The sequence below is a fragment of the Primorskyibacter sp. S187A genome, from assembly GCF_049800955.1.
In the GTDB taxonomy this organism is placed as follows: Bacteria; Pseudomonadota; Alphaproteobacteria; order Rhodobacterales; family Rhodobacteraceae; genus JAKVBH01.
In genome coordinates, this window is record NZ_JBNAGA010000002.1 from 564,937 (window position 1) to 674,854 (window position 109,918).

Below are 109,918 nucleotides of genomic sequence, written 5' to 3' on the forward strand. Positions count from 1 at the left end.
GCCTTCGAGAAATTCCCAGGCTCCGAGCCGCACCTCACGACTGCGATGAAATCCGTGGGCGAGGCCATGGCCATTGGCCGGACGATCCACGAAAGCCTTCAAAAAGCGCTCGCCTCCATGGAATCCGGGCTCACCGGGTTTGACGAGGTGGAGATCGAAGGCGCGCCGGAGAAATCCGCCGTGATCAAGGCCATCTCCAAACAGACGCCCGACCGGATGCGCACCATCGCGCAGGCCATGCGCGAAGGGCTGAGTGATGACGAAATCCACGGCGTCACGATGTTTGACCCCTGGTTCCTCTCCCGCATCCGCGAAATCGTCGATGCCGAGGCCGAGGTCCGCGCAAATGGCCTGCCCAGCGATGAGACAGGCATGCGCCATCTCAAGATGATGGGTTTCACCGATGCGCGTCTCGCTGCGCTCACGGGCTTTTCCGAGCGCGACGTGCGCAAGCGCCGGGCGACTCTCAACGTGACCGCCAGCTTCAAGCGCATCGATACCTGCGCCGCCGAGTTCGAAGCGCAAACGCCGTATATGTATTCCACCTACGAGCATCCCATGATGGGTGAGGCGGAATGCGAGGCGCGGCCCAGCGACAAGAAAAAGGTCGTCATCCTTGGCGGCGGCCCCAACCGGATCGGGCAGGGGATCGAGTTTGACTATTGCTGTTGCCACGCCTGTTTCGCCCTGACGGACGCGGGCTATGAGACGATCATGGTCAACTGTAACCCCGAGACCGTCTCGACCGATTACGACACCTCCGACCGCCTCTATTTCGAGCCGCTGACCTTCGAACACGTCATGGAAATCCTGCGTGTGGAGCAGGAAAACGGGACGCTGCACGGTGTGATCGTCCAGTTCGGCGGCCAGACGCCGCTCAAGCTCGCCAATGCGCTGGAAGCCGAGGGCATCCCGATCCTCGGCACCACGCCTGACGCCATCGATCTCGCCGAGGACCGCGAGCGCTTTCAGGCGCTGGTCAATCAGCTGGGCCTCAAGCAACCCAAGAACGGCATTGCGAGCACCGATGCCGAGGCGCTCAAGATCGCCGAGGAGATCGGCTTCCCGCTGGTGATCCGCCCGTCTTACGTGCTGGGCGGCCGCGCGATGGAGATCGTCCGCGATATGGCGCAGCTGGAGCGCTACATTTCCGAGGCCGTCGTGGTCTCCGGCGACAGCCCCGTGCTGCTGGACAGCTACCTTGCCGGTGCGGTGGAGCTGGACGTTGATGCGCTCTGCGACGGGACGGACGTGCATGTTTCGGGCATCATGCAGCATATCGAGGAGGCCGGCGTGCATTCGGGCGACAGCGCCTGCTCGCTGCCGCCCTATTCACTCTCGGACGAGATGCTGGCGCGTATCGAAGACCAGGCCGTCGCGCTGGCGCGTGCGCTGCATGTGGTTGGTCTGATGAATGTCCAGTTCGCGATCAAGGATGATGAGATCTACCTGATCGAGGTGAACCCCCGCGCCTCGCGCACCGTGCCTTTCGTGGCCAAGGCGACCGACTCCGCGATTGCGAGCATCGCGGCGCGCGTCATGGCAGGCGAAAAGCTCAGCGATTTCCCCAAGCGCCCGCGTCAGACGGAACAACAGGCGGCCAGCTCGGATCCGATGACGCTCGCCGATCCCAACATGCCCTGGTTCTCCGTCAAGGAGGCCGTCCTGCCCTTCGCCCGCTTCCCAGGTGTTGATACGATCCTCGGCCCGGAGATGCGCTCCACCGGTGAGGTCATGGGCTGGGACAGCAACTTTGCCCGCGCCTTCCTCAAGGCGCAAATGGGCGCTGGCATGGTTCTGCCCGATGGCGGTAAGGCCTTCCTGTCGATCAAGGAAGACGACAAGACCGAGCAACTCATCGACACGGCCCGCATTCTGAGTGATCTCGGTTTCGGCATTGTCGCGACCCGGGGGACGGCTGCGTTCCTGGCCGACCATGGCATTGCGTCAGACGTGGTCAAAAAGGTCTATGAGGGCCGTCCCAACGTGGTTGATATGCTGAAAAACGGTGAGATTTCGGTCGTCATGAATACGACCGAAGGCGCAGCCGCCGTTGCCGACAGCCGCGAAATCCGCTCCGTCGCTCTCTACGACAAAATCCCCTACTTCACGACGCTGGCCGCCAGCCATGCTGCTGCGTTGGCCATGCAGGCGCGGGCAGAGGGGGAGATTGGGGTGCGGTCTTTGCAGGGTTAGGCGGAATATCCCCACCAGATCAAAACTACCCCCAACACCACTCGATACACCACATATGGCGTGAAGCTCACGGACTTGAGCAGGCGCATCATGAGGGTCAGGGCCAGCAGGGCTGCCAAAAAGGCGAACGCGGCGCCTATGGCGGCGTCTCGCAGTAGGGCCCAGTCTGCATCACCCACCACTTCCGCGCCGAGCAGGACGCCGGAGGCGATGATCGTGGGGATGGACATCAGCATGGCGATGCGGGCGGCGTCTTCGCGTTTGTAGCCTGCTTTGCGCGCGCCGGTGATCACGATGCCTGAGCGGGACGTTCCCGGAATAAGTGCAACAGCCTGCCAGAGGCCCAGCACCAAAGCGTCTTTCATGGACCATTGCGCCGTGACTTTGTCCTCGTCGCCGGTCTGGTCCGCCCAGTAGAGCACGATCCCGAAAATGAGCATCGTCCAGCCGATCACCGTCACCGAGCGCATGGCGTCATCCAGCCCGGTCAGCTTGAGGATAAGGCCTGCAATGATCACTGGTACGGTCGCAATGGCGAGACACAGCGCGAGGAATGCGCCTTGCGTGTCAATCTTGCCTTTCAGTAGCCGGATCGTGCCGCCTGCCGCGATCTTCACATCCGACCAGAAATAGAGGATCACAGCGCCCAAAGTGCCGACGTGCACGGCGACATCTATCGCCTGCCCCTGATCCGCTTGCCCTGTGAGATTCGGGAGCAAAATGAGGTGCCCTGAGGAGCTCACAGGAAGAAATTCGGTGATCCCTTGCACAACTGCAACGAGGATGAGGGCGAAGAGCGGCATGGCGATAAAACCTTCGTAAAAAGCGCCCTTTGTATAAACCGAATAAAATCAAAGGGAAGCGAATATTAATATCCGGATCGGACCTAAAAATGCGGCAGTGCGGCGTAGAGTCATGACTTCTCACGAGGGTTTGTGTTTTTTAGGTCAGCACAATTTACTTTTCATGCTCAACAGCTTGTTCTAAAAGCGCCGAACACGATGTGCGATGGAGGATCTCATGGCCAAGCAGCCGATGCTCAAATTTGTGAAAGTTGACCGGGACATGCCCGAGAAGCGCGCGGCTGACATGCGGCGGGAGGACTTTCAGGAGATCTATGCGGAATATGCGGAGGCGAAGGCGGCGGAGCAGGCGTCGCGATGTTCGCAATGCGGGGTGCCGTATTGCCAGTCGCATTGTCCGCTGCACAACAACATTCCCGATTGGCTCAAGCTGACGGCGGAAGGGCGGTTGCGCGAGGCCTATGAGGTCTCTCAGGCGACCAATACTTTTCCCGAAATCTGTGGCCGCATTTGCCCGCAAGACCGGCTCTGTGAGGGCAATTGCGTCATCGAGCAATCGGGCCACGGGACCGTCACGATCGGCTCCGTCGAGAAATACATTACCGACACAGCTTGGGAGGAAGGCTGGGTCCAGCCCATCGTTCCGGCAAGCGAACGTACTGAATCTGTTGGTATAATCGGCGCGGGCCCGGGTGGACTTGCTGCGGCGGATGTGCTGCGCCGCGCCGGTGTGCAGGTCACGGTCTATGACCGCTACGACCGTGCGGGCGGCTTGATGATGTACGGCATTCCGGGCTTCAAACTGGAAAAACCAGTGGTGCAGCGGCGCAACGAGCAGTTGGAACAGGCGGGTGTCGCGTTCGTGCTCAATTGCAACGTGGGTGAGGACATCTCCTTTGCCGAAATCCGCGAAAAGCATGATGCCGTGATCATCGCCACGGGCGTCTACAAGTCCCGTGATCTGGGCGGGCCGGGCGCGGGCGCAGATGGGATCGTCAAGGCGATAGACTACCTAACTGCTTCAAATCGCAAATCTTTTGGCGATACGGTGCCGGAATTCGAGAGCGGCGAATTGAGTGCCGAGGGCAAGCGCGTCGTCGTGATCGGCGGCGGAGATACGGCGATGGATTGTGTGCGCACTGCGGTGCGTCAGGGGGCCACATCGGTCAAATGCCTCTACCGCAGAGACCGCGCGAACATGCCGGGATCGCAGCGCGAAACACAAAATGCTGAGGAAGAAGGCGTTATTTTTGAATGGCTTAGCGCGCCAAAAGGGTTCACGGGAGATCCCGTGGACGGTGTGATGGTCCAGAAAATGCGCCTCGGCCTGCCTGACGCGACGGGCCGCCAAGCGCCTGAAATCATTGAAGGCGCGGATTACGTCGAGCCCGCCGATCTTGTGATCAAGGCGCTGGGCTTTGAGCCGGAAGACCTTCCAACCCTTTGGGATCAAAAGGAATTGCAGGTCACGCGCTGGGGTACGGTCAAGGCCGAATACACCACAGGCGCCACGGACCTCGACGGGGTCTACGCAGTGGGTGATATCGTGCGCGGCGCGAGCCTCGTCGTTTGGGCAATCCGCGACGGGCGGGATTGCGCCGAAGCGATCCTCGCCAAGCTCGACGCCAAAGGAGGCGCAATCGCCGCGGAGTGAGGGGGTATTTGTGCGAAAGACCCGTCAAATCGCACAAAAGCCCTCACGGATCCGCGCAGGAGCGTACGCACGCTCCGCAACACCCCGATAAAGGTCAGATTGCCTGACGCATTAACCCGAAAGTCCTAAGAGAACCTGAATGCCCCTCCAGCTCTCCACCCCCCAGTGCCTCGCCTGCTGCGCCCCGCGCGGCCCGGAGGGCGTGTGATGTCGGCGGTCGAGAGCCGGCATGGGGGGTGTCTGTGTGGTGCGGTGCGCTTCATTGCGGAGGATGTGCCGCTGCGCATCGGCGTGTGTCATTGCCCGATGTGTCAGAAGTGGACCGGCACTGGCCTCGCCGAAGTCTCGATCCCCGAGGACAAGGTGCATTGGCGCGGCCTCAGCCAGATCAAGATTTACCAAAGCTCCGAATGGGGAGAGCGCGCCTTTTGCGGCAAATGCGGCTCTGGTCTTTGGTTCCGCGTGACGGAAGAGGGCGAGTTTTACGGCAATTACGATCTGCCGCTGGGCCTCTTTGACGACACAAGCGGATTTGAGATCGCTTATGAGATCTACGTGGACAAACGCCCCGAGGCGCTGCGCTATCAAGGTCAGGGGCAGGTCCTGCTGACGCGGGCGGAATGCGTGGCGAAATTTCCGCGCCTCGCCGAGGATGATCCGGAGGAGGCGCAATGACCATGCGCTCCGACATCACGATCCGCCAGCTGCGCAACACGTATCGCTTCCGCGCCTGGATCTGCGAAGGCCGCAACGAGGAAGACCCCGGCATTGCGGACACGCTTGTCGTGGTGTTTTCCGGGATCGGGGCCAAGGAGAGCGATTGCCCGGGCTACGAATTTCCGCGCCTTGCGACACAGGATGGCCAGCGCCACGTGCTTTTCATCGCGGATCCGCTGCGCACCTGGCTCAATGAGCCGGGTCTGATCGAGGACATCGTCGCGCTCATCGAAGAAACCAAGGCCCGTCTCGGGCTGACGCGTGTTGTGATGATGGGCCATTCCATGGGCGGTTTCATGGCGAGCGTGCTGCCGTCATTCACGCCGGTTGAGGCGTGTTTGTGTTTCTCGCCGCAGGGCACGGTGCATCCTGATCTGATCCCCGGCGATATGCGCTGGTGGGAGCATCGGGAGAAGATCACGGAGTATCGCATCCGCGATGCGACCGACTATCTCTCGCCCGCGACCCATTACTACGTGATCTTCGGGCGCGCCCAGAAAGAGGCCAATCAGATCGAACGGTTTGTTCCGGCGGAGAACCTGCATCTGTTCCTGTTGCCCGATACAAGCCATGACAGCGCCGCCAAGATCAAGGCCAGCGGGCAATTGGCGCGGCTGATCCGTTTCGCGATCCAGCACCGCCCGCGTATGGTGCGCGAGCTGATGCAGCAGCGCCTGGGGGCCTTGCATCTGACAAGCGCCGAGGAACGCGATGCGGCGCTGATGGACGAGGCCGATCAGGCCTCGCAGGTGGCGTCATGAGCGCGCAAGACAGCCTGCAGGGCCGCTGCATGTGTGGCGCGGTCACGGCGGTGGCGCGTCCGACGAAAGACTTCATCACGGCGTGCAATTGCGAGAATTGCCGACGTTGGGGCGGCGGGACGTATTTTGCCTTTCACGTCGATGCCGCCAGCGCGGAGATCACCGGGCCGGTCAAGACCGTCTCTGTTGCGCCTTGGGCGGAGCGGGGCTTTTGCAGCGCCTGCGGGTCCAATGTGTCGTACCGGATCGTGGCCGAGGGGCCGCATCACGGGGTGTTGAAATTATCTGCCGGTTTGTTCCCCGAGGGGACGGGCCTGCCTTTGGGTGTGGAGTATTTCACCGATGAGCGGCCCACCGCCTTCGATCTCTCCCGCCCTCATGAAGAAATGACAGCGGAGGCAGTGCGCGCGCTGTTGTCCGGTGAGCCGTAAGGAGATCTACCATGACCAAGTTTGATGCAGATTGGGTTCGGAACGAGGAAGAAAAACGCCGCTGGATGGCCGAGAATGGGCTGTTCCGCGAAGAGCATGAGCATAGCTCTTGCGGTGTGGGTCTTGTTGTCTCGCTCGATGGCAGCCCCTCGCGGCAGGTGGTTGAGGCGGGCATCACCGCGCTCAAGGCGATCTGGCACCGCGGCGCTGTGGATGCCGATGGCAAGACGGGCGATGGCGCGGGCATTCATGTGCAGATCCCGGTCAATTTCTTCTACGATCAGGTGGAGCGGACAGGCCACAAGCCCCGCAAGGACGAGCTTTTGGCCGTGGGTCAGGTGTTCCTGCCGCGCACGGATTTTGGGGCTGCCGAGACCTGTCGGACCATTGTGGAATCTGAAGTTCTGCGCATGGGTTACTACATTTACGGTTGGCGCCATGTGCCCGTCGAGATTGGCTGTCTGGGCGAGAAGGCCAATGCGACGCGGCCCGAGATCGAGCAGATCCTGATCTCCAATTCCAAGGGCGTGGATGAGGAGACGTTTGAGCGCGAGCTTTATGTCATCCGGCGCCGGATCGAGAAGGCGGCGGCGGCCGCGCAGGTGGGTGAGCTGTATATCGCGTCGCTCTCCTGCCGCTCGATCATTTACAAGGGGATGATGCTGGCGGAGCAGGTTGCGGAGTTTTATCCCGATCTGCAGGATGAGCGGTTCGAGAGCGCCTTTGCGATCTATCACCAGCGCTATTCGACCAACACTTTCCCGCAATGGTGGCTGGCGCAGCCCTTCCGCATGCTCGCCCACAACGGCGAGATCAATACGCTCAAGGGCAATGTGAACTGGATGAAGAGCCATGAGATCCGCATGGCGTCGAGTTTCTTTGGCGAGATGGCCGAGGATATCAAGCCGATCGTGCCGCAGGGCTCGTCGGATTCGGCGGCTTTGGATGCGGTCTTTGAGGTGATGGTGCGGGCGGGACGCTCGGCGCCGATGGCCAAGACCATGTTGATCCCCGAGAGCTGGTCGCAATCGGCGGTGGAGCTGCCGCAGGCGTGGCGGGATATGTATTCCTATTGCAACTCGGTCATGGAGCCATGGGACGGCCCGGCCGCTCTGGCGATGACCGATGGGCGCTGGGTCTGTGGCGGGCTGGATCGCAATGGTCTGCGCCCGATGCGCTATGTCGTGACGGGCGATGGTCTGCTGATTGCGGGCTCCGAGGTGGGCATGGTGCCCACCGATGAGGCCGGCATTGTCGAGAAGGGCGCGCTTGGGCCCGGGCAAATGATTGCCGTTGATATGGCGGAGGGCAAGCTCTTCCATGACACCGAGATCAAGGACAGCCTGGCGGCGGCGCGCCCCTTCGGCGATTGGGTTGGCAAGATCAATGAGCTGGACGACGTGCTCTCCGGGGTGACGGAAGCGCCGATGTTCACCGGATCTGATCTGCGCAAGCGCCAGATTGCGGCGGGCTATACAGTTGAAGAGCTTGAGCAAATCCTGGCACCCATGGCGGAGGACGGCAAGGAGACGCTGGCCTCGATGGGCGATGACACGCCCTCTGCCGTGCTTTCCAAGAAGTATCGCCCACTCAGCCATTTCTTCCGGCAGAACTTCTCACAGGTCACGAACCCGCCGATCGACTCCTTGCGCGAATACCGTGTGATGAGCCTCAAGACGCGGTTCGGCAATCTCAAGAACGTGCTGGACGAGAGCTCGGCCCAGACGGAGATTTTCGTGCTCGACAGCCCGTTTGTCGGCAATGCGCAGTTTGGCAAGCTGATGGAGCAGTTCAACGCAGGGCTGGTCGAGATCGATTGTACCTTCCCCGCCGATGCCGGCCCCGGCGCGCTGCGCGAAGGGTTGGAGCGGATCCGGGCGGAAGCCGAGGATGCCGTGCGCTCCGGCGCGGGCCATATCGTTCTGACCGATGAGCATATCTCCGAGGACAAGGTTGCCATGCCGATGATCCTCGCGACCAGTGCGGTGCACAGCCACCTGACGCGCAAGGGCCTGCGAACCTTCTGCTCGCTCAATGTGCGCTCTGCCGAATGTGTGGACCCGCATTACTTCGCTGTGCTCATTGGCGCGGGCGCCACGGTCGTGAATGCCTATCTCGCCGAAGACAGCCTTGCGGATCGGATCGAGCGCGGCCTGCTCGATGGCCCGCTGACCGAGGTTGTCGCGCGCTATCGCAATGCGATTGATCAGGGTCTGCTCAAGATCATGTCCAAAATGGGCATCTCGGTCCTGTCGTCCTATCGCGGCGGGCTGAACTTCGAGGCGGTGGGGCTGTCGCGCGCCATGTGTGCCGAGTATTTCCCCGGCATGCTGAGCCGCATCTCCGGCATCGGCGTGGGCGGTCTTCAGGGCAAGGTGGAAGAGATCCACGCGCTGGCCTTCAACCGCGGTCAGGATGTCCTGCCCATCGGCGGCTTCTACAAATCCCGCAAATCCGGCGAGACCCACGCCTGGGAAGCGCAGACCATGCACATGATGCAAATGGCCTGCAACAAGGCCTCCTATGCGCTCTGGCAGCAATATTCCAAGCGGATGCAGGCCAACCCGCCGATCCATCTGCGCGACCTCTTGGCCATCAAGCCCATGGGTCAGGCGATCAATATCGACGAGGTCGAAAGCGTGACCGCGATCCGCAAGCGCTTCGTGACGCCGGGCATGTCCCTTGGCGCGCTGAGCCCGGAGGCGCACAAGACGCTCAACGTCGCGATGAACCGCATCGGCGCCCGCTCCGACAGCGGTGAGGGCGGCGAAGATCCGGCGCATTTCGTGCCTGAGCCCAATGGCGACAATCCGTCGGCCAAGATCAAACAGGTGGCCTCGGGCCGCTTCGGCGTCACGGCCGAATACCTCAACCAATGTGAGGAGCTGGAGATCAAGGTGGCCCAGGGCGCCAAGCCCGGCGAGGGCGGCCAGCTGCCCGGCATGAAGGTCACTGACCTCATCGCCCGGTTGCGCCACTCCACCAAGGGCGTGACGCTGATCTCGCCGCCGCCGCACCACGATATCTACTCCATCGAAGACCTCGCCCAGCTGATCTACGATCTCAAACAGATCAATCCGCGCTGCAAGGTCTGCGTGAAGCTGGTCTCGTCCTCCGGCGTCGGCACCATTGCCGCCGGTGTGGCCAAGGCGGAAGCGGATGTGATCCTGATCTCGGGCCATAATGGCGGCACGGGCGCCAGCCCTGCGACCTCGATCAAACACGCGGGCCTCCCGTGGGAAATGGGCCTCACCGAGGCGCATCAGGTGCTCGCGATGAACAACCTGCGCGAGCGGGTCACGCTGCGCACAGACGGCGGGCTGCGCACGGGCCGTGACATCGTCATGGCGGCGATGATGGGGGCCGAGGAATATGGCATCGGCACCGCCGCGCTCATCGCCATGGGCTGCATCATGGTGCGCCAGTGCCAGTCCAACACCTGCCCCGTGGGTGTCTGCACGCAGGACGAAGACCTGCGCGCGAAGTTCACCGGCAATGCCGACAAGGTCGTGAACCTCATCACCTTCTATGCGCAGGAAGTCCGCGAAGTGCTGGCCTCCATCGGCGCGCGTAGCCTCGATGAGGTCATCGGACGGGCCGACCTGCTCACACAGGTCTCGCGCGGCTCCGATCACCTTGATGATCTCGATCTCAACCCGCTGCTGATCACGGTCGATGGCGCGAAAGATATCGTCTACAACCGCGACAAGGATCGCAATCCTGTGCGCGATACGCTGGATGCGGAGATCGTGCGCGATGCGCAGCGGTTCCTCGAGGATGGCGAGAAGATGCAGCTGCATTACGCGGTGCAGAACACGCATCGGACCGTGGGCACGCGCACGTCGAGCCATATCGTCAAGAACTTCGGCATGCGCAATGCGCTCCAGAGCGATCACCTGACAGTCAAGCTCAAGGGCTCCGCCGGGCAATCGCTGGGGGCCTTTGCAGCGCCGGGGCTCAAGATCGAAGTGGCCGGGGATGCCAATGACTACGTGGGCAAGGGGCTCTCGGGCGGTGTCATCGTCGTGCGTCCGCCCATGGCCAGCCCGCTCAAGGCCGATGAGAATACGATCATCGGCAACACCGTGCTTTATGGCGCGACGGATGGCTATCTCTTTGCCGCCGGACGCGCAGGCGAGCGCTTTGCGGTGCGCAACTCGGGCGCGAAGGTCGTGGTTGAAGGCTGCGGCTCCAACGGGTGTGAATACATGACCGGCGGCGTGGCTGTGATCCTGGGCGAGATCGGCGCGAACTTCGGCGCGGGCATGACCGGGGGGATGGCCTATCTCTACGACCCGGACGGCGCGGCGCCTCGTTTGCTCAACATGGAAAGCCTCGTGACCTGCCCTGTGACGGTTGCTCATTGGGAAGCCCAGCTGCGCGGCTTGATCGAGCGGCATCACAAGGAGACCGGATCGCTCAAGGCGGCGGACATCATCCAGCATTGGGACATCGAGAAAGGCAACTTTCTTCAGATTTGCCCCATTGAGATGTTGGACAAACTGGCGCATCCTATCGGCGTGGAGGAGACGGCGGTTCCGGCGGAGTAATCTGCCCGAACAGACCCGGATCTGGAAAAGGCCAGTGGGACCCCCGCTGGCCTTTTTGCTTGTTTGCTGCGGAAATTAAGGGTCTGATGCGTAGACCAGTGTTTTTTGCTCGGGAGTTTTTGCATGACCAATATTCGATCTGCGGCATTGGCTGCGCTTGTCTCTGCCTTTGCCCTTCCCGCCTCTGCCAGTCTGATCGACTTTGAAGATCTGTCCGATGGCGACGTGGTGACTAACCAGTTTGCCGGTGTGACGTTTTCCTCGATTGGGAGCGGCGTCAACAAAGTGACCACCCAGCCGGGCATTGGGTTTGGCAACAACTTCATTTGTACGGCTGCCTCTGCGCAGGCAACCATTGATTGCGCCGGTGAAACCATCCTGACCTTTGATACCGGCGTGTCTGGTCTCTCGTTCTTTCAGGTGGGTGACAATAACACTGGCATTGGAGCTCAGGTTGATGTCTTTACCGGCGGAGTGTTTGCCTCAACGGTTGATATCCAGGTGTTCGACACGTTCAACACGCCTGATCTCGTTGATTTGACGGCGTTTTCGAATGTGACGTCCATTCGGATCTACAATGTGACGGATCCTGGCGGTCTTGGCTGGGACAATTTTAGCTTTGATACAGCCGTGGTGCCATTGCCTGCGACGGCGCTCTTGATGCTGGCGGGACTGGGCGGTTTGGCGGCTGTGCGCCGCAAGCGCTGAGGTTGTGGTCTTTCAATGAAAAAGGGTCGGTGCGATGCACCGGCCCTTTTGCTTTACGTGATGGTTTGGGGGCGCTGCCCCCGCCGCGCTGGCGCGCGCCTCCCCCGAGGTATTTGGAGACAAAAGAAGGGGCGGGGTCAGCGAGCGGTGTTCAGCAGGTCTGTCACATCGAGGCAGTTTTCGAGGTGCGTGGCGAGGGCGTCCAGTGTGGTTTGCACGTCTGCGTCGTAGGTGGTGGTGCTTTGGGTGTTGTGCTGGGCCAGCCAAGCGGCGCGGAAGGCATCGTCGCGAAAGAGGCCGTGCAGGTAGCTGCCTGTGACGCGGCCATCGGGGGAGCGGGCGCCTTCGGGCTGGTCTGCGATATGGGCGAAGGGGCGCGCGCGGTCCGGGCCGTCGGTCTGGCCGATGTGGATCTCGTAGCCGCGGATCTGGTGGTTGCCGTAGGTGGCGGTCACGTTGGTCAGCGCCTTGTCGGGGGTCATGGTCGTGGTGACGTCGAGCAGGCCCAGTCCGGCGTCTGTTCCGGGGGGGCCTTCGATGCCTTCGGGGTCGGCGACGGTCTGGCCCAGCATCTGGTAGCCGCCGCAGATGCCCAGCACCTGGCCGCCGCGCCGCAGGTGGGCTTGCAGATCGACGTCCCAGCCCTGGGCGCGCAGGAAGCTGAGATCACCGCGGGTGGATTTGGAGCCGGGAATGATCACGACGTCTGCATCGCCGGGGATCGCCTCACCGGCGGGTAGCATTGTCAGGCGGACGCCCGGTTCCTGGGCGAGCGGGTCCAGATCGTCGAAATTGGCGATACGGGAGAGGCGCAGGCAGACCACATGCAGGCCGGTGGCGCGCTTGGGCGTGGCGATGTCGAGCGCATCTTCTGCGGGCAGTTTCCAGGCCTCGGCAAACCACGGGGCTGTGCCGAAGCCGCGCCAGCCGGTCAGCTGTTCGATCATCTTGTAGCCGTCGTCAAAGAGCGTGGGGTCGCCGCGAAACTTGTTGATGATAAAGCCTGCGATCAGCGCGGCGTCTTCCGGGTCGATCACGGCTTGGGTGCCCTTGATCTGGGCGATGACGCCGCCGCGATCGATGTCGCCGCACAGGATCACAGGCACATCGGCGGCGCGCGCGAAGCCCATGTTGGCGATGTCGCCGGGGCGCAGGTTGATCTCTGCGGGGCTGCCTGCGCCTTCGACGATCACGAGGTCATGGGCGGCTTTCAGGCGGTGAAAGCTCTCCAGCACGGCGCCCATGAGCTGCGGTTTGAGTGCGTAATACTCGCGCGCCCGCGCGGTCGTCAGGCGTTTGCCCTGCACGATGACCTGACTGCCCACATCGCTTTCGGGTTTGAGCAGCACTGGGTTCATATCCGTGTGCGGCTCCAGACCGGCGGCCAGCGCTTGCAGGGCCTGCGCGCGGCCAATCTCGCCGCCGTCCACCGTGACGGCAGCATTGTTTGACATGTTTTGCGGCTTGAAGGGCGCAACAGAGAGCCCGCGCTCGCGCGCCGCGCGGCACAGGCCTGCCACCAGCATCGACTTGCCGACGTTGGAGCCTGTGCCCTGTATCATGATGGCGCGCGACATGGGTCTAGCGCCTCGCCGGGCGTATTCCGCCAGGGCGCCTTAACACGGGGGTAGCCCCAAGGCCGCGCGGATGCGCGCCATGCCAGCGGCATCGGGGGGCAGGCCCAGACGGATCCATGTTTCGGAATAGGGAAAGATGCGCGACCAGATCATGGCTTGCGCCAGCCTGTCCTGCGTGGCGGTGGCATCGGGTGTGGCATAGGTGCGAAAGAGCGGCGTGCCGCCAATGAGTGTCCAGCCGGCCTCCTGAGCAATCCCGTCCAGTGCGGCGCTGTCATGGGCCAGGCGGGCGCAGGTCCGGGCTTGCCACGGCGCGTCTTCCAGAGCCGCGCAGGCAATTTCGATGGCAGGTCCGGAAATCGGCCAGGGCCCGGCAAATTCGGCAAGCCGCGTCGCGCGCCGCCCTGTGGCCAGCGCAAAGCCCAGACGCAGCCCGGCCAGACCGAAGAACTTCCCGAAAGACCGCAGCACGATGATGCTCGGCGCATCGTGCAAACAGGGCGCGAGCGACAGGTCGGGATCGGGATCGGCGAAGCTTTCATCGACAATCAGCAGGCCCACATGGTCGGCCAGATCGCGCAGCTCTCCCGGATCATACCTGTTCCCATCAGGATTGTTGGGATTGACCAGAATGGCCAGATCGGCGCCTTGCAGTGCGCTCAGGCTATCCACTTCCGCCACAGGCCAGCCCGCCATCCGCAAGGCGGCGGCATGTTCGTTGTAGGTGGGCGCCAGGACAGCGGCGCGGCCCGGATGCAGGATAAACGGGATGGACTGGATCGCCCCTTGCGCCCCGGCAAAGGGCACGACATCGGCCTGAGTGCCATAGGCACGGGCCGCGGCCTCGGCAAGGCGGGCCATATCGCTGCGCCGGGGCAGGGCGGTCCAGGCCTCCTGGGGCAGCGGGGGGACGGGATAGGAAACCGGATTGATGCCGGTTGAGAGATCAAGCCATTGCGCCGGGTCGCCGCCGTAATGGGCGATGGCAGCGTCGAGATTGCCGCCGTGATCTCTGGGCGTCGCGTGCATATTCATGATCAGAGTTAGAACAGGATCAGCAGGCCGAGCGCAAGAACGACCAAAGCCATAGCCCTGCGGTAGAGTGTCAAGGCTGCGGTCAGGGTCTGCGGGGTTGGGTCGGGGGCGTCGGCGTTCATCCACGGCTCCTCTGCGCGGCCCTCGGCGTAAAGGCGTGGGCCGGACAGGCGGATGCCCAGAGCGCCCGCCATGGCGCCTTCAGGCCAGCCCGCATTGGGGGAGCGATGCGCGCCAGCGTCCCGGCGCATGACGCGCCAGGCGCGCGGCAGATCTGAGCCGGAGGCCAGCGCAAACAGAGCCCCGGTCAGCCGGGCGGGGATCAGATTGACCAGATCATCCAGCCGCGCGGCCACCTTGCCAAAGGCCTCAAAGCGCTCCGAGCGATGGCCGATCATGGAATCCATCGTGTTGATGGCCTTGTAGATCACAAGGCCGGGCAGCCCGGCCACGAGCCCCCAGAAGAGCGGCGCGATAATGCCGTCAGAGGTATTCTCGGCGAGGCTTTCCGTGGCGGCGCGAGCGACGCCAGCGGTATCAAGCTGCGCCGGGTCCCGCCCCACGATCATTGACACAGCGTGGCGCGCGGCGGGCAGATCGCCCGCATTGAGCGGTCCCGCGACGGCGGCCACATGGTCATACATGGAGCGCAGGGCGAGGAAGGGCCAGGCCAGCACGCCGCCCAGAATGATGCCCCAGGGGCCAGCGGGCAGCAGGAGCTGCGCGGCTGTGGCGAGCAGACCTGTGGTTGTGATGAGCACGAGGACCGTCAGCGCACCCTTGGTCAGGCGCGCGGCGCGCGGGCCTGTGTTGAGACGCGTGTCGAGCCATTTGATGAGCGCGCCCATCCATGTCACCGGGTGGCCCAGACGACGATAGAGCGCGTCCGGCCAGCCAATGGCCACGTCCAGCGCCAGCGCTACAAGCATCATCGCCGCGACCATTCCTGCCCCCGCATTCACCCTTTTCATTCGCTCTCAAAGCTGCTTTTTCACGGGGCCATGGAAAAGTCTACTCTCATCACCGGGGGCGCGCGCTCGGGCAAGTCGGCTCTGGCGGAGCGGTTGGCGCTCAGTGCCACAGGCCGGGCGATCTATATCGCAACGGCGGAGGCCTATGACCAGGAAATGGCGGATCGGATTGTTGCCCATCAGGCCCGGCGGGGCCCGGAATGGCAGACCTTCCACGCGCCGCGCAAATTGGTCGACGCGCTTCGCCAGAGCGACGGCGGCGCGCCGCGTCTGGTGGATTGCCTGACGTTATGGCTGAGCAATTGCATGTTGAGCGGAGGCGACTGGCGCTCGGAGGGCGGCTTGCTCGCCCATGAGATTGCGCAACAGGCCGCGCCGATTGTCTTTGTGACCAATGAGGTGGGTGCGGGGATTGTGCCTGAGAACAAGCTCGCGCGCGACTTTCGTGACGCGGCGGGATGGCTCAACCAGCAGATTGCGCAGGCCTCGGATCGGGTGATCCTGTGTGTCTCCGGCTATCCCGTCGTGGTCAAACCCGCGCCGGATGGGCTCGAGGGGATTTTGCCGTGATATCTCCGGTCAGGTGATATGCAAAAGCGCCCGCTACACCTCAGGGTGCAGCGGGGCTTTTCCGCCAATAACGAGGACGGTCAGCTTTTGCGACGTGCGGCCCATGCGAGGCCACCGAGCCCTGCGAGCAGGAAGGGCAAGGAGGCCGGGAGCGGCACGGGGGCCACGACATTGTCGAAGTTGGCCACGATGGCGCGCTGGGCGTCGGACAGTTCCGTACCCTCGCCGGGATTGGCTGCGAGGCTTGCCGCAATGGCTTGCGCGGCGGCGACATCGCCGGAGCGGTCGCTGTTGTCCCGGATCAGCGTGGCAAAGTAGAGGATGCCGATGCTCTCGCCCGCGCCGAGGCTCAGGTTCATGGTCATGTCGAAACGGTTGTAGCCCACGTCGCCTGTGATGTTGGCGGCGGAGAAGGCGTTGTTGCCGTAGGTGAAGGAGATGACCGGGTCAAATTCGTTGACCGGGGAGCCGTCTGTGGGGTTGCGATCCTGAAAGGTGGTCGACCGATCGACGCCTTCTTCGACGACGTGCTCGGAGCCGTCGGAGCCGAGGTTCGTGTAGTTGCGCACAGACGCCGTGATGGTTGCGGCGGTGGTGTTGGTGAAGACGTCCAGAACGCGGTAGGTGTATGTGTCCTCCAGCGTCGCGATATCGCGCTGCACGGACAATCCACCCGTATCCAGAAGGCGGAAAGCGCCGTCGAAGGCATCATAGAGACCGTCGCTCACAAGCGAGCCTGTTGATGTTGTGGTCGTGTCTCGTATCTCGTTCAGGGCAATGGGCGCTGCTTGGGACATCGCGGGAATCGCGAGTATCGCAGCGGATAACAGTAAGTGTTTCATGGTTCTCTCGATTTTTGGCAGCAGAAATTACTCCCGGTATCTTTGACTAAAATTGTCTTGGGAAAAATGGCCTATGGCGCAACATATTGTTGCCTGTCAGTGTGTTAGCGGCAAGATTTAGGCAGGATTGGTGCCGGATTGTGGCGCAAGCATGGCGCTTTGCCACATGCGGGCCACACAAAGACCCCGCCTGTGCCGCGGTTGGGGCTGTTGTCCACATATTTCCGACCAATTCGGCATCTATCCAGTGATTAAAGCCATTTTGATGACAATCGGAGGCAGCTGATGCCGACGACGTATACAGACCAGTTTTTTGTCATGGATCCCGCGAATCCCCCCGCTGTCGGATCCACGCTGACCCCTGTCACGGGGACCTATGTCGACAATGACGACAACGGGTTTATCCGTCCCGGCGAGGGCGACACGTTTAATGGAGGCGTTGTGACCTCTGTCTGGGAGAATGACACGATCACAGTGATCATGAACGGCAGTACCGTGACGATCACGGGTGTGACCTTCTACGTGGCCGGGCAACCGGCTGTTTTCACACCCACCGACGGGACTGTCCTGAGCAATGCGCAATTTGTCAGCTCCACCTTTGTCACGACAAGCACCGAGGTCGATGTTGATGACTTTGGCCCCGTCTGCTTCACGCCGGGCACCTTGATCGACACGCCCCATGGGCGTCGGCCGATCGACGTGTTGCGCACAGGCGATCTCGTTCTGACGCGAGACAATGGCGCGCAACCGGTGCGTTGGATCTCCAGACAAACGACGCGGGCTGCAGGCGTTTTTGCACCGGTGGAGTTTGATATCGGAAGCCTTGGCAATTCGGAGGTGCTGCGCGTCTCGCAACAACATCGCATGCTCTTGTCCGGCTGGCGGGCGGAGCTCTACTTTGGCCTTTCGGAGACGCTGGTCGCGGCGAAGCATCTGGTCAACGGGCAGAATGTGCATCTGCGGCCCGGCGGATTGGTGACCTATATCCACTTGCTGTTTGAGGATCACGAGATCATTACAGGCGGCGGGATTGCCTCGGAGAGTTATTTCCCGGCCCATGCCGCAGAGCGCGAGCCTGCATCGATGGAAATCCGGGCGCTGTTTCCCGACTTTCCGCGCCGCGCCCCTCTGCGGCCCGTCGCGCGTCCGGTGTTGCGTCGCTTCGAGGCGCGTCTGTGGGCTGCGTAAACCCAGGAGCGCTGCGAACTACAGCACTTCGACGGACATCGGATACATCGCGCATCACGAAAATCACGGGAAAGCAGGTGCTTGGCGGTGTTTTCGGGATCCAGGCTTTTCGCGAAGTGCTATAAGGATTCACGTTCCCACAGAAAAACGGTAGCTTGCGCACACCATGGCACGCAGATCCAAATCCACGACAAAACGCGGGGCGACATCCAAGGCAAAGCCGAAGGCCGCGTCAAAAGCGAAGGCCAAGCCTGCAACTCCGTTGCAGGTCCTGCGGCCCCGTGCCCGGCCCAGACCGCTCCGCTGGTTGTTGAAATGGATCTGGCGGCTGTCGCTCGCGGCGGTGGTCTTTGGCGCCTTGGCGCTTCTGGCCTTTCGGTTCCTCAACCCGCCCACGACGCCCTATATGCTGTCGGAGCGCGCGCGGCTGGGGGAGATTGATCAGGTCTGGGTGCCCATGGAGCGGATTGCTCCTGTCATGGCGCGGTCGGCTGTTGCGGCGGAGGATGCGAATTTCTGCCTGCATTGGGGGATCGATGTCGATGCCGTACGCGCAGCACTGGAAGACGGCGGCGCGCGCGGCGGCTCCACGATCAGCCAGCAGGTCGTCAAGAATGTCTATCTCTGGCACGGGCGCAGCTACTGGCGCAAAGGGCTGGAGGCGCTGATCACGCCTGCGATGGAGGCGGTCTGGACCAAGCGGCGCATCCTTGAGGTGTATCTCAATGTCGCTGAATTCAGCGAGGGTGTCTTTGGCATCGAAGCTGCGGCCCAGCATTACTTTGGCGTGGCGCCGGCTGATCTGACTGCGACGCAGGCCGCACGGCTGGCGGCGATCCTGCCTGCGCCGAAGTCGCGCTCTGCCTCGAACCCGTCGAGCTTCGTGCGCAATCGCGCGCGCGCCATCCGGGCGGGCGCGGCCACCATTCAGGCCGATGGGCGCGCGGCCTGTTTCGAGACGGCGTCCTAGGCAAGGCTCTGCCGCATCCGGCGCGGAATTGCAGATCACGACCGGTTGGGCGATTGAACTTTGAGCCTTGCGATGCGATTGAAGGGTGTATCTCACGAGGAACCCCGATGGCCCGTCTCTACCACGTCCCGCTTTCTCCGTTTTGTCGCAAGGTGCGGCTTGTTCTGGCGGAGAAGAAGATCGAGGTGGAGCTTGTCGAGGAACGCTATTGGGAACAGGACCCCGATTTCCTGCGGCGCAACCCGGCAGCGAAGGTGCCGGTGCTGAAGATCGACGGCAAGACCATGGCCGAGAGTAGCGCCATTCTCGAATGGCTTGAAGAGAAATATCCCGAACCCGCGCTCATGCCCAAGGGCGCCGATGCGCGCTATGAAGTGCGCCGTTTGATGGGCTGGTTCGATGACAAGTTTCACACCGAGGTGACGTCAAAGCTGCTGTATGAACGGGTCAACAAGAAAATCACGGGTGAGGGCTTTCCTGACAGCAAGAATGTCAAAGCCGGGGCAAAGGCGATCAAGTATCATCTCGATTACATGGCCTGGCTTCTGGATCATCGTCGCTGGCTTGCGGGCGATGTCATGACGGTGGCGGATTTCACAGCGGCGGCGCATCTGTCGGCGCTGGATTATATCTCGGACGTGGATTGGAACCGCTCCGAGGTGGTCAAGGATTGGTATGCCAAGATCAAGTCGCGCCCGGCGTTCCGCTCGATCCTCGCCGATCAGGTGCCCGGTTTCCCACCGCCGCGCCACTACAACGATCTGGATTTTTAGGGGCTCTGCCCCCGGCCCGTTGGGCCTCCCCCGGAGTTTTTCTGGCAAGATGAAGGGCACATGCGGGCTTTGATGCCTGCGGGTGATTTCCTGTTTTGGGCTTTGCTGGTAAGGGAGGCGCATGGCGGAGCGGCGTGATCATGGAGCAGGGACGGGCGCGGATGTTGCAGCCCATTGGAGCGCGCAGCTGAAGGCGCGGGCGCGTACGGAGGGGTTTTCCGCCGTGCGGATCACGCGGCCCGATGCTGTGCCGGAGGTGATGGGGCGGCTGCAGGCGTTTTTGGACAAGGGGTATCACGGCCAGATGGGGTGGCTTGCCGAGCGCGTCGCGTGGCGCGGCGACCCAGCGGCGCTCTGGCCCGAGGCGCGCTCTGTTGTCATGCTGGCGGAGAATTATGGTCCGGACTTTGATCCGCTCACGCGTTTGGACTGGCGCGAGGACGGGGTCATCTCTGTTTATGCGCAAAACCGCGATTATCATGATGTGGCCAAGAAGCGGCTGAAGCGGTTGGGGCGGTGGCTGGTTGCGGAGGCTGAGTGCGAGATTAAGGTGTTTGTCGATACGGCGCCTGTACCGGAGAAGGCGCTTGCGCAGGCTGCGGGCCTTGGATGGCAGGGCAAGCATACCAATCTTGTAAGCCGGGAGTTGGGCGCGTGGTTTTTTCTGGGCGCGCTTTTCACGACGCTGGAGTTGGAGACGGATGCGCCGGAGCCGGATCATTGCGGCTCGTGCCGAGCCTGTTTGGAGATTTGCCCGACGGATGCCTTTCCCGCGCCCTATCAGCTCGATGCGCGGCGTTGCATTTCCTATCTCACGATTGAGCACAAAGGGCCGGTTGATGAGGCTTTGCGCCCGGCGCTGGGCAACCGGATCTACGGCTGTGACGATTGTCTGGCGGTATGCCCGTGGAACAAGTTTGCGGAGCGTTCGGCGGAGGTGAAATATCACGCGCGTGCCGATTTGCATGCGCCCGATCTCGGGGCTTTGGCGACGCTGGATGATGTGGCGTTCCGCGCTTTCTTTTCCGGCTCGCCCATCAAGCGGATCGGGCGCGACCGGTTTGTGCGCAACGTGCTTTACGCCATAGGCAATTCCGGGGCAGTGCGGTTTATTCCTGTAGCGTCAGGGCTCTGCGAGGATCCTGATCCGGCGGTTGCGGATGCCGCGCGCTGGGCGGTTTTGCAGCTTTCACGTCGCGATCAGGCGTAGACGCTTTTGCCGGACCTGCTAGATCGGCCCTCAGACAAGGGAGTTTGCCATGGCGCTGGCGTTGGGGGTTGATACCGGGGGCACCTATACCGATGCCGTTCTCATGCGGGATGAACGGGAGATTCTGGCACGCGCCAAGGCGTTGACGACCAAGCAGGATTTGTCTTTGGGCATTGGCGCGGCCGTGGGCGCGGTTTTGGCCGAAGCGCGGATTGATCCGGGTGAGATCGCGATGGCGGCGCTCTCCACCACGCTTGCCACCAATGCGCTTGTTGAGGGGCAAGGGGGCAGGATTGGCTTTGTGGCCATCGGTTTTGCGCAGAGCGATCTCGACAAACACGGGTTGGCCGAGGCCATGCGGGGCGATCCTGTTTTGATCGTCGCGGGCGGCCATACCCATGCGGGCAGTGAGGCCGCCGCGCTTGATCTGGATGCCGTGCGGGATTGGGCGGCTGGGTTGGACGGGATCACGGGGTTTGCGGTGGCAGGCCAGTTTGCGACGCGCAACCCGGCGCATGAGCGCGCTGTGGCGGATGTGTTGCGTGGCATGGCGCCTGTCTCGAGTTCGCACGAATTGTCGGCCAAGCTGGGCGGGCCCAAGCGCGCCATGACGGCTGTTTTGAATGCGCGGCTTATCGGGTTGACCCATGCGCTTATTGGCAAAGCTGAGGACGAATTGGCCGCACGGGGCGTGGATGCGCCTTTGATGGTGGTCCGGGGCGACGGGGCGCTTATGAGTGCGGCGCAGGCCAAGCGGCGCCCGATCGAGACGATCCTCTCCGGCCCTGCGGCCTCCATCGTCGGCGCGCGCTGGCTCACGGGCGCGGAACAGGCCCTGGTTGCAGATATTGGCGGGACGACCACGGATATTGCGCTGCTGCGCGACGGACGTCCGGCAATTGATCCCGATGGCGCGCGCGTGGGCCCTTACCGGACCATGGTCGAGGCGGTTGCGATGCGCACCCTTGGGTTGGGCGGGGACAGCGAGGTGGCCCTGCGCGATGGATTGCAGGGCGGGATCACGCTCGGGCCGCGTCGCGTCGTGCCTGTGGCGCTCATGGCGCTGGACGGGGATGTGCGCGCTGTGCTGGAGGCGCAGTTGCGCCAGCCCGTGCCGGGTGAACATGATGCGCGGTTCGTGCGGCAGGTGATCCTTGATCCGGGCGGGCTTGACGCGCGTGAGACGGCACTTTTGGCGCGGATCGACGGGGTGCAGCCTCTGGGCCATGTCTTGCGCAATCGGATCGACAGTACTGCGCTGGCGCGCTTGCGCGCGCGGGGGATCGTGCAGGTCGCCGGGCTGACCCCGTCGGATGCGGCCCATGTTCTGGGCCATACCGATGCCTGGGACGCGCAGGCCGCTGAGATGGCGCTGGCCCTCATGGCGCGGCGGCGCGCAGGGCATGGAGATCGTCTCGCCGCGGATGCGCTCAGCATGGCGCAGATGATTGAGGCGGAGTTGCACCGCAGCACCGGGCTCGCACTTCTGGAGACGGCGTTCGCGGAGGAGCCGCTCAGCGAGGCGCCGCCCCGCGGGCTGGCCGAGCATGTCCTGATGCAGCGCGGTCTGGCGGGGCATACGGGGCTCATAAGGCTTGATGCCGCGCTCAATACTCCCGTGGTTGGCCTGGGCGCTTCGGCGCGGACGTACTACCCCAAAGTGGGCAAACAGCTGGGATGCGAGATGCTGCTGCCCGAAGACGGCGGTGTGGCCAATGCCATTGGCGCGGTGGTCGGGCGGATTACGGTGCGGCGGGAGGGCGTCGTGACGGCGCCCGCCGAGGGGCGCTACCGGGCGCATCTGGAGGCAGGGCCGGCAGATTTCGCAAGCCCCGACGCGGCCATGGAGGCCGTGACAGAGGCCTTGCAAGCAGAGGTCAAAGCCGCAGCAGAAGAGGCCGGCGCGGCTGACGTGGACCTCCGCGTCGCCATCGACAAACGCAGCGTGCAGCTTGAGGCGCGGGAGGTCTTTGTGGAGGCGGTGATCCGCGTTGAAGCCAGCGGCCGGGCCCGCGTGGCGCGTTAATCCGATTGCCCTGCGCGCCCCGCGCGGTACATAGAGCGTCAGGCAAGGGGAGGAGAGAGCATGACAACCGATGATGTCGCCACGCGCGGCCTTGTGCTTTTGGGCTGCGGCAAGATGGGATCTGCAATGTTGCAGGGCTGGCTTGCTGGCGGTCTGCCGCCGGGCTCTGTCCATGTGATCGATCCTGCGCCCTCCGAGTGGCTCCAGACGACTGGCGTGACACTCAACGGAGCCTTGCCCGCCGCGCCCGCCATCGTGCTGATTGCCGTCAAGCCGCAGATGATGGGCGAGGCCTTGCCCGCGATTGCAGCCATGGGTGGGGGAGAGACGCTCTTTGTCTCCGTGGCCGCAGGCACGTCGATTGCATCTTTTGAAGAGGTGCTGGGCGCGGAGAGCCCGATCATCCGGGCCATGCCCAACACACCCGCCGCCGTGGCGCGCGGGATAACGGCGATCATCGGCAACGCTCGTGCGACCGCTGATCATCTCGATCTGGCGCAATCCTTGCTGGAGGCTGTGGGCCAGGTCGTTCGGCTGAGTCATGAAGACCAAATGGACGCCGTCACAGGTGTGTCAGGCTCTGGCCCGGCCTATGTGTTTCACATGATCGAATGCCTGACGGCCGCGGCCGAAGCCGAAGGTCTGCCGCCTGAGCTTGCGTTGCAACTGGCGCGCGCAACGGTTGCGGGCGCGGGGGCCTTGGCCGAAGCGGCGGAGGAAAGCCCGGCGCAGCTGCGCATCAACGTGACCTCGCCCAACGGGACGACGCAAGCGGGGCTGGAGGCGTTGATGGATCCTGACACAGGCCTGCCGCCGCTCGTGCGCCGCACAGTGGCTGCTGCTGCCGGACGGTCACGGGAGTTGAAAAATGGCTGAGATTTCCTTCGATGATTTCATGGCAGTTGATATTCGCGCCGGAACGGTTCTGCGCGCAGAGCCCTTTCCTGAGGCGCGCAAGCCCGCCATCAAGCTCTGGATCGATTTCGGCCCGGAGATCGGCGAGAAGAAAAGTTCCGCCCAGATTACGGCGCATTACACGCCTGAGGGGCTCGTGGGCACGCAGGTCATGGGCGTCGTGAATTTTCCGCCGCGCCAGATCGGGCCGTTTATGTCCGAAGTGCTGGTTCTGGGGTTTGCAGATGAAGCGGGGGCGATCGTTTTGTCGCGCCCGGAAAAACGGGTTCTAGATGGGGAGCGTATGGCATGAAGATTTGGATGACACGGCCTTTGCCCGCACGTGTTCAGGAGGCGGCCCGACCGCTGGGTGAGCTGCATGTGCGCGAAGAGACGCGCCCGCTGGATGCAGAAGAGCTGCGCCGCGCGCTCACGGACTATGACATCGTGCTACCCACGCTGGGCGATATGTTCTCCGCAGAGGTGTTTGCCGATGTGGCCAGCCCGCGCGCGCGGCTGCTGGCGAACTTTGGTGTGGGCTACAACCACATTGATGTGGCTGCCGCGCAAGCCAAGGGCTTGCAGGTCTCCAACACGCCCGGCGCTGTGACGGATGCGACTGCGGATATTGCGCTCATGCTGATGCTCATGTCCTGCCGCCGTGCGGCGGAGGGCGAGCGGCTTGTGCGTGCGGAGGCCTGGGAGGGCTGGCACCCGACGCAGATGTTGGGTCTGCATCTATCGGGCAAGAAGGTCGGTATTGTCGGTATGGGGCGGATCGGCCTTGCGATTGCGCGGCGTGCGCATTTCGGTTTTGGCTGTGAGATCAGCTATTACAACCGTTCGCCCAAAGCGATTGATGTGCCTGCGACGCAGGTGGCGGAGCTGACCGATCTGGCGGCCTCTGTTGATGTGTTGGTCACGGCGGTGCCCGGCGGGGCGGAGACCCACCATCTCATCTCGGATCCGGTGTTCTCTGCGATGCAGCCCCATGCGCATTTCATCAACATTGCGCGCGGCGATGTTGTGGACGAAACCGCGCTGATCATCGCCTTGCAGCAAAAGCGCATCGGCGGGGCGGGCCTTGATGTGTATGAGCATGAGCCGCAGGTCCCGCAGGCATTGCGCGCGTTGGACAATGTGACGTTGCTGCCGCATCTGGGCACGGCGGCGCTGGAGGTGCGCGAGGATATGGGGCTCATGGCGGTCGACAATATCGCCGAGTTCCTGCGCGGCGAGACGCCGCCAAACCTCGTTTAAGGCGCGCGGCGGCGCAGCAGGTAGGTGTCCATGATCCAGCCATGCGCCGCCCGGGCGGCGGCGCGGGTGCGGATGATCTCGGCGCTGACATCGGCCAGCGCGCCTGAGACGAGGACTTGCTCGGGCATGCCCAGAAAGCCGCCCCACCAGATGTCGAGCCCGTCGGGGTCCAGTGCCTGAAAGCTGCATTGGCCATCAAGCATCACGACCAGTGTTTCTGCCCCCTCGGGCCAGCCCTGATCGCGCAGATTGCGCCCGGTCGTGACGGTGACGGGGCCGTTCACCGTGTTGAACGGGATCGCGTGCGCGGCCGTGAGCGCTTGCAGCGCCGTCACCCCGGGCACCACGCGCAGCTTGGGGGCGGGTATGAGCCGGGCGGCGATGCGCAGGGTACTGTCGTAGAGCCCGGGATCGCCCCAGACGAGCAGCGCGACAGGGCCTTCGGCGCCTGCAAGAGCGTGTGTCCAGCGCCGCGCAATCTCGTCATGCCAGGCCTCGACCCGCGCGCTGTAGGGCAGGCTCTCGTCGCGTGTGGGCATCTCGAAAGGCACGACGCGGCCCGGGGCGCCGGCGGCTTCAAGAATGGCCAGGCGCAACTCCGCGAGATCGTCCTTGCCCGGGCCTTTGAGCGGAATGAGCAGGGTGCGCGCTGCGCGCAACGCGTCGCGGCCCTCAAGGGTCAGATGCGCGGGGCTGCCCGTCCCGATCCCGATGAGCCAGAGCTCATCCATCGCCATCATCTCCGTCAAGATCCGCCAAGGGCCCATAGAAAATCAATGCGGCCTTGTCGCCAATCTCCTGCGAGAGCTGTGCCACGAGGCCGCCGACCGTGCTGCGTGTCAGATGTTGGTCCGGGGTGCCGACGGCTTCTGCAAGCAGCGCCGGTGTGTCCTCGGGCAGGCCATGGGCCACGAGTTTCTCGGCGAGTGCCGGGAAGGTGCGTTTGCCCATGAAGACAACGGTGCAGGCAGAGGGGTCGGCCAGCGCGACGAGGTCGATATCTTCGGGCAGAAGGCCCTTTGCGTCATGGCCCGTGACGAATTGGACGCGCCGCGCTGTGAACCGCCGGGTCAGAGGGATGCCAGCAGCGGCAGCGGCCGCGACAGCCGAGGGGATGCCGGGGATGATCTCATAGTCGATCCCGGCGGCGCGCAGGGCGACCAGCTCTTCTTCCAGCCGCCCGAAGAGCCCGCTGTCACCGGATTTGAGCCGCACCACGCGCCCGCCTTGCTGGGCATAATCCACCAGCAGACGGCTGACGTGGTTCTGCTTGGGCGAGGGGCGGCCCGCGCGTTTACCGACGCCCACGAGATCCGCGCCTGCGCGCGCATGGGTCAGGATCGGGCCCGAGGACAGATCATCAAACAGCACGGCATCGGCCCGTTTGAGACGGTCCACGGCCTTGAGCGTCAGCAGCTCGGGATCGCCGGGCCCTGAGCCCACAAAGGAGACAAACCCGCTCATGCGCCCGCCTCCCCTGTGATCAGATGAAAGAACGTGCCTGTGACGTGGCCGCGCCGGGCGCCGGTCTCGGGGACAGGATTGCCATCCGCATCCGCCACCTCCGCCAAAGGATCATCTGCTTCCTTCAGGATGGTCGTGTAGTGGAACTCATGCCCCCTGAGTGCCGCGCCCGCCGCAAAGCCCGGCATGGGTGCGCGCAGCACGGCCCGGCGATAGCCCAGATGAAACTTGCGCTTCTCATAAGAGGTTTCGAGCCCCAGAAGGCCCAGCATTTCGTGGCGCGTGCCCTCCTTGTCAACGAGGCCCGCCCCGAGCGCCATGTAGCCGCCGCATTCGCCGTGGATCGGTCTGGTCTCCGCATGGCGGCGCATGCCGGCCCGGAAGGTCTCTGCGGCGGCCAGCGTGCCACCGTGCAGCTCAGGATAGCCCCCGGGCAGCCAGACCAGATCGGCGCTGGGATCGGGCGCTTCATCGGCCAGGGGCGAGAAAGGCAGGATCTCCGCCCCTGCGGCGCGCCAGCCAGAGAGCAGATGCGGGTAAGTGAAGGAAAAGGCCGCGTCGCGCGCCAATGCGATGCGCTGTGCGGGCGGTTTTGGCAAAGCGCCGCCTGCGGGCGCGGCACCGGCCTGGGCGGCGGCGCGGATTGCGTCCAGATCGACATGGTCGCGCAGGAAATCCGCATAGCCTGCGATGGCGGCTTCGAGATCGGGATGCTCAACGGCCTGAATAAGGCCGAGGTGCCGCTCGGGCAGCGTCAGATCTCCGCGACGCGGCAAAACGCCCAGAACGGGCAGGCCTGCACGGTCCATGCCCAGACGCGTGAGCCGTTCATGGCGGGGCGAGGCCACACGGTTGAGGATCACACCTGCGAAAGGCAGATCGGGCATATACGCGCGAAAGCCCAGTGCTGTGGCCGCAGCAGATTGCGCTTGCCCGCCCACATCGACCACGAGGATCACGGGCCAGCCCATGCGTTTTGCCGTCTCGGCGGACGATCCAAAGCCCATCTGCCCGCGCGTTGCCACGCCATCGTAGAGCCCCATGGAGCCTTCCGCGACACAGATATCCGCGCCCTGCGATTGCTGTGCGACCCCGTCAAGCAAGCCTGTATCCATCGCCCAGGTATCGAGGTTGAACGACGCGCGGCCAGCCGCCGCCAGATGGAAGGCGGGATCGATATAATCGGGCCCGGATTTGTAAGGCTGGACCGTCAGGCCCGTGTCGCGGAGCGCGCGCAACAGGCCCAGCATGACGGTCGTCTTGCCGGTGCCCGAAGAGGGTGCCGAGATCAGGAGCCCGGGAGGGGTCTGTGCCATATCAGTCATCTCCATGTTGCCATTCCGACCAGGGGCTGTCGGCGCTTTGCGGGCGGTAGCGGCGGTCATAATCTGCGGCGTACAGGCGGCTCTCGGCAAAGCCTTCGCGGCCCAGAGCCGGGCCCACAAGGATCAGCGCGGTGCGCGCGATGCCCGGGTCGATGCTGTCTTCGATGGTGGCGAGGGTGGCGCGGATGATCTGCTCATCGGGCCAGCTTGCGCGGTAGACAATGGCCACCGGGCACTCGGCCCCGTAATGCGGGATAAGTTCCGCCACGGAGCGGGCGAGATTGCCGATGGAGAGGTGCAGCGCCAGTGTCGCGCCTGTGCGGCCAAAATTCTCCAGTGTTTCGCCATCAGGCATGGAAGACGCGCGGCCCTGGGTGCGGGTCAGCACGACCGATTGGGCCAGCCCCGGCAAGGTCAACTCGCTGCCCAGAGCAGCGGCAGCCGCGGCGAAGGAGGGTACCCCGGGTGTGACCGTATAGGGAATGCCCTCTGCCTCCAGCCTGCGAACCTGTTCACCCATGGCAGACCAGACCGAAAGATCGCCCGAATGCAGCCGCGCGACGTCCTGTCCCGCGGCATGGGCCTTGGCGCATTCTGCGATGATGGCATCAAGATCCATGGGTGCGGTGTTGATGATCGTCGCGCCTTCGGGGCAGTGATCCAGAATGGCCTCAGGCACCAGCGAGCCCGCGTAGAGGCACACAGGGCAGGCGGCAATGATATCGCGGCCACGCAGGGTGAGAAGGTCTGGTGCGCCGGGTCCGGCGCCGATGAAATGAACGGTCATGGGCCGTCTCCTTTGGCCAGCGCACAGGTCGCCATGCCGTCTTGTGAAATGATGCGTGGGCCCAGAAGCGCCGCGCCGGGGCCGGCTGCCGCGAGGGCTGCGGCTTCGGCCACGGATCCGGTCCTACGGGTCTCGAGCGAGGCTTCTGAGTGGGTCAGGACGCTTTGCGCCTGCAAGTCCTCAGCAGCAATTGCGCGCGTGGGTTTGGCTTGTGTGGCGGCGAAGCTCTGAAACACGGGCGTGGCGGCTTTGTCTTGCGCGGTGGCAAGGGCTGCGATGGGATGATCACATGCGGCACGGGACAATGCGTCTGCCAGTGCGTCGGCCAGGCTGGCCTCTGTGGCGGCTCGTCGAAAGCCAAAACCTGCAACGATCATAGAACGACGCTCCATTGCACCACGGGGTAGGCCTGCTGCCAGCCGCGCTTTGTCCCCATGGGCCGGATCGTGGCGATCTCGAAGCGCAGGAGCGTGCCGCCCAGCCGCGCGTGTGCCTCGGTCAGCAAGGCTTCGCTCTCCAGTGTGACGGCATTGGCGACAAGCCGTGTTCCGGGGGTCAGATGCGTCTCCAGCCAACCGAGCAAGGCCGCGCTCAATCCGCCGCCGATGAAGACGACATCAGGCTTGGGCAGCCCGTCCAGCGCCTCGGGGGCTGTGCCTTGCTGGATATCCAATGTCGTGGCCCCAAGGGCTTGGGCATTGGCCTCGATGAGGGCAATCCGGTCGGCTCGGGGTTCGAGCGCCACGGCCTGACAGCTCGGATGTGCAAGGCACCACTCGATGCCGATGGAGCCGCTGCCCGCCCCGAGATCCCAGAGCCGCTCCCCGGGTTTGGGCGCAAGCGCGGACAGGGTCAGGGCGCGCATGGGCCGTTTTGTCATGACGCCGTCGGTTTCAAAGAAATCATCCGGGATGCCAGTGGTCGCAGGCATTACGTGCCCCTCGCCTTGAACGGCGATGGCCATGGCGACGGGATGTGCGAAGGTGCCTTGAAGCTCTGCGGCGCGACCATGCGTTATGCGTTCGCGGGGCCCGCCGACGGCTTCGCAGAGGGTAATCTCGGATTGGCCGAAGCCCCATTGGTTCAGCAAGGTGCAAAGATCGCTCACGGCTGCGCCGTCGCGCAGGGTCACGATCATGCGCGCGCCGGGGCAGACATGGCGCCGCATTTGCGCCAGCGGCGCGGCATGCAGGCCGAGGCAGAGCGTTCTCTCCAGCGGCCAGCCCAGCCGGGCCGCAACAAGCGAGAAGATCGATGCTCCAGGCAAGGCCTGCCAGGCATCGCGGGGCAGGTGGCGCGCAATGACGGAGCCCGCGCCGAACCAGAAGGGATCGCCAGAGGCCAGTACCACAACGGGCTGACCCGAGAGTGCCTTGAGCTGCGCCAGACCCTCCTGAAAGGGCACGGGCCAGGGGATCGTCTGCGCGCTGACCTCTCCCAGCAGAGCGAGATGTCGGGGCGGGCCCATGATGACCCGGGCCTTGCCAATGGCTTCGAGGCTTGCAGGGCATAGCCCCGCCGGTCCATCCTCGCCCAGACCGACGATTGTAAGCCATGGGAGATCAGCCATGTCGCCAAATCTCCTCCTGTTGGGGGGCACGCTCGAAGCCACGGCCTTGGCGCAGTTCCTCGCGCAGACAGACATACGCGCGACCGTTTCGCTCGCCGGACGTGTGGCGCGGCCCAAGCGGGCGGCTTTGCCGCAAAGGGTCGGCGGGTTTGGCGGTGTCGCGGGGCTTGAGGCCTACCTGAGAGAGAATGCGATCACCCATGTGGTGGATGCCACGCATCCCTTCGCCGCCCAGATGAGCCACAATGCTGTGGCCGCCTGTGCGCAGGCAGGCGTGCCGCTCATCGCGCTGACGCGGGAGCCCTGGGTGCCGCAATCGGACGACCGTTGGGTGCGCGTGGCAGATATCGCCGAGGCCGTGGCCGCGCTGGACCGGCCTGCCGCGCGGGTGATGTTGGCTGTGGGGCGCATGCATCTCGCAGCCTTTGCGCCCAATCCGCAGCACCATTACCTGTTGCGCCTGATTGATGCGCCCGATGCGCCGCTGCCTTTTCCGCATCACGAGATTGTGCTGGACCGGGGACCCTTCACGGAAGAAGGCGACAGGCTGTTGATGGCCCGTCATGGCACACAAATCGTTGTATCCAAGAATTCCGGCGGCACGGGGGCCTATGCAAAGATCGCGGCCGCGCGGGCGCGGGGCAGCCAAGTCATCATGATCGACAGGCCTGCCATGCCCGAGCGGCTTGAAGCCCATACGATGCAGGAAGTGATGAACTGGCTCTCTCATTCCGGCACCGATCTGGGCGTGTAGACAAAGCGGCCCACGCGGCGCGTCAGCGACGAGCCCACAAGGACGACAGTGCGCATATCCGCCATCTCCGGGGTGGCCTCCGAGAGGGGGACGACCCGCAGGTGTTCCTCAGGTGTGGAGACGGCCCGCGCAAAGATGAGGAGACGGTCGGGCTCGCAATGGCTACGCAGAACGTCGAGCGCCCGGCCAAACCCGTCGGGCCGCGCCTTGGAGCGGGGGTTGTAGAAGGCCATGGCGAAATCTGCCTGAGCGGCCAGCGCCAGACGTTTTTCGATCAAGGCCTGAGGCTTGAGGTTGTCACTGAGGTTGATGGCGCAGAAATCATGCCCCAGCGGCGCGCCCGCACGCGCGGCGGCGGCAAACATGGCGCTGATTCCGGGGAGCACGCGAATGTCGACCTCTGCAAAGGTGTCAAGCTGGGCTTCCAGGGCCTCAAAGAGTGCGGAGGCCATTGCGAACACACCGGGATCACCCGAGGAGACCACGACAACGCGGCGCCCCTCTGCGGCCATCGCCAGCGCATGGGCGGCGCGCTCCAGCTCAACGCGGTTGTCGCTTTCGTGCAGGGTCAATCCATCGCGCGGGGCAATGCGGCGCACGTAGGGGATATAGCCGACAATGTCCGTCGCAGCGGCGATGGCGGCCTGCACCTCGGCGGTGATCATACCCTCGGCACCGGGGCCAAGCCCTGCGACTGTGACCCAACCTGTCATGGGCGGCGCCCTTGCCCGTGCACGACGACGATTGAGAAATACGGCGTTACATCACCGCTGACCTCGCGCAAGGGCGTGACGGTTTGCCCGGCCATGGCGGCATGCTGGATGAGCCAGGCACGCTCCAGCTTGCCCGCGGCCTCAAGCGCGCTGCGCACTTTGGGCAGATGCCGACCGATCTTCATCACAACCAGCGCATCCGCGCGTTCCATTGCGGTTGAGAGGGTCGTGACCGGCAAGGTGCCCATGAGGACGGTCAGAATGTCATCCCCCCATGTGATGGGCTCGCCCGTGGCCGTCCATGCCGCAGACATGCCGGTGATCGCAGGGACGACCTCCACCGCGACGTCATCGCGCAGGCGGGTGTAGAGATGCATGAAGGAGCCGTAGAAGAACGGATCGCCCTCGCACAGCACAACAACATCCTCACCTGCGGCAACCAGCGCGCAGATATGATCGGTGCAACGGGCATAAAAGGCCGAGAGCATCTCATTGTAGAGCGGATCCGCGACGGGGATTTCCGTTGTGACCGGGTATTCCATTGGAAATTCGATCGCATTGTCCGAGAGCATGCCCTCCACGATGCGCCGGGCATGGCCGGGTCGGCCCGCCTTGCGAAAGAAAGCCACGTGTTTGCCGGTACGCACAAGGCGATCTGCCTTGACGCTCATCAACTCGGGATCGCCCGGGCCGAGGCCGACACCATAGACCGTGCCGCTCATTCCGCGCGGCTCGCGATGGCATTGATCGCCGCAACCGTGATGGCAGAGCCACCCAAGCGGCCTTCAACGATGAGTGAGGGCACCGGATTGGCCTCCCAGAGCGCGTCCTTGCTTTCCCGCGCGCCGACAAAGCCCACCGGACAGCCGATAATGGCGGCTGGGCGCGGGCAGTCCGGATCTTCCAGCATCTCAAGCAGGTGAAAGAGTGCCGTTGGGGCATTGCCGATGGCCACGAGCGCGCCCTCCAGCCTGTCGCGCCAAAGCTCAAGGGCGGCGGCGGAGCGGGTCGTGCCCATTTCCTTGGCCATGTCTGGCACGCGCGGATCGCGCAGCGTGCAGATCACGTCATTGCCCGCAGGCAGGCGTTTGCGGGTGACCCCTTCGGACACCATATAGGCATCGCAAAACACTGGTGCGCCTGCCTCGAGCGCATCGCGCGCCGCTGTGACCATATCGGGCGCGACCTTCACATGGCGCTCAAGCCCGACCATGCCGGCGGCATGGATCATGCGGACAACAACCTGCTCCTCATCGGTTGCGAAGCGGTCCAGATCAGCTTCGGCGCGGATCGTGGCAAAGCTCTCCAGATAGATGGCCGCGCCATCCTTTTCGTATTCATAGGGCATGGGTCAGGGTGTTATCCGGTCCAGTATGTCGTCTTCTGTGAGCCCGAAGGCAAAGGGCTCGTCCCACGGCGCGCCGTTCTGCACAAGGTCAAATGCACCCTCGCGGGCGACGAGGGTCCAGCGGGCCGGACCCGGAAGGGCGCACCCCTTGGCGCAACCCGAAACATGCAGGCCCGACGCATGGGCCGCGAGGCGCCGTGCCAGATCGCGCGTTTCGCCCTGGGCCTGAGGGCAAAAGGGCGCACCCGGGCAGGCATGGGCCGCGAGCAATGGGTCATCAGGCTGTGTTACAAAGTCAGGCGTTTCAACCGCGCATCCGCCCACCAGCCGGAACAACCGCCCAGGCAAGACGCGCAGCGCCCGCGCGCCGCTCTTCTCGATCAGACGGCAGAGCGCTTTGGCCTCAACGGCGCCAAAAGGCGCACCGTAAGTGTCCGCGCCGGGCGTTGGTGGGCCGCTTTGGGGGCGCGGTGCGATCTCTTGCCACGCGGCGGGCAGTGGCTGGGTCTTGAGGTGCCGCGCCATACGGCCCGCCTCAGAGCCACCTGTCTGCACAAACCACTCGAGCAGCGCCACCAACGCATCCATGGCCTCACCCTCTGCGACGGTGCGCCCAAGCGCTGCCCCGTCTGCCCGCAGGATCAAGCGGCCTGAGGCGCTGCGTTCAAACCGCACATCTGCCGACATCGTGCCGAGATGGGCCTGCGCGCCGGTATCAAGGGCGATGCCCATTTTGGCGGGCAGCACAGGTAAATCGGCGAGCCGCGCGAGAAGCGCGCTGCCCAAACGGTGGGTCAGGTCCCCATGTGTCCAGTCATGGGCGACGACCAGATTGCGCCGTGCTTCGAGGGCCGGGTCCGCGTCCAGAACGCCCAAGTCCCCCAGAGCGGTGATGACAGCAGGGTGATCACCCTCTGCCACGCCCCTGATCTGGACATTGGCGCGCGACGTCAGATCGAGTGTGCCATTGCCGAAGCGATCGGCAATGCCTGCGAGCCCAAGGACCTGTTCGGCGCGGAGTTCACCCAGCACGGCGCGCACGCGGACAACCAAGCCGTCGCCGGACATCATCGGGCGGTAGGCCCCGGGGCACCAGCCGCGCACGATAGGCGCCTTTTGGGCCGTTTGGCTCATTCCGCAGCCTCCAGTGCTGCGAGGATCGAATTGCGCCGCGACACCCAAAGGCCCGCCGCATGCAAAGCGGCAAAACGGTCGCGCATGGCGCTCAGCGCCTCGGGATTGGCCTCTGTCATGAAGTCCACGACCTCCTCGCTGCCCAGCGTCGCCTCGTAATAGAGGTCAAACAGATGCGGCGGGACGACCTCGGCCAGCTGCGCAAAAGCGCCCATGTTCTCCAGTGTCGCCGCGATCTCCGCAGCGCCGCGAAAGCCGTGGCGTTGCATGCCTGCGAGCCAGCCGGGGTGGGTCGCTCGGGCTTGCACGACCCGGGCGATCTCCTCGGTCAATCCGCGCGCGCGGGGGCGGTCAGGGTCTGTCGTGTCGAGATGCCAAAGCGCGGCCTTGCCCCCGGTGATCGTTTGAGCGGCGGCAAATCCCGCTTCGTGGGTTGCGTAATCCTCGGCCAGAAGCACGTCGGTTTCGGGCATATCCTGCGCGTGTACAAAGGCCTCCGCGCGCGCCACGCGCGCCTCTAGCCCTGCGCGGTCCTCGCGGGCTTCACCTGTGTCGAAGGAAAAGCGCGACGCCCGCAGCCAGGCCTCGCCCGCCATGCGCCGCGCGTCCTCGGTATAATCGCCGATCACCGGACCCATGCCTGCGCCAAACGTGCCCGGCGCGGGGCCATAGACCCGGGCGCTGGCCTGGCCCACAAACGGGTTCCAATCCAGTGCTTCATCGCGCGCACTGAGCGCCTTGACCGCTTGCCCGAAAAGTGCGGGCAAGGTCGGGAAGACGTCACGAAACAGGCCCGAGATGCGCAAAGTCACGTCAATCCGGGGCCGATCCAGCTCCGCAATGGGCAAGACCTCGATCCCCGACACGCGCTCTGAGCCTGCGTCCCAGACGGGCCGCACGCCCATGAGCGCCAACGCCATGGCAAACTCCTCGCCTGCCGTGCGCATCGTGGCCGAGCCCCAGAGATCAACAACGATCCCGCGTGGCCAATCGCCCTCTTCCTGCAAGTGCCGCCGCACCAGCTCGTCCGCGAGTGCCATGCCTTGCGCATAGGCGGACCGCGTGGGGATCGCGCGCGGATCCACCGCAAAGAGATTGCGCCCCGTCGGCAAGACATCCGAGCGTCCGCGATAGGGTGACCCCGCTGGTCCAGCCTCGATACGCTTGCCCGCCAGAGCATCCAGCAATCCCGTGCGCTCCGCCTCCGCAGACGGGCGGACATCGAAGGCACATGACGCATCCGGCGCGCGGCCATAGATGTGCAAACCATCGCCAAACTGGCTGTCTTTGACGTCGCAGACAAAGCGGTCAATCCGCGTTATCGCCTCCGCAGAACAGGACGCGACATCCAGCCCCAGATCGCGCTCCACGCCCAAGGCTTGCGCCTCATCGCGGATATCGTTCTGCAACCTGTCGCGGCGGCGCGGATCGAGCCCATCGGCGTTGGAAAATTCGTCCAGAAGCGCTTCCAGCCGCGCCAAACGATCCGGTGTCTCAGAGCGTTTGAGTGGCGGCGGCACATGGCCAAGCGTGACCGCGCCGATACGGCGCTTGGCTTGCGCAGCCTCGCCCGGATCATTGACGATAAACGGATAGATGACCGGCAGGTTTCCGGTCAAAACCTCCGGCCAACAGGCGTCGGAGAGCGCAACCGCCTTGCCGGGCAACCATTCCAACGTCCCATGTGCACCGATATGGACCAGCGCATCGACACGGCTCTGCAGCCAAAGGTAAAAGGCGACGTAGCTGTGGCGCGGTACGCGGGCGAGATCATGGTATTCCGCCTCCCGCTCCGGTGCATTGCCGCGTTCGGGCTGAAGGGCCACAAGCGCATTGCCGCGCTCCAGAACTGGCAAAAGGATCCCGTCCTCTGTGGCATGCGGGTCGTCCTCCGGTTGACCCCAGGCCGCCTCGAGGTCGCGCTGCAAAGGCTCCGGCAAGCGCGCAAGCGCTGCGCGATAGTCGGCGAAAGACCAGACCAGACCAGCCTCCCGCAAATCCGCACCAGTGACAGAGCCCTCCGTCTCAAATCCCGATGCGCGCAGATCACTCAGGATCGCGTCGGCAGAAGCAATGGCATCAAGGCCCACCGCATGGGCGAGGTTCCACTCGCGTCCGGGATAGGTCGACACCACAAGTGCAACGCGTTTTTGCGATTGCGGTAGCGTTTGCAGCCGGTGCCAGGCCGCAACACGTTGGGCCAAAGCCCGGCACCGCTCTTGATGCGCAACATGCACATAGCGCGCAAATTCGAGCGCGTCGTCGCGCGCTTGCGGCTCTTTGAAAGAGGCGACACCCGCAAAGATGCGTCCATCCACCTCCGGCAAAACCACATGCATCGCAAGATCGGCAGGCGACAATCCCCGCTCCGCGTCCGCCCAGGCCTCTTGTCCGGACGTGGCCAGCGCCACCTGAAAGACAGGCACGCCTGCCGCATCAAGCGGTGACGCTCCTCCGTCGCGGCGCCCGGAAAACGATGTGGCATTCACGATGGCCACTGGCGCAATTGCGGCCACCTGGCCTGCGAGCCATTCCGCAGCGCCCGGCGCCTTCAGCGATGGGGCAAATAGGCCCAGCACGTCAAAGCCCGTAGCGCCCAGGGCCTCAAACAGCGCCTCAACCGCGCCCAGATCCGCGGAAACGAGATAGGAACGGTAGAACACCACAAGAACCAGCGGCTTCTTCTGGCTGGATACACGCTGGGGTGAATTGGCGAAGCCAAGAGGGGCAATGCCCCTGAATTGCGCGACCGCCGGACAGGTCAGACCGTCTTGCGGAGTCCAGGCGCCCACCGCAGGCACGCCTTTGGCGCCGCGCACTGGCCCGGCATAGAGGCCGGAGGCCAGCGCCATTTGTGCCAGCGTCGCCTGTGCCGCGACAACACCGCCTGTATCGCAGAGATGCTGCAATCGGCGCAGCGTGGAGACAGGTAAGGTCGAGATGTCGTCGAGCCTCTCATCCGGGCGGCCATCCGCGGGCAGCACCGCCAGCGCAATGCTCTTGGCCCGGCAGAGTGCTTCGATCTGCTGGAGCCCATAAGGCCAATACGGCACGCCGCCGATGAGCCGGATCAGAATGCCTTTTGCGCCCTCCAGCGTTTGCTCGACATAGGTATCGACTGAGAGCGGATGTTTGAGCGCCGCGATATTGGCGAGACGCAGGCTTGGCAATGCGTCCCTGCCGCGGTGCCAGCCTGCCGCGAAAGCGCCGAGATCGGAATCCGAGAGCGAGAGCACCACCAGATCAGCAGGACTTTGCCCCAGATCGGTGGGCGTCTCGGTCTCTTCGAGCCCGTGGCTTTCGCGAAAGACGACGTGCATGGTTTATTCGGCTGCGGCCTGTGCGGGTGCCAGAACCGCTTCGATATCCGCGCGTTTCACGTCGTCATGCTCGGCGATGACGACGAGACGGCCGAGACGATCTTCGCCCGGGCCCCAGGGCCGGTCGTATTGGTGACGCACACGCGCTCCCACGGCTTGCACCAGCAGGCGCATGGGTTTGCCCGCCACGCTTGCATAGCCCTTCACGCGCAGGATATTTTGCGCCTTGGCCAGCGTTTCGATGCGCGCAACGAGCTCTGAGGGATCACCCACCTCGGGGATATCGACGATGATGCTGTCGAAATCGTCATGCTCATGGTCGTGATGCCCATCGTGATGTGAGGGACGCGCGTCCATATCGTCCTCCGCCGCGGCTTCCAGCCCGAGGATCACGCGCGGATCGACCACGCCTTCGGCCACTTCGACCACGGGCAGCGGGCGCGGAGCCTCGCGGGCGATGATCTCCTTGGCTTTCGCCACGCCTTCGGGGCCTGCCAGATCGGGCTTGGTGAGCAGGATGATGTCGGCGCAGGAGATCTGATCGCCGAAGACTTCGGAGAGCGGCGTCTCGTGGTCAATGCTGTCATCGGCTTCGCGCTGTGCATCAACGGCGGCCACATCGGTGGCAAAGCGGCCCGCGGCCACGGCCTCGGCATCGGCCAGCGCGATGACGCCGTCCACCGTGATCTTCGAGCGGATATCGGGCCAGTCAAACGCCTTGAGGAGCGGCTTGGGCAGGGCCAGACCGGAGGTTTCGATCAGGATGTGCTCGGGGCGCGGCTCCAGCGCCATGAGTGCCTCGATCGTCGGGATGAAATCATCGGCCACGGTGCAACAGATGCAGCCATTGGCGAGCTCCATGATGTTCTCTGCCGGGCAATCGGGGATCGCGCAGGATTTCAGGATATCGCCATCGACGCCCACATCGCCAAACTCGTTGACCACAATCGCCAGGCGCTTGCCGCCGGGGTTGCGCATCAGGTGGCTCACAAGCGTTGTCTTGCCGGAGCCCAGAAAACCGGTGATCACGGTCACCGGGAGTTTTGCCAAATCTGCCATGTCTCACATCTCTCCAAAGCTGGGCGCGCGCGGTTTCGTCACCGGGGGGACGCGCGCAATGCAATTTCGTTTCAGGTGTTCGGGCCGGGTCCGCCACGGGATCAGCCCATCTTTTGTGTCACGATAGAGGCTTGCGGCTTCCACGATCAGGTCTGGATGCGACGCCTCGTGGAAATTCCCGTAAATATAGGTCCAGCGATCCTCGCCGCCGCGAAAGCCCACGGAGCAGCCGTAGTCGCAGTTTTGCAGGCATTCGACCGGCAAAAGCGTCACCCCTTCGGGCATGTCGCGGGCGCGCAGTTCCTCGTACATGCGCGTGCCGGGGCGTTCGCCGTCTCCGGTCGTTTCCGTGCCGCGCAGGCATTTGATACAGACAAGGATTTCGACCCCGTCTTTTGTGTCTGACATATTATCCTCCTCCGGGGCACCCCGCCCGGGCTATCGTTTCCATTGCAGATGGCAGGTCTCCTGGCTCGCAGCTCGACGCTTTCCCTGACCTTCCCAGACCGACTTCCGGCCCAGTGGCTTTCTCAAGGATCGCTCGCCGCTCACAGTTGCGGGGGCAGCCGCGGGGTTTCACCGCGTTCCCTTTTCATGCGCCAAAACGGGCGCAACCATCGGGGCCGACATTGCTCAGCGCGCGCGGGATTTGTCAATGTGCATTGACGTCGCCGGGCCCCGGTGCCACGTCTGGGCAAATGCACGAGGAGGCCCCCAATGGATGACGTCACCGCCCGCCACAATGAGAAGATGCGCAAGATCAAAGCCGCGCGCGATCGCATGATGGAGACCAAGACCGAAGAGAAAGGTCTGATCATGGTCCATACCGGGCCGGGCAAGGGCAAAAGCTCGTCTGGCTTTGGCATGGTGATGCGCTGTATTTCCCATGGCATTCCCGCCGCCGTCGTGCAGTTCATCAAGGGCAATTGGGCCACGGGCGAAAAGACGTTCCTGCGCGAGCGCTTCGCCGACGAGGTGCGATTTTTCGTGTCTGGCGAGGGCTTTACCTGGGAGACACAGGACCGCGAGCGCGACATTGCCGCGGCTCAAAACGGCTGGAAGATTGCCAAGGAGCAAATTCTTGACCCTGACATCCAGTTCGTCCTGCTCGATGAGATCAACATCGCGCTGCGCTATGACTACCTCGATATCGACGAGGTGGTGGATTTTCTGCTCAATGAAAAGCCAGAGATGACCCATGTCGTCCTGACCGGGCGCAACGCCAAGCCCGAGCTCATCGAGGCCGCTGATCTGGTGACGGAGATGACGCTCGTGAAACATCCGTTCAAAGAAGGCGTCAAAGCGCAAAAAGGGATCGAGTTCTGATCTGTGCCGGACCCTGCTCATGTTGTGCAGTACCGGGTGACGCTCCGGGGGGTCTCACCTGACCGGATATTGCGGCTTGCCGTGTTTGCTGATCTGCATGGCTGTTCGCCCTTCATGGCACCTGATCGCATAGAGGCTCTCGTGGATCAGACGAACGGGCTGGGCGCGGATCTCATCCTGCTTTTGGGCGATTACGTCGGGCATGTCTTGGGAGGCCGTGGGGCGGCTCCCGCAGCGACGGCCATGTTGCTCAAAGGTTTAAGCGCTCCGCTTGGGGTTTATGCGGTTTTTGGCAACCATGATTGGGCCGATGACGCGGTGGCGCGCCAAACACGCCAACCCAGTCATTGGCACAGCGCGTTTGAAGCCGCTGGCATCGCGTGTCTCAACAATGATGTGATCCGCTTGGCCGCGCCATGGGGCCATGTGCAACTTGCAGGCCTCGATTCGCAGCGTGCCTTCTCCTCGATATGGCCCGGGCCCGTGGAAGGTGCGGATGATCTGGAGGCGGTGCTGGCCAAGCTTTCGCCCGACGATCCGTGCATCCTGATGGCCCATGAGCCGGATGTGTTCCCGGATGTGCCCGACCATATTGACCTGACCCTCTCCGGCCATACCCATGGCGGACAGATCGCGCCTTTCGGTCTCCCGCTGATCGTGCCCTCCAAATATGGCCGTCGTTATGCCTATGGCCATCACTGTGACGGGGCAAAACATCTTCTGGTTTCAGGCGGTTTGGGCTATTCAAAGCTGCCCGTGCGTCTGGGCCGGCCGCCGGAGTTGGTCATGGTCGAGGTCGCGGTATAATGGGCGGGTCCAAGCAATGATGAGAAGCGCGCGTTCATGATCATCGGTCACCTGCCTGCGGGGTATCTGCTCGCTTCTGCGCTCGACAAGAGCTTCGATGAGGATCCGCTGATCTGGTGGGCGATCCTTGTGGGTGCGGTTCTGCCCGATCTGGATATGGTGTGGTTTTTCCTCGTGGACCGGGGCGCGGTGCATCATCACAGCTACATCACCCATGATCCAACGCTTTGGGTGGCCGTGTTTCTGCTCGGGCTGACGCTTTCGTCACGCGCGCTGATCGGGCTGGGGCTGGGGACCTTGTTGCATGTCGCCCTCGATACGCCGTTGGGAGCGATCTGTTGGGGCTATGGCAACCTGTCTCTCTGCGGACCGGCGATTGTCGTCCCCGCGACGCAATCGCACTGGATTTTGTCTTTCCTGCTGCATTGGACGTTTGCGGTTGAGCTTGTGGTGGTTGCTCTTGCCATCCGGGTCTATTGGAAGCGCCCGCGCAGCTCCGAATAGCGTATTGCCCCGACGCTCTTCTTGACGAAAGAGGCCAGTTGGTATGTGGTCCGGGGACTTGCGAGGGGGCCTGCCATGTATCAGCCAGCACTTACCGGATCCGGCGTGTTCACGCCGCAGCAAACGATAACAAATGACGAGCTGGTTGTGGCGTTCAACGCCTATGCCGATCTGTGGAACGAGGAAAACGCAGGGGCGATTGCCTCGGGTGCGTGTGAAGCCATGGCGCAGTCTTCCTCGGATTTCATCGTGTCAGCATCCGGTATCGAACAGCGCTTTGTCATGGATAAGGAGGGCGTCCTTGATCCCAAGCGCATGTTCCCGCGCCTCGCGGCCCGCACGGATGATGCGCCGGGCATCATGGCGGAGATGGGCCTGGATGCCGCGCGTCAGGCGTTGGCGCAGGCAGGCCGGTCTGGCGAGGAGATCGATTGTGTGATCTGTGCGGCCTCCAACCATGAGCGCGCCTATCCCGCGATTGCGATTGAGATCCAGAAGCTTCTGGGTGCGGGCGGTTTTGCCTTTGACATGAACGTGGCCTGCTCTTCCGCCACCTTCGGCATTCAGGCGGCAGCCGACATGGTCCGCTCGGGTTCGGTGCGCCGCGCTCTGGTGATCTGCCCGGAAATTTGCTCGGCCCATCTCGAATGGCGTGACCGTGACTGCCATTTCATCTTCGGTGATGTCGCCACCGCTGTTGTCGTCGAGCGCGCTGAAGACGCACAGGGTGCGCATTTCCTCGTGAAAGGCACCCGCTGCGCCACCGAGTTTTCCAACAACATCCGAAACAACAACGGCTTTTTGCGGCGCACGCGCGATCAGATGGAAGATCGCCGCGACATGCAGTTCATGCAAAATGGCCGCAAGGTCTTCAAAGAGGTTTTGCCCATGGTCTCGGCCCATATCGCCGGGCATATGGACGAGGCGGGCTGGTCTGCGGCGGATCTGAAGCGGCTCTGGCTGCATCAGGCGAACAAGACGATGAACGATTTCATTGGCAAGAAGGTTCTGGGCCGTGTGCCGGAGCCGGGGGAGCAACCCAATATTCTGCAAGACTATGCCAATACGTCTTCTGCCGGCTCGATCATCGCCTTTGCCAAACATTCAGACGACATGGCGCCGGGCGATCGCGGTGTGATCTGTTCGTTTGGGGCGCGCTATTCGGTTGGCTCTGTTCTGGTCGAGCGCGCCTGAACACCCGCTTTGATGTGTTGGGCGAGGATCACTGCCCATAGGGCATAGAGCTGTTCGCTGGGATGGAACCCGTCCTGCGCCACGAGATCCTCGGTCATGGGAAGATCAAAAGCGAGATGATGCGCCTCGGGTGTTTGGGCACAGATCTCCTGCAAGGCTCTGTCGAACTGAGCGGCCCGGTTGCCGAGCGTGCGCCGCAAGGGATTGGGCAAGAGAGGAAAAGCGCCCATGGGCGGCACTCCACAGGCGATGATGTGTTGTGTGTTGTTCTCTTTGGTGAGACGCACAAGTAGCGCGGCATAGGATTGCCGCCATTTCGCAAGTGGCATCCCGTTTTTGACGTCGTTGACCCCCAGCGCCACAACCGCCACATCGCAAGGAAAAACGGGCGCGCGCGCCATCTCCGACAAGGTGCTGCGCGTGGTTGCACCTGAGCGCGCAGTCAGTCGCCAGTGCACGGTAAAGTCGCGGGCCAGAGCCGTTGTGAGCTGCCCGGCCAGTGCCTTGTCTTGCGTGGATGCGCCGACGCCTGCGGCGGAACTGTCGCCCAGGATCAAGAGGCTCAGGGGCGGACCAGCCCCGATCCGGCCCTCGCGCGGCCCCGGCGGTTCAGGCAGGCGTGTGGCGCGGGCGGCGACAAAGAGCCCTTGGGCGACAAGCAGCGGCAGCAGAGCGAGGGAGCGCAGCGTCATGACATCGCGCCTAGCGATCCCCGACCGCGTCGCGCCAATGCCTGCGGCACAGGCTGACGTAGGTCTCATTGCCGCCGATCTGGATCTGATCACCGTCCGTGACGACCTTGCCCGCGCCATCGCGGCGGATCACCATGGTGGCTTTGCGCCCGCAATGGCAGATCGTGCGCACTTCGCGCATCTCATCAGCCAGCGCCAGCAGAGCGGCCGAGCCGGGGAAGAGCTTGCCGCGAAAATCGACGCGCAGGCCATAGCACATGACAGGCACGCCCAGATCATCGACGGCCTGGGCCAATTGCCAGACCTGCGGCTCTTCGAGAAACTGCGCCTCATCGACAAAGACACAGGCCACTGCGCCGCGCCCCAGACGCGCCTCGATACGGGCGAAGAGATCATCACCCTCTGCGTAAGTGTCTGCCTCGGCTCCGATGCCAATGCGCGACCCGATCCGCCCCGCCCCGGCGCGCCCATCGCGCGCATAGGTCAGAAGGTAAGGCTCCATGCCGCGTTCGCGGTAGTTATGGGCGGCTTGCAAAAGCAAGGTGCTCTTGCCTGCGTTCATCGTCGAGAAGTGAAAGTAAAGCTTGGCCATGCCCTTTACTGCCTCAGCGTTAACAACGGACGCAAGGGGAGGGTAGCATTCCCAAGAAAAAGCGTTACACCGTGTAAAAGTAATGGGTTGAGAACGCGGGGCCATTCGTGATGAGCACGATGCGCAGTTACTTGAAGAAACACACTGAAGCTTTGGTGAAGGACGTGGGCATTGAGCCCGCGTGTGATCTGACCGGTAAGTCCAAGGCGACCTTGGGGCGGTATTATTCGGACAATGATGAGCATGCGGATCGGTTCATGCCGATTGATGCGGTGGCCCAACTGGAAGAAGCCGCGTCTTTTCCCCATGTCACATCCGCCCTCGCGGAATTGAAGGGGATCACGCTGAGCTTTGATTCCGAGCGCCGCAACTCGGACAAAAAGGGCGGCGTAAACAGCGATGTGATCGCGCTGAGCCAACGCTTCGGCATGCTCATGGCGGAGTATCACGAATCCATTGAAGATGGTGTCATCACGGTCAATGAGGCGAAGCGTTTATTGAAGGAAACGCTGGCGTTGCAGCAAGTCCTGATCGATATGAAGCTTCATCTGGAAGACGAGACCACCTGATCTCAACACCTGAAATGTGCGGCTGCGCCGCGCTGGTTTGAGCGCGCATGATATGCGCGCGGATAGGGGGCTTTGCCCCGCCGCCTTCGGCGTCTCCCCAGAGTTTTTGGGCAAGATGAAGGATGTGAAGGTGCTGCGTTCTTTCGCGGACGTCAGATATCGGGCTGCGTCTAGGGGTGTTAGCTTTTCACACGGGTGCCCCAGAGATCATATTCGGAATGCTCGTCAATCTCAACGCGCAGGATATCGCCGGGAGACAGGTCTGCGAAATCTTCATCGATAAAGAGGTTACCGTCGATTTCGGGAGCGTCGGCCATGGTTCGGCATGTGGCGGCCTCGTCATCAACCTCATCCACGATGACATCGCAGATTGTGCCGACTTTCGCGGCGAGTTTGGCCTCTGAAATGCTTTGTGCTTTGGCCATGAAGCGCTCCCAGCGCTCCTGCTTGATCTCTTCCGGGACGTGATCGGGCAGCAGATTGGAGCGTGCGCCCTCGACGTTTTCATATTGGAAGCATCCGACACGGTCGAGCTGTGCTTCGTCCATCCAATCGAGGAGTGTTTGGAATTCCTCCTCGGTCTCACCGGGATAGCCGACGATGAAGGTTGAGCGCAGTGTGATCTGCGGGCAGATGCGGCGCCAATCGGCAATTCTGTCGAGCGTTTTCTCCGCAGCGGCGGGTCGTGCCATGCGGCGCAACGTTTCGGGATGGGCGTGTTGGAAGGGAATATCGAGGTAGGGCAGCAGGCCATTTTCGGGTTCTGCCATGGCGTCAATGATCTGGGCCACATGCGGGTAGGGGTAGACGTAGTGCAGGCGGACCCATGCACCGAGCGTGCCCAGATCGCGGGCCAGCTCAAGGAAGGGGAATTTCGCGTCGCGCTCTTTCCAATCGGTGCCGTAAGCAGAGGTGTCCTGACTGATGACGAGCAGTTCGCGCACCCCTGCCTCCACCAATTTCTCAGCTTCGCGCATCACTGCCTTATGGGGGCGGGACGAAAGCTTGCCGCGCATATCCGGGATGATGCAAAACTTGCAGGTATGATTGCAGCCCTCTGAAATCTTGAGGTAGCTGTAGTGCCGTGGCGTCAGGCTCACGCCGGTTGCGGGGAGCAGATCAATGAAAGGGTCAGGTGCGGGCGGGACGACGCCATGCACGGCATCAAGCACTTGCTCGTATTGCTGTGGACCCGTCACGGCGAGGACCTTGGGATGTGCGCCTGTGATGTAGTCCGGCTCTGCGCCCAGACAGCCTGTCACGATAACCTTGCCGTTTTCCTGAAGCGCCTCGCCGATGGCCTCAAGGCTTTCAACCTTGGCGCTGTCCAGGAAGCCGCAGGTGTTCACGATCACAGCATCTGCCCCGCCGTAATCCGGTGAGATGCCATAGCCTTCCGCGCGCAGACGCGTGAGGATGCGTTCGCTGTCCACAAGGGCTTTGGGGCAGCCAAGCGAGACCATGCCAATGGTCGGTTGGCCCTCACGGCGGCTCTCGCCGATCTGCGCATTGGCGAGATCGGGGCGAAGGTCAGGTGGGTTTTGTGGCATCGGCGCTACCGGCGGCGGTCGCGGCGTGTGCTCATGGGCTGGAAGGCAACGCCGACATGGGCCTCGCAGTAGGGCTTGCCTTGCTGGACGGGCAGGCCGCAGAACCAGAAATCATCCGTTGCAGGATCGCCAACGGGCCATTTGCAGGTCCGCTCTGTCAGCTCCATGAGGGACAGTTTCTTGGCCTTTTTCTCGATTTCGGAGACTTTGGCCAGCGCCTCTGGGCTGATCTCATTGGCAGAGGGTTGCGGCGGGAGCGGCTGGCCGGCCGGGATGATCTGCTTGCGTGCCGGAATGGGCGTTGCAGCCTTTGCTTCGGGTGCAGGTGTGGGCTCTGCTGTTGCGGCAGCGGGTTTGGGTGCGGGCTTGGGCGCTGGTTTCGCCTTCGGCTTGGGCGCTTCTTTCGGTGTGTCGGATTTCGCAGCACCGGCGCCTGCGCGGTTGGACAGGCCCAAACGGTGTACTTTTCCGATAACGGCGTTCCGTGTCACGCCGCCGAGTTCCTTGGCGATTTGCGAGGCGGATTGCCCCTCGCCCCACATTTTCTTCAGAAGTTCGACGCGTTCATCCGTCCAGGCCATGCGGCGTATCCCTTACGACAAAGAGCGGCCCTGCCCGAGCCGCCCTGCTGTTGATTGCGGTATATACTATGTCTCCGGGGCGCGCGGGACAAGGGGCCTTCGTGCACGGCTTTCGCGCCAGGCCAGCAAAACCGCGCCCGCGATGATTGTCACGGCACCGAGGATCGATATCCCGTCGGGCCAGACACCGAAAATGGCGCCATCATAGAGCGCTGCGAAAATCAGTGTGGCATAGGAAAACGGCACGACAAAACTCGCATCTGCCCGCGCCATGGAATTGACGAAGCAGGCCTGGGCACAGGCCATCATCAGGCCAAGGGCCGCCATGGCAGCCCATTGCGCGCCGGTGGGGCTGGTCCAGACGACAAAGGCGGGCCCTGCAATGAGCAGCATGCCGATACAATTGTTTACAAACAGAATCTGGAAGGCGGGCTCCATGCTGGACAATCGTTTGATCACGATGATCTCAAAGCCAAGCACAAGCGCCGCGCCCAGTGCGAGCAGGGCGCCGAACTGGATGACGCCCATGCCGGGGCGCAAGAGAATCAAGGCACCTGCAAAGGCGAGAACAACCGCGAGCCACCGCCAGGGCCCAACGCGCTCTCCCAGCAGGGGAATGGCGAGGAGCATGGCAAAGACCGGGTTCATAAACGAGATCGCTGTCGCGTCGCTCAAAGGGATGAATGCCACGGAGGCGAACATCAGCGTCACGCCGGTTCCCCCGAGGATCGTGCGCGCAATATGCCAGGGCCAGTGGATTTTGCCGATCTTCAGACGTGCCACAGCCGCAACGCTGGCGATGCCCATGAAGGCAAAGGCAAAGCGCGCCGAGGTGATCTGCAAGGGATGCAAAGGCGCGCCCAATGTGTCCGTCCCCAGTGCTTTGGCGAGCAGCGTGGTCCCGGCGATGAAGACAGTTGCCAGAAGCATGAGGCCAACGGCAATCAAGGGGCGCTGTGCGTAAGGGGTCATGCCAGGCTCGATTTGGGTGGGGTGCGAGACGTGCGGCGGCTGGTCTCGCATCTCGCGTGAATTAGAGGCAGGACCCGGATCGCGCAACACGTAAAAGAAAAAGGGCCGCCCGGATGGGGCGACCCTTCATGTTTTTTAGATGAGACAGAATTTCTCGAGGGAAACCGTCTTACATCATGCCGCCCATGCCGCCCATGTCGGGCATGCCGCCACCTGCAGGCGCGCCCTCTTTGGCGGGCTTATCGGCAACCATGGCTTCTGTTGTGATCAGGAGACCTGCAACAGAGGCTGCATCTTCGAGAGCTGTCCGGACAACTTTCGCAGGGTCGATAACGCCGAACTTGAACAGATCGCCGTATTCTTCCGTCTGCGCGTTGAAGCCGAAGGATGTGTCGCCGCTTTCGCGGACTTTGCCCGCAACGACAGCGCCGTCGACGCCCGCGTTTTCAGCGATCTGACGCAGAGGTGCTTCGATGGCTTTACGCACAATGGCGATACCAGCGTTTTGATCCGCATTGGCACCTTCGACACCGTCGAGGGACTTGCCGCCCTGCACGAGAGCAACACCGCCACCGACGACAACACCTTCCTGAACAGCGGCGCGTGTCGCGTTCAGAGCATCGTCAACGCGGTCCTTGCGCTCTTTCACTTCGACTTCTGTCATGCCGCCAACACGGATCACAGCAACACCGCCTGCCAGTTTGGCAACGCGCTCTTGCAGCTTCTCACGGTCGTAATCGGAGGTTGTTTCTTCGATCTGCTGACGGATCTGGGAGACGCGTGCTTCGATCTCGCCTTTTTCGCCATTGCCGTCGATCACGGTTGTCTCGTCTTTTGTGATCTGGATGCGCTTGGCTGTGCCGAGCATGTCCATTGTCACGTTCTCGAGCTTCATGCCGAGATCTTCTGAGATAACCTGACCGCCTGTGAGGATCGCGATGTCTTGGAGCATGGCTTTACGACGATCGCCGAAGCCGGGTGCTTTGACCGCTGCAATCTTCAGACCGCCACGCAGTTTGTTCACGACGAGCGTTGCGAGCGCTTCGCCTTCAACATCTTCCGCGATGATCAGCAGGGGCTTTTGGGACTGGATGACCTGCTCGAGGAGCGGGACCATGGATTGCAGCGAGGAGAGCTTCTTCTCGTGCAGCAGAACCATGCAGTCTTCGAGCTCAGCTGTCATCTTGTCAGCATTTGTCACGAAGTAGGGGGAGAGGTAGCCGCGGTCGAACTGCATGCCTTCCACGACGTCTGTCTCTGTCTCGAGGCCTTTGTTTTCCTCGACAGTGATGACACCTTCGTTGCCAACTTTCTGCATCGCGTCTGCGATCTGACGGCCGATTTCCTCTTCGCCATTCGCGGAGATGGTGCCGACCTGAGCCACTTCGTCGGAGTCTTTGACTTCGCGCGCTGCGGCTTTGATCGCTTCAACGACTTTGGCCGTTGCAAGGTCGATGCCGCGCTTGAGGTCCATCGGGTTCATGCCCGCGGCAACCGACTTCATGCCTTCTTTGACAATGGCTTGTGCCAGCACGGTTGCAGTTGTTGTGCCGTCGCCAGCCTCATCATTGGTGCGGGAAGCAACTTCCTTCACCATCTGCGCGCCCATGTTTTCGAACTTATCTTCCAGCTCGATCTCTTTGGCGACAGAAACACCGTCTTTTGTGATGCGGGGGGCGCCGAAGCTCTTGTCGAGGACCACGTTGCGGCCTTTGGGGCCGAGGGTCACTTTGACTGCGTCTGCGAGGACGTTGACGCCGCGCAGCATGCGGTCGCGGGCGTCGGTATCAAAACGTACGTCTTTTGCCATCTTGCTCTTCCTTTGAATTAGTCAGTGGTAATGTGAGGCGATCTCAGGACACGGTGCCCAGAATGTCGCTCTCTTTCATGATGAGCAGCTCTTCACCGTCGACGGTGACTTCGGTGCCCGACCACTTGCCAAACAGGATCTTGTCGCCTGCTTTGACAGCCATTTCGATCAGTTCGCCGTTGTCCTTGCGCGCGCCTGCGCCCACGGACACAACCTCACCCTCGGAAGGCTTTTCTTTTGCGCTATCGGGGATGATGAGGCCGCCTGCGGTCTTCTCATCGGATTCAACGCGACGGACCAGTACACGGTCATGAAGCGGAGTGAATGCCATCTTTGTAGCTCCTTGGCTCAAAGGTTAGTGTTTGACGCCCGACCTCCCGTCGGACGATTAGCACTCAAGCGAGGCGAGTGCTAACGGCGCATAGCTAGGGGCCGCGATTTCGCGAGTCAACAGGGGGGCCGCAGAAAAATTTGTCTCTTTGACATGAATTATGTCGATGCGCCTGAGCCGTCCGTGCTCATCCCGTCTCATGGGGTTGAAAGAGGCGCGCGTGGGCTACAGATTCCTTCGCGACGTAACATGTTCAACTTCGGGAGGCGTCATGCGTATCGCTCTTGCCTTTTGTTTCGCGGCCTTCCCTTTTGTGGCCAGCGCCCAATGCGAGGGGCAAGATGTCCGCGCGAACCTCTCGCCGGAAAATCGCGCGGAGATCACTGCATCCGCGGCGGCCGAGCGCTATGGTGAGGGCAACTTCTGGCAAGCCACACGGGGCGATCGCAGCATAACCTTGATTGGTACAGTCCATTTGGGCGACCCGCGGCTGGATGGGATCGCCGAGGCGTTCCGTGATGAGATCAGCGCTGCGGATCAAGTGTTCCTTGAAATGACATCCGTGGAGCAGGAGCAGCTGAAAACTGCGCTGGCGAGCGATCCGGCGATGATCTTGTTGTCCGATCATTCGCTGATCGATTTGCTGCCGCAAGAGACATGGGCCGTTCTGAAAGCGGGGGCGGAAGCGCGTGGTTTGCCCGGGCCCATGGCCGCTCGTATGCAGCCCTGGTATCTCTCAATGATCCTTGCGCTGCCGCCCTGTGCTTTGGCCGGGGGGCCGCCCGAAGGGCTGGATGCCATGGTCGAGGAGATTGCGCGCGAAGCAGATGTTCCCGCTTTTCCTCTTGAGCCTTATGACACGCTTTTTCGCATTTTCGCCGAAGAGCCGCTCGATACCCAGATTGATTTTCTGACGGCGTCTGTCCAAGACACAGGGACGTCAGAGGATATGCTGGCCACGACGTTGAACCTCTATTTCGAGGAAGCCCCTGCTGAGCTCTGGCACCTGTCCCGCGTTATGGCGCGGACGCAGACGACTATGCCAGCGGAAGAGTTGGACGTGCTCTTTGCGGAGCTGGAGGAAGCCCTTCTGTTTGAACGCAATCGGGCCTGGCTGCCGCTTCTGGAGGATGCGGAGGGGGACCGGATCGTTGCGGCCTTTGGGGCCGCGCATCTGTTTGGGGACGATGGCGTGCTGCATCTTTTGGAGCAAGCCGGGTATGTGCTCACAAGGCTTAAGCCGGAATAGGGCCCCTACAGAAAGTTCTTCGACACAGCAAAGAGCGCCCCCAAAGGAGCGCTCCAAATTCTTATTTCAGACCGGGATCTTACCTTGTTTTCCGACGCAGCAGCATCATGCCGCCCAAACCAGCCAGCAACAAAGGCAAACCGGCCGGAAGTGGAATCGGGGCAAGCGTGCCAAAGACCTGCAGTCGCGCGGAGCTGACTGTAATCGATGGGTTTCTCAGCTGCGTATCGGGGGAAAACTCCGACAGCCAGAAGGTAAACTCGCCCGAACCAACCGAGTTCGCGAAGGCGTCGATTGTCAGAACGTCGCTTGAGGCATCAATCGTGATGGTCTGTGCGCCATCGGAGACCGCGGCGAAGGAATCGTCGAAGAAGGAGGATCCGTCAGATCCTTGCACGCGTACGGCCCAAACTTCCGGTATCAGGCCAAAGAAGGCGCTTTCATCACTCGAGCCGCTGACGTCGAGCGTCAGTTCGAAGCGATCAATCGAGGTGTAATTGACGGCCGAGAAGTCGAAGGATTCATTGAAGTCGTTGTCGACGTCAAAGAAGGTAGTCGAGTTCGACGAGCTGTTGGGTATGAGCGTTTGGTCATAGATCAGCGCCGCTGCGGCAGACGAAGCAACGCTGCACAGAGCCATAGCCAATACAATTGGTTTGAACATTGCGGTTTCCTGTTTTCTACACGATGCAGTGGCACATCGATCAGCCCACAATGTCACTCCGATTTGAGGCGAATTTTAGACAAGTTATAGGGTTTACGGTGGCGTTTCAGGCCGCCAGACCGCGCCCCTTCAACAATGCCTCGACCCCGGGCAAGCGCCCTCGAAACTGCGTATAAAGCTCGGCCGCATCCACCGATCCACCCCGGCTGAGGATATGATCCTCCAGCTTTGTGGCCGTCGTGGGATCGAAGGGATCGCCAACTTCCTCAAAGGCCGCAAAGGCATCGGCGTCCATAACCTCGGACCACATGTAGGAATAATATCCCGAGCTATAGCCGTCGCCTGCAAAGACATGGGCAAAATGCGGTGTCGCGTGGCGCATGCCAATGGCCTGGGGCATGCCGATCTCCGCCAGCACGTCCGCTTGTTTGACCATGGGGTCCGTTGGTGCCGCGCCCTCGTGAAACGCCAGATCAACGAGCGCTGAGGCCACGTATTCAACTGTCTGAAACCCCATGTCGAAGGTCGCGGCCGCCAAGACTTTGTCGAGCATATCCTGTGGCATGGGTGCGCCGGTTTCCGCATGGGTTGCGAACCGTTGCAGGACCTCTGGAACCTCGAGCCAATGCTCATAGAGCTGGCTTGGCAGTTCGACAAAGTCCCGCGCCACGGATGTGCCGGAGACCATCTCATAGGTCACATCGGACAGCATCTGGTGCAGCGCATGGCCAAACTCGTGAAACAATGTGCGCGCGTCGTCATAAGACAGAAGCGCCGGATCGCCCTTGGCGAAATTGCACACATTGATGACCACGGGGGCCACGGTATCGGGGAATTTGCGCTGTGAGCGGAAGGCCGAACACCATGCACCGGAGCGTTTTGATCCGCGCGCGAAGTAATCCCCGATAAACACGGCGACATGTTCCCCGGCCCGGGTAACTTCCCAGGCGCGGCAATCGGGATGATAGAGCGGCACGTCCAAAGGCTTGAACTCCAGGCCAAAGAGCCTGTTGGCGCAATCAAACTGTGCCTCGATCATGCGGTCGAGCTGCAGGTATGGCTTCAAAAGCGCATCATCGAGATCGTGCTCGGCCTTGCGGCGCTTCTCTGCGTAGTACCGCCAATCCCATGGTTGCAAAGCGCCGTTAACCCCATCGGCGTGCAGCATGTCTTCAAGAATTCGGGCATCCGCATCGGCGCGGGCTTTGGCGGGCGCCCATACATCCATCAGGAGCTTGCGCACGGCATCCGGCGTCCCCGCCATTTCCGTTTCCAGCTTGTAGGACGCAAAATCGTCATAGCCCAGAAGTTGCGCTCTGTCGTGACGCAGCGCCAGGATTTCAGCGGCAATGGCGCGGTTGTCCGTATCAGTGCCATTGGCCCCGCGCGCGCCCCAGGCCTTATAGGCGATCTCGCGCAGGCCACGATCCGGGCAGGTTTGCAGGAACGGCACAACGATCGAGCGCGACAGGGTTACCACGGGCCCGTTTGCCCCGCGCTCCTTGCCGGCTGCGCGCGCGGCGTCTGCGAGGTAGGTCGGCAGAGTGGCGAGGGTGTCTTCGGACAGATCCATGTGCCATTCGCGCTCATCGGCCAGCAGATTTTGGGTAAATTGCGTGCCCAGCGTCGCCAACCGGCCCTTGATCTCGGACATGCGTTTGGCCGCTTCGCCGGTCAGTGCTGCGCCCTGGCGGACCCAGTTGCGGTGCATCAGATGGAGGACGCGGGCCTGCTCATCGCTCAGATCCAGCGTGTCTTTCGATGCCCAGACAGTGCTGATCCGGGCCCAGAGCTTTTGATTTCCGTAGATCGCCGCGGAATGGGCGGCAAATTTCGGGGCATAATCCCGCATGAGTGCTTCACGCGCAGGATTACTGTCTGCCCCCGCGAGATTGTAGAAGACGCTGGCGGCCTGATCGAGCTTCTCACCAGTCCGCATGAGCGCCTCGATGGTATTCTCGAACGTGGCGGGCTCGGTTTGATTCGCGATGGCTTCGGTCTCGGCCAGATCTTCGGCAAGTGCCGCCTCAAATGCGGGCGCGAAATCGTCGTCTGAGATCTCGGGAAACGGCGCGAGGCCAAAAGGGGTCGTCCAGTCGCTCAGCAGCGGATTTGTCATGGTGATGAAGCTCCTTTGATGCAAGAGCTAGGAGCTGCCCCACCAATCGTCCAGCCCTCAAACGCGCTTGTGCTACCGAGGCATCGGATTTGTTGCGCTATTATAAGCAGACCAATCGGAGATATCGGGGTAATACTGCTTGCGCCAATCGCGCACACGGGGGTTCATGACCCGGCGCCAGAGCGGCGGGATCATCGCGGCCATCGTCATGACGGGATAGCCGTAGGGAAGCTGCGGTGCGTCTTCATCACTGTAGTTCTGCAACAGGGGAAAGCGCCGGTCCGGCTTGTAGTGATGATCCGAGTGACGCTGGAGGTTGATCAGCAGCCAGTTCGAGGCTTTTTGCGCGGCATTCCAGCTGTGATGCGGTTTGACGTGTTCATATTTGCCATTGCCCAGATGCTTCCGCGTCAGCCCGTAGTGCTCTACGTAGTTCACGAGTTCCAACTGCCAGATCGCTGTCCCGGCTTGCACAAGAAACAGCCCGAGCCCGAGCCAACCACCGAGCGCAAAGGCCAGCGCAAGCATCGCGAGTTGCAAAGCCCAATAGCGCCAGAACGGGTTGGACGCGGCATGCCATGGCAGGTTCTTGCGCTTGAGCATGTCGGCCTCCGCTTTGAAGGCGGATTGCCAGCATTGCCGCAGCACACGCGGGTAATATTTGTGAAAGCCTTCGTTGTATCGAGCGGTCACGGGATCGCGGGGCGTTCCGATGTAGCGGTGATGCACGAGAAGATGCTCGGACCGAAAATGGCTGTAGAGCACCTGCGCGAGCAAAAGGTCTGCCATGGTGCGTTCGAGCTTGTTTTTCTGATGCATCAATTCATGCGAATAATTGATCCCCACAGTGCCCGAGATCACGCCCATCCCGAAAAACAGCCCGACGAGTTCCCAACCTGACAGATGATCCGCCCGGGTTGCGACATAGATCAGCCCAAAAAGCGTCGCTGCCTGAAGTGGAGCCCAGGCGATCGTGACCAAGCGGTACCAGAAGAGATCTTCGTCGGGTGTTTGCGGATCGGCATTGTCGGTGTAGAGGCCCAAAACGGCATCCAGTGCCGAAAAGAGGTACCATGTTGCTACGGGAACGATAATGACCCACCAGCCGCCCAAAGAGGCGGACAGCCATACCAACGGCAAGAGCAGCAGCGACAGCCAGAAAGGCAGGGCGGATGTCCACTTGGACAGCTGTTGTGCGGGGATGTTGGAGAATGCGGTCATGGGACCTCGGAGCTAACAGGATACAGTTTCTGTTGTATTTACCGCTCTCGCCCCGCTGCTCATAGTATTTTCAAACATGCCTTTGCGTCACAAAGCGGGGCGTTCACTTGTGCACCAGATCGAAGACCTTGCGCATGACGGTTGGCAAATCCGATGGGCTGAAGGCGTGACGCTCCAGAAAATGCCCCCGATTGGGTGTCGCGGTCTGATCCACATCTGCGGTCATGATCGCGAGGCGAAGATGAAAATGCGTAAACGTATGGCGCGCCTCGGCGGGCAGCAACGTCCATTGGGCCTCCAGCGGAGGTGCGGGCACCGGCGTGTCCTCGGTCCATTCCGATCCGGGCCAGCCCAACATGCCGCCAAGAAGCCCGCGATCAGGGCGTGTTTCCAGCAGGAAAGCGCCATCGCTGCGCCGTGCAACATATGCAATGCCCAGCCGCACGGGTTTGGCCTTCTTGGGGAGTTTGCGAGGCAATTCCGCCGCTGTCCCGGCCACACGGGCGGCGCATACGGGTCGCCACGGGCAAATGCCGCATGCGGGCGAACGCGGCGTGCAGATGGTGGCGCCCAGATCCATGACGGCCTGGGCATAGCAGCCGGGCCGGGTGTCGGGTGTCAGCGCAGCAGCCTTTTCGGTCAGCTTTGATTTTGCCGTGGGCAGGGGTGTGTGGATGTCAAAGAGCCGCGCCATGACGCGCTCAACATTACCGTCCACAACGACGCGGGGCTGGTCAAAAGCAATCGCGCTGATGGCGCCAGCTGTATACGGTCCTATGCCCGGGAGTTTGAGCAAGGCGGCGTGATCATCCGGGAAAACGCCGTCATGCTCAGCGACGATCACGCGGGCGCATTTCAGAAGGTTGCGCGCCCGCGCATAATACCCAAGCCCGGCCCATTGCGCCATGACATCGGCATCCTCAGCTGCCGCCAGCGCGCGCACGTCGGGCCAACGCGCGGTGAAGCGGAGGAAATAATCCTTCACAGCTGCGACCGTTGTCTGCTGCAACATGATCTCGGAGAGCCAGACGCGGTAGGGATCGGGCATCTGCCCCTCTTTGCGCGCGCGCGGACTTGTGCGCCATGGCATGTCGCGGGCATGCACGTCATACCATTGCAGGAGTTCGGACGAGAGTTGGACTGGGTCACGCAAGGGTGAAGCTCCGTGATCAACGAATGTGGATTCACACTGGTGAGTGCGCGGTCTGGGCACTAGGATAATGCTTGATTAAGGGAGTCAACTCTTGGCGAAGCGGCCATCCACGACAAAAGGGTTCAAGCGCACGGCCAGTGTGCTCTCATCGCGCATCCGCAAGGCGGGCGAAAGCCGTGGTTTTGCCGTGACGCGTTTGTTGACCCATTGGGATGAGATCGCGGGCCTTGACGTGTCGCAGATCTCACGGCCTGTGGAAGTGAGTTACGGTCGGGGCGGCATGGGGGCGACCCTGTCGCTCCTGACGACAGGTGCGCAGGCGCCCATGCTTGAGATGCAAAAAGAGCAGATCCGCAGCCGTGTGAATGCCTGTTATGGATATAACGCCATTGCGCGTGTTCGGATCACGCAGACCGCGCCCACCGGTTTTGCCGATGGTCAGGTTGCCTTCCAGCACAAGGAGGCGCCCAAGGGCCCGCCTGCCCCTCCTGCCGAAGCTGTGGCCCAGGCAGAGCGGGAAATGGTCGGTGTGTCCGATCCGGGCCTGCGCGATGCCTTGACGCGACTGGGCTCCCACGTTCTTAGCAAGACAAAACCCCCTTTGAGTGAGTGAGGAAACGCAAGATGAGCAAATGGATGCCAATTGTCGCTGCAGCTGTGGCTGTCGCAGGTTTGGGTGGCTGGTATGTCACGTCGCAAAACACCACTGGCGCCAGCAATTTGCCCACGGAGATCGGTTTCGGGGCGGCCAATGCGCAGGAAAGCAGCGGGGATGTCGACACGTCCGGTATCGTGGAGATGGTGCAGGGTGCTGATGATGCGCCTGTGACGATTATCGAATACGCCAGCTATACCTGCCCGCACTGCGCCGATTTCCATGCCGGCACCTACAAACAGCTGAAGGCCGATTATATCGATACCGGCAAGGTGAAGTTCATCTACCGCGAGGTCTTCTTTGATCGGTATGGCCTGTGGGCGTCCATGGTGGCACGCTGCGGCGGGCCAGAGCGGTTCTTTGGCATTTCCGATTTGATCTATCAGGGTCAATCCACATGGGCGCGTGCCGGTGAGCCGGCGGCGATTGCGGATGAGTTGCGCAAGATCGGGCGCCTGGCGGGCCTCGGCCAGGAAGAGTTGCAAGCCTGTTTGACCGATGGCGACAAGGCGCAGGCCTTGGTGGCGTGGTATGAGGCGAATGCACAAGCGGATGGCATTCGGTCCACACCGTCCTTCATCATCGATGGCCAGCTCTACAGTAATATGTCTTATTCTGAGTTCCAGCGCGTGATTGACGGCAAGCTCGACGGCTAAGCTCTTGTATCTCAGGCGCGCGCCTGTTTGGATCGCGCCTGTTTTCGGGATTTTGCGAGAGAGGCGCCTTCAATGCTGGTCTGCTTCGGTGTTTCACCGCGCATTCGCGCAACATGGCGTGCGCTCTCATGAAAGGTGCGCCGCTGGATGGTCTGAAGGTCATTGAAATGGCCCGGATTCTGGCGGGCCCGTGGGCCGGGCAGACGCTGGCGGATCTCGGGGCAGACGTGCACAAGCTGGAGAGCCCGGCAGGCGACGATACGCGCAATTGGGGCCCCCCTTTCGTCGAGTGCGACGGCGATCGCTCGGCGGCGTACTTTCATTCGACGAACCGTGGCAAGACAGGTGAGGCCGTTGATTTTCGAACCGAGGCAGGCCGCGCCCGCGTGATCGAGCTGATCCGCGGTGCTGATGTCTTCATCGAGAACTTCAAAGTGGGCGGGCTGGCCAAATATGGGCTCGACTACAAAAGCCTCGCCGAGATCAATCCGCGGCTGATCTACTGCTCTATCACCGGGTTCGGGCAGGACGGACCCTATGCCCATCGGGCGGGCTATGATTTCATCATTCAGGGCATGTCGGGGTTGATGTCCATCACGGGCGAGGTTGGCGGGCAACCGCAGAAGACCGGAGTCGCGATCACCGATATCTTCACAGGCGTTTACGCTGTGAGCGCAATTCTTGCAGCTGTGCACCAGCGCAATACAACGGGGCGCGGCCAGCACATTGACATGAGCTTGTTGGATACGGCCGTCTCTGTGACGGCCAATCAAGCCATGAACTACCTGACAACCGGGCAAGCGCCGGGGCTCATGGGCAATGCGCATATGAACCTCACGCCCTATCAGGTGTTTGATTGCGCGGATGGCCATATCATCATTGCGACAGGCAATGATGCGCAGTTCCAACGGCTGTGTGCGCTGCTGGATTTGGCAGAGCTTGGGACCGCGCCCGAGTATCTCACAAATGCGGACCGTCTGGCCAACCGGGAGGCGCTCACCGCACGCCTCACCGAGAAGACGATGGCGCGCAATCGTGCGGAGCTTCTAGCGGCGTGCGAAGCGGTCGGTGTGCCTGCAGGGCCGATCAATGATATGAAAGACGTCTTTGACGATCCCCAAGTGCGTGCGCGGGGCATGCAGATCGAAGCGGGCGGCGTCCCTGGCGTGCGCGCACCCTTTCGCTTCTCTGATGCAGACCTTGCGCTGGGTAGGGGCGCTCCAAGACGGGAGCGCACCGAGGAGCCATAGATCTGACAGGGTTGGCGCCAAGCGCGTCCGGCTTGCAGTGATCGGTCAGACCCCTGACATCCTCTAAGACTGTGTCACGGACCAGCGGAATCCCGTCTCCACGAAAGCGGAAGAAGGGCGCTTGTCACGAGCTTCGGACACACTGACGAATTTTCGTTCGTTGTCCCGTTTCGCCCGCTGTCAAGACTGGCAGAAATTATAGGGAAGCAACGCGCGACCGGAGCCTTTGAAGGTCGTTGTGGTTGTATCGCTGCCGCGGCTCACCGCAAAGGTCGCGCCATCCATTTCACTGTCCGAGACCATGATCTGGCCATTGGCGCTTGCAGGCAATGTATCGTCCACATCGACTGTGAAGGCGATTGCACTTTCAGGCTTCAGGTTTGTCAGGCTGAGCTCGACCCGTGTATCGCCATCAGACACTGCATTGGCCTGGCGCACTTGATCAGCGCCGGAGACAAGCTCGAAGGGCTGGAAGACCTCAACACCCGCGCCAGAGCCCGTGGTATCAAAAATCAGGGCGCCCGATGCGGTGGACAAATCAATCGTTACATTGATGGCGCCGGTATCGCAGGTTGAGAGATTGACGATCTGGAAGCGATCCTTGGGCGCGCCTTCGATGAAGTGCACGGAGATGTTTGCCGCGGCGGATTGCGCGAGGCCAAGCGACAGAATGAATGCAAGTCGTAACATGTATCCTCCGGTGTTTGCGCGGAGGTAGGGCAGGTCTGGTGCTTTGCAAGCGTCCGCCTGCGCGCGTCAGGGCGTTCCCCAGTCTGCGAGGGGCGGGTTTGGCAACATAATCGCGCGTCGCGTCGCCAGCACGCGGTGAGCCTCCGCGCTTTGTCCCATGCGCATCAGGGCGTTGGCGTAGGTCAATTCCAGCAAGTCGCGTTGCGCGCGGCTGCCGCCGATGCGCTCGGTGGTCGCCATGATCGGTGTCAGTGCGCGCACGGCGCGTTGCCAATCCTGTCGCGCGATGGCGCTCCAGGCGGAGGCCAGTCCCGGGATCATGTCCGCCGCGAAGCCCTTGGTGGCCTCCGCGAGGCGGGCCAGTCGCTCGCCCTCTCCTGCCATGGCGTGGGCGAGTGCGGCATGCATATCGGCGAAGCTCTGGCCGGCATTTGGAAAATATAGTGCTGCGTAATCGCTCAGACTGTGCCACCGGCCGGGCGCGACGCTGTGCCCGGCCAGTTCCGCACGGTGATAGATTGCGGCTGTATCGGTCAGGACGTTGATGGGCATGCTTTGAGTGGGGCCGTCGGGGCAGACACCATCATCCACATACCCCCACATGGCGGGCAGATCGCCATCTTGCAAGGCCCAGAGCGCCAGATGCCAGTTGAGATGACCATGCAGGATTGAGCGCGGATCATAGTCGGCCATCCAGCGATCCAGAAAGGTGCGGCCTTCCCCTGTCTGGCCCATTTCATATTGCGCATGGGCCTTGAAGTGAGAGGCCTGCGCATTGCGTGGATTGAGCGCCAGCGCGTCTTCCATGAGCTCTAATGACGCTTGCGGCTGCCCGGTTTCGCACAGGGCAAGCGCGTGCATCGACATCATCCACCAATCGCCCCGGTAATGCGGCATCAGCATAGTGGTATAGGCGAGCAAGTCCGCCTCCCGTCCGACTTTGCCGGAAAAGCCGATCAGACCAAAGATATTGGTACACAGCTGCGCAATCAGCGCGTCGCGCGGATGATCGGCGACATGCGCTTTTACGGCGTGCCGTGTGCCGACAGCATCGCCTGAGAACAGGCGCGCCATGATGGCGATTTGTGCGGCTTCGCGATCTGTGATCCCGCGCGTCAGGGATTGCGCCTGTGCAAGTGCCGCGCGCGCCTCGGCCATCTGTGCGGGCGTCATCAAGGCGCGTGCGCGTGCTATGTGGCCCGCGGCAAAGCCGGGGTCAGCCGTTGTAGCGCGTTCGAAAGCTTCTGGTGCGCCGTAGTTTCCGCTGAGGTGCAGGTGCAGGCCTTCGTTGTAGGCCTCAATCGCCTCCGCAGATGACGTGGTGAGCGTGTTTCCGTAGCTGTCTGTCTGCATGCTGGCCCTCTCTGCGGTGAGCCTAGCGCTTGGGCCGTCATTTTGGAACGAAGAGTTGGGGTGTCAGCGAAGGCGGGCTAGTCCGGGTTCCCGCGGGTGTGACTGATCTTGGAGAGGTCCGGCGCGCGCATGGGCTCGCGGGGCTGCGTCTCGCGCAGGCCTGGTGTCAGCTTGTGGCGCAAGAGCGCCATGGGATGGGCGCGCAGGCTCAGCCGCGTGGAGACATAATCCTCCACGACTTGCTCCCCCATCGTCATCTCCGGCAGATGCGCCGCAGGTTCGATGATGCCCTCGCCGTCCATATCGCCTGCAAAGAGCGGCAGCTCCTTGTCCGCCGTGAGGGCCTTGGCCTCCCACAGCGCCTCGCGCCGGGTCATGAGCTCGTGGAAGACATCCGCTTCCGCCAATCGCGCCATCGTCGCAGGCAGGATCCCTGCACGCCGCCAGACATCCGTCACCGAGCGGTAGCCATTGCCGCGTGCGGCGGCGATCCAGCTGGCATCCTCCTCCTTCATCCCCTTGATCTGGCGAAAGCCCAGCCGGAGCGCGAGGCCGCCGCGCCCGTTGGGCTCCATCACATTGTCCCAATAGCTCTCGTTGATGCAGACCGGGCGCACCTCCACCCCATGTTCGCGCGCATCCCGCACGATCTGGGCGGGCGCGTAGAACCCCATCGGCTGCGAGTTCAGAAGCGCGCAAGCAAAAAGCCCGGGATGGTGGCATTTGATCCAGGCCGAGGCATAAACCAAAAGCGCGAAACTGGCGGCATGGCTTTCGGGGAAACCATAGGAGCCGAAGCCCTCGATCTGGGAGAAACAGCGCTCGGCAAAGTCATCGTCATAGCCATTGGCGCGCATGCCCCGGAGAAACCGCCCGCGCAGCTCGGAGACATTGCCGTGTTTCTTGAAGGTCGCCAGCGCCCGGCGCAGACGGTCGGCCTCCTCGGGGCTGAACCCCGCGCCGACGATGGCAATCTGCATCGCCTGCTCCTGAAAGAGTGGCACGCCCAGCGTCTTGCCCAGCACCTCTCCCAGAGCATCGGAGGGAAATTCCACCTTCTCCTCGCCATTGCGCCGCCGGATATAGGGATGCACCATATCGCCCTGAATGGGTCCGGGGCGGATGATCGCCACTTCGATCACCAGATCATAGAAATTGCGCGGCCGCATGCGCGGCAGGAAGTTCATCTGCGCCCGGCTCTCCACCTGAAAGACCCCGATGCTGTCGGCGCGGCAGAGCATGTCATAGACTTTTGGGTCCTCCTGCGGCAGCGTCGCCAGCGTGTAATAGTGCCCATGGTGATTTCGCATCAGGTCAAAGGCCTTTCGAATGCAGGTGAGCATGCCGAGGCTGAGTACATCGACCTTGAGGATGCCAAGGCTGTCGATATCGTCCTTGTCCCAGCAGATGACGGTGCGGTCCTCCATCGTGGCATTCTCGATGGGCACCAGCTCATCAAGCCGCCCCTCCGTCATGATGAACCCGCCGACATGCTGCGACAGGTGCCGGGGAAAGCCCACGATCTCGTAGACCAGCTCCAAGGTCTGGGCGAGCGTCGGGTCGCGGGCATCAAGCCCGATCTCGGCCATACGCTCCGCCTCGATCCCCTTGGTCGAGAAAAATCCCCAAAGCTGCGAGCTTAGCGCGCCGATTGTATCCTGAGAGAGCCCCATCGCAGCGCCGACCTCGCGGATCGCACGCTTGCCGCGGTAATGGATCACCGTGGCACAGAGCCCCGCGCGGTGACGGCCGTAGCGCTCATAGATGTGCTGGATCACCTCTTCGCGCCGCTCATGCTCGAAATCCACATCGATATCGGGTGGCTCACCGCGCGCCTCGGAGACAAACCGCTCGAAGACCATGGTACCGATCTCGGGGCTGACCGAGGTGATCCCGAGACAGAAACAGACCACCGAATTGGCCGCCGAGCCGCGTCCCTGACACAGGATGTTGCGCGAGCGGGCAAAGGCCACGACATCCCGAACGGTCAGGAAATAGGGCTCATATCTGAGCTTCGCGATGAGGGTCAGCTCATGCTCCATCATCGCGCGGACTTTCTCCGGCGCGCCGTCGGGATAGCGCCAGTTCAGACCTTTGAGGGCAAGTCTGCGCAAGCGCTGGGAGGGGCTTTCCCCATCCGATATCTCGGAGGGGTATTCGTAACGCAGATCATCAAGCGAGAAGGTGCATCCCTGTACGATCTGATCGGTCCGGGCCACGGCATCGGGATAGCCTTTGAAAAGGCGGTTCATCTCCCGCTCGGAGCGCAGCCGTTGCTCGGCGTTGAGCAGCGCCCGGTGCCCCAGCGCGTCGACCGTGATGCCATCGCGAATGGCTGTCAGAACGTCAGCGAGTTTGCGCCGCCGTCCATGGTGAAAGCGGGGTGTGGCGCTGGCTGTCAGGGTCAGATCCAGCTTTTGGGCCAGCGCGGCGATGCGCTTGAAACGATCTGCATCCATCCCGTCATACCGTGGCGCCATGAGAAGATCCGGCCGCGTATGGCGCACCAGCCGTTTGAGATGGTGATGCCAGTCGGCATCGGGGGCATCGGGCACATGCAGCAGGAGCGCCAGCCCCTCCGCGCCCCGCTCCAGCAGATCCGACAGGTGCAGAATACATGTGCCCTTTTCTGTTCGCAGCCGCCCTTTCGAGATCAAACGGCAGAGCGTGGCCCATCCCGCGCGGGTCTGTGCCAAAGTGGTGATTTCCAACCCCTCGCTGAAGATGAGTTTGGCGGCGGGCAAGAGGCGGGGCTGTGCTGTCAGGATCGGGCTTTTGGGCTGCGGTTTAGGCGCGGGAGGGCCGATTGGATCGTTGGCCGCGTCCCATGCCGCGCGTTCTTTCACGCGCCGGGCAATATCGCGCGCCTCAGTGTGGGCGCGTACGATCCCCGCAACAGAGTTCTCATCCGCAATCGCGATGGCAGGCATGCCAAAGAGTGCCGCACGGCGCATGTATTCCTCCGGGTGCGATGCCCCGATGAGGAAGGAGAAGTTCGACGTTATGGAGAGCTCTGCAAACATGATCTGGACCAAACGACTCGCGAAGTCTTATATTTTCACGTTTTGTTCTCTTTTTGGAGTCAAACCTGCATATGGTCCCGCGCTTGATGATGAGTGGTCACAAGTCTTTGGTTTGCAGTGTTGTGGAGAGTGCGCGCGGGTCCACCTTGAGATCGAGGATCGCGGGTGTGTCGGCGGCCATGGCTTGCGCCAGGGCATCGGGGAAAGCGGCGGTCTCGGTCACTGTGAGGCCCAGAGCGCCATAGGCGCGGGCCAGGGCGGCGAAATCCGGGTTTTTGAGCCGTGTGGCTGAGACCCGGCCGGGGTAGGTCTTTTGCTGGTGCATGCGGATGGTGCCGTACATGCCGTTGTTCACCACCAGAACGATGACCTTTGCGCCGTATTCGCAGGCTGTTCCGAATTCCTGAGACGTCATCTGAAAGCAGCCATCCCCGGCCAGACACAGAACACTCCGGTCTGGATGTTCGAGCGCGGCGGCAACGGCCGCAGGCAGGCCATATCCCATGGAGCCGGACGTCGGCGCCAGCTGCGTGCGCCATCCACGCCAGCGGTAATAGCGGTGCAACCAGCCTGCATAATTTCCCGCGCCATTGGTCAGGATCGCAGTTTCAGGCAGGGTGTCGCGCAGATGCGCCATCACCTGCTGCATCTTGAGATCGCCCGGCGTCTCGACAGGGCGTTGCCATGCCTCATAGCTACGTCGCAATGCCGAGACATATGCCGCCCGACCATCCGGATCATGCGGATTGTGTGTGCTTTGAAAACGGCCTGAGCCCGTATGCGCTGCAAGCTGCAACACGACCTCGGCGGGTCGGCCCGCCACGCCCAGGCTTGGATGATAGACCCGGCCCAGTTCATTTGCATCCGCGTGCACGTGCAGAAGCGCTTGTTCGGGCAGGGGTGCGCGCAAAAGCGTATAGCCGGATGTGGTCATCTCGCCCAAGCGCGGCCCGAGCGCGAGCAGCACATCCGCCTCGCGCACGGCCTTGGCCAGCTCAGGGTTGGGCCCGATCCCAACATCCCCCACGTAGTTCGGGTGATCGTTGTTGAGGTAATCCTGACAGCGAAAGGCGGCGCCGACCGGCACGTTCAGAGCCTTGGCAAAAGCGCCCAGAGCGTCGCGCGCTTCAGCCCGCCATCCGCCGCCACCGACGAGGATAAAAGGACGCTTTGCCTGTGCCAGCCTCTCGGTGATCTCGGCAATGTCGCTTTGGGCGGCCTGCGCTTTTGGAGGCTGTGCGGCAGGCATGTCGATGACATCGGCCTGATCGGACAACATGTCTTCGGGCAAGGCGAGGACAACCGGCCCGGGACGACCGGAAAGAGCCGTCGCGAAAGCGCGGTTGATGTATTCGGGCAGGCGATCGGTGCGGTCTACCTCGGCCACCCACTTGGCGAGAGGGCTGAACATCGCGCGATAGTCGACTTCCTGAAAGGCCTCGCGATCCCGCTGGTCGCTGGCCACTTGGCCGACAAAGAGGATCATCGGCGTACTGTCCTGAAACGCGATATGCACGCCTGCGCTCGCGTTCGTTGCGCCGGGGCCCCGCGTGACAAAGGCGATGCCGGGCCGGCCGGTGAGTTTGCCATGGGCTTCGGCCATCATCGCCGCGCCGCTTTCGTGCCGCGTGACCACAGTGTCGATGCCACTGTCAAAAAGGCCATCGAGGGCCGCCAGGTAGCTTTCGCCAGGAACGCAAAACACACGTGTGACACCATTGGTCTTGAGCGCTTGCACGAGAATTTGACCGCCATGTCGCATGTTGCAGATCCCTTCAGAAACCACTGCGCTGTCCTGTACCGGACGCGCACGATGCGAACCTGCCGCTCCTGCGAAGGCTCCGCAAGCAAAACAGAAACGGCCCATCAAAAAAGGCTTCCCAACACCCGTTGGAAAGCCTCCCAGATCAAGCGTAAATGTCCGCAGCGTCAGATGCGCAGGAAGGGCTGAGCGAGACGCGGGATCAAACCGGAGAATTTCAACGGCGCATCGGTCACAGCGAGACAAATGCAATCCTCGGAAATATCGGCCACGGGTGTGTGGTGATGATCCTCCGTTGCGACCTCCATGTCGCCGGGGCCAAAGTAATCTTCTTCATCGCGGAAGGCACCTTTGAGAACAAGCGTCAGCTCCGTGCCCCGGTGACCATGATCCGGCACGGCTGTCCCGGCGGGGATAAACAGAAGGCGTGCTGTTCCCTCGCCACCTGTGTCCAGAAGCGCCTGTTTGACCCCCATCCCGACGGGTTTCCATTTTACATCAGCAAGAGACCCGCTGATGTAGTCATGCAACGGCAGCGGCACCTCCTTTTGCGTATCCGCCGCCGGTGCCATCGGTTCGGGCTCACTTAGGATATCCGAGTTGATCAAGGCCAGCGTGTCCGCAAAGCTGTTGGGGCTCAACTCAACGGCGCCCGCATCTTCCAGAACATTTCCACCCACAGCCTCATAGCTGTGTACCTGGGCGCGACACGTGTCGCACATGGACACATGAGTTGCGACTGCGAGGCTAAACGCTTCCGGCAAAGAACCAGCGGCATATGCCATCAAGAGCGCATCGGTCGGGTGGTGTTTAATCGTCTCTGTCATCACTATCACTTCATTGCGTGGCGCAATCTCTCTAGCGCCAACCTAATGCGAGATTTGATTGTTCCCAGGGGAAGACCGGTGGCTTCTGCGATCTCACTGTGTGAAAGATCACCGAAATAGGCCTTCTCAATCAAGTCTCGTTGTTTCTCCGGTAGAGCGGCAATTGCGCGCCCCAGTTGCTCACTTTCTTCCTGAAGGGCCAGAACATCTGACTGATCAGGCTCTTCTTCCGGTCCCCATGCCAGCTCTTCTGGTTCGGGTCGCCGCTGCTTGCGCAGCTGGTCGATTTTCTTGTTTCGGGCGATTGTGTACACCCAAGTTGACACGCTGGCGCGGCTGGGATCGAACAAATGCGATTTCTGCCACAGCGTCGCCATGACCTCTTGCGTACATTCCTCTGCCATCGCCGAGTCAGCGCCTGCGCGCATCAAAAACGCTTTCACACGCGGCGCAAAATGCGCGAACAGCTCCGCAAACGCCGATTGATCACGATGATCGCGAATGCGAATAACCTGCTCTATCCACTCGGTTTTGATGGCTCTTTCAGACAAGCCCACTTCTTTCCTAACGTCAGCTGTCGATGCCGCATGCCGACCGGGCTGCGTTTGCGACGCCCCGCTCGGTGCTTTTTGTTCTAATGGCTCCAGCATTATCAACATGCATCCTTTACGGCAAAGATGCCTTTACGGATCACCATTACATAAAAAAAACTTTTTTGCATCCGTTCTTCATCCGTGCACGTAATAACCGTCAACAAAACTAGACACGCTAAGGACGCAAAATACCATGCCGTTTGAACCACGGGGCAATGCCTCAAAGTCGATTGCCGTTATCGGTGCTGGAATTTCAGGCATGGGTGCTGCGCATATGCTCGCGGCTGATCATTCTGTAACGCTTTTTGAAGTCGAGCCTCGCCTGGGCGGGCACGCGCGTACGAAAATCGCTGGGAAGAACGGGAATCAGCCTGTGGATACCGGTTTCATCGTCTTCAACTATGCCAATTATCCCCACCTTGCTGCGCTCTTTGCTGAGCTGGATGTGCCTGTCACCAAATCCAATATGTCATTCTCGGCCTCGCTGCAGGGCGGCAAGATCGAATATGGCCTCGCATCTCTGGGCGCGCTGTTTGCGCAAAAGAAAAATGCGCTCAACCCCAAGTTTCTGCGAATGGTCAAGGATATCATGAGGTTCAATGCCAAGGCGTTGGATGCCGCGCAGGATCGCACGGTGCCCCTCGGCGCGTTCCTCGATCAGTTGGGGATGGGGGATTATTTTCGCGAGTATTACTTGTTGCCGCTCTCAGGCGCGATCTGGTCAACGCCCATTGAAAAGATCATGGACTTTCCGGCCCATGCGCTTGTCCAGTTTTTCGAAAACCACGCGCTCTTGCATCATTCCGGCCAGCATCAATGGTATACTGTCGATGGCGGCAGCGTTGCCTATGTGAGCCGACTGGAAGCATCGATGCGCAAGCGTGGGGTCGATATTCGTCTGGCAAGTCCCGTGCAATCCGTGCGGCGCGATGGGTTTGGTGTTGAGATCAAAGCCTGGGGTGGGGAATGGGAGCGGTTTGACGAGGTCGTGTTCGCGACGCATTCCGACGACAGTTTGAAGCTGCTGAGCGATCCAAGCCCAGATGAGACACGCGCTTTGGGCAACTTCAAGTATCAACCGAACGACGTCGTGTTGCATGCCGATGAAAGCATCATGCCCAAGCGGAAGATCACGTGGTCGTCCTGGAACTATGTCGAAGACGAAAACCCGAGCGCAGATCGCATTGATCTGACCTACTGGATGAACAAACTGCAGCCGATCCCGGAGAGTGACCCGATGTTTGTCACGCTCAACACCAAGCGGCCCATTCGGGAGGAGCTCATTTACGATCAGGTCACGCTGCGCCATCCGGTTTATGATCTTGCCGCGCTGTCTGCGCAGGAAGAGGTGCGCGCGTTCAATGGCACCAACCGTACCTGGTTCTGTGGCGCTTGGATGAAAAACGGGTTCCACGAAGATGGTTTGTCCTCTGCCGTCGATGTCGTGGAGCGCATTCGCGCAGAGACACGCCTTCAGGTGGCCGCAGAATGATGCAGCATGTGGATCATATCGCAGGCCACACGTGGCACGGGCGCCGGGGCGCGATCGGCAATGCGTTCCGCTACTCTGTGGATTTCGTCATGCTTGATGCCGAGGCAAAAGATCTGCGCACGCCTGCGCTCTTTCGGCGTAACGGACGTGGGCTGACCTCTCTTCTGGATCGTGATCATGGCGGGACACCGGGCGCAGGCCGGGGTGCGCCCTGGGCGCGTGAGGTTTTGGAAGCGCATCAGATTCATCTGGATGGGCCGCTGATGTTGCTCGCGCAGCCGCGCGTGCTGGGCCATGTCTTCAATCCGGTCAGCTTTTGGCTCGCCTACGATGCGGAGATGAACCTGCGCGCTGTGATTTCCGAGGTGACGAATACATTCGGCGATCGTCATTCTTACCTGTGCTATCATCCCGACCTTCGGCCCATTGAGCCGCAGGACAAGTTGCGCGCGGAAAAGATTTTTCATGTGTCTCCGTTCCAGCCAATCGAAGGTGGATATGTCTTCCGGTTCGACATCAAGGCAGAGCGCATTGGCATCTGGATCGATTATTCGTCGGGCAAAGGCGGCCTGATCGCGACGCTGTGTGGCGAACGCCGGGAAATGAGCAATCGTTCGATCCTGGGCGCGGTTTTCCGCAGGCCATTTGGCTCGCGCCGTGTTCTGGGGCTGATCCACTGGCAGGCGTTCAAACTCTGGTGGAAAGGCGCGCGGTATCGGGATCGGCCCGAGCCGCCAGTGAGTGAGGTCTCTCAGTGACAGTGACCACGCCCAGCCAAATCGCAGAAAGGCCCCGTCTCGGGGCCTATTCTCTGTTTGCGGGTGTGCTCGCGGCGGCGGGGTTGCCGCTCTATATTCACGCGCCGAAGTTCTATGTGGACAGCTATGGCGTGTCGCTGGCGGCGCTTGGATCGGTCCTCTTTGCGTTGCGGTTGCTTGATGTTGTGCAAGATCCTGCGTTGGGATGGGCATCGCATAAGTTGCGCAAATGGCGCCGCGGGCTTGTGAGCCTCGGCGGGATTGTTCTGGCGGCGTCCATGTACGGTCTTTTTGCCGTGGCGCCGCCCATTTCGCCTTTGTGGTGGTTTGCTCTGATGCTGACGGGTGTTTTCTCGGGCTTCAGCCTGCTCACGATCAACTTCTACGCGGAGGGTGTGGCCAAGGCGCATGCTCTCGGTGGCTCGGGGCACCTGCGTCTTGCGCGGTGGCGCGAGACAGGTGCTCTGTTGGGCGTTTGCCTTGCGGCCATTGCTCCGGTTTTGTTGATCAACGTCTCTGACGCGCCTTTCGCAGCTTTTGCGGCGCTATTCGCCGGATTGGTGGTCCTGGCCCTTGTCGCGATGGCGAGGGAATGGACTTCGCAAGCACCAGAAGGGCCGCCTAATGGCTTTGCTACGGTGCTGCGTGATCCACAGGCGCGCAAGCTTCTCATTATTGCGTTTGTGAATGCCGCCCCGGTTGCAGTCTCCTCGACGCTGTTTCTCTTCTTCGTCGAAAGCCGTTTGGATGCGCCCGGCATGGAGGGGGCTTTACTGCTTCTCTTCTTTGTCTTTGCCGCGATCACCGCGCCGATCTGGACGGGGCTGGCGGAGCGCTTCGGCACACGGCCCGTCTTGCTCTTTGCCATGGGCCTGTCGATCCTCGCGTTTTCTTTCGTCTTTCTGCTGGGCTCTGGCGATGTCATGGGCTTTGCGCTCATCTGTGCAGCCTCTGGCGCGGCGCTTGGCGCTGACATGACGCTCCTGCCGGCAGCCTTTGCCAAACGGCTCGAGACCATTTCGCCCGGCGGCGCGGAAGGCTTTGGCCTTTGGGCCTTTGTTTCGAAATTCACGTTGGCATTCGCGGCGGTCACGCTCTTGCCTGCGTTGGAGGCGGCTGGTTTTGCCAGTGGCGCTCAAAACACTAGCTCTTCACTGAACGCTCTGACCTTCTTTTACGCTGGCGTTCCCATCCTTCTGAAACTGGTGGCCATAGGGTTGTTATGCGCCACCCCTCTGGAAGAGGATTAAGTCCATGGAAGCAATAGCCTATGTCTTGCTTGGATGTGCCCTGATGATCGTTTTGGGGTATCTGAAAAGGAAATACTTCGACTTTGATGCGCAAACCGCCAGCGATTATGCCGAAGGCGAGCAAATCGACCTGCGGACGCATCTCAATGGTCCCATTGTCTGCGAAGGGGTGATCTACGGGCCAACGGGCCGCGTCACGTCCCGTTTCGTGGGTGATTTCGAGGCCGAATGGAATGGCAATACCGGTGTAATGAAAGAGCACTTCCGGTATTCTGATGGCACGGAGCAACATCGCGAATGGCGCCTGACACTGGGCAATGATGGGCGGATCCGTGCTTTGGCCGATGATGTTGTCGGTGATGGCACTGGCACACAAATGGGGTCTGCCGTTCAGCTCAACTACAAGATCCGTCTGCCGGAAGACGCCGGTGGTCACGTGCTCGACACGACGGATTGGATGTATCTCGCCCCCAATGGCACAATCGTGAACCGTTCCCAATTCCGGAAGTTCGGAATCAAGGTTGCGGAATTGGTGGCAACCATGCGGAGAAAGGACGTCGCGTGAGTGAATGGCAGGGCAAGCGCTACTGGTTGGTTGGTGCAAGTGAAGGGCTTGGTGAGGCGCTGGCCCATGTGATGAGCCGCGCGGGTGTGGAGCTTGTGTTGTCTGCCCGCAATGCGGACAAACTTGCCGCTCTCGTGGCAGAGCTTCCCGGCCCGGCACATGCCGTGGCCTGTGATGTGTCGGATCGCGCGAGCGTTGAGGCCGCGCGCGCGGAGGCTGGTGATCTGGACGGCGTTGTGATGCTGGCCGGGGTCTACTGGCCGCAAGCTGCGCAGGCCTGGGATGCGGGCGAGGTTGAGATGATGTGCGATGTCAATTTCACCGGCACGGCCCGGGTCATCGGCAGCGTTGTGCGAGACTTCGCCGAACGCGATGCCGGCCATATCGTGATTACGGGCTCGCTGTCGGGCTTTCGCGGACTGCCCGGCGCGCAGGGCTATGCCGCGTCAAAGGCAGGCACCATGGTCATGGCCGAAAGCCTCTACGCGGATCTCAGGAACACCGGGGTTAAGGTCCAACTGGCCAACCCGGGCTTCATCCGCACGCGCTTGACTGACAAGAACGAATTCTCGATGCCGTTCATCATGGAGCCCGAGGCCGCAGCGCGCGAGATGTTCGAGCATATGTGCACGGACCATTTCAAGAAGAGCTTCCCGACCATGTTCTCCTGGCTCTTCCGCGCGAGCCAGTTCATGCCGGATTGGCTCTACTATCGGCTATTTGCGTAAGATCAAAGACGCTCGACCATTTTGCCAGCATGCTGATTCCACGCTGTGGGAGATGCGAGATGTTGGATATTTCGGGCCATAAGGTGGCACAAGTGGTTCTGATGGGCCGGGAACTGGATCGTGCAGAAGGCGAATTGCGTGGTTTTGTCGAGCGACTGACAGAGGAGGAGCAGGTCGCGCTGGTGGCTGTGATGTGGATCGGGCGCGGGGCGTTTGAGGCCGAAGATCTGGCTGAAGCTCTCTCGACCGCGTCCAATCAGGCCTCAACCCCGACTGCCGATTACCTGATCGGGACGCCGCATCTGTCTGACCATCTTGAAGAAGGCATGAACATCCTTGGCCTCGATGTGTCAGAGGAAGAAGATGCTCTGATGGGGCATACCTAGCCCCGGCTATCCCATCTTTTTGAGATCTGCCGTAAGCGCTGCGATGTCGCCGCGCTTTCGGTCAAGCAGGGCGCCAATCTCGCGGCGCTCCGTCAAAAGCAGGCTGACGCCTTCAATCTTCATGTCAAAAAACAGCTCTTTGCCCGATCGGTCAGAGACCATGAAATCCAAGGCGAAAGGCGATTGGCCGCGGAGTTTGGCCACCGCGTTGACCTCGTAGTAGCGTTTGACGCGCTTCACGCCACGGACTTCAATCTCACCGCCAATAAATTCGCGGAAGCGTTTGCCGTATTTGCGTGCGATGTAACCCTGCAGCGCTTTTTTGTAGGCGCGCTTGGTCGCAGCGGGGGCATTGCGGCCGTCAGCGCCAAGCGTGGATTGGGCGATGGTTGCCATATCGCCGTAGCGGCCAAGAATGCGCTCGAAGTCCGAATACATCGCATTGGCCGACTTGCCTGAAGCAATCACACGGTTGATCTCGCCGACAAGCCCGTTCACAAGCCGCTTCGCGCTGGATTCGTTCAGCGCAAGCGAAGGCGTCGCAGAAAAAGTGGTCAGTGTCGTGGCGGCTGTCAAAGCCAGGAAATGGCGGCGTTGCATCTCTTATTCTCCAAAAATATCGGCGTAGGGGTCTTCGCTGTCTTCGACATCTGTAGCGGCTTCCCCGAGTTCAAAAGCGCGGTTTTGCAAATAAATATCCCGTGTCGTGGCATAGCTGTCGACACTTTCATAGAGTACCGAGTCGATCGTCGAGCCAAATCGCCCGCGCTGTCCCAAACGCGCGCCAATCCGCGCACCGGTGGCAATACCAGCGGCCGGTTGCTCCAACCCACGCAGCGGATTGAGCGCGAAATCAACGATCTTGCCGGCGGCATCCCGTTCACTGGCAGGTCCCAGCGCGGGCAATTCGAGGTAAGTGCCCTGCGGCAAGCCCCAAACGGCCAGCGTTTGGCCAAAATCCGCCTCTTCTTCGGGAACGCCAAGGTCTGTTGCAATGTCGAACAAGCCGGCAATGCCCAACGTGGAATTAAGCGTGAAGCGCACAGTCTGACGCGTCGCTGCGGGCAAATCCCCTTGCAAAACCTGATTAATGACCGACCCGGGCACGGAAAGATTGCTCGCAAATGCGCTGACGCTGTCCTCCATGGAGTCTATTAAAACCGCATCATACGTTGTCGCCAACGGCTTGACGACATTGCTGTCGAGCCCCTTGTTGAACGCGTGAATGCGGCGGTTTTCCGCCTCGTAGGGATCAAATACACCAACGCCGTCATGGCCCACCGTTTCTGGCGTGGTGCACGCCGCAGTGATCGCCAGCGCGGCAAGAAGCATGCCACGAGAAACGATGCGCTGAATAAGGCCGGTTGAGGTATTGGACACTGGTTTTCTCAAGCTGTTGTTAATAGGGTTTATCTAAGTGTTCCGAAGTTATTGCCCAGTGCACCGCTCGCAATTGACACGGTCTTGTGACCAGGCAGCGACAGGGTAATGCCTCGGGTCTGAGAAGGCCAGAACGGCACGGTTAATAATGGGCTGATAGACATGCAAAAGAGCAATAATATGGCAGGCCGGGAAGAACTGCTCGAGGCGCGCAGGCGCAGCCGGGCGTTTTTCTGGTTTGTTGGCATATTCAGCTTTTTTGCGAACATGCTCATGCTCACCGGGCCGCTCTATATGTTGCAGGTCTATGATCGTGTTCTCTCCAGCCGATCCGAGGCAACTCTCCTGGCGCTCACCGTGATTGTCTTGTTTCTTTATGGCGTTATGGGCGTTCTCGATTTTGCCCGTGGTCGTGTGATGGGCCGTGTGGGTGCGCGTTTTCAGGCCGATCTTGATGATCGGGTTTTTCGCGCGTCCCTCAAGGCGGCGGCGCGAAAAATGGATGGCGGTCAGGCGTCAGGCATGTCTCACCTGGAGGCCTATCAGCGCTATCTGACATCGCCTGTTTTTCTTGCGTTTTTTGATTTGCCGTGGACGCCCATTTTCCTGTTTGGCATCGCCTTGTTCCATCCCTGGCTGGGGATGTTGGCTGTGGGCGGTGGCGCGGTGTTGATCGCGATTGCCCTTACGGCACAATTACTCTTGCGGCGGCCTACTGCCGGAACAGCGCGTCACGCTGCCGTATCGGATCGCATGGCAAATTCGCTGCGCAACGAGGCTGAGATGATCCAGTCCATGGGCATGATCGATGCGGCTCTGCGGCGCTGGAAGAAAGCCCGGATGCTGACGTTGCGGGGCCAGATTGATCAAACGGACCTGTCCGGCGGGTTCACGTCACTGACAAAGTCGTTTCGGCTCTTCTTGCAATCGGCCATGCTGGGGCTCGGGGCTTATCTGGTTTTGCAGGACCAGTTGACGCCGGGCGCTATGATTGCAGGCTCCATCCTTCTGGGGCGCGCCTTGGCGCCCATTGAAATCATGGTGAGCCAATGGCCCATGGCGCAGCGCGGACGCCAGGGTTGGACCGCTTTGGAAGAGCTGTTGGGCGATGTGCCGGTGGAGCCTCAGCGCACGCCGCTGCCCGCGCCGCAAGCCAAACTGGAAGTCCAGCAATTGACTGTCGTGCCCCCCGGGGAACAGCAGGCCTCGTTGCGCATGGTGAGCTTTGGGTTGAAGCCGGGGCAGGCGATTGGCGTCATTGGTCCCTCGGGTGCTGGCAAGACCACGCTTGCGCGCGCCTTGACGGGGCTGTGGCGTCCGGCGGGCGGGCGTATCCGCCTTGATGGGGCGACGCTCGATCAATACGATCCTGAAGCGCTTGGGGTTTATGTTGGTTATCTACCTCAGAAGGTTGAGCTTTTTGATGGCACGATTGCTGATAACATCGCCAAACTCAGCGAAACACCAGATCCTGAGAAAATCGTGCAAGCGGCCAAAACGGCTGCTGCTCACGAAATGATCCTCAAGTTTCCCGATGGATATGACACCCGTGTGGACCAGCATGGTGGTCGTTTATCGGGCGGTCAGATGCAGCGGATCGGTCTGGCGCGGGCCTTGTATTCCGAACCGGTTCTGCTCGTGCTCGACGAGCCGAATTCCAATCTGGACAATGAAGGCACGCAGGCCGTGAATCAGGCCATTCGCGCGCAAAAGGCGCGCGGTGGCTGCGCCCTCATCATGGCGCATAGGCCAGATGCTATCCGGGAGTGCGATCTGCTCCTCGTCCTTGATCAGGGCGCGCGCACCGCGTTTGGCCCTCGCGATGAGGTGCTGCAAAAAACGGTGACAAACGCCAAACAGATCCAACGCGCTGATGGCAAAGGAGCAGGCGTTTCATGAGTACCAAGGCCTTTCCCATGCGCGCGCCGATGCTGGTCGGCCTTATTGCCTTGCTGGCACTTGTCGGCGGCTTCGGAAGTTGGGCCGCCTTGAGCCAGATTTCCGGCGCCGTCATCGCCAGTGGACAGATCGAAGTCGATCAAAACCGGCAAGTCGTGCAACATCCCGATGGCGGTGTTGTGGCGACGGTTGTGATCGACGAGGCCGATCGTGTCGCCGCTGGCGATGTGCTGATCCGGCTCGATGGCACGTTGCTGCAATCCCAAAAGGCCTCCGTTGAAGCTGAGCTCTTTGACCTTTTGGCCCGTAAGGCGCGCTTGGTTGCCGAACGCGACGGCGAGGCTGCGGTTGGAGAGTTTGATACGGAGTTGCGCGATCTCGCGCCCTCGCGCCCCGACATTGCCGAATTGATGGAAGGGCAATTGCGGCTCTTCGAGGCGCGCGGTGCATCCGTGCAGGGTGAAATTCGGCAGCTCAATCAGCAATCCGGGCAGATCGACCGGCAGATTGAAGGCCTGGAGGCACAGCGCGTCGCCCTCACGCGTCAACTGGAGTTGATCCAGAAAGAACTGGGCGATCAGCAACGGCTTCTGAACCAGGGACTGACGCAGCAAGGCCGGGTGCTCGCACTCGAACGCGAGGCCGCGCGTCTTGAAGGTCAGCGCGGTCAGCTTGTTGCGCAAGTGGCGCAATCTCGTGGCCAGCAATCCGAAATCGAGGTGGCTGTGCTCAGGCTGGCCAGCCAGCGACGCGAAGAGGCGATCACACAACTGCGTGATCTTGTTGTGCGGGAAGGGCAGCTGCGCGAAGAGCGGGCGCAATTGTCGGAACGGTTGGACCGGCTCGATATCCGCGCGCCTGTCTCCGGCATCGTGTATGATCTTTCGGTTTTTGCGCAGCGTGCGGTGATCCGTCCGGCCGATCCGCTTCTCTACATTGTCCCCCAAGACCGCCCCCTGCTGATCGCCGCGCAAGTGGCACCGATAGATATTGATGAGATCACTTTGGGGCAGGAGGTTTTGCTTCGGTTTCCCGCGCTGCCGTCGCGGGAGACGCCGGAGATGTATGGCGAAGTACAGCGTATTTCGGCTGATGCCTTCGTGGATGATATCTCGCGGATGCCCTTCTACCGGGCCGAGATCGTGCTGAAAGAAGGGGAATTCGCGAAATTCCCCGAAGGCACGCAGCTCATCCCGGGCATGCCCGTAGAGGCATTTATCCGCACGGACGATCGCACACCGCTGACGTATCTGGTGAAACCCTTGCAGGATTATTTCGCGCGCGCATTCCGCGAAAGCTGATGCTTGCAGCCGCCAGACCGGCGGTCTAGCGTCGCGCCCAACGGGCGTACGGATGACGTCCCTGATCCAACTGCGAGGAATATCCATGAGTAATTCTGTTGAAACACGTCTGGCGGAGCTTGGTCTGAGCTTGCCCGATGCCCCGGCGCCAGCCGCTAATTATGTGCCCTACGTGCAAGTTGGTCAAACCCTCTACGTCTCGGGCCAGATCAGCCAGAACGCAGACGGATTGATCACCGGGAAAGTTGGCGTTGATCTGGATGTCGCGGCAGGGGCGGATGCGGCGGCATGTTGTGCTCTGAGCCTGCTCGCGCAGGTGCGTGCGGCATGTGGCGGTGATCTGTCGCGGCTCAAGCGCGTCGTCAAGTTGACGGGATTTGTGAACTCTGCGCCTGATTTTGCGGACCAGCCCAAGGTGATCAATGGTTGCTCTGATCTGCTTGTGGAGATTCTGGGCGACGCAGGCCGACATGCACGATCCGCGGTGTCGGCTGGTGCTCTTCCGCTCAATGTAGCGGTTGAGATCGAAGGGATCTTCGAGCTCACATGATCGCGCTGCCTGCCGGCTTTTTGAACCAGGCCTTCGCACATCGCGGACTGCATGGCGCCGGTCGTCCTGAAAATTCCATGTCAGCGGTCAAGGCCGCCGTTGAAGCCGGCTACGGTATCGAAATCGATGTGCAGCCCTCCGCGGATGGCGTTGCGATGGTTTTTCATGACGATGCGCTGGAGAGATTGACCGGAAAGCCAGGGCCTGTGACGAGCGAAAGTGCTGACAGGCTTGCACGCTTGCCCTTGTTGGGTGGCGCCGGAGAGGGCGTCCCCACCCTGTCGGAAGTTCTGGAGATTGTGGCCGGGCGCGTGCCGTTGCTTGTTGAGATCAAGGATCAGGACGGCGCGCTTGGCCCGAATGTTGGTCTGCTGGAAGAGGCTGTTGCGGCCTGTGTGCATACCTATGAGGGGCCGCTGGCCGTCATGTCCTTCAATCCGCATTCCGTTGCCTGCATGCGCGATGCCGCCCCGGATGTGCCGCGTGGTTTGACCACATGTGCCTTTGGCGAAGCCGATTGGCCGCAGGTGCCGCAGGCGCGGCGCGCGGCCCATGCGCGGTTTTCCATGATGGAAGACATTGAAGCCTCTTTTATCAGTCATCAGGCGGACGATCTCACCTCCCCAGAGGTCGCCCGTGTGATCGACGCGGGCTACCCCGTCCTATGCTGGACAATCCGTTCCGCAAATGAGGAGGCGGCCGCGCGTCGTTACGCCGATACGATCACCTTTGAAGGCTACACCCCTTGAAGCGCGCCAGACCTGCGCCACCTCTGCGGCATGGATGACAGCGCGGCGCCAGAAACCCAAATCGAGATTGAAACCCATCGATCGGTGCACGCGATCGGGCAGGCCGCTTGGGATGCCTGCGCGTGTCCCGAAGCTGAGGATGGCGGCGCACCACGCGATCCGTTCACGACCTTTCGCTTTCTGGCCGCGCTGGAAGATAGCGGTTCCGTCGGTCCCGGCACGGGATGGCAGCCGCATTATCTGAGCGCGAAGTTGGCGGGCAAGACCATTGCCGTGGCTCCCATGTATGCCAAGGGGCATTCGCAGGGAGAGTATATTTTCGACCATTCCTGGGCCCATGCCTATGAGCGCGCGGGTGGGCGCTACTACCCGAAGCTTCAGATTACCGTTCCTTTCACACCTGCCAGCGGCCGAAGACTGCTTGCCAAGCCCGGCTTTGAAAGCGAGGGTCAATCTGCATTGATCCAGGGCGCGGTACAGGTGGCTGCGCAAAACAAGCTGTCGTCGCTTCACATCACTTTTTGCACCGAAGACGAGCAAAACGCGATGAACCAAATGGGGCTCTTGGCGCGCCGCACGCAGCAGTTTCATTGGGTCAACGACGGCTACACGGATTTTGAGGCCTTCCTGGCCGATCTCTCTTCGCGCAAGCGAAAGACGATCCGCAAGGAACGCGCGCGGGCCAATGCCTTTGGCGGTGTGATCCATATGCTCACTGGTGATGATATCCAGCCGGAACACTGGGATGCGTTCTGGGCCTTTTATCAAGACACGGGTGCGCGCAAATGGGGCACGCCCTATCTGACGCGTCAGTTCTTTGACATCGCACAGGAGACGATGCGCGATGACATGCTGCTTGTGTTGGCGGAGCGTGAGGGGCGCTACGTTGCGGGGGCTTTGAATTTCATTGGTCGTGATGTGCTCTTTGGGCGCTATTGGGGATGCGTGGAGCATCATGACTGCCTGCATTTCGAACTGTGCTATTATCGCGCTATCGAGGCGGCCATCGGGCGTGGTCTGGATCGTGTTGAGGCGGGTGCGCAAGGTGAACACAAGCTGGCGCGCGGCTACATGCCCGCGCCAACCTATTCCGCGCATTGGATCGGGGATGAAGGTTTCGCCAAGGCCGTGGAGGACTATCTCGTGTCAGAGGCGCGCGCCGTGGATCAGGAGATCGAGATCCTCACGGAATACGGACCCTTCCGCCGCGCCGATGTGCAAGAGCACGACTGAAAAGGAGAAGAGACATGACGGAAAAGCTCTCTGATACAGGCCGGGAGACCTTGCTTGAGCCCTTGTTGGCCAGTGGTTGGAGCCACGATGCAGAACGGGACGCCATCAGAAAAGACTTTGTCTTTGCGAATTTCATCGAGGCTTTTGGCTGGATGACCCAGGTTGCGATCTATGCCGAGAAGTGGAACCACCATCCCGAGTGGTTCAACGTATACAAAACGGTCAAGGTCACTCTGACGACCCATGATGTGGGCGGCCTGTCTGCGTTGGATGCAAAGCTGGCGCGCAAGATGGAGCAATTGGCCGGAGCAGAGTAGGCGGAGGATCAGAGACCAAAGCTGCCCCACGGGTAATAGGTGACACGCGCGCCCGGTTGTACCTCAAGCGCGCCGTCCGGCAGCTCTGCCAGCCCATCGGCCCAGGCGAGGCCTGAGATTCTGCCGGAGCCTTCGGATTTGAAGACGTCCACGGCGCCGTCGCGGATACGGGCGCGCAAAAACTCTCGGCGCCCGGGCTTCTTCGATTTCGTGAAATTGGCGGGGACCTGAAATCCCTGCGGCGCTTGCCATTGCATCCCGGACAGCGAAGCGAGCGCCGGACGCGCAAAGACGAGTGTGCAGACCATCGCGGCGACCGGGTTCCCCGGCAGACCGAAAACAGGAACATCGTTCCAAAGGGCAAGCGCCAACGGTCGGCCCGGTTTGATCGCGATGCGCCAGGATTGCATATGGCCACTTTCGCGCAGCAGGGCGGAAATATGGTCTTCGTCCCCAGCGGACGCGCCCCCCGATGTCAGGATGACATCTGCCTCGCGGGCGCCTCGGTCCAGCGCCGCGCGGATCGTGGCCGGGTCGTCAGGCTGGATGCCGAGATCGACGACCTCGTATCCCCAGCTTTTTACAATCGCACTCAGCATGGGGCGGTTGGCATCGCCGATTTGGCCCGGCGCCGCGGCCTGTCCCGCGTCTACCAGCTCATCGCCCGTCGACACGATGGCCACACGCAGCGGCGCAAAGGTTATCACATCCTGAACACCCACAGCGGAGAGCAAAGCGATCTCGGGCGCGCCGATTTTCGTCCCTTGTTTGAGTGCGACCTCGCCCGCGCGGACATCTTCTCCGGCCTTGCGCGTGTTGGCGCCCTGTTTCAGAGGCCCTCGCAGCGCAATTTCGTTGCCCTCACGGGTCACGTCTTCTTCCAGAACCACCGTATCGACCCCGCCAGGGATCGGCGCACCCGTCAAAATGCGCAGAGCAGAGCCTTGCGGAACCTTGCCGTCAAAGGGAACGCCGGCAGCGGCGCGGCCTTCGCATAGAGGCATGATGCGTGTTTCACCGTCAGGGATGCCGCCCAGAAAGCCATAGCCATCAACGGCGCTGTTGGGATGAGGCGGGTTGGAGCGCACGGCAATCGCGTCCTCGGCCAAAACGCGCCCCAGCGCCGCGTTCAAAGGACCGGAGGTGGCGCTGACCACGGTATGCAACCGCGCGCGCAGTAGGTCCAGCGCCTCATCGACCGGCGTCCAGGTGACGCCGGGCGGCAGGGCAAAGCAATCGTTTCGAAGGGGCGGTGGCTTGATCATGATGGTACCTTGTCCGGCGTCACGCCAAAAATCCAGCCCTCTTCCCGCGCTGTCTCAGCGCAGCCGTTCCCGGCGAACCACTTGTGCAATTGGCCCGCCTCCTGCGCCGCAAGAATGGCTTGGACGACCCAGCGCACCTGTGCCGCGTCGAGGATCTCACCTTCGCTGAGGCTCTGGTCTTTCGGGGTCATGAAACTTGGGTAGATCTCAACCAGCGAGATGGCCGCATGTGGCGCGCGCCAGCCTGTATCCATGGGCCAAACGGCGATGTTTTCGCCGTATTGCGCGCGCAGGGCCGCGATGCGGGGCAGGCCGAGGAGGGATTGAGATCCAACAGATCCGGTCGTGAAGAGTTTCCAGCAGGGTTGGGCCGTTCCCACGCAGGTTTCAATCGCGCGGCGTTCGGGCATGCCATGGCTGTGCCGCAGAGTGCCGCGCTCGGGCAAATGCGCGAAGCCTCGTCCCGAAGGGTGGCCCCAGAATGGGCCAACGCCGGGAAAGCGCGCGTTGATCTTGTTGGCCACCTCAAATCGGTTATTGGCGTTCCGGCTATCATCCTCAATATGCTCTGCCAGCCATTGCCAGACCGCTGGGGCATCCGCCTGTCCGGTCAGGTGCTGGGCAAAGCCGCGAGGATAGCCAAAGGCAAAATCGAACCCGATACACAGACGTTTGTCACGTGCGAGCGCTGCATCAATCTGCGCGCGAAGCAGCGCCATCGCATCGTCGCGTGTGCGGCAGTAGATGGGGTCTTCGATGGCGCCGGGCCGTCCAGAACAGATGAAAATCGCATCTTTGGTTGGCGCGCGCGGAGAGGGCGCGGACCGTGCAGACCAATCCACAGCGATCACCTGATCGAAGATCAGAGGTTCAACTCCGCCAAAATGAAATCTGCAATCGCCTTGGTATCGTCCAGATCGAAGACCGGTTGGGAGACATCCGGCGCGGCGTTTGATGCAATGGCGCGGATCGTGTCGTCATCTGTGGCAATCAGCGGCTGGCCGGTCTCTTGCCTGTGCGCTTCGATCTTTGGGTGGCGATCCCGTTTATATCCCTCAACCAGAACAAGATCGACGGGGTGCATGGCGGCAAGAAGGCTGTCCAGCGAGGGCTCGTCCTGACCGCGCAGTTCGCGCATAACGGCGACCCGCTTCCTTGAGGCGAGCACAACTTCCGACGCGCCGGCTGCCCGGTGGCGATAGCTGTCCTTGCCCGGGTGATCGACGTCAAACGCGTGATGGGCGTGTTTGATGGTCGAGACGGAATAGCCCCGGCCGGTGATGTCGGCCACAAGCCGCTCCATGAGCCCTGTCTTGCCGGAGTTCTTCCACCCCGTCACACCAAAGACATTCATGCCAGAAGCTCCTCTGCCCGGATGAGATCTTCGGGCGTGTTGACGTTGAAGAAGGGATCCCCGGCCTCGGTCGGAAACAGGGCTTCCCGCCCACCGTGTTTTTCTGTCCAGATCACGACCTTGGAAATGCCGTCTTGGAGTGCCGCGCGCAGATCGTCGCGCAAAGCCGTGGGCCAGAGGCCAAAGGTCGGGTGGCGAATGAGGCCGGAGCGGGACATCGACTTCGTTTTCTCAAGCCCCCGAGGCGTTGCCGCAAGCACGAGGGGATGATCTTGGCCTTCCGCGCTCAGCAACAGTCGAGGCACGAGATCGCAGGGGAAGAACGGTGTGTCCGAGGCGGCTGTCACGATGCAATCCGCGCCTTGCTCCGCCGCCCAATCAAGCCCCGCCAGAACACCGGCCAGCGGGCCTGGGAAATCCACGATACTGTCAGGCAGCACCGGCAGACCAAAGCTCGAGAACCGCGCGGGATCACCATTGGCGTTGAGCGCGAGTGCTGCGACCTGGGGTTCAAACCGCTCGATCACATGGGTCAGGATGGGTTTGTTGCCTAGGGGCAAGAGGCCCTTGTCTCCGCCACCCATACGCGTCGCGCGGCCACCGGCAAGGATCACGCCCAACGGGTGCTTCATGCCTGCGCCCCTTTGCGGCCCATCTTGCGCGGCTCGTCCGCGATCTGCGAGAGATCGGCATCCCATGTCAGGCGCTCTTCGCCCGCCAGACAGACAAAGCGTTTTCCGCGCATGCGGCCAATCAGCGTCAGCCCAACCTCGCGCGCGATTTCAACGCCCCAAGCGGTAAATCCTGAGCGGGAGGCGAGAACTGGAATGCCCATGAGGGCGGTCTTGATCACCATTTCGGAGGTCAGCCTGCCCGTGGTGTAGAGGATTTTATCTGCCGCTTCCGCTTTCTCCGAGAGCATCCAGCCGGCGATCTTGTCGACCGCATTGTGGCGCCCGACGTCTTCCATATAGACCAGCGGTGTCGCGCCCTTGCACAAGACGGTGCCGTGGATCGCGCCCGCCTCAAGGTAGAGGGACGGTGTCTGATTGATCTGGCGGGACAGCTCGTAAAGCCATGACGTGCGCAGCTCAGCCGCAGGCAGGCTCAGCCCTTCGAGCCCCTCCATCATATCGCCGAAAACCGTTCCGACGGCGCAGCCGGATGTCCGCGTTTTCTTTTTCAGCTTTTCCTCGTGGCTCGTCTCAACCGCCGTGCGAACGACAACGGTTTCCAGCTCCTCATCATAGACGACTTGCGTGATCTCATCTTCGTCGCGCAACATGCCCTGATTGCGCAGGAAGCCGATGGCCAGATATCCGGGGTAGTCCCCAATTGTCATGGCCGTCACGATCTCGCGGCTGTTCAGGAAGATCGTCAACGGACGTTCTTCTACGACGCTGATGTCCTGTGGGTTTCCGTCATGGTCGAAACCAGTCACGCGCCGGGTCAGACGAGCGAGCGAGGGATTGGGCGCGATGAGCATTGCGTTGGGCTGTCTCTGTGGCTACGGGTCTGAGTAACTCTCGGAAATGCACCTTAGAAAAAACTCATGTCTTCCACCAGCCCAAGACGCGAATTCTGGCGCGGCGTGCGCGCGGCGATGCCCTTTGCGATCGTGATCATTCCCTTCTCGATGCTCTTTGGTCTCGTTGCGACAGAAGCGGGCCTGAGCCTCTTCGAGACGATGACCTTTTCGCTCGTGGTGATTGCCGGGGCGGCACAGTTCACGGCGCTTGGGCTCATGCAGGAAAATGCGCCTACGGTCATTGTGATTATCTCGGCGCTCGCGGTGAATATGCGCATGGCGATGTACTCCGCCTCGCTGGTCCCGCATATGGGGCCACTGCCGTTTTGGGAACGTGCCCTTGTGGCCTATTTCATGGTGGATCAACCCTACGCTCTGACGGCCAATCGCTTTGAGGATGAACCCGGGCGGCCTTTGCGTGAACATAAGGCGTTTTATTGGGGCTGTACCTGGGTTGTGGTTCCGCTTTGGTGGTCCATGACGCTTTTGGGCGCATTGGTGGGCCAATCCATTCCAGACTGGCTGGCGCTTGATTTTGCCGTACCGATTACATTCTTGGCGGTTGTCGCACCGATGTTGCGCACGCGCGCGCATCTCATTGCGGCAGGGGCGGCAATCCTGTCCGCGCTGGCGTTTGCGTGGTTGCCCTATAACCTTGGCCTGATCGTGGGCGGAATGATCGGCATGATGGCTGGTGCGGAAGCGGAACGGCGGGGGCTGGCATGAGCACCTTTCCCGACCTCTGGATCATTATCATCGGGCTGGCCATTGGCACATTTCTGCTGCGGTTTTCTTTTCTAGGGCTGATCGGCGACAAGCCCTTGCCCGAATGGGTGATCCGCCATTTGCGCTACACGGCTGTAGCCGTGATCCCGGCTCTTGTGGCGCCGATGGTCGTCTGGCCTGCAGCGACTGATGGGACGCCTGACCCCGCGCGTCTGGCTGCAGCGGCCGTCACGCTGCTTGTGGGGCTTTGGACGCGCAACATCATCCTCGCCATCCTGAGCGGCGGGATCACGCTTTACGCGGGGCTCTATTTATTGGGCTAACTGCCGTTCGAGGCGCTGGATGGCGATGGTTTTGTCATCTTCATCGTTCTCGCGCAGGACGCGCTCGGTCACACCGGGAATGGCGGCGAATTGCGCGCGGAGGTTCTGTGGGTAGAACGTCGTCTTGATGCCTTCGAACCCGGGCAATTTTGCAAGCAGGCTGGACGTTGCATTGGCACAATAGGCTTGCGAGACCGCGCCATTGTTCACAGCAAGTTGCAAGGCCTGCTGCGCCACGTCGCGCGAGACTTCGATTCGCTGGATTGTGACATAGAAGGTTGAGCGCGCGTGGGCCGAAGCATAGGCGCGTTTGACCTCGGGGGTCACACCAAACAGAACATCCGCACGTTCCGGCACGCTCGAGAATGATACGGATCCTGCGGGATCAAAGATGATCCGTTCGGACCCGTTGATCAACAACGACGTATGCGCGCCCGCACCGCTGCGCGCATTGATCATGGTATAGAGTTCAAGCGCCGGGGGGCCGTCATGCACATACCGCGCCGCAGCGATCTTGGCCGGATCGTCATAGCGCGTGTCCGTGGCGCAGCCCGCCAATACACCGAGGCCCAGGAGGACGATGGAAAGCTTTGCCCACCCGGCCCGCATCGGATCAGGCGCCGATGAGTGCGAGAAGCACTACGGCGATCAAAATCACGACAACCGATTTGATGGTGAAGTTGATGAAGCCGTTGAACGTTTTTTCCTGAACGGAGATGTCCATCTCGCCATGTTTGTGCTCAGACATGTCGCGCATTCCCTCTGCTGGTTCCCTTGGATGATGTCTCTAGCGCACCTTGCTCAGCCTGTCACGGGGCAGGGCCGCGCGATTATGTCGCTTTTCCCTCTTCTTCGAGGCGTTTGGCGAGGGCAAATCCAATGCGCCTTGGGGCGACTTCCGGAGTTGTTTTTGGCAAGGCGCGCAACAGGACATTCAGCTGGCTCACATGCTGGACCAACTGCGTCCGCGCGCCTGTGGGGTCCGCGCCGTAGAAGGTGATGATGTCCGGATCGAAATAACCCATGCCTTCGATGCGCATGACACCGGCATCGCCGCCGGCAAAGCCCATGGCAACTTCATGCTCGCTATCCAGCGTTTCCTCAAACTTCTGAATATAAAGGATAAGTCGCTCATAGGCCCATTCGGCGGGGCTCTTGCGTTCCACGGGTTTGTCCGTCACGGCCGTCGGCGCAGGGGTGGTGTCCGCCTCTTCGGTATGGGCATCAAGCCTGCGGGGGAGGCCCGCGGCTTCTGCGATTTCCGCAGATGTCTCGATCCGGTCGTCCATACTGTGCCTTTCAGTCAAAAGTGCCCGCGATCCGCCCCAGCAGCATGAAGGCGCGGGAGGTGCGCGTGGTGGCGAACGCCTGAATCTCACCATCGCTGGCACGCTCGGCAAATTCTGCGAAGACTTTGTCGAAAATGCGCAGGAAGTGATGGGCGGCATCCCGGAAGATCGGGTCCTGCTTCATGCGTCCATGCGCCAGAGCGAGCGACGTACGATCCCGAACGCCGCCAAGTGCCGCGATGGCGCGCCCGCGTGTACCAGAGGCAAAGGCGCGCCAGATCTCTGTGCGCGCCAGATCGGGGCGCAGGTCGTCCATGTAGATGCCGTCCTGGCTCATCAGGGTCAAAACATCCTGGCTGGCTTGCACAAGTTGTGCGGTGGGCCTGTCCTTGAGCGCGCGGCGCAGGGCCGCAAAGCCCTGGGTGTCTTCTGCGGTTTCGGGGAAATTGAGGGCGCGGATGAAGTCTTCCGAAGGCAGCGGCGGCGCCAGCTCTTCAACATTGGTGCCGAGGGCCAGCGCGGGCTGGTCGTCGCCCGTTTCCGTTTCTGCAGGCTGCACGGCCTGGACTTGCGGTGCCGCGGTGGTTTGGCGCGATGAGGTGAAGACGGCCAGGGCCGCTTCGGCTTTGCGCGTTGTTGCCGCGATTTCATCAAGCTTGCGCGTGATCGAAGGCTCGGTTGCGCCGCGCTGGTTCTGCGCGATGTAGGCTTTGCGAATGGCGTCGATCGCGGATTGAAGCCGGGCGCTTTCCTCCCGCATGACCCGGGATGCGCGCGTTGCCGAGGCGGCGACCCAGATCATGGCGATGGGAAAAAAAACGACCATAGCGGTCATGACAAAGACCAGCCCGCTCTCACCGGCAGGTTTGAGAAACAGGAAAAACAGGACGCACAACAGCAACCAGACAACCGACATGAGCGCGGCCACGGCCTCGGATTGCCCGAAGCCGCCCGCATCCGCCCGGTCGTATAGGCCCGGCGGGGTGGGGCGTGCGCTGGACGTGGACTTCGCGTCGTCAGACATGTGCATGTGCCTCAGAGGTATTTGATCTCGAGAACTTCATAGCTCTTGGTGCCCCCGGGGGTGCGCACTTCGACACTGTCGCCTTCGTCCTTGCCAATCAATGACCGCGCAATCGGGCTTTTGATGTTGAGCAGACCGGCCTCCACGCTGGCCTCGTGTTCGCCCACGATCTGCCAGGTCTTTTCTTCGTCCGTGTCCTCATCCACGAGGGTCACGGTCGCGCCGAACTTGATGGTGCCGGAGAGCTTGCTCGGATCAATGACTTCGGCAAGACCGATCACCCCTTCGAGCTCTTTGATGCGCCCTTCGATGAAGGATTGTTTCTCGCGCGCGGAGTGATATTCGGCATTCTCCGAGAGGTCGCCGTGTTCGCGGGCTTCCGCAATGGCTTTGATGATGGCCGGGCGCTCTTCGCTCTTGAGCTGTTTGAGCTCTGTCTCAAGCGCAGTGAAGCCTGCGCGGGTCATCGGAATTTTATCCATATCTACCACCAAATTTGCCGCCTGCCCGATCTGGGCGGCGGCTGGGTTCGCTTCCATCGAAGGTGAATGTGCCCTTTGCAAGCCTGACGTTCAAGGGGGCGGGCCTGTGTTTGGGGCCCGGGCGCGCTTTTGCGCCTTAGCTGTAGCGGTCTTGCAAGGCTGGCAGGCAGGAGAGGATGCGATCAGTCTGCGGCGCGCCAAGGTTCTGCGCGCGCCACCAGTCTTCATGCGCACCGGCCAGAACAACGGGGTAGCGCTCCAGCTGAAGGATATGCGCGATGGCGAACCGGTGATTGCCCGACCCGGTCTTGCTGAGCGTGCCGTCCGCGTTCACCACGACCATCGATTCAAAGCTTGAGACATCTCGCGAAAACCCCGTTGTGCGCAGAGATGTGACAAGCCCTCCGACATACTCTCGCAGGAAGGCCTCGATCTCGGCTGTGCTGCGCATGGCGATGTCTTTGTGGCGGGCGACGCCTTGGGTATGTAATTCCTCGGTCAGTTTCGCGTGCCATTGCGTGTCGTGGATGGCGTCCCCTTTCGAGATGAAATCCTTCAGGAGTTTATACCGCGCTTCCTGTGTGATCGGTGTGCGCTTTGCAAAATGGGCGGCCGGGATGATAAAAGGCTCTCGTTTCTTGAGCCCGGGGCGCATGGCATTGACGATCGGTTTGGGCAGCCATCTGTTCAACTGCGCGATGCGCGCTTTCCCGACCGGCCATTTCGTCCCGAAGTGATGATCAATCAGGGCAGGTCTGATCCAAAGCACAGCGCGATCGCCCGCGTCGCGCCGGAAAGATCTTTGCGTCAGGTTGGGCATCATGCGTCTCCGGTCCTGACAGGGCTATGCCATGAGAGCTGGATGCGTTCCAGTGTGTCTCGCGTCTGCAAGCTGACGAGGCTCGTTGAAACGGGCCAAGCGGTTGGATTTGTGTCAAACGCTCCGAAAACTTCGAGCCTCTGATCGATCAATTCGTCCTTTGTGTTCATGTTTCCGAAACTGTTGTGAAGACAAGCTGAAGGCATCGATGATCCACGCGAAGGTGGTGAGACGTTGTGAACAAGTTCAGTCGAGTTGAGTCTTTCCGGCACATTCTCGCCACAATTCGAACACAGCTTTGCCGCGTGATCCCAAGACTTAGGTGGTGTCCCGCTCGGGGACAGACAGATCGCCAAGGAGAGATGATATGGTTCTGGTTATGATGATTGCAGGTGCGGTACTTGGCACAATCACAGCGGTATTTGCCTGGGCCGCTCTGGGAACCAGCCTCCTCGTGGCCTTCGCAATCTACATGTCCGGCGGTCTGATTGGCGGCTTGGTCGGGGCGGTGGCAAGCTATCTGCGCCCAGAGCCCGCATCATTTCTCTCGCCTTCCAGCGCGGCGATGATGTGACACTTGTGCGACGGGTTGAGGACCTCACGGTTTCCTGACTCCAATCAATTGCTAACGATTGCTAAGCTACCCTCAGCCATGTCACGTTAACTGGGGACTATATAATGAATTCGCGTCGTACTTTCCTGGCCTCCGCAGCTGCCACACTTGCTACGCCAGCCTTTGCCTTCAAACTCGATCCGATCCTGGAGCCGCAATACGTGGCGATGGATCCTGCCGTCGCAGCGCAGCAGATCCTTGTGCTGCCACGCGCGCGCTTCCTGTATTTCATTGACCAACCGGGCCGCGCATTGCGGTATGGCGTCGGTGTGGGGCAGGCCGGGCTCGATTTTCAGGGGGAAGCGATCATTCAGGTCAAGAAGGAATGGCCGACATGGCGCCCGACCAATGAAATGATCGAACGTGATCCGCGCGCCTACGCAAAGTTTGTTGACAACGACTACGTCCAGCCGGGTGGGCCGGGCAACCCGTTGGGCGCACGCGCGCTCTACCTGTTCCAGAACGGGCGCGACACCTACTACCGTATTCACGGGACCACAGCGCCGCGCTCAATCGGACAAGCCGCATCGAACGGCTGTATCCGCATGCTCAACGATCACGTGGTTGACCTCTATGACCGTGTGCCGCGCGGCACGAAGGTCACTGTTCTGTAAGCGAACTGGCTGGCGGTTTGCGTTTGGCTGGAAACCCTTAGGGGTTACCCGCCAAGCGCGATTGCCCAGATCGCGATGATGGGCATCACCATTGCGAACCCAATCAGGAACATGTGCACCAGCTTCATGACCGGGCTGTCGGCAATACTTTCCGACGATGTCATGGCGGACATCACAAGGTAGCCATTTCTCTCCTGACGCGCTTTTTCAGCGCGAATTGAGTCCATTGCGCGCTTGTGCACCGCAGCTTGTCGCGCCGCTTCTTCCGCGTCGCGCACGTCCGCGAACAGGGCTTGGCTTCCGTCCATGAATTTGGCTCCCGAGTACTGGCAAATGTCGGTGGTTTAACATCCACTGGGGTGCTAGATGGGCCGAATGAGCCAAGAAACAAGAGCTTTCGATATCATTGTCATCGGCGCAGGCCCCGCGGGGGCGTCAGCGGCCTATACGGCCGCGCGTCTTGGTCTCCGTGTTGCATTGGTCGATAAGGCTCTGTTTCCGAGAGATAAATTATGTGGCGGCGGGTTTACTGGCCGCGCCGCGCGCTACTACTGCGAGGTCTTCGAGCGCGATATTCCGCAACAATTTGATCGAAAAGATGCGGTCACATTCCACGCCTTCGGGCAGGAGCTGGGTGTCATCCCGGATATTCCCCCCATCTACTTGACGATGCGGCTCGATCTGGATGCACTTCTGACGTCGCATGCGCTGGATGCGGGCGCAGAGAACTATACGGGCCAGCGTATCGCGGAGATCGATGCGGCGGAGCAGCGGATCGTTTTGAGCAATGGCGATGTTCTTGAAGCAAGCGTTCTGATTGGGGCTGACGGGATTAGCTCGATAACAGCGCGCAGCCTGTTCGGGCGCGCTTTCGATCCCGAGAACGTGGGTTTTGGTCTCGAGATCGAAGCTCCGCCCGTTGCGGCCGATACCCCATTGCGCATCGATTTCGGGCAGGCAGTGTGGGGGTATGGCTGGTCCTTCCCAAAAAGCGGAAGTCATACGGTCGGCGTCGGTGGCGTCTTGTCAAAAAACCCGGATATGAAGCGTATAATGTCTGACTATGTGGCCGAGCTGGGCGCGCCGCGTGAATTGAAAGTCAAAGGCGCCTATCTGCCTTTTGGACGCGCGCGCAAGCGGCCGGGCCGGGGTGCCACGCTGCTGGCGGGCGATGCCGCCTGGCTTGTCGATCCTGTCACGGGCGAAGGCATTGCCTATGCGATGAAATCCGGCCAGATCGCTGCGCAATCGGCGCATGAGGCCATCAAACGCCGCGAGCCCGACATGGCGCTCAGGATCTACCGCCATCGCTTGCGGCCCATCACATCAGCGATCACGCAGGCCAATCTGGTGCGGCTGATCATTTACTGGGGACCCTTCCGCGAAGGGTTCATCCGCGCGTTTCGCAGGTCAGGAACATTGCGCCACGATTACATGCGTCTGCTCGGCGGTGAGATCGAATATCACACGTTGACCGCCAAGTTGCTCAAGCGCCTTCCGTCCTATCTGAAGCGCGTATTCTGGCGCGCGCGCCCAAAACCCAACGCTTGAAGGCGCTCCGCGTCAGTCGATCCGCGCCATCAGGCCCTGCACGCGCGGCCCGAGGGCGTCCACAATCCGCGCGACCCCATCTGCGTTGGGATGGATGCCATCGGGCTGCATGAAGTCCGCGACATCACGCAGTGTTTGGCCTTCGCTCTGAAGGCCTTCAAAAAACGATGGTGCGTAATCCGCACCGTAGGCCTGGGCCAATTCCGGATACATCGCATCAAAGGCCGCTTTGTAATCCGGCCCATAATTGCCCGGTGCCTGCATCCCCACCAGTAAAACATCAATGTCATTGGCCTGCGCCACTTTGAGGATGCCTTCCAGATTGGCGCGGGCCACCTCTGGGGCAATGCCGCGCAGAAGGTCATTGCCGCCCAAAGCAACAATCATCGCATCGATTTCTGGCGTAAGAGACCATTCAACGCGGGCAAAGCCGCCTGCTGTCGTATCGCCGGACACGCCCGCGTTTACGACCCGCGCAGGTGTACCCTGATCTTCGAGCCAACGACGCAGTTGCGGCACAAACCCATTCATCTCCAGGAGGCCGTATCCTTGGGTGAGGCTGTCGCCCAAGGCGAGAATATCGATGCGCTCCTCCGCCAAGACCGGCCCAGCGGCCAGCAGAAAACAGCTAAAAATAACGCCACCTGCCTTGGCCCGCGCCGCCCGACGCCCATATGTCACCTTGTGCAACATGCCATAGGTCCTTTCATGTCAGAGCCTGTCCTCTCGCTTAAAGATGTGCATCTCGCGCTCGATGGCAATGCCGGTCGGGTGGATATCCTGCATGGGATCACGCTTCAGGTCAGGCGTGGCGAGACGCTGGGGTTGATCGGGCCGTCGGGCTCGGGGAAATCCTCTCTTCTGATGGTCATGGGTGGGCTGGAGCGGGCCACGGGTGGCGAGATCACCGCTTTGACGCGCGATCTCACGGCCATGGATGAGGACGCGCTCGCCCGGTTCCGACGCGATCACATGGGGGTGGTCTTTCAAAGCTTCCATCTCATTCCGACGATGACGGCACTGGAGAACGTGGCCACACCGCTGGAACTCGCGGGGGATCGTGGCGCGTTCGAGCGCGCTGCGGCAGAGCTGGATGCCGTTGGGCTGAGTCACCGTGAAAACCATTATCCGGCGCAAATGTCTGGTGGCGAACAGCAGCGCGTTGCGCTCGCGCGTGCCTCTGTGACGCGCCCGGATATTCTGCTCGCTGACGAGCCGACCGGCAATCTCGATGGGGCCAATGGCGCGGCAATCATGGATCTGCTGTTTGGCCTCAGGGACCGACATGGCGCGACGCTTGTTCTTGTGACCCATTCCCATGCCTTGGCGGATCGCTGTGATCGTGTTGTGCGGTTGCGTGATGGACGCGTGGATCGCGCGGCGCATGCAGAGGCTGCGGAATGAGCCTCTCCATCGCGGCGCGGTTTGCCCGCCGGGAATTACGCGGCGGGCTCAAGGGCTTCCGTATCTTTCTGGCGTGTCTGGTACTTGGGGTGGCCGCGATTGCAGCCGTAGGGTCCGTGCGATCAGCGATTCAGGCGGGGCTGTCGGAGCAGGGTGCTGTTCTTCTGGGGGGCGATGCGGAAGCCTCGTTTACCTATCGGTTCGCCTCTGAGGAGGAGCGGAGTTGGCTGGAGGATCAGGCCCTCGCCGTCTCCGAGATTGCAGATTTCCGTTCCATGGTTGTGGTCGATCAGGAACGCGGGCTGACGCAGGTCAAATCCGTGGATGAGGCCTATCCTTTGATGGGCGAGGTTGTCCTTGATCCCGCGATGCCTTTTGCCGAGGCCATGGCCGGGCGCAACGGTCTGCCCGGCGCCGTGATGGAGCGCGTACTGGCCGATCGTATGGGGCTTGCGGCAGGGGATACTTTTCAACTGGGCAGGCAGAGCTTTGTTCTCAGCGCGGTTCTTGTCTCTGAGCCGGACAGTGCGGGTGGCGGCTTTGGCCTTGGTCCTCGGACCATCGTCCGCACGCAGGCGCTGGAGGCCTCTGGGCTGTTGGGCGATGGCACGCTTTTTGACAGCTCCTACAGGTTGCTCATGCCGCCAGAGACCGATCTCGATGCCGCGCGTACGCATGCTCTTGAGCGGTTTGAAGAGACTGGCCTGCGGTGGCGCGATGCGCGCAATGGAGCGCCAGGGGTCGCGCAATTTGTGGAGCGGTTGGGTGCCTTTCTCGTGCTGGTCGGGCTCTCGGGTCTGGCTGTCGGTGGCATTGGTGTGTCCGCAGCGGTGCGGGCCTATCTGGCGGGCAAGACATCGGTCATTGCCACGTTGCGGACCTTGGGGGCCTCGCGTGCCGTGATCTTTCAGACCTATTTCATTCAAATCGGTATTCTGAGCCTCGCTGGGATCATTCTGGGCCTCGCGCTCGGCGCGCTCGTGCCCATCGTGCTTTCGCCTTTGCTTGAGGCGCGATTGCCCGTACCTGCGGTCTTTCGCATCCATCCCGCGCCATTGGGTGAGGCGGCCTTGTACGGCGTGCTTACTGCATTGATCTTTACACTCTGGCCGCTTGCCCGGACGGAAGAGGTGCGCGCCGCGACGCTCTTTCGAGACGCGCTTTCTTCTGCGCGCGTCCTGCCGGCATGGCGCTTCGTGTTTGCAACAGCGGTGCTGGTGATCGCGCTTGTCGGCGCAGCAGCGGTCTTCTCGGAACGCGCGATGCTAACCCTTTGGACAGCGCTCGGCATTGGCGGCGCGCTCGTCATCCTCGCTGCGGCGGCCTGGTTGATCCGAAAAGCGGCCGCCCGCCTGACGCGTCGCGCCCGCGGCAAGCCCACGCTGCGGTGGTCTCTGGCGGCGATCTCGGGGCCGCGCGAAGGGGCGGCCTCTGTGGTCTTGTCGCTCGGGCTCGGCCTTTCCGTTCTCGCGGCGGTAGGGCAGATCGATGGCAACCTGCGCTCCGCCATTGCACGTGATCTGCCCGAAGTCGCCCCGTCTTACTTCTTCGTGGATATCCAGAAGGATCAGATGCCGGGGTTTTCAGAGCGTTTGGACAGGGATCCGGGCGTCTCGCGTGTCGATTCTGCGCCGATGCTGCGGGGCATCATCACGCGGATCAATGGCCAGCCTGCCTCTGAGGTGGCCGGCGCTCATTGGGTGCTGGAGGGTGACCGAGGCTTGACCTATGCCACCTCAGTTCCGGAGCGCACGCGGCTGACATCCGGCACATGGTGGCCCGAGGACTACACCGGCCCGCCGCTTCTCTCCTTTGCGGCAGAAGAGGCCGAAGAAATGGGCCTGCTTCTGGGCGATGAGATCACCGTCAACATCCTCGGGCGCGACATCACGGCGACGATCGCAAGTTTCCGGGAAGTTGATTTCTCGACAGCCGGGATCGGCTTCATCATGACGATGAATCCCTCTGCCTTGCAAGCCGCCCCACATACGTTCATCGCGACGGTTTATGCCGAAGAAAGCGCCGAGACGGCGATTTTGCGCGATTTGGCCAGCCAGTTTCCCAACATAACCGCAATCCGCGTCCGTGATGCGATTGACCGTGTCTCCGACCTTCTCGCGGGGATTGCCGCCGCGACATCCTATGGCGCGGGCGCGACCTTGCTGACAGGCTTTCTTGTCCTGATCGGGGCCGCCGCGGCGGGCGAGCGCGCGCGTACCTATGAGGCGGCTGTCTTGAAAACGCTGGGCGCAAGCCGGGGTCGCATTTTGCGCAGCTTTGCCTTGCGTGCGGCCCTGCTTGGGGGGGCAGCGGCGCTCGTGGCGTTGTTCGCAGGCATTCTGGGGGGATGGGCGGTCTCGACCTTTGTGATGGAGACGGAGTTCGCAGTGATCTGGCCAAATGCGCTTGCTGTGGTCACGGGGGGTGTCCTTGCGACGCTGTTGGCGGGTCTGCTGTTTGCCTGGCGCCCCCTTGCGGCGCGGCCAGCCGGTGTCTTGCGCACCAAGGAATAGGGCTGTTGCAGAGCTGCAGAATCTGTCAAGGCAGGGGCAAATTGCCGGAGATGATACATGACTGACCAATTGCCAATGCCCATTCCCTCTCCTTTGACCAAGGCTCAGAAATCCCAGCTTCTCAATCTCGTGCGCCGTGCGGCACGCGCGGAAATCCTGCCGCGTTTTCGGAAGATTGACATGTTGGATATCGAAACCAAGTCCGGGGCGCTGGATCTGGTGACCGCTGCGGACAAAGCCGCAGAGGCCATGATCACGCGTGGGCTGCAGATGAGCTTTCCGTCCGCGTTGATCGTTGGAGAAGAAGCCGCAGAGGGCAATCCCAAGCTGCGCGACGGTATTGCCGAGGCCGAGATGTGTTTCCTCATCGATCCTGTCGACGGAACGTGGAACTTTGCGAAAGGGCTCGCCACGTTCGGTACGATGGTTGCGGTGTGCCGCTTTGGAAAGCCTGTGCTTGGCTTGATTTATGATCCTTTGGGCGACGACGTGATCTGGGCAGATGAAGACCATGCTGCTGCGTTCCTGCCTGCGTCTGGCGCGCCGCGGAAGGTCTCGACCGCTGCACCGAAAGCCTTTGGGGATCTGCTTGGCTATATCCATTTGAAACATATGGACAAAGAAGCGCAGCCCAAGGTCGCAGCACTATACCCGGAATTGGCAATGGCCGGCTCGCTGCGGTGTTCAGCGCATGAGTATCGCTTGTTGGCGCAAGGCCACGTGGATTTCGTTCTGTCGTCGCAGCAAACGCCGTGGGACCATGCCGCAGGCGTTGTACTTTGTCAGCAGGCCGGAGGACATGCGGCGATGCTGGATGGGTCCGACTATTCGGCGGCGGTGCGCGAAGGATATCTGCTCAGCGCGTCCTGCAAGGACGTTTGGGAGAGTGTCGCTCAAAAGCTGATCGAGATCGATCTTGTGCCTCAGTCGCAGGACGCGACAACCGAGGCGTGACAGGCGGCCCCTGCGCTTTCGCTCCGGGGCCGTTCTTTTTTACATCGCGTCCAAGAGGCCTTCGCCCGCAGCGATGCCGCATTCTCCGGGGCTGTCCTCGACATGCAGGATCTCGACCTTGCCGTCATTGACCAGCATTGCGTAGCGCTTCGAGCGTGAGATCAGCCCGGCGGGCGGGGCCGTGAAATCCATGCCAACGGCTGTAGTGAAGGCGCTTTCCGCGTCACCCAGCATGGCAATGCCCGCAGCCGTGGCGCCGGTGCTCTCGCCCCAGGCCTGCATGACAAAGGGATCGTTTACAGAGACACAGATGATTTCATCCACGCCTTTCGCAGCAAACTGCTCCTTGGTGCGGATGAAGCTCGGAACATGGGCCGTGGTGCATACGCCGGTGTAGGCACCGGGCACCGCGAAAATCACAACTTTGCGGCCCTTGGTTTTGCTTGCGAGATCAACTGCTTCCGGCCCGTCCGCGCCCATTTGCGTGAAGCTTGCGTCGGGTAGCATGTCGCCTTGTTGGATAGCCATGGATTTCCCACCTGTTGTTTGATGTTGTACCTTCGGCAGATATAGGGTTGTTCGGGCAAGAGAGCCAACGGAAAGGCAAGATGATGTCTCATATCGTGGTGATTGGAGCCGGACAGGCGGGGTCCTCCCTGACGGCCAAACTTCGGGCGGACGGGTTTGATGGCGCCATCACGCTCATCGGTGCGGAGTCTGTTCCACCCTACCAGAGGCCACCCTTGTCGAAGGCCTATCTTCTAGGCGACATGTCTCTCGAGCGGCTCTATCTGCGCCCCGAAAGTTTCTATGCAGATCAAGGGATTGACCTGCGTTTGAGCACATATGTCGACGAGATTGACCGGTCCGCCAAAACGATCCGGATCGGGGCGGAAGACTTGGCCTATGACCAGTTGGCGCTCACCACGGGCTCAGTCCCGAGGCGTTTGCCAGCCGCAATTGGTGGCGATTTGCAGGGCGTCTTTGTGGTCCGCGATCTTGCGGATGTTGATGCGATGGCGCCCGGTGTTGTCGAGGGCAAGCGGGCGCTGATCGTGGGTGGTGGCTATATCGGTCTGGAGGCCGCCGCTGTGGCGGCAAAGAAGGGTATGCAAGTCACGCTGGTGGAGATGTCCGAGCGGATTTTGCAACGCGTGGCAGCCCCCCAGACCTCCGATTTCTTCCGCGATTTGCACCGTTCGCACGGGGTGGATATCCGCGAAGGCATTGGTTTGGATAGACTTTTGGGAGACGGCCATGTCTCCGGCGCGCGTCTGAGCGATGGCTCCGAGATGGAGGTCGATCTGGTGATCGCCGGGATCGGCATTGCCCCTGCGACGGGGTTGGCTGAGGCGGCGGGGCTGGAGATCGACAATGGGGTCAAAGTGGATGCGCAGGGGCGCACGTCTGATCCGGCGATCTGGGCGGCGGGAGATTGCGCCTCTTTTCCCTACCATGACACGCGGATCAGGCTCGAATCCGTGCCCCATGCCATTGATCAGGCAGAGCTTGTCGCACGCAATATGTTGGGGGCAGGTGAGAGCTATACCGCCAAACCTTGGTTCTGGTCGGATCAATATGACGTCAAGTTGCAGATTGCCGGACTCAATACCGGATATGATCGGATCGTGACGCGACAGGGGGACAATGCGGTCTCCTTTTGGTACTTCCGGGGGGAGGATTTGCTGGCGGTGGATGCGATGAATGACCCGCGAGGGTACATGATCGGAAAGCGGTTGATCGAGATGGGGAAATCGCCCACGGACGCACAGGTAACCGGGCCAGAAGCCGAGCTTAAGGCATTGATGCGGCAATGAGAATTGTCGCGGGGCGCTTTCGCGGTCGGGCGTTGACGCCGCTTGGCAAAGGCGACCCTGCCGCGCATTTGCGCCCGACGACGGACCGGGTGCGCGAGGCGCTTTTCAATATGCTGGGCGGCGGGCGGTTCGGGGACCCTTTCGAGGGGGCGGTACTGGATCTTTTTGCGGGCACCGGCGCGCTGGGTCTGGAGGCCATCTCGCGGGGCAATGACAGCGTCACTTTTGTTGAAAGCGGCCGCAAGGCGCAGCGTATTTTACAGAGCAATATCAATCTCTTGAATGTATCTGACGAGACGCGGATCATCTCCAGGGACGCCACAAGACTCCCGCTCAACACGACCGCTCCGGCGCGTCTTGTTTTCCTCGATCCACCTTATGGCAAGGGCCTTGGTGCGGCGGCTCTGAAGGCTGCGGCGCTACAGAATTGGGTGGCGGAGGATGTTTTGGTTGTCTGGGAAGAAAACGCGCAACAAAGCCCGCCGGAAGGTTTCGAACTGCTGGATGTGCGGCGGTATGGAGATACCACTATTTCACTCATGGGCCGCGTTTGACGGGGGGTATTTGTGCGATTTGGGTCTCAAATCGTACAAATACCCCCCGCCGGGACCACGAGCAGCGCACGGTCACTGCGCAACGGCGTGATGTGACGTCTAGTTGACGTCGGCCACAGGCCCTTGCGCGGCATCGACATGGCCACGCGCTGCCTTCAGAAGGGCCGCGCCATCGAAGCCCTTGGCATCCATCTCGACAACCCAATCCGCGATCACCTCATCGCCCAGCGCCTTGATCTGAGCCGCAACCTCAGGGCTGATCTCCGCGATTTCATTGCCGGCCTCGTCCATGGCAGCGCGGCCGTCGCGGTCGCCGATGTCATGGGCGCGTCCGGCCCATTGCGAAGCCATAAGGCCGGAGTGATCGTCGATCACCTTGCGCAGATCCTCGGGCAGGCCCTCGTAGACCTCGCGGTTCATCGCCCAGATGAAGAAGAGATTGTAGAGCGAGCGGTCACCGGCCACATCCGTGTGGCTGTCGGTCAGCTCATCGAGTTTGAGCGAGGGCGACATCTCCCATGTGATCACGCCACCATCGACCACGCCGCGCGCGAGCGCCTCGGGGAACGCAGGCACCGGCATGCCCACAGGCGTGGCGCCGAGCTTGTTCAGCAACAGGGTCGCGGGCCGTGAGGGGCCGCGCAGCTTGAGGCCTGCGAAATCGGTGATGTCCTCGATGGCAGCGCCGGTTTTGTGCACAAGGCCGGGGCCATGCATATGGGCTGCGATCAGATGCACATCGGCAAAGTCATCGGCCAGATATTCCTGCGTGAAATGCCAGGCGGCGACGCTGGCTTCCTCAGCAGATTTGGTGACCATGAAGGGCAGCTCCATGGTCTCGGCTTCCGGGAAGCGGCCCGGCTGGTAGCCGGGAATGACCCAACCGCCATCAATGACGCCATCTGCGATCAGATCGTATTGCGCGGGCGCGGCGCCGCCCAGCTGCATGAAGGGGAAGATGTTGATTTTCAGCGCGCCGCCGGAGGCCTCTTCGACCGCTTTGGCCCAGGGCTCGATAAAGTGTTTCGGGTTCGCGGAATTGGGCGAGACGAAATGCTGGAAGTTCAGCGTGATCGGTTCGGCCATGGCGGGTGTTGTAAGGAGGGCGGCCACGAGGGTGGCGGATTTGAAGAGGGTCATGGGAGGACCTCCTTTGGTCGTGACGCTGCATTGCAGCACAGAGGTGATGTATGGGGTCTGGGGGGTAGTTGCAAATGGGTCGCAAGTTTTGGGTGCGTGACGTGAGATCTCAGAGTTTCGCAATGTGTTGAATGTGTTGGTTGAAACAGGGATTGGGGGGAGGTTTTGATATTTTTCCCCTGCTTTTGAGAGCCCTGTTCGGAGCAAAGGCCGAAGGCCGCCGAACAAAGTCAGCCCCACCCGGGGGCTGGCTTTTTGGTGGAGCTGCCTGCGTCGAAATACCGGTGCGATGACTTGGTTGGCATCAAGCGCTGCCGAACGCAGGCTGTGCACGCCACCCCTGGGGCTGACTTCGTTCGGTTACACGCGATGATAGGGGCTGCCTGCGAGGATCGAGGTTGCGCGGTAGATCTGTTCGGCCAGCATCACGCGCACGAGCATATGTGGCCAGACCATTTTACCAAAGCTCACCGAGAGGTCCGCCTCCGCGCGCAAATCCGGCGCGATACCGTCGGCGCCGCCGATGACGAAAGCGGCATGGCTGCGGCCCTGATCGCGCCATGTGGCGAGCTTCTGGGCAAAGTCCGGCGAGGAGAGCACAGTACCGCGTTCATCCAGCATCACACGCACGGCGCCATCCGGGATCGCGCGGCGCAGCAGCGGCGCTTCGCCTGCCATGCCCGCGCTTTTGCGATCTTCCACTTCCACGACAGACAGGGGACCAAGGCCCAGGCCTCGCCCCGTGCGCGTGGCGCGCAGCACATAATCGTCAAGCAAGTCTTTCTCAGGCCCCTTGCGGAGCCTGCCAACCGCACAAATGCTCAGCTGCATGACCGGGTCAGGCGCTGGGCGGTTGTGCGTCCCCGGGGAGCCACATCTTTTCGAGCTGGTAGAAATCGCGCACTTCCGGCCGGAAGAGATGCACGATGACATCGCCCGTATCGATGAGGACCCAATCGCCCGTATCCTTCCCTTCAACCCGCGACAGCCGTCCGAGATCCGCTTTCAGCGTGGCGACGAGCTTTTCAGCCATGGCGCCAACCTGACGCGAGGAACGCCCCGAGGCGATGACCATATAGTCACCCATCGAGCTTTTCCCGCGCAGATCGATCTGCACGACGTCTTCGGCCTTGTTTTCGTCAAGGGAGGTTAGGATGAGATCGCGCAGCGTCTCGCTGCTGACATCCTGGGCTTGGGCCATCTTGGCCCCCTCATGCGCGGCGGAATGCGCCGCATCCATGGAAAGAGACAGAGTTCTGTCCTCCTTGCAAACACACCGCTGAGTCCCGGTGCCTGGACGTGCTCAAGGTAACAGTGGTCGGGAGGTTTTTCAATTGGCTGCGATGGCGGTCAGCTCGGGGCCAGCACTTCGATGGTTTGGCTCAGCAGGCCGGCGCCTTCATCTGCGCCGCGCGCATCGGCGTGTACGGCCAGAGCCGAGACGACGATAATGCCGGACAAAAACATATAAATTACTGAAAACTTACTCAGCATGGTCAAACACCCCTGTTCGCTTATTGTTACCTACGCAAGGGTTCGCCAGGTGGATCACATTGGCCCGTGCGATTTTGCATCCTCTTGCGCGAGGCCCGGTTGCGCGCTATGCCGCCGGGCATGCAAATGCTGGTCAACAGATCTGATCGCGCGCGCTTGCGGGAGCGATTTTACGGAGCGCGCTGCGCCGTGCTGGCCCACCTATAACGTGCACTTTGCGCGATGATCTGACGTTATTCACTTTTCGAACCGGGAGAGGACCAAGCCATGTCCCCCAAGACGCTCTACGACAAAATCTGGGACGCGCATGTTGCGCATGAAGCGGAAGACGGCACCTGCCTGCTCTATATCGACCGCCACCTCGTGCATGAGGTGACGAGCCCGCAGGCCTTTGAGGGGCTGCGCATGGCGGGTCGCAAGGTGCGCGCGCCGGAGAAAACGATTGCCGTGCCTGATCACAACGTGCCGACAACGCCCGGGCGCGAGAACCCGGAGAACATGACCGAGGACAGCGCCATTCAGGTGGCCGCGCTTGATAGCAATGCCAAGGAATTTGGCATTCACTATTACCCCGTGACCGATGTGCGTCAGGGGATTGTGCATATCGTGGGCCCGGAACAGGGCTGGACGCTGCCCGGCATGACCGTCGTGTGCGGCGACAGCCATACCGCGACCCATGGCGCCTTTGGGGCGCTGGCCCACGGGATCGGGACGTCCGAGGTGGAGCACGTTCTGGCCACGCAGACGTTGATCCAGAAGAAGTCCAAGAACATGAAGGTCGAGATCACCGGGCAGCTGCGCCCCGGCGTGACGGCCAAGGACATTACGCTCTCTGTCATCGGCGAGACCGGGACCGCGGGCGGCACGGGCTATGTCATCGAATATTGCGGCGAGGCGATCCGCTCGCTCTCCATGGAAGGCCGGATGACGGTCTGCAACATGGCCATTGAGGGTGGCGCGCGCGCCGGTCTGATTGCGCCCGATGAAGTGACCTATGAATATGTCAAAGGCCGGCCCCACGCGCCCAAGGGCGCGCAATGGGAGGCGGCGCTTGCGTGGTGGAAGACGCTCTATTCCGACGATGATGCCCATTGGGACAAGGTCATCACGATCCGCGGCGAAGATATCGCTCCGGTTGTAACCTGGGGCACCTCGCCCGAAGATGTGCTGCCCATCACGGATGTTGTGCCTGCACCAGACAATTTCGAGGGTGGCAAGGTCGAGGCGGTCAAGCGCTCCCTAGAATATATGGGCCTGACACCGGGGCAGAAACTGTCTGACATCGAGATTGACACGGTCTTTATCGGCTCATGCACCAACGGTCGCATCGAAGACCTGCGCGCGGCGGCGGATATTCTGCGCGGCAAGAAGATTGCCGTGAAACGCGCGATGGTTGTCCCTGGCTCCGGTCTGGTCCGGGCGCAGGCCGAAGAAGAGGGTCTCGCGGATGTCTTCAAGGAGGCCGGATTTGAGTGGCGCCTCGCGGGTTGTTCGATGTGTCTTGCGATGAACCCGGATCAACTGGCGCCGGGCGAACGCTGCGCGGCCACGTCCAACCGGAACTTCGAAGGCCGTCAGGGCCGAGGCGGCCGCACACACCTCATGTCGCCCGCCATGGCAGCGGCAGCGGCGGTCAGCGGCAAGCTCACGGATGTGCGCGAAGTCCTTTGATTCGCTGACTTTGGGTCAAAAGCAGGAAACAATTCGTTCGCTGCGGGCGCATTGTTCGCAACATTAGCCACGGCGCGATCCCCGTAAAGCGGGCCGTGGCATATTTCGCACAACCTAAAGATGTATCTGACACAATTTGACCAAAAATTGTGACAGATGCGGTCATAATCTGTTAAAGTTTAGACACATTCCGGTGGCGGTGCATTTTAAGTTCGGGGAACATAATGAAACACATTTCGTATATTGCTGCGATTGCAGCAACGACTCTCATCGCGGCTCCTGCCAGTGCCGCGCTTCTGGAGATGGATGGCTTCACAGCCACTCTGGAAACAGCCGATATCGTATCGACGTCCATGGGTCTGACCGACCGGGTCGGGGCCAGTGGCTTCCGTATGATCGACGTCAACGACGAGATCGACGAGCTCGAGCAAGAGTTTGTCGCCTGGTGCGTCGATATTGAGCATACGCTGATTGGTGTTGGCGACACGCATGAGTACGAGGTCACATCGACACCGTTCTCAAACAGCACAGGCCTGACAGCTGCAGCTCAGATGCGCCTGACAGCGCTGTTCAACACATCCTACGACAGTGTCGATATCACCGACGGCGACGAGGCCGCCGCGTGGCAGTTGGCCGTGTGGGAAGCTGCGTTCGAAACGGATAGCCTGATGAGCCTGACCTCCGGTGATTTCACCGCGACAAGCGCAGGCAGCGTTGGAATGGCAAACAGCATGCTGGCCGCCGCGGCGAGCGCGATTTCGTCCTCGTCAGTGGGTGACAAGTATTCCCTGGTATATCTGGAAAGCGACGGCGATTTCGGCCGTGACTTCAGCCAGAACCTCGTGACAGCTGTCGTGGCGCCTGTGCCGCTTCCTGCCGCTGGCTTCCTGCTTCTGGGCGGTCTTGCAGGTTTCGCTGCGCTCAAGCGCCGCAAGACCAGCTGATCCACACCCACCATCGGACATGCCCGAAATGGACCGGTCGCCCCTCAGGCGGCCGGTTTTCTTTTGCGCGACACGTTTTCCTGATCGGTTTTTTCGCTGGCCCGGGTCTTGGCCCCCGGCGCAGTATCTGAGATAAGCCGCGCAGCAAAAAGACACATCCGCCGAGGAGATGGCTCATGGAAAAATTCGAAACACTCACCGGGATCGCAGCACCGATGCCATTGGTGAATATCGACACAGATATGATCATCCCCAAACAGTTCCTCAAAACGATCAAGCGCTCCGGTCTTGGCGTGCATCTGTTCGATGAGATGCGTTTTGATGATGATGGCAATGAAATCCCCGATTTCGTGCTCAACAAAGAGGCCTATCGCGAAGCCTCGATCATCGTGGCGGGCGATAACTTCGGCTGCGGTTCCTCGCGCGAGCATGCGCCATGGGCGCTTGCGGATTTCGGTATCAAGGTTGTGATCTCGACCTCTTTCGCGGACATCTTCTACAACAACTGCTTCAAGAACGGCATGTTGCCGATCGTGATGCCGCAAGAGGTCGTGGATATTCTGATGAAGGATGCCGAGAAAGGCTCCAACGCGCGCATCATCGTTGATCTGGAAGCCCAGAGCGTGACCAGCTCGGATGGTGAGGTGTTCTCCTTCGAGATCGACCCCTTCAAGAAGCACTGTCTTCTGGAAGGCCTCGATGACATCGGTCAAACGCTCTCAAAAGCCAGTGCAATCGATACGTTTGAGACTCAGGCAGCCCAATCGCGCCCCTGGGTGTGACGGTGATTTTCACCAGAAATTAATCTTTCCTTAAGGTAAACTTGTGGTGGTGTACCCTGCCACCACAAGATATTGTGTTTTCTCGTGAAATGCCATTTTTTTGCCTCTGCATTGATGCATTGAGGCACCAGTCTCTCCCTCAAAACGCCCAACCGGTAAGGTTTTGTTAACCCTGTTGTTGAGGGGAATAACGAAATGCGGCAACACAATGGCAAGACTGTGACGCGCTGGGCCACTCTCCAGGGTGATTGCAGGCAAGAGGTCCGGCGAAGCATCGGACCCGAACCGAGGAAGGGAAACGAGCTGTGATCTCGCGAGCAATCAATGCTTTGGCGCGTGCACTTCTCATGGCGATCATGGTGGCACTGCCATCATTGGTTTTGCCATCGGTGAGCGTCGATGGCGCACAGATCACTCTGTTCGTCTGCCTGTTGGCCGGGATCTTCACCTTTGTGGAGTATTTCTCGACCTATCCCTCCATTATCGAATTCCGGGACGCAGCACCGTTTAACCGGATGCGCTATTTTATGGCGGCTCTGATCGTCTGCGTCCTGACACTGCTCTACGCTGGGATGACCCATGCCAGCACGCTGATCCAGTGGGTCACTGTTGCGGGTGTCACGATGGGCGAATTGCTCGATATCCCGTTCTCGCCTGTCCGTCTGGTCCTGTTGGCCATGCCGGAGAGTGTGGATCTGGCGATGCTCTACATGATCCGCGATGGTGCGGCGCTCTCCTATGCGATCTCGCTGGTGGGGATCCTTGCCTTCTACGGTCTGGTGCGGGTCTATGACTGGCCTGCGCGCAAGGGCGCTTTCAATGTCTGGGTGAACCTGCCGCTCTTTGATCCGACCACGGGCGGCGATGTTGTCCCGCGGTTGCGCCGTGATGGGCAGATCAACATTGCGATCGGGATTTTGCTTCCCTTTCTGCTCCCAGCGCTTGCGGCCATTGCCTCCAGCATGTTTGACTTGGCCACGCTATTCAAAAGCCAAAGCTATGTCTGGAGCCTCGCGGCGTGGTCCTTCCTTCCTGCCAGCATGATCATGCGCGGTATCGCGATGAACCGGATCGCCGAGCTGATCGAGAACAAGCGCCAGCGCGCTTACGCCAAGGCCGCCGCCGAACAGGTCTGATCTGTTTCGTTCTTGCGATGCTCTTCGCGGTCCCCGTGGCCGCGGATACATTGCGTTTGGCCTTTTGGGATGTGCGCCTCTCGCGCGATGGTCCAGGGATTTTGCTGCGCGATATCCTGCGCGAGCGCGGCGATGATCTGGTTGCGGCGCGCGCGGTCATTGCTCAGGTCGCGCCGGATATACTTGTTCTTTCAGGCATCGACACGGACGCCGAGGGTCGGACGCTTGCGGCCTTTGCAGATTTTTTGGGGGGCTATCCCAATCAGTTGACCAAGGTCGGCAACGAGGGGCGCTTGAGCGGGCTGGATCTCAACGGCGATGGCCGCCGCAATACGGCGCAGGACACGCTGGGCTTCGGCAATTTTCCCGGCAATGGCGGCTTGGCCGTTCTGGCGCGCGAAGGTATGGCCCTGAGCCTCGAGCAGGACTTTACCGGACTTCTCTGGCGCGACGTGCCCGAGGCCATGCTGGCGCCCGGCGTTTTGGCGGAGGGGGCGGAGGCGATCCAGCCCCTTTCCAGCACGGGTCACTGGGTTGTGCGCGCCGGGCCGCTTGCGCTGCTGATCCACGGGGCGACGCCGCCCATCTTCGATGGTCCGGAGGATCGCAACGGGCGCCGCAACCATGATGAGGCCGCACTCTGGTCCCACGTGCTGGACGGGCATCTTGGCCAGCCCATCACCGGGCCTTTTGCGCTCATGGCCAAGGTCAATGCTGATCCGGTGGACGGCGAGGCGCGCAACGGTGCGATCCAGCGGCTCTTGGCCGATCCGCGTTTGCAGGACCCCAAGCCCACCAGCCTCGGCGCGGTGCAGGAGGCGACGCCGGGCCACAGGGGTGACCCGGCGCTGGACACGGCCAATTGGGATGAGCCCGCGCCCGGCAACCTGAGAGCGGATTACATCCTGCCCTCGGTTGATCTTGACGTATTGGACGCAGGCGTCATGTGGCCCGCGCCGGGCTCCGAGGTGGCGCAGCTTGGGAACCACGGTCTGGTCTGGGTGGATGTGCGTCTGCCAGCCCCCTGACGGCGCTGGTCTGCGCCAGGGCATCGACCGGTGTCGTGGGGCGGAAGTCCGGCAGGTCCGCCGCGAAGTCCTTGGGGTCGATGCTGTGGGGTTTGCTCCAGAGATAGCGCATTTCGAACATCCCCTTGATGAAGGGCATGAAGACTTGGGCGAGCCGGAGCGGCCCCCACGCCATTGTCCGCGCGGTGATGCGCCGGTCTGTCGCCAGGCAGAGCGCCAGCGCCATCTGCGCGCCAGATAACGTGTAGCCCGGGTAGAGCACTTCATGCTGATCTGGCAGGTCACGGTCCAGCAGCGCCACGCCCGCACGGGTCAGATCGGGCAGGAAGGCCCAGGCATGGGGCGCATCCAGCGCGCCCGGATAGCTGATCCGGCCCTTGCGGAGCGGCTTTGTGATGACGCGGTCATACCAATTGCCGGTGTCGCCCAGATCGATGTAATCGCCTGCCCGCAGGATCAGCAGCTTGATGCCCGCAGCCCGGTACATCTCCTCGATCTCGATGCGCAAACGCCCAAGGGGGTTCGTCGCCGCATGGGGTGTGCTGGCCCGCAGAACGCTGGGCGCATCCGGGCCATAGACATACAGATTGCCGGGAAAGAGCACCCGCGCGCCCGAGGCCTGTGCAGCCGCGATCACAGCTCTGGTTTGTTCCGGCAATTCCGCGGCCCAGCGGTCATACGGCGGGTTCCACGCATTGACGATCACATCCATGCCCTGCGCGGCCTGTTCGAGATCGTCTCTGCCGCGCTGAAAGAGATGAACCTCCCAGCCGGCCTGCCAGAGCGCATCAGTCATCGCGCCGCCAAAACGGCCGGAAGATCCTAGAATGAGGGCTTTACGTGTCATGGCTATCTCCATCGTTTGGGAGAGAGTGCCCAGAAGATAAATGAATGGGAATTGCGCAATTCTGGCTATGTGCTATGCGAAAGTGCATGGATGCACGGTTGGACAAACTGGAATGGTCACTGGTCGAGAGCTTTCTCGCCGTGGCGGAGGAGGGCTCCCTCTCCGCAGCGGCGCGGCGCCTCGGGCTGGCGCAGCCAACGGTGGGTCGGCAAGTGCGGCAGCTGGAGGCACAGCTTGGCTTTGCGCTCTTTGATCGCCAGCCGCGCGGCCTCCGCCTGACGGACAAAGGCGGCGATCTTCTGGGGCCCGCACGGGCCATGCAGGCCGCCGCGTCGCAACTCGCCCTCGCCGCCGCAGGTGCGTCGGATGAACTGGCAGGCACGGTGCGCATCACGGCCTCTGTCTTCACCGCGCAGCATGCCCTGCCGCAGCTCATTGCCGAGATGCGCCGCGATTTGCCCGAAATCCAGATTGAGCTTGTCCCCAATGACAGCAGCGAAAACCTGTTGTTTCGCGAGGCCGACATTGCGCTGCGCATGTATCGCTCCGAGCAATTGGAGATCGTGACGCGCAGGGTAGGCGATTTGCGATTGGGGCTCTATGCGGCGCGCAGTTATCTGGATCGAGTGGGCTATCCCGAAACGCTTGAGGAGGTGATGGCGCTGGATTGGGTCGGGTATGATCGCTCCGAGATGATGATCAACGGGATGCGCGATGCGGGCTTCAATGTCTCGCGGGACTGGTTTGCGGTGCGCTGTGATCAGCATGCCGTTTACCACCAGCTCTTGCGCGCGGGCTGTGGCGTTGGGTTTTCGCAAGCGGTGGTGACGGAGGCGGATCCTCAGATGGTGCGCCTCGTGCCGGAGCTTCCCATTCCGCCGTTGCCGCTTTGGCTGGCCGCCCATGAGACGGTGCGTCGCGTGCCGCGGGTTGCGCTCGTCTGGGAGCGGCTTCAACACGGGCTTGCGCGGTATGTTGCTTGAGCGCGGTTTGACGCGCAGGCCACCTGAGCGCGGTTCGGCGCGCATGACAATTGAGCGCGGTTCGGCGCGCTACGTCGCATGAGGCGCAGGCCCTGCCACCTTGATCATCGCGGCCCTGCGCGCTAGGGCAGCGCCAAGCATTTATCAGTCAAAGGACCCTGATCCCATGAGCACGCCTTCTCTTCTCATCCTGCCCGGTGACGGCATTGGCCCCGAGGTTATGGAACAGGTCCGCCGGGTGATCGGCTGGTTTGATGACAAGCGTGGGCTGGCCATTGATGTCTCGGAAGATCTCGTGGGCGGCGCGGCTTATGACAAGCACGGCGTGCCGCTGGCCGATGAGACGATGGCCAAGGCGCAGGAGGTGGACGCGGTTCTGCTCGGTGCCGTGGGTGGCCCCAAGTATGACAATCTGGATTTCTCCGTGAAGCCCGAGCGCGGCCTGCTGCGTTTGCGCAAGGAGATGGATCTGTTCTCCAACCTGCGCCCGGCGCAGTGTTTTGACGCGCTGGCGGATTTCTCCTCGCTCAAGCGTGACATCGTCGCGGGGCTCGATATCGTCATCGTGCGCGAGCTGACCTCTGGCGTCTATTTCGGCGAGCCGCGCGGCATCATCGAAGAGGGCAACGAGCGCGTCGGCATCAACACCCAGCGCTATACCGAGAGCGAGATCGAGCGCGTGGCGCGTTCTGCGTTCGAGCTGGCGCGGCGGCGCTCCAACAAGGTCTGCTCGATGGAGAAGGCCAATGTGATGGAGAGCGGGATCCTGTGGCGCGATGTGGTCAATGAAGTGCATCAGGCGGACTATGCCGATGTCGAGTTGAGCCACATGTATGCCGACAATGGCGCGATGCAGCTGGTGCGCGCGCCCAAGCAGTTCGACGTGATCCTCACGGACAACCTCTTTGGCGATATCCTGTCCGATTGCGCGGCGATGTTGACGGGCAGCCTCGGCATGTTGCCCTCCGCCTCGCTCGGCGCGCCGATGGAGAATGGTCGGCCCAAGGCGATGTATGAGCCCGTGCACGGCTCCGCGCCTGACATCACCGGGCAGGGCAAGGCCAATCCGATTGCCTGCATCCTCTCCTTCGCCATGGCGCTGCGCTACAGCTTCGATCAAGGCGCGGAAGCGGACCGTCTCGAAGCGGCGATCGAAGGCGTTTTGGCTGATGGCGTGCGCACGGCGGATCTCTTGGGCGAAGAGGGTGTGACGCCGGTTTCAACCTCCGGCATGGGCGATGCGATCCTGGCCAAGCTCGACGCCTCGCTCTAAGCACGGCCTGTGCGCCTGCTGCACGTCAGCCTGACGGCGCGGGATGCGCGGGCGCTTGCGCAGTTCTATAGGTGCGTGTTTGACCTGACCCTACTCAGGCCCCCGCGGGAGATGTCGGGGCCTGAGATTGGCGAGAGTGTGGGGCTGCCCGGGGCGGCCTTCCTCTCGATCTGGCTGGGCGCACAGGACCAAGCCGCACCCTTCCTCGAGATCATCGAATACCGCACGCCGACGGCGCCTGAGCCGCAAGGGGCTTTGCCGTTGAACACGCCGGGACGGGGGCATGTCGCCGTTGCGGTGGCGGACCTTGAGGGCACGTTGGCGCGTGTGTTGCGCCATGGTGGATCAGCGGTTGGTCCAGTGACAACATTGGGGGATGACGCGGCACGCTGCCGCCTTGTGATGATCCGCGATCCGGAAGGCAACGT

At 61.6% G+C, this 109,918-nt stretch carries 112 protein-coding genes and 1 riboswitch (2 of these 113 running past the window's edge); of the genes, 56 read left to right on the plus strand and 56 right to left on the minus strand.

Annotated elements, in window-relative coordinates:
• Positions 1-2,196: the 3' portion of a carbamoyl-phosphate synthase large subunit gene (gene carB / locus ACP15S_RS13695; RefSeq protein WP_425040197.1), read on the plus strand. Its footprint begins 1,122 nt before the window's first position; only the last 2,196 of its 3,318 coding nucleotides appear in the window; its start codon lies beyond the left edge, outside the window; its stop codon occupies positions 2,194-2,196.
• On the opposite strand, the gene ACP15S_RS13700 is transcribed toward carB, so the two are convergent.
• Positions 2,193-2,999 (minus strand): undecaprenyl-diphosphate phosphatase, encoded by an 807-nt coding sequence (locus tag ACP15S_RS13700; RefSeq protein WP_425040198.1) that lies wholly within the window; start codon positions 2,997-2,999, stop codon positions 2,193-2,195. The genes carB and ACP15S_RS13700 overlap by 4 nt on opposite strands.
• 217 nt (positions 3,000-3,216) lie before the next feature.
• Between ACP15S_RS13700 and ACP15S_RS13705 the strand changes: the two genes are divergently transcribed.
• The 6 genes from ACP15S_RS13705 (at position 3,217) to ACP15S_RS13730 (ending at position 11,820) form a co-directional block, all read left to right on the plus strand.
• Entirely contained in the window at positions 3,217-4,653 is a 1,437-nt protein-coding gene (locus tag ACP15S_RS13705; protein ID WP_425040199.1) for an NAD(P)-dependent oxidoreductase, read from the plus strand.
• 207 nt (positions 4,654-4,860) lie between these two features.
• Positions 4,861-5,328, plus strand: coding sequence for a GFA family protein (locus tag ACP15S_RS13710; protein WP_425040200.1), 468 nt, complete (start codon positions 4,861-4,863; stop codon positions 5,326-5,328).
• The gene (locus ACP15S_RS13715) at positions 5,325-6,131 is read left to right on the plus strand and encodes a hypothetical protein (RefSeq protein WP_425040201.1); all 807 of its coding nucleotides are present in this window, start codon (positions 5,325-5,327) and stop codon (positions 6,129-6,131) included. The genes ACP15S_RS13710 and ACP15S_RS13715 overlap by 4 nt, the downstream gene beginning before the upstream one ends.
• On the plus strand, positions 6,128-6,562 hold the full coding sequence (locus tag ACP15S_RS13720) for a GFA family protein (RefSeq protein ID WP_425040202.1): 435 nt from the start codon (positions 6,128-6,130) through the stop codon (positions 6,560-6,562). Before ACP15S_RS13715 ends, ACP15S_RS13720 begins: the two co-directional genes overlap by 4 nt.
• Positions 6,563-6,573: 11 nt before the next feature.
• On the plus strand, positions 6,574-11,112 hold the full coding sequence (gltB, locus tag ACP15S_RS13725) for a glutamate synthase large subunit (protein WP_425040203.1): 4,539 nt from the start codon (positions 6,574-6,576) through the stop codon (positions 11,110-11,112).
• Positions 11,113-11,235: 123 nt separating this feature from the next.
• The gene (locus ACP15S_RS13730; protein ID WP_425040204.1) at positions 11,236-11,820 is read left to right on the plus strand and encodes a VPLPA-CTERM sorting domain-containing protein; all 585 of its coding nucleotides are present in this window, start codon (positions 11,236-11,238) and stop codon (positions 11,818-11,820) included.
• A gap of 137 nt (positions 11,821-11,957) precedes the next feature.
• On the opposite strand, the gene ACP15S_RS13735 is transcribed toward ACP15S_RS13730, so the two are convergent.
• From ACP15S_RS13735 to cbiB, 3 genes are read right to left on the minus strand one after another with little or no spacing between them, the layout of a single operon-like run.
• Positions 11,958-13,397 (minus strand): cobyric acid synthase, encoded by a 1,440-nt coding sequence (locus ACP15S_RS13735; RefSeq protein WP_425040205.1) that lies wholly within the window; start codon positions 13,395-13,397, stop codon positions 11,958-11,960.
• Between the two features lie 39 nt (positions 13,398-13,436).
• The gene (cobD, locus tag ACP15S_RS13740; RefSeq protein ID WP_425040206.1) at positions 13,437-14,432 is read right to left on the minus strand and encodes a threonine-phosphate decarboxylase CobD; all 996 of its coding nucleotides are present in this window, start codon (positions 14,430-14,432) and stop codon (positions 13,437-13,439) included.
• Between the two features lie 8 nt (positions 14,433-14,440).
• Entirely contained in the window at positions 14,441-15,403 is a 963-nt protein-coding gene (gene cbiB, locus ACP15S_RS13745) for an adenosylcobinamide-phosphate synthase CbiB (protein ID WP_425040207.1), read from the minus strand.
• A gap of 30 nt (positions 15,404-15,433) precedes the next feature.
• On the opposite strand from cbiB, the gene cobU reads away from it, so the two are divergent.
• On the plus strand, positions 15,434-15,973 hold the full coding sequence (gene cobU, locus ACP15S_RS13750) for a bifunctional adenosylcobinamide kinase/adenosylcobinamide-phosphate guanylyltransferase (RefSeq protein WP_425040208.1): 540 nt from the start codon (positions 15,434-15,436) through the stop codon (positions 15,971-15,973).
• 80 nt (positions 15,974-16,053) lie between these two features.
• On the opposite strand, the gene ACP15S_RS13755 is transcribed toward cobU, so the two are convergent.
• Positions 16,054-16,815 carry a VPLPA-CTERM sorting domain-containing protein gene (locus ACP15S_RS13755; protein WP_425040209.1) on the minus strand — a complete coding sequence of 254 codons (762 nt, stop codon included), beginning with the start codon at positions 16,813-16,815 and terminating at the stop codon, positions 16,054-16,056.
• Between the two features lie 285 nt (positions 16,816-17,100).
• On the opposite strand from ACP15S_RS13755, the gene ACP15S_RS13760 reads away from it, so the two are divergent.
• From ACP15S_RS13760 to ACP15S_RS13795, 8 genes are all read left to right on the plus strand, one after another.
• The gene (locus ACP15S_RS13760) at positions 17,101-18,003 is read left to right on the plus strand and encodes a Hint domain-containing protein (RefSeq protein WP_425040210.1); all 903 of its coding nucleotides are present in this window, start codon (positions 17,101-17,103) and stop codon (positions 18,001-18,003) included.
• Between the two features lie 166 nt (positions 18,004-18,169).
• Entirely contained in the window at positions 18,170-18,973 is an 804-nt protein-coding gene (mtgA, locus tag ACP15S_RS13765; RefSeq protein ID WP_425040211.1) for a monofunctional biosynthetic peptidoglycan transglycosylase, read from the plus strand.
• Between the two features lie 107 nt (positions 18,974-19,080).
• Positions 19,081-19,746: a glutathione S-transferase family protein gene (locus ACP15S_RS13770; protein WP_425040212.1), complete on the plus strand. Its 666-nt coding sequence runs from the start codon at positions 19,081-19,083 to the stop codon at positions 19,744-19,746.
• A 121-nt stretch (positions 19,747-19,867) separates the two neighbouring features.
• Positions 19,868-20,956: a tRNA epoxyqueuosine(34) reductase QueG gene (queG, locus tag ACP15S_RS13775; RefSeq protein ID WP_425040213.1), complete on the plus strand. Its 1,089-nt coding sequence runs from the start codon at positions 19,868-19,870 to the stop codon at positions 20,954-20,956.
• Between the two features lie 49 nt (positions 20,957-21,005).
• Positions 21,006-22,982: a hydantoinase/oxoprolinase N-terminal domain-containing protein gene (locus ACP15S_RS13780; protein WP_425040214.1), complete on the plus strand. Its 1,977-nt coding sequence runs from the start codon at positions 21,006-21,008 to the stop codon at positions 22,980-22,982.
• A 60-nt stretch (positions 22,983-23,042) separates the two neighbouring features.
• A complete protein-coding gene (gene proC, locus ACP15S_RS13785; protein ID WP_425040215.1) occupies positions 23,043-23,858 on the plus strand; it encodes a pyrroline-5-carboxylate reductase in 816 nt (271 codons plus the stop codon).
• Positions 23,851-24,189 (plus strand): tRNA-binding protein, encoded by a 339-nt coding sequence (locus ACP15S_RS13790; RefSeq protein ID WP_425040216.1) that lies wholly within the window; start codon positions 23,851-23,853, stop codon positions 24,187-24,189. Before proC ends, ACP15S_RS13790 begins: the two co-directional genes overlap by 8 nt.
• The gene (locus tag ACP15S_RS13795) at positions 24,186-25,136 is read left to right on the plus strand and encodes a 2-hydroxyacid dehydrogenase (protein ID WP_425040217.1); all 951 of its coding nucleotides are present in this window, start codon (positions 24,186-24,188) and stop codon (positions 25,134-25,136) included. The genes ACP15S_RS13790 and ACP15S_RS13795 overlap by 4 nt, the downstream gene beginning before the upstream one ends.
• Here ACP15S_RS13795 and cobF read toward each other — a convergent pair.
• The 6 genes from cobF to cbiE are packed head-to-tail and all read right to left on the minus strand — an operon-like array spanning position 25,133 to position 30,282.
• Entirely contained in the window at positions 25,133-25,867 is a 735-nt protein-coding gene (cobF, locus tag ACP15S_RS13800; protein WP_425040908.1) for a precorrin-6A synthase (deacetylating), read from the minus strand. The two genes, ACP15S_RS13795 and cobF, sit on opposite strands and share 4 nt — an antisense overlap.
• Positions 25,860-26,600 carry a uroporphyrinogen-III C-methyltransferase gene (gene cobA, locus ACP15S_RS13805; RefSeq protein ID WP_425040218.1) on the minus strand — a complete coding sequence of 247 codons (741 nt, stop codon included), beginning with the start codon at positions 26,598-26,600 and terminating at the stop codon, positions 25,860-25,862. Before cobA ends, cobF begins: the two co-directional genes overlap by 8 nt.
• Positions 26,597-27,916, minus strand: a complete 1,320-nt coding sequence (locus tag ACP15S_RS13810) for a cobyrinate a,c-diamide synthase (RefSeq protein ID WP_425040219.1) — start codon at positions 27,914-27,916, stop codon at positions 26,597-26,599. Before ACP15S_RS13810 ends, cobA begins: the two co-directional genes overlap by 4 nt.
• A gap of 1 nt (position 27,917) precedes the next feature.
• On the minus strand, positions 27,918-28,712 hold the full coding sequence (cobM, locus tag ACP15S_RS13815; RefSeq protein ID WP_425040220.1) for a precorrin-4 C(11)-methyltransferase: 795 nt from the start codon (positions 28,710-28,712) through the stop codon (positions 27,918-27,920).
• Positions 28,709-29,089 (minus strand): cobalamin biosynthesis protein, encoded by a 381-nt coding sequence (locus ACP15S_RS13820; protein ID WP_425040221.1) that lies wholly within the window; start codon positions 29,087-29,089, stop codon positions 28,709-28,711. Before ACP15S_RS13820 ends, cobM begins: the two co-directional genes overlap by 4 nt.
• The gene (cbiE, locus tag ACP15S_RS13825) at positions 29,086-30,282 is read right to left on the minus strand and encodes a precorrin-6y C5,15-methyltransferase (decarboxylating) subunit CbiE (protein ID WP_425040222.1); all 1,197 of its coding nucleotides are present in this window, start codon (positions 30,280-30,282) and stop codon (positions 29,086-29,088) included. The genes ACP15S_RS13820 and cbiE overlap by 4 nt, the downstream gene beginning before the upstream one ends.
• Here cbiE and ACP15S_RS13830 point away from each other — a divergent pair.
• Positions 30,281-31,036: a cobalt-precorrin-6A reductase gene (locus ACP15S_RS13830; protein ID WP_425040223.1), complete on the plus strand. Its 756-nt coding sequence runs from the start codon at positions 30,281-30,283 to the stop codon at positions 31,034-31,036. The genes cbiE and ACP15S_RS13830 overlap by 2 nt on opposite strands.
• On the opposite strand, the gene cobJ is transcribed toward ACP15S_RS13830, so the two are convergent.
• The 7 genes from cobJ to ACP15S_RS13865 are packed head-to-tail and all read right to left on the minus strand — an operon-like array spanning position 31,009 to position 39,018.
• Positions 31,009-31,749: a precorrin-3B C(17)-methyltransferase gene (gene cobJ, locus ACP15S_RS13835; protein ID WP_425040224.1), complete on the minus strand. Its 741-nt coding sequence runs from the start codon at positions 31,747-31,749 to the stop codon at positions 31,009-31,011. The genes ACP15S_RS13830 and cobJ overlap by 28 nt on opposite strands.
• A complete protein-coding gene (cobI, locus tag ACP15S_RS13840) occupies positions 31,746-32,471 on the minus strand; it encodes a precorrin-2 C(20)-methyltransferase (RefSeq protein WP_425040225.1) in 726 nt (241 codons plus the stop codon). The genes cobJ and cobI overlap by 4 nt, the downstream gene beginning before the upstream one ends.
• Complete coding sequence (locus tag ACP15S_RS13845; protein WP_425040226.1) at positions 32,468-33,097, minus strand: precorrin-8X methylmutase; 630 nt, start codon at positions 33,095-33,097, stop codon at positions 32,468-32,470. Before ACP15S_RS13845 ends, cobI begins: the two co-directional genes overlap by 4 nt.
• A gap of 3 nt (positions 33,098-33,100) precedes the next feature.
• A complete protein-coding gene (locus ACP15S_RS13850; protein ID WP_425040227.1) occupies positions 33,101-34,231 on the minus strand; it encodes a cobalamin biosynthesis protein CobG in 1,131 nt (376 codons plus the stop codon).
• Positions 34,228-37,551, minus strand: a complete 3,324-nt coding sequence (gene cobN / locus ACP15S_RS13855; protein ID WP_425040228.1) for a cobaltochelatase subunit CobN — start codon at positions 37,549-37,551, stop codon at positions 34,228-34,230. Before cobN ends, ACP15S_RS13850 begins: the two co-directional genes overlap by 4 nt.
• A 3-nt stretch (positions 37,552-37,554) precedes the next feature.
• Positions 37,555-38,610, minus strand: a complete 1,056-nt coding sequence (cobW, locus tag ACP15S_RS13860; RefSeq protein WP_425040229.1) for a cobalamin biosynthesis protein CobW — start codon at positions 38,608-38,610, stop codon at positions 37,555-37,557.
• 3 nt (positions 38,611-38,613) lie between these two features.
• Entirely contained in the window at positions 38,614-39,018 is a 405-nt protein-coding gene (locus ACP15S_RS13865; protein ID WP_425040230.1) for a DUF1636 family protein, read from the minus strand.
• A 33-nt stretch (positions 39,019-39,051) separates the two neighbouring features.
• A riboswitch (cobalamin riboswitch) is annotated at positions 39,052-39,244 on the minus strand.
• An 83-nt stretch (positions 39,245-39,327) separates the two neighbouring features.
• Between ACP15S_RS13865 and cobO the strand changes: the two genes are divergently transcribed.
• From cobO to ACP15S_RS13885, 4 genes are all read left to right on the plus strand, one after another.
• A complete protein-coding gene (cobO, locus tag ACP15S_RS13870) occupies positions 39,328-39,936 on the plus strand; it encodes a cob(I)yrinic acid a,c-diamide adenosyltransferase (protein ID WP_425040231.1) in 609 nt (202 codons plus the stop codon).
• Positions 39,937-40,017: 81 nt separating this feature from the next.
• Positions 40,018-40,743: a metallophosphoesterase gene (locus ACP15S_RS13875; RefSeq protein WP_425040232.1), complete on the plus strand. Its 726-nt coding sequence runs from the start codon at positions 40,018-40,020 to the stop codon at positions 40,741-40,743.
• Positions 40,744-40,779: 36 nt separating this feature from the next.
• The gene (locus tag ACP15S_RS13880) at positions 40,780-41,247 is read left to right on the plus strand and encodes a metal-dependent hydrolase (RefSeq protein ID WP_425040233.1); all 468 of its coding nucleotides are present in this window, start codon (positions 40,780-40,782) and stop codon (positions 41,245-41,247) included.
• A gap of 75 nt (positions 41,248-41,322) precedes the next feature.
• Positions 41,323-42,441 (plus strand): beta-ketoacyl-ACP synthase III, encoded by a 1,119-nt coding sequence (locus tag ACP15S_RS13885; protein ID WP_425040234.1) that lies wholly within the window; start codon positions 41,323-41,325, stop codon positions 42,439-42,441.
• Here ACP15S_RS13885 and ACP15S_RS13890 read toward each other — a convergent pair.
• Positions 42,405-43,133, minus strand: coding sequence for an SGNH/GDSL hydrolase family protein (locus tag ACP15S_RS13890; protein ID WP_425040235.1), 729 nt, complete (start codon positions 43,131-43,133; stop codon positions 42,405-42,407). The two genes, ACP15S_RS13885 and ACP15S_RS13890, sit on opposite strands and share 37 nt — an antisense overlap.
• Before the next feature lie 10 nt (positions 43,134-43,143).
• A complete protein-coding gene (locus ACP15S_RS13895; RefSeq protein WP_425040236.1) occupies positions 43,144-43,725 on the minus strand; it encodes a thymidine kinase in 582 nt (193 codons plus the stop codon).
• Between the two features lie 110 nt (positions 43,726-43,835).
• Here ACP15S_RS13895 and ACP15S_RS13900 point away from each other — a divergent pair, with 110 nt between their 5' ends.
• Positions 43,836-44,294: a hypothetical protein gene (locus tag ACP15S_RS13900; protein ID WP_425040237.1), complete on the plus strand. Its 459-nt coding sequence runs from the start codon at positions 43,836-43,838 to the stop codon at positions 44,292-44,294.
• A gap of 179 nt (positions 44,295-44,473) precedes the next feature.
• Here the strand turns inward: ACP15S_RS13900 and rimO are convergent, their stop codons facing one another.
• The 5 genes from rimO to ACP15S_RS13925 form a co-directional block, all read right to left on the minus strand.
• Positions 44,474-45,844 carry a 30S ribosomal protein S12 methylthiotransferase RimO gene (gene rimO, locus ACP15S_RS13905; protein WP_425040238.1) on the minus strand — a complete coding sequence of 457 codons (1,371 nt, stop codon included), beginning with the start codon at positions 45,842-45,844 and terminating at the stop codon, positions 44,474-44,476.
• A gap of 5 nt (positions 45,845-45,849) precedes the next feature.
• Positions 45,850-46,425: a GcrA family cell cycle regulator gene (locus tag ACP15S_RS13910; RefSeq protein WP_425040239.1), complete on the minus strand. Its 576-nt coding sequence runs from the start codon at positions 46,423-46,425 to the stop codon at positions 45,850-45,852.
• Positions 46,426-46,491: 66 nt separating this feature from the next.
• Complete coding sequence (locus tag ACP15S_RS13915; protein ID WP_425040240.1) at positions 46,492-47,397, minus strand: DMT family transporter; 906 nt, start codon at positions 47,395-47,397, stop codon at positions 46,492-46,494.
• Positions 47,398-47,566: 169 nt separating this feature from the next.
• Positions 47,567-49,207, minus strand: a complete 1,641-nt coding sequence (groL, locus tag ACP15S_RS13920; RefSeq protein ID WP_425040241.1) for a chaperonin GroEL — start codon at positions 49,205-49,207, stop codon at positions 47,567-47,569.
• Positions 49,208-49,250: 43 nt separating this feature from the next.
• Positions 49,251-49,538: a co-chaperone GroES gene (locus tag ACP15S_RS13925; protein WP_425040242.1), complete on the minus strand. Its 288-nt coding sequence runs from the start codon at positions 49,536-49,538 to the stop codon at positions 49,251-49,253.
• Positions 49,539-49,809: 271 nt separating this feature from the next.
• On the opposite strand from ACP15S_RS13925, the gene ACP15S_RS13930 reads away from it, so the two are divergent.
• Positions 49,810-50,787 carry a TraB/GumN family protein gene (locus tag ACP15S_RS13930; RefSeq protein WP_425040243.1) on the plus strand — a complete coding sequence of 326 codons (978 nt, stop codon included), beginning with the start codon at positions 49,810-49,812 and terminating at the stop codon, positions 50,785-50,787.
• Positions 50,788-50,866: 79 nt separating this feature from the next.
• Here ACP15S_RS13930 and ACP15S_RS13935 read toward each other — a convergent pair whose 3' ends face one another.
• From ACP15S_RS13935 to mutY, 4 genes are all read right to left on the minus strand, one after another.
• Complete coding sequence (locus tag ACP15S_RS13935; protein ID WP_425040244.1) at positions 50,867-51,451, minus strand: VPLPA-CTERM sorting domain-containing protein; 585 nt, start codon at positions 51,449-51,451, stop codon at positions 50,867-50,869.
• A 106-nt stretch (positions 51,452-51,557) separates the two neighbouring features.
• Complete coding sequence (locus tag ACP15S_RS13940) at positions 51,558-53,570, minus strand: M3 family metallopeptidase (RefSeq protein WP_425040245.1); 2,013 nt, start codon at positions 53,568-53,570, stop codon at positions 51,558-51,560.
• A 72-nt stretch (positions 53,571-53,642) separates the two neighbouring features.
• Entirely contained in the window at positions 53,643-54,791 is a 1,149-nt protein-coding gene (locus ACP15S_RS13945; protein WP_425040246.1) for an alkane 1-monooxygenase, read from the minus strand.
• A gap of 103 nt (positions 54,792-54,894) precedes the next feature.
• A complete protein-coding gene (gene mutY / locus ACP15S_RS13950) occupies positions 54,895-55,944 on the minus strand; it encodes an A/G-specific adenine glycosylase (RefSeq protein WP_425040247.1) in 1,050 nt (349 codons plus the stop codon).
• Between the two features lie 91 nt (positions 55,945-56,035).
• Between mutY and ACP15S_RS13955 the strand changes: the two genes are divergently transcribed.
• The 3 genes from ACP15S_RS13955 to ACP15S_RS13965 all read left to right on the plus strand — a co-directional run bounded on the left by ACP15S_RS13955 (position 56,036) and on the right by ACP15S_RS13965 (position 58,505).
• Positions 56,036-56,557 carry a DUF721 domain-containing protein gene (locus ACP15S_RS13955; protein WP_425040248.1) on the plus strand — a complete coding sequence of 174 codons (522 nt, stop codon included), beginning with the start codon at positions 56,036-56,038 and terminating at the stop codon, positions 56,555-56,557.
• Between the two features lie 11 nt (positions 56,558-56,568).
• On the plus strand, positions 56,569-57,255 hold the full coding sequence (locus ACP15S_RS13960) for a DsbA family protein (protein ID WP_425040249.1): 687 nt from the start codon (positions 56,569-56,571) through the stop codon (positions 57,253-57,255).
• Positions 57,256-57,383: 128 nt separating this feature from the next.
• On the plus strand, positions 57,384-58,505 hold the full coding sequence (locus tag ACP15S_RS13965) for a CaiB/BaiF CoA transferase family protein (protein WP_425040250.1): 1,122 nt from the start codon (positions 57,384-57,386) through the stop codon (positions 58,503-58,505).
• A gap of 180 nt (positions 58,506-58,685) precedes the next feature.
• On the opposite strand, the gene ACP15S_RS13970 is transcribed toward ACP15S_RS13965, so the two are convergent.
• The 6 genes from ACP15S_RS13970 to ACP15S_RS13995 form a co-directional block, all read right to left on the minus strand.
• A complete protein-coding gene (locus tag ACP15S_RS13970) occupies positions 58,686-59,195 on the minus strand; it encodes an aggregation factor core (protein ID WP_425040251.1) in 510 nt (169 codons plus the stop codon).
• Positions 59,196-59,261: 66 nt separating this feature from the next.
• A complete protein-coding gene (locus ACP15S_RS13975; RefSeq protein ID WP_425040252.1) occupies positions 59,262-60,548 on the minus strand; it encodes a tetratricopeptide repeat protein in 1,287 nt (428 codons plus the stop codon).
• A gap of 77 nt (positions 60,549-60,625) precedes the next feature.
• Positions 60,626-63,571: an error-prone DNA polymerase gene (locus ACP15S_RS13980; protein ID WP_425040253.1), complete on the minus strand. Its 2,946-nt coding sequence runs from the start codon at positions 63,569-63,571 to the stop codon at positions 60,626-60,628.
• A gap of 97 nt (positions 63,572-63,668) precedes the next feature.
• Positions 63,669-65,333 carry a thiamine pyrophosphate-binding protein gene (locus tag ACP15S_RS13985; RefSeq protein ID WP_425040254.1) on the minus strand — a complete coding sequence of 555 codons (1,665 nt, stop codon included), beginning with the start codon at positions 65,331-65,333 and terminating at the stop codon, positions 63,669-63,671.
• Between the two features lie 167 nt (positions 65,334-65,500).
• Positions 65,501-66,160, minus strand: a complete 660-nt coding sequence (locus ACP15S_RS13990) for a ChrR family anti-sigma-E factor (RefSeq protein WP_425040255.1) — start codon at positions 66,158-66,160, stop codon at positions 65,501-65,503.
• A 5-nt stretch (positions 66,161-66,165) separates the two neighbouring features.
• A complete protein-coding gene (locus tag ACP15S_RS13995) occupies positions 66,166-66,810 on the minus strand; it encodes a sigma-70 family RNA polymerase sigma factor (RefSeq protein ID WP_425040256.1) in 645 nt (214 codons plus the stop codon).
• Positions 66,811-66,946: 136 nt separating this feature from the next.
• On the opposite strand from ACP15S_RS13995, the gene ACP15S_RS14000 reads away from it, so the two are divergent.
• The 6 genes from ACP15S_RS14000 to ACP15S_RS14025 are packed head-to-tail and all read left to right on the plus strand — an operon-like array spanning position 66,947 to position 71,932.
• Positions 66,947-68,245, plus strand: coding sequence for an NAD(P)/FAD-dependent oxidoreductase (locus ACP15S_RS14000; RefSeq protein WP_425040257.1), 1,299 nt, complete (start codon positions 66,947-66,949; stop codon positions 68,243-68,245).
• Positions 68,242-69,003, plus strand: a complete 762-nt coding sequence (locus ACP15S_RS14005) for a DUF1365 domain-containing protein (RefSeq protein ID WP_425040258.1) — start codon at positions 68,242-68,244, stop codon at positions 69,001-69,003. Before ACP15S_RS14000 ends, ACP15S_RS14005 begins: the two co-directional genes overlap by 4 nt.
• The gene (locus tag ACP15S_RS14010; protein WP_425040259.1) at positions 69,000-70,253 is read left to right on the plus strand and encodes an MFS transporter; all 1,254 of its coding nucleotides are present in this window, start codon (positions 69,000-69,002) and stop codon (positions 70,251-70,253) included. The genes ACP15S_RS14005 and ACP15S_RS14010 overlap by 4 nt, the downstream gene beginning before the upstream one ends.
• Before the next feature lie 4 nt (positions 70,254-70,257).
• Entirely contained in the window at positions 70,258-70,818 is a 561-nt protein-coding gene (locus ACP15S_RS14015; protein WP_425040260.1) for a DUF3833 family protein, read from the plus strand.
• Positions 70,815-71,546, plus strand: a complete 732-nt coding sequence (locus ACP15S_RS14020) for an SDR family NAD(P)-dependent oxidoreductase (protein WP_425040261.1) — start codon at positions 70,815-70,817, stop codon at positions 71,544-71,546. Before ACP15S_RS14015 ends, ACP15S_RS14020 begins: the two co-directional genes overlap by 4 nt.
• A 59-nt stretch (positions 71,547-71,605) precedes the next feature.
• Positions 71,606-71,932: a DUF3775 domain-containing protein gene (locus ACP15S_RS14025; RefSeq protein ID WP_425040262.1), complete on the plus strand. Its 327-nt coding sequence runs from the start codon at positions 71,606-71,608 to the stop codon at positions 71,930-71,932.
• A gap of 6 nt (positions 71,933-71,938) precedes the next feature.
• Here ACP15S_RS14025 and ACP15S_RS14030 read toward each other — a convergent pair whose 3' ends face one another.
• Together ACP15S_RS14030 and ACP15S_RS14035 are read right to left on the minus strand one after the other, a co-directional pair.
• On the minus strand, positions 71,939-72,532 hold the full coding sequence (locus ACP15S_RS14030; RefSeq protein WP_425040263.1) for an MlaC/ttg2D family ABC transporter substrate-binding protein: 594 nt from the start codon (positions 72,530-72,532) through the stop codon (positions 71,939-71,941).
• Between the two features lie 3 nt (positions 72,533-72,535).
• Positions 72,536-73,312, minus strand: a complete 777-nt coding sequence (locus ACP15S_RS14035) for an MlaA family lipoprotein (protein WP_425040264.1) — start codon at positions 73,310-73,312, stop codon at positions 72,536-72,538.
• Between the two features lie 162 nt (positions 73,313-73,474).
• On the opposite strand from ACP15S_RS14035, the gene ACP15S_RS14040 reads away from it, so the two are divergent.
• The 6 genes from ACP15S_RS14040 (at position 73,475) to ACP15S_RS14065 (ending at position 79,361) form a co-directional block, all read left to right on the plus strand.
• A complete protein-coding gene (locus ACP15S_RS14040) occupies positions 73,475-75,211 on the plus strand; it encodes a type I secretion system permease/ATPase (protein ID WP_425040265.1) in 1,737 nt (578 codons plus the stop codon).
• Positions 75,208-76,512 (plus strand): HlyD family type I secretion periplasmic adaptor subunit, encoded by a 1,305-nt coding sequence (locus tag ACP15S_RS14045; RefSeq protein WP_425040266.1) that lies wholly within the window; start codon positions 75,208-75,210, stop codon positions 76,510-76,512. Before ACP15S_RS14040 ends, ACP15S_RS14045 begins: the two co-directional genes overlap by 4 nt.
• A gap of 85 nt (positions 76,513-76,597) precedes the next feature.
• Positions 76,598-77,062, plus strand: coding sequence for a RidA family protein (locus ACP15S_RS14050; RefSeq protein ID WP_425040267.1), 465 nt, complete (start codon positions 76,598-76,600; stop codon positions 77,060-77,062).
• Positions 77,059-77,811 carry a glycerophosphodiester phosphodiesterase family protein gene (locus ACP15S_RS14055; protein WP_425040268.1) on the plus strand — a complete coding sequence of 251 codons (753 nt, stop codon included), beginning with the start codon at positions 77,059-77,061 and terminating at the stop codon, positions 77,809-77,811. The genes ACP15S_RS14050 and ACP15S_RS14055 overlap by 4 nt, the downstream gene beginning before the upstream one ends.
• Positions 77,812-77,841: 30 nt before the next feature.
• Complete coding sequence (locus ACP15S_RS14060) at positions 77,842-79,044, plus strand: GNAT family N-acetyltransferase (protein ID WP_425040269.1); 1,203 nt, start codon at positions 77,842-77,844, stop codon at positions 79,042-79,044.
• 14 nt (positions 79,045-79,058) lie between these two features.
• Positions 79,059-79,361 carry a 4a-hydroxytetrahydrobiopterin dehydratase gene (locus tag ACP15S_RS14065; protein WP_425040270.1) on the plus strand — a complete coding sequence of 101 codons (303 nt, stop codon included), beginning with the start codon at positions 79,059-79,061 and terminating at the stop codon, positions 79,359-79,361.
• 8 nt (positions 79,362-79,369) lie between these two features.
• Here ACP15S_RS14065 and glp read toward each other — a convergent pair whose 3' ends face one another.
• Genes glp through ACP15S_RS14090 form a run of 5 tightly spaced genes read right to left on the minus strand, consistent with a single transcriptional unit; the run spans position 79,370 to position 83,466 of the window.
• Positions 79,370-80,626: a gephyrin-like molybdotransferase Glp gene (gene glp / locus ACP15S_RS14070; protein WP_425040271.1), complete on the minus strand. Its 1,257-nt coding sequence runs from the start codon at positions 80,624-80,626 to the stop codon at positions 79,370-79,372.
• Positions 80,623-81,468: a molybdopterin guanine dinucleotide synthesis gene (locus ACP15S_RS14075; RefSeq protein ID WP_425040272.1), complete on the minus strand. Its 846-nt coding sequence runs from the start codon at positions 81,466-81,468 to the stop codon at positions 80,623-80,625. Before ACP15S_RS14075 ends, glp begins: the two co-directional genes overlap by 4 nt.
• Positions 81,469-81,488: 20 nt before the next feature.
• The gene (gene mobB / locus ACP15S_RS14080; RefSeq protein ID WP_425040273.1) at positions 81,489-81,980 is read right to left on the minus strand and encodes a molybdopterin-guanine dinucleotide biosynthesis protein B; all 492 of its coding nucleotides are present in this window, start codon (positions 81,978-81,980) and stop codon (positions 81,489-81,491) included.
• Entirely contained in the window at positions 81,977-82,612 is a 636-nt protein-coding gene (mobA, locus tag ACP15S_RS14085) for a molybdenum cofactor guanylyltransferase MobA (RefSeq protein WP_425040274.1), read from the minus strand. The genes mobB and mobA overlap by 4 nt, the downstream gene beginning before the upstream one ends.
• Complete coding sequence (locus ACP15S_RS14090; protein ID WP_425040275.1) at positions 82,609-83,466, minus strand: formate dehydrogenase accessory sulfurtransferase FdhD; 858 nt, start codon at positions 83,464-83,466, stop codon at positions 82,609-82,611. Before ACP15S_RS14090 ends, mobA begins: the two co-directional genes overlap by 4 nt.
• A 66-nt stretch (positions 83,467-83,532) precedes the next feature.
• On the opposite strand from ACP15S_RS14090, the gene ACP15S_RS14095 reads away from it, so the two are divergent.
• Positions 83,533-84,234, plus strand: a complete 702-nt coding sequence (locus ACP15S_RS14095; protein WP_425040276.1) for an AzlC family ABC transporter permease — start codon at positions 83,533-83,535, stop codon at positions 84,232-84,234.
• Entirely contained in the window at positions 84,231-84,557 is a 327-nt protein-coding gene (locus ACP15S_RS14100) for an AzlD domain-containing protein (RefSeq protein WP_425040277.1), read from the plus strand. Before ACP15S_RS14095 ends, ACP15S_RS14100 begins: the two co-directional genes overlap by 4 nt.
• Here ACP15S_RS14100 and ACP15S_RS14105 read toward each other — a convergent pair.
• From ACP15S_RS14105 to ACP15S_RS14130, 6 genes are all read right to left on the minus strand, one after another.
• A complete protein-coding gene (locus ACP15S_RS14105) occupies positions 84,546-85,166 on the minus strand; it encodes a hypothetical protein (RefSeq protein WP_425040278.1) in 621 nt (206 codons plus the stop codon). The genes ACP15S_RS14100 and ACP15S_RS14105 overlap by 12 nt on opposite strands.
• Before the next feature lie 4 nt (positions 85,167-85,170).
• Positions 85,171-85,305: an aa3-type cytochrome c oxidase subunit IV gene (locus tag ACP15S_RS14110; protein ID WP_425040279.1), complete on the minus strand. Its 135-nt coding sequence runs from the start codon at positions 85,303-85,305 to the stop codon at positions 85,171-85,173.
• 82 nt (positions 85,306-85,387) lie between these two features.
• Positions 85,388-85,846, minus strand: coding sequence for a DUF6173 family protein (locus ACP15S_RS14115; protein WP_425040280.1), 459 nt, complete (start codon positions 85,844-85,846; stop codon positions 85,388-85,390).
• A 10-nt stretch (positions 85,847-85,856) separates the two neighbouring features.
• Positions 85,857-86,870: a hypothetical protein gene (locus ACP15S_RS14120; protein ID WP_425040281.1), complete on the minus strand. Its 1,014-nt coding sequence runs from the start codon at positions 86,868-86,870 to the stop codon at positions 85,857-85,859.
• 11 nt (positions 86,871-86,881) lie between these two features.
• A complete protein-coding gene (gene greA / locus ACP15S_RS14125) occupies positions 86,882-87,352 on the minus strand; it encodes a transcription elongation factor GreA (protein WP_425040909.1) in 471 nt (156 codons plus the stop codon).
• A 136-nt stretch (positions 87,353-87,488) separates the two neighbouring features.
• Entirely contained in the window at positions 87,489-88,175 is a 687-nt protein-coding gene (locus ACP15S_RS14130) for a hypothetical protein (protein ID WP_425040282.1), read from the minus strand.
• 364 nt (positions 88,176-88,539) lie between these two features.
• Here ACP15S_RS14130 and ACP15S_RS14135 point away from each other — a divergent pair, with 364 nt between their 5' ends.
• Positions 88,540-88,746, plus strand: a complete 207-nt coding sequence (locus tag ACP15S_RS14135; RefSeq protein ID WP_425040283.1) for a hypothetical protein — start codon at positions 88,540-88,542, stop codon at positions 88,744-88,746.
• Positions 88,747-88,850: 104 nt separating this feature from the next.
• Complete coding sequence (locus tag ACP15S_RS14140) at positions 88,851-89,399, plus strand: L,D-transpeptidase (protein WP_425040284.1); 549 nt, start codon at positions 88,851-88,853, stop codon at positions 89,397-89,399.
• 44 nt (positions 89,400-89,443) lie between these two features.
• Here ACP15S_RS14140 and ACP15S_RS14145 read toward each other — a convergent pair whose 3' ends face one another.
• A complete protein-coding gene (locus ACP15S_RS14145; protein ID WP_425040285.1) occupies positions 89,444-89,707 on the minus strand; it encodes a hypothetical protein in 264 nt (87 codons plus the stop codon).
• 67 nt (positions 89,708-89,774) lie between these two features.
• On the opposite strand from ACP15S_RS14145, the gene ACP15S_RS14150 reads away from it, so the two are divergent.
• Positions 89,775-90,950, plus strand: coding sequence for an NAD(P)/FAD-dependent oxidoreductase (locus ACP15S_RS14150; RefSeq protein ID WP_425040286.1), 1,176 nt, complete (start codon positions 89,775-89,777; stop codon positions 90,948-90,950).
• A gap of 12 nt (positions 90,951-90,962) precedes the next feature.
• Here the strand turns inward: ACP15S_RS14150 and ACP15S_RS14155 are convergent, their stop codons facing one another.
• The gene (locus tag ACP15S_RS14155) at positions 90,963-91,643 is read right to left on the minus strand and encodes an arylesterase (RefSeq protein ID WP_425040287.1); all 681 of its coding nucleotides are present in this window, start codon (positions 91,641-91,643) and stop codon (positions 90,963-90,965) included.
• A gap of 15 nt (positions 91,644-91,658) precedes the next feature.
• On the opposite strand from ACP15S_RS14155, the gene ACP15S_RS14160 reads away from it, so the two are divergent.
• From ACP15S_RS14160 to ACP15S_RS14170, 3 genes are read left to right on the plus strand one after another with little or no spacing between them, the layout of a single operon-like run.
• On the plus strand, positions 91,659-92,354 hold the full coding sequence (locus ACP15S_RS14160; protein ID WP_425040288.1) for an ABC transporter ATP-binding protein: 696 nt from the start codon (positions 91,659-91,661) through the stop codon (positions 92,352-92,354).
• Positions 92,351-94,867 carry an ABC transporter permease gene (locus ACP15S_RS14165; protein WP_425040289.1) on the plus strand — a complete coding sequence of 839 codons (2,517 nt, stop codon included), beginning with the start codon at positions 92,351-92,353 and terminating at the stop codon, positions 94,865-94,867. Before ACP15S_RS14160 ends, ACP15S_RS14165 begins: the two co-directional genes overlap by 4 nt.
• 57 nt (positions 94,868-94,924) lie before the next feature.
• Positions 94,925-95,821: an inositol monophosphatase family protein gene (locus tag ACP15S_RS14170; RefSeq protein WP_425040290.1), complete on the plus strand. Its 897-nt coding sequence runs from the start codon at positions 94,925-94,927 to the stop codon at positions 95,819-95,821.
• A 39-nt stretch (positions 95,822-95,860) separates the two neighbouring features.
• On the opposite strand, the gene ACP15S_RS14175 is transcribed toward ACP15S_RS14170, so the two are convergent.
• A complete protein-coding gene (locus tag ACP15S_RS14175; protein WP_425040291.1) occupies positions 95,861-96,349 on the minus strand; it encodes a peroxiredoxin in 489 nt (162 codons plus the stop codon).
• A gap of 83 nt (positions 96,350-96,432) precedes the next feature.
• Between ACP15S_RS14175 and ACP15S_RS14180 the strand changes: the two genes are divergently transcribed.
• Both ACP15S_RS14180 and rsmD read left to right on the plus strand, forming a co-directional pair.
• Positions 96,433-97,638: an NAD(P)/FAD-dependent oxidoreductase gene (locus tag ACP15S_RS14180; RefSeq protein WP_425040910.1), complete on the plus strand. Its 1,206-nt coding sequence runs from the start codon at positions 96,433-96,435 to the stop codon at positions 97,636-97,638.
• On the plus strand, positions 97,635-98,192 hold the full coding sequence (rsmD, locus tag ACP15S_RS14185) for a 16S rRNA (guanine(966)-N(2))-methyltransferase RsmD (protein WP_425040292.1): 558 nt from the start codon (positions 97,635-97,637) through the stop codon (positions 98,190-98,192). The genes ACP15S_RS14180 and rsmD overlap by 4 nt, the downstream gene beginning before the upstream one ends.
• Before the next feature lie 99 nt (positions 98,193-98,291).
• On the opposite strand, the gene ACP15S_RS14190 is transcribed toward rsmD, so the two are convergent.
• From ACP15S_RS14190 to ACP15S_RS14205, 4 genes are all read right to left on the minus strand, one after another.
• The gene (locus ACP15S_RS14190; protein ID WP_425040293.1) at positions 98,292-99,332 is read right to left on the minus strand and encodes a TRAP transporter substrate-binding protein; all 1,041 of its coding nucleotides are present in this window, start codon (positions 99,330-99,332) and stop codon (positions 98,292-98,294) included.
• 360 nt (positions 99,333-99,692) lie between these two features.
• A complete protein-coding gene (gene rlmH / locus ACP15S_RS14195; RefSeq protein WP_425040294.1) occupies positions 99,693-100,163 on the minus strand; it encodes a 23S rRNA (pseudouridine(1915)-N(3))-methyltransferase RlmH in 471 nt (156 codons plus the stop codon).
• 7 nt (positions 100,164-100,170) lie between these two features.
• On the minus strand, positions 100,171-100,572 hold the full coding sequence (rsfS, locus tag ACP15S_RS14200; RefSeq protein WP_425040295.1) for a ribosome silencing factor: 402 nt from the start codon (positions 100,570-100,572) through the stop codon (positions 100,171-100,173).
• A gap of 110 nt (positions 100,573-100,682) precedes the next feature.
• Complete coding sequence (locus tag ACP15S_RS14205; protein WP_425040296.1) at positions 100,683-100,826, minus strand: hypothetical protein; 144 nt, start codon at positions 100,824-100,826, stop codon at positions 100,683-100,685.
• Positions 100,827-101,093: 267 nt separating this feature from the next.
• Here ACP15S_RS14205 and leuC point away from each other — a divergent pair, with 267 nt between their 5' ends.
• From leuC to ACP15S_RS14230, 5 genes are all read left to right on the plus strand, one after another.
• Positions 101,094-102,497, plus strand: coding sequence for a 3-isopropylmalate dehydratase large subunit (gene leuC, locus ACP15S_RS14210; RefSeq protein WP_425040297.1), 1,404 nt, complete (start codon positions 101,094-101,096; stop codon positions 102,495-102,497).
• A 224-nt stretch (positions 102,498-102,721) separates the two neighbouring features.
• Positions 102,722-103,441, plus strand: coding sequence for a VPLPA-CTERM sorting domain-containing protein (locus tag ACP15S_RS14215; protein ID WP_425040298.1), 720 nt, complete (start codon positions 102,722-102,724; stop codon positions 103,439-103,441).
• 176 nt (positions 103,442-103,617) lie between these two features.
• Positions 103,618-104,223: a 3-isopropylmalate dehydratase small subunit gene (gene leuD / locus ACP15S_RS14220; RefSeq protein ID WP_425040299.1), complete on the plus strand. Its 606-nt coding sequence runs from the start codon at positions 103,618-103,620 to the stop codon at positions 104,221-104,223.
• Between the two features lie 305 nt (positions 104,224-104,528).
• The gene (locus tag ACP15S_RS14225; RefSeq protein ID WP_425040300.1) at positions 104,529-105,359 is read left to right on the plus strand and encodes a hypothetical protein; all 831 of its coding nucleotides are present in this window, start codon (positions 104,529-104,531) and stop codon (positions 105,357-105,359) included.
• Between the two features lie 35 nt (positions 105,360-105,394).
• Positions 105,395-106,387 carry an endonuclease/exonuclease/phosphatase family protein gene (locus ACP15S_RS14230; RefSeq protein ID WP_425040301.1) on the plus strand — a complete coding sequence of 331 codons (993 nt, stop codon included), beginning with the start codon at positions 105,395-105,397 and terminating at the stop codon, positions 106,385-106,387.
• Here ACP15S_RS14230 and ACP15S_RS14235 read toward each other — a convergent pair.
• Positions 106,302-107,234: an NAD-dependent epimerase/dehydratase family protein gene (locus ACP15S_RS14235; protein WP_425040302.1), complete on the minus strand. Its 933-nt coding sequence runs from the start codon at positions 107,232-107,234 to the stop codon at positions 106,302-106,304. The genes ACP15S_RS14230 and ACP15S_RS14235 overlap by 86 nt on opposite strands.
• A gap of 86 nt (positions 107,235-107,320) precedes the next feature.
• Here ACP15S_RS14235 and ACP15S_RS14240 point away from each other — a divergent pair, with 86 nt between their 5' ends.
• From ACP15S_RS14240 to ACP15S_RS14250, 3 genes are all read left to right on the plus strand, one after another.
• On the plus strand, positions 107,321-108,217 hold the full coding sequence (locus ACP15S_RS14240; protein ID WP_425040303.1) for a LysR family transcriptional regulator: 897 nt from the start codon (positions 107,321-107,323) through the stop codon (positions 108,215-108,217).
• A gap of 166 nt (positions 108,218-108,383) precedes the next feature.
• On the plus strand, positions 108,384-109,490 hold the full coding sequence (gene leuB, locus ACP15S_RS14245; RefSeq protein WP_425040304.1) for a 3-isopropylmalate dehydrogenase: 1,107 nt from the start codon (positions 108,384-108,386) through the stop codon (positions 109,488-109,490).
• Positions 109,491-109,499: 9 nt separating this feature from the next.
• Positions 109,500-109,918, plus strand: partial view of a VOC family protein gene (locus ACP15S_RS14250; protein WP_425040305.1) — the 5' portion only. 25 nt of this gene lie beyond the right edge of the window; the window shows 419 of its 444 coding nt (coding positions 1-419); its start codon is at positions 109,500-109,502; its stop codon lies off the right edge, out of view.

Excerpts from the sequence above, each read along its gene's own strand:
- ACP15S_RS13700 (WP_425040198.1), bottom strand. The coding sequence starts at position 2,999 with ATGCCGCTCTTCGCCCTCATCCTCGTTGCAGTTGTGCAAGGGATCACC.
- ACP15S_RS13705 (WP_425040199.1), top strand. The coding sequence starts at position 3,217 with ATGGCCAAGCAGCCGATGCTCAAATTTGTGAAAGTTGACCGGGACATG.
- ACP15S_RS13710 (WP_425040200.1), top strand. The coding sequence starts at position 4,861 with ATGTCGGCGGTCGAGAGCCGGCATGGGGGGTGTCTGTGTGGTGCGGTG.
- ACP15S_RS13715 (WP_425040201.1), top strand. The coding sequence starts at position 5,325 with ATGACCATGCGCTCCGACATCACGATCCGCCAGCTGCGCAACACGTAT.
- ACP15S_RS13720 (WP_425040202.1), top strand. The coding sequence starts at position 6,128 with ATGAGCGCGCAAGACAGCCTGCAGGGCCGCTGCATGTGTGGCGCGGTC.
- gltB (WP_425040203.1), top strand. The coding sequence starts at position 6,574 with ATGACCAAGTTTGATGCAGATTGGGTTCGGAACGAGGAAGAAAAACGC.
- ACP15S_RS13730 (WP_425040204.1), top strand. The coding sequence starts at position 11,236 with ATGACCAATATTCGATCTGCGGCATTGGCTGCGCTTGTCTCTGCCTTT.
- ACP15S_RS13735 (WP_425040205.1), bottom strand. The coding sequence starts at position 13,397 with ATGTCGCGCGCCATCATGATACAGGGCACAGGCTCCAACGTCGGCAAG.
- cobD (WP_425040206.1), bottom strand. The coding sequence starts at position 14,432 with ATGAATATGCACGCGACGCCCAGAGATCACGGCGGCAATCTCGACGCT.
- cbiB (WP_425040207.1), bottom strand. The coding sequence starts at position 15,403 with ATGAAAAGGGTGAATGCGGGGGCAGGAATGGTCGCGGCGATGATGCTT.
- cobU (WP_425040208.1), top strand. The coding sequence starts at position 15,434 with ATGGAAAAGTCTACTCTCATCACCGGGGGCGCGCGCTCGGGCAAGTCG.
- ACP15S_RS13755 (WP_425040209.1), bottom strand. The coding sequence starts at position 16,815 with ATGAAACACTTACTGTTATCCGCTGCGATACTCGCGATTCCCGCGATG.
- ACP15S_RS13760 (WP_425040210.1), top strand. The coding sequence starts at position 17,101 with ATGCCGACGACGTATACAGACCAGTTTTTTGTCATGGATCCCGCGAAT.
- mtgA (WP_425040211.1), top strand. The coding sequence starts at position 18,170 with ATGGCACGCAGATCCAAATCCACGACAAAACGCGGGGCGACATCCAAG.
- ACP15S_RS13770 (WP_425040212.1), top strand. The coding sequence starts at position 19,081 with ATGGCCCGTCTCTACCACGTCCCGCTTTCTCCGTTTTGTCGCAAGGTG.
- queG (WP_425040213.1), top strand. The coding sequence starts at position 19,868 with ATGGCGGAGCGGCGTGATCATGGAGCAGGGACGGGCGCGGATGTTGCA.
- ACP15S_RS13780 (WP_425040214.1), top strand. The coding sequence starts at position 21,006 with ATGGCGCTGGCGTTGGGGGTTGATACCGGGGGCACCTATACCGATGCC.
- proC (WP_425040215.1), top strand. The coding sequence starts at position 23,043 with ATGACAACCGATGATGTCGCCACGCGCGGCCTTGTGCTTTTGGGCTGC.
- ACP15S_RS13790 (WP_425040216.1), top strand. The coding sequence starts at position 23,851 with ATGGCTGAGATTTCCTTCGATGATTTCATGGCAGTTGATATTCGCGCC.
- ACP15S_RS13795 (WP_425040217.1), top strand. The coding sequence starts at position 24,186 with ATGAAGATTTGGATGACACGGCCTTTGCCCGCACGTGTTCAGGAGGCG.
- cobF (WP_425040908.1), bottom strand. The coding sequence starts at position 25,867 with ATGGATGAGCTCTGGCTCATCGGGATCGGGACGGGCAGCCCCGCGCAT.
- cobA (WP_425040218.1), bottom strand. The coding sequence starts at position 26,600 with ATGAGCGGGTTTGTCTCCTTTGTGGGCTCAGGGCCCGGCGATCCCGAG.
- ACP15S_RS13810 (WP_425040219.1), bottom strand. The coding sequence starts at position 27,916 with ATGGCACAGACCCCTCCCGGGCTCCTGATCTCGGCACCCTCTTCGGGC.
- cobM (WP_425040220.1), bottom strand. The coding sequence starts at position 28,712 with ATGACCGTTCATTTCATCGGCGCCGGACCCGGCGCACCAGACCTTCTC.
- ACP15S_RS13820 (WP_425040221.1), bottom strand. The coding sequence starts at position 29,089 with ATGATCGTTGCAGGTTTTGGCTTTCGACGAGCCGCCACAGAGGCCAGC.
- ACP15S_RS13830 (WP_425040223.1), top strand. The coding sequence starts at position 30,281 with ATGTCGCCAAATCTCCTCCTGTTGGGGGGCACGCTCGAAGCCACGGCC.
- cbiE (WP_425040222.1), bottom strand. The coding sequence starts at position 30,282 with ATGGCTGATCTCCCATGGCTTACAATCGTCGGTCTGGGCGAGGATGGA.
- cobJ (WP_425040224.1), bottom strand. The coding sequence starts at position 31,749 with ATGACAGGTTGGGTCACAGTCGCAGGGCTTGGCCCCGGTGCCGAGGGT.
- cobI (WP_425040225.1), bottom strand. The coding sequence starts at position 32,471 with ATGAGCGGCACGGTCTATGGTGTCGGCCTCGGCCCGGGCGATCCCGAG.
- ACP15S_RS13845 (WP_425040226.1), bottom strand. The coding sequence starts at position 33,097 with ATGCCCTATGAATACGAAAAGGATGGCGCGGCCATCTATCTGGAGAGC.
- ACP15S_RS13850 (WP_425040227.1), bottom strand. The coding sequence starts at position 34,231 with ATGAGCCAAACGGCCCAAAAGGCGCCTATCGTGCGCGGCTGGTGCCCC.
- cobN (WP_425040228.1), bottom strand. The coding sequence starts at position 37,551 with ATGCACGTCGTCTTTCGCGAAAGCCACGGGCTCGAAGAGACCGAGACG.
- cobW (WP_425040229.1), bottom strand. The coding sequence starts at position 38,610 with ATGGCAGATTTGGCAAAACTCCCGGTGACCGTGATCACCGGTTTTCTG.
- ACP15S_RS13865 (WP_425040230.1), bottom strand. The coding sequence starts at position 39,018 with ATGTCAGACACAAAAGACGGGGTCGAAATCCTTGTCTGTATCAAATGC.
- cobO (WP_425040231.1), top strand. The coding sequence starts at position 39,328 with ATGGATGACGTCACCGCCCGCCACAATGAGAAGATGCGCAAGATCAAA.
- ACP15S_RS13880 (WP_425040233.1), top strand. The coding sequence starts at position 40,780 with ATGATCATCGGTCACCTGCCTGCGGGGTATCTGCTCGCTTCTGCGCTC.
- ACP15S_RS13885 (WP_425040234.1), top strand. The coding sequence starts at position 41,323 with ATGTATCAGCCAGCACTTACCGGATCCGGCGTGTTCACGCCGCAGCAA.
- ACP15S_RS13890 (WP_425040235.1), bottom strand. The coding sequence starts at position 43,133 with ATGACGCTGCGCTCCCTCGCTCTGCTGCCGCTGCTTGTCGCCCAAGGG.
- ACP15S_RS13895 (WP_425040236.1), bottom strand. The coding sequence starts at position 43,725 with ATGGCCAAGCTTTACTTTCACTTCTCGACGATGAACGCAGGCAAGAGC.
- ACP15S_RS13900 (WP_425040237.1), top strand. The coding sequence starts at position 43,836 with ATGAGCACGATGCGCAGTTACTTGAAGAAACACACTGAAGCTTTGGTG.
- rimO (WP_425040238.1), bottom strand. The coding sequence starts at position 45,844 with ATGCCACAAAACCCACCTGACCTTCGCCCCGATCTCGCCAATGCGCAG.
- ACP15S_RS13910 (WP_425040239.1), bottom strand. The coding sequence starts at position 46,425 with ATGGCCTGGACGGATGAACGCGTCGAACTTCTGAAGAAAATGTGGGGC.
- ACP15S_RS13915 (WP_425040240.1), bottom strand. The coding sequence starts at position 47,397 with ATGACCCCTTACGCACAGCGCCCCTTGATTGCCGTTGGCCTCATGCTT.
- groL (WP_425040241.1), bottom strand. The coding sequence starts at position 49,207 with ATGGCAAAAGACGTACGTTTTGATACCGACGCCCGCGACCGCATGCTG.
- ACP15S_RS13925 (WP_425040242.1), bottom strand. The coding sequence starts at position 49,538 with ATGGCATTCACTCCGCTTCATGACCGTGTACTGGTCCGTCGCGTTGAA.
- ACP15S_RS13930 (WP_425040243.1), top strand. The coding sequence starts at position 49,810 with ATGCGTATCGCTCTTGCCTTTTGTTTCGCGGCCTTCCCTTTTGTGGCC.
- ACP15S_RS13935 (WP_425040244.1), bottom strand. The coding sequence starts at position 51,451 with ATGTTCAAACCAATTGTATTGGCTATGGCTCTGTGCAGCGTTGCTTCG.
- ACP15S_RS13940 (WP_425040245.1), bottom strand. The coding sequence starts at position 53,570 with ATGACAAATCCGCTGCTGAGCGACTGGACGACCCCTTTTGGCCTCGCG.
- ACP15S_RS13945 (WP_425040246.1), bottom strand. The coding sequence starts at position 54,791 with ATGACCGCATTCTCCAACATCCCCGCACAACAGCTGTCCAAGTGGACA.
- ACP15S_RS13960 (WP_425040249.1), top strand. The coding sequence starts at position 56,569 with ATGAGCAAATGGATGCCAATTGTCGCTGCAGCTGTGGCTGTCGCAGGT.
- ACP15S_RS13965 (WP_425040250.1), top strand. The coding sequence starts at position 57,384 with ATGAAAGGTGCGCCGCTGGATGGTCTGAAGGTCATTGAAATGGCCCGG.
- ACP15S_RS13970 (WP_425040251.1), bottom strand. The coding sequence starts at position 59,195 with ATGTTACGACTTGCATTCATTCTGTCGCTTGGCCTCGCGCAATCCGCC.
- ACP15S_RS13975 (WP_425040252.1), bottom strand. The coding sequence starts at position 60,548 with ATGCAGACAGACAGCTACGGAAACACGCTCACCACGTCATCTGCGGAG.
- ACP15S_RS13980 (WP_425040253.1), bottom strand. The coding sequence starts at position 63,571 with ATGTTTGCAGAGCTCTCCATAACGTCGAACTTCTCCTTCCTCATCGGG.
- ACP15S_RS13985 (WP_425040254.1), bottom strand. The coding sequence starts at position 65,333 with ATGCGACATGGCGGTCAAATTCTCGTGCAAGCGCTCAAGACCAATGGT.
- ACP15S_RS13990 (WP_425040255.1), bottom strand. The coding sequence starts at position 66,160 with ATGACAGAGACGATTAAACACCACCCGACCGATGCGCTCTTGATGGCA.
- ACP15S_RS13995 (WP_425040256.1), bottom strand. The coding sequence starts at position 66,810 with ATGCTGGAGCCATTAGAACAAAAAGCACCGAGCGGGGCGTCGCAAACG.
- ACP15S_RS14000 (WP_425040257.1), top strand. The coding sequence starts at position 66,947 with ATGCCGTTTGAACCACGGGGCAATGCCTCAAAGTCGATTGCCGTTATC.
- ACP15S_RS14005 (WP_425040258.1), top strand. The coding sequence starts at position 68,242 with ATGATGCAGCATGTGGATCATATCGCAGGCCACACGTGGCACGGGCGC.
- ACP15S_RS14015 (WP_425040260.1), top strand. The coding sequence starts at position 70,258 with ATGGAAGCAATAGCCTATGTCTTGCTTGGATGTGCCCTGATGATCGTT.
- ACP15S_RS14025 (WP_425040262.1), top strand. The coding sequence starts at position 71,606 with ATGTTGGATATTTCGGGCCATAAGGTGGCACAAGTGGTTCTGATGGGC.
- ACP15S_RS14030 (WP_425040263.1), bottom strand. The coding sequence starts at position 72,532 with ATGCAACGCCGCCATTTCCTGGCTTTGACAGCCGCCACGACACTGACC.
- ACP15S_RS14040 (WP_425040265.1), top strand. The coding sequence starts at position 73,475 with ATGCAAAAGAGCAATAATATGGCAGGCCGGGAAGAACTGCTCGAGGCG.
- ACP15S_RS14045 (WP_425040266.1), top strand. The coding sequence starts at position 75,208 with ATGAGTACCAAGGCCTTTCCCATGCGCGCGCCGATGCTGGTCGGCCTT.
- ACP15S_RS14050 (WP_425040267.1), top strand. The coding sequence starts at position 76,598 with ATGAGTAATTCTGTTGAAACACGTCTGGCGGAGCTTGGTCTGAGCTTG.
- ACP15S_RS14055 (WP_425040268.1), top strand. The coding sequence starts at position 77,059 with ATGATCGCGCTGCCTGCCGGCTTTTTGAACCAGGCCTTCGCACATCGC.
- ACP15S_RS14060 (WP_425040269.1), top strand. The coding sequence starts at position 77,842 with ATGGATGACAGCGCGGCGCCAGAAACCCAAATCGAGATTGAAACCCAT.
- ACP15S_RS14065 (WP_425040270.1), top strand. The coding sequence starts at position 79,059 with ATGACGGAAAAGCTCTCTGATACAGGCCGGGAGACCTTGCTTGAGCCC.
- glp (WP_425040271.1), bottom strand. The coding sequence starts at position 80,626 with ATGATCAAGCCACCGCCCCTTCGAAACGATTGCTTTGCCCTGCCGCCC.
- mobB (WP_425040273.1), bottom strand. The coding sequence starts at position 81,980 with ATGAATGTCTTTGGTGTGACGGGGTGGAAGAACTCCGGCAAGACAGGG.
- mobA (WP_425040274.1), bottom strand. The coding sequence starts at position 82,612 with ATGAAGCACCCGTTGGGCGTGATCCTTGCCGGTGGCCGCGCGACGCGT.
- ACP15S_RS14090 (WP_425040275.1), bottom strand. The coding sequence starts at position 83,466 with ATGCTCATCGCGCCCAATCCCTCGCTCGCTCGTCTGACCCGGCGCGTG.
- ACP15S_RS14095 (WP_425040276.1), top strand. The coding sequence starts at position 83,533 with ATGTCTTCCACCAGCCCAAGACGCGAATTCTGGCGCGGCGTGCGCGCG.
- ACP15S_RS14100 (WP_425040277.1), top strand. The coding sequence starts at position 84,231 with ATGAGCACCTTTCCCGACCTCTGGATCATTATCATCGGGCTGGCCATT.
- ACP15S_RS14105 (WP_425040278.1), bottom strand. The coding sequence starts at position 85,166 with ATGCGGGCCGGGTGGGCAAAGCTTTCCATCGTCCTCCTGGGCCTCGGT.
- ACP15S_RS14110 (WP_425040279.1), bottom strand. The coding sequence starts at position 85,305 with ATGTCTGAGCACAAACATGGCGAGATGGACATCTCCGTTCAGGAAAAA.
- ACP15S_RS14115 (WP_425040280.1), bottom strand. The coding sequence starts at position 85,846 with ATGGACGACCGGATCGAGACATCTGCGGAAATCGCAGAAGCCGCGGGC.
- ACP15S_RS14120 (WP_425040281.1), bottom strand. The coding sequence starts at position 86,870 with ATGTCTGACGACGCGAAGTCCACGTCCAGCGCACGCCCCACCCCGCCG.
- greA (WP_425040909.1), bottom strand. The coding sequence starts at position 87,352 with ATGGATAAAATTCCGATGACCCGCGCAGGCTTCACTGCGCTTGAGACA.
- ACP15S_RS14130 (WP_425040282.1), bottom strand. The coding sequence starts at position 88,175 with ATGATGCCCAACCTGACGCAAAGATCTTTCCGGCGCGACGCGGGCGAT.
- ACP15S_RS14135 (WP_425040283.1), top strand. The coding sequence starts at position 88,540 with ATGGTTCTGGTTATGATGATTGCAGGTGCGGTACTTGGCACAATCACA.
- ACP15S_RS14140 (WP_425040284.1), top strand. The coding sequence starts at position 88,851 with ATGAATTCGCGTCGTACTTTCCTGGCCTCCGCAGCTGCCACACTTGCT.
- ACP15S_RS14145 (WP_425040285.1), bottom strand. The coding sequence starts at position 89,707 with ATGGACGGAAGCCAAGCCCTGTTCGCGGACGTGCGCGACGCGGAAGAA.
- ACP15S_RS14150 (WP_425040286.1), top strand. The coding sequence starts at position 89,775 with ATGAGCCAAGAAACAAGAGCTTTCGATATCATTGTCATCGGCGCAGGC.
- ACP15S_RS14155 (WP_425040287.1), bottom strand. The coding sequence starts at position 91,643 with ATGTTGCACAAGGTGACATATGGGCGTCGGGCGGCGCGGGCCAAGGCA.
- ACP15S_RS14160 (WP_425040288.1), top strand. The coding sequence starts at position 91,659 with ATGTCAGAGCCTGTCCTCTCGCTTAAAGATGTGCATCTCGCGCTCGAT.
- ACP15S_RS14165 (WP_425040289.1), top strand. The coding sequence starts at position 92,351 with ATGAGCCTCTCCATCGCGGCGCGGTTTGCCCGCCGGGAATTACGCGGC.
- ACP15S_RS14170 (WP_425040290.1), top strand. The coding sequence starts at position 94,925 with ATGACTGACCAATTGCCAATGCCCATTCCCTCTCCTTTGACCAAGGCT.
- ACP15S_RS14175 (WP_425040291.1), bottom strand. The coding sequence starts at position 96,349 with ATGGCTATCCAACAAGGCGACATGCTACCCGACGCAAGCTTCACGCAA.
- ACP15S_RS14180 (WP_425040910.1), top strand. The coding sequence starts at position 96,433 with ATGTCTCATATCGTGGTGATTGGAGCCGGACAGGCGGGGTCCTCCCTG.
- rsmD (WP_425040292.1), top strand. The coding sequence starts at position 97,635 with ATGAGAATTGTCGCGGGGCGCTTTCGCGGTCGGGCGTTGACGCCGCTT.
- ACP15S_RS14190 (WP_425040293.1), bottom strand. The coding sequence starts at position 99,332 with ATGACCCTCTTCAAATCCGCCACCCTCGTGGCCGCCCTCCTTACAACA.
- rlmH (WP_425040294.1), bottom strand. The coding sequence starts at position 100,163 with ATGCAGCTGAGCATTTGTGCGGTTGGCAGGCTCCGCAAGGGGCCTGAG.
- rsfS (WP_425040295.1), bottom strand. The coding sequence starts at position 100,572 with ATGGATGCGGCGCATTCCGCCGCGCATGAGGGGGCCAAGATGGCCCAA.
- ACP15S_RS14205 (WP_425040296.1), bottom strand. The coding sequence starts at position 100,826 with ATGCTGAGTAAGTTTTCAGTAATTTATATGTTTTTGTCCGGCATTATC.
- leuC (WP_425040297.1), top strand. The coding sequence starts at position 101,094 with ATGTCCCCCAAGACGCTCTACGACAAAATCTGGGACGCGCATGTTGCG.
- ACP15S_RS14215 (WP_425040298.1), top strand. The coding sequence starts at position 102,722 with ATGAAACACATTTCGTATATTGCTGCGATTGCAGCAACGACTCTCATC.
- leuD (WP_425040299.1), top strand. The coding sequence starts at position 103,618 with ATGGAAAAATTCGAAACACTCACCGGGATCGCAGCACCGATGCCATTG.
- ACP15S_RS14235 (WP_425040302.1), bottom strand. The coding sequence starts at position 107,234 with ATGACACGTAAAGCCCTCATTCTAGGATCTTCCGGCCGTTTTGGCGGC.
- ACP15S_RS14240 (WP_425040303.1), top strand. The coding sequence starts at position 107,321 with ATGGATGCACGGTTGGACAAACTGGAATGGTCACTGGTCGAGAGCTTT.
- leuB (WP_425040304.1), top strand. The coding sequence starts at position 108,384 with ATGAGCACGCCTTCTCTTCTCATCCTGCCCGGTGACGGCATTGGCCCC.